101 protein-coding genes and 12 tRNA genes (2 of these 113 only partly in view) are annotated in these 115343 nt (G+C 42.1%); 72 read left to right on the forward strand and 41 right to left on the reverse strand.

The genetic code is table 11. The features are described from left to right. The 3 genes from POV27_RS02175 to POV27_RS02185 form a co-directional block, all read left to right on the forward strand. On the forward strand, window positions 1-153 hold the final stretch of the coding sequence (locus tag POV27_RS02175) for an alkaline phosphatase PhoX (protein ID WP_272861093.1). Its footprint begins 1701 nt before the window's first position; the window shows 153 of its 1854 coding nt (coding positions 1702-1854); its start codon lies beyond the left edge, outside the window; the stop codon is at window positions 151-153. A 76-nt stretch (window positions 154-229) separates the two neighbouring features. Beyond that, a complete protein-coding gene (locus POV27_RS02180; protein ID WP_272861094.1) occupies window positions 230-2176 on the forward strand; it encodes a cytochrome-c peroxidase in 1947 nt (648 codons plus the stop codon). 29 nt (window positions 2177-2205) lie between these two features. After that, window positions 2206-2763 (forward strand): nitroreductase family protein, encoded by a 558-nt coding sequence (locus POV27_RS02185; RefSeq protein ID WP_272861095.1) that lies wholly within the window; start codon window positions 2206-2208, stop codon window positions 2761-2763. 3 nt (window positions 2764-2766) lie between these two features. Here POV27_RS02185 and POV27_RS02190 read toward each other — a convergent pair whose 3' ends face one another. Continuing rightward, window positions 2767-4518 (reverse strand): T9SS type A sorting domain-containing protein, encoded by a 1752-nt coding sequence (locus POV27_RS02190; RefSeq protein WP_272861096.1) that lies wholly within the window; start codon window positions 4516-4518, stop codon window positions 2767-2769. A 207-nt stretch (window positions 4519-4725) separates the two neighbouring features. Here POV27_RS02190 and POV27_RS02195 point away from each other — a divergent pair, with 207 nt between their 5' ends. After that, a complete protein-coding gene (locus POV27_RS02195) occupies window positions 4726-5532 on the forward strand; it encodes a LytR/AlgR family response regulator transcription factor (protein ID WP_272861097.1) in 807 nt (268 codons plus the stop codon). Then, window positions 5532-6611 (forward strand): sensor histidine kinase, encoded by a 1080-nt coding sequence (locus tag POV27_RS02200; protein ID WP_272861098.1) that lies wholly within the window; start codon window positions 5532-5534, stop codon window positions 6609-6611. The genes POV27_RS02195 and POV27_RS02200 overlap by 1 nt, the downstream gene beginning before the upstream one ends. Before the next feature lie 13 nt (window positions 6612-6624). Here POV27_RS02200 and POV27_RS02205 read toward each other — a convergent pair whose 3' ends face one another. After that, entirely contained in the window at window positions 6625-7134 is a 510-nt protein-coding gene (locus tag POV27_RS02205) for a DUF456 domain-containing protein (RefSeq protein ID WP_272861099.1), read from the reverse strand. Window positions 7135-7244: 110 nt separating this feature from the next. On the opposite strand from POV27_RS02205, the gene POV27_RS02210 reads away from it, so the two are divergent. After that, window positions 7245-7607 (forward strand): BlaI/MecI/CopY family transcriptional regulator, encoded by a 363-nt coding sequence (locus POV27_RS02210; protein WP_272861100.1) that lies wholly within the window; start codon window positions 7245-7247, stop codon window positions 7605-7607. Then, window positions 7604-8971, forward strand: coding sequence for a M56 family metallopeptidase (locus tag POV27_RS02215; protein ID WP_272861101.1), 1368 nt, complete (start codon window positions 7604-7606; stop codon window positions 8969-8971). Before POV27_RS02210 ends, POV27_RS02215 begins: the two co-directional genes overlap by 4 nt. A gap of 94 nt (window positions 8972-9065) precedes the next feature. Here the strand turns inward: POV27_RS02215 and POV27_RS02220 are convergent, their stop codons facing one another. The 3 genes from POV27_RS02220 to POV27_RS02230 form a co-directional block, all read right to left on the reverse strand. After that, the gene (locus tag POV27_RS02220) at window positions 9066-10313 is read right to left on the reverse strand and encodes an alpha/beta hydrolase-fold protein (RefSeq protein WP_272861102.1); all 1248 of its coding nucleotides are present in this window, start codon (window positions 10311-10313) and stop codon (window positions 9066-9068) included. 105 nt (window positions 10314-10418) lie between these two features. Beyond that, the gene (locus POV27_RS02225) at window positions 10419-11837 is read right to left on the reverse strand and encodes a M56 family metallopeptidase (protein WP_272861103.1); all 1419 of its coding nucleotides are present in this window, start codon (window positions 11835-11837) and stop codon (window positions 10419-10421) included. Next, complete coding sequence (locus tag POV27_RS02230; RefSeq protein ID WP_272861104.1) at window positions 11834-12196, reverse strand: BlaI/MecI/CopY family transcriptional regulator; 363 nt, start codon at window positions 12194-12196, stop codon at window positions 11834-11836. Before POV27_RS02230 ends, POV27_RS02225 begins: the two co-directional genes overlap by 4 nt. A gap of 251 nt (window positions 12197-12447) precedes the next feature. On the opposite strand from POV27_RS02230, the gene POV27_RS02235 reads away from it, so the two are divergent. The 3 genes from POV27_RS02235 to POV27_RS02245 are packed head-to-tail and all read left to right on the forward strand — an operon-like array spanning window position 12448 to window position 16041. Further along, a complete protein-coding gene (locus tag POV27_RS02235; protein ID WP_272861105.1) occupies window positions 12448-14022 on the forward strand; it encodes a 7TM domain-containing protein in 1575 nt (524 codons plus the stop codon). 1 nt (window position 14023) lies between these two features. Beyond that, window positions 14024-14917 carry a sugar-transfer associated ATP-grasp domain-containing protein gene (locus POV27_RS02240; RefSeq protein WP_272861106.1) on the forward strand — a complete coding sequence of 298 codons (894 nt, stop codon included), beginning with the start codon at window positions 14024-14026 and terminating at the stop codon, window positions 14915-14917. Next, window positions 14914-16041 (forward strand): hypothetical protein, encoded by a 1128-nt coding sequence (locus POV27_RS02245; RefSeq protein ID WP_272861107.1) that lies wholly within the window; start codon window positions 14914-14916, stop codon window positions 16039-16041. The genes POV27_RS02240 and POV27_RS02245 overlap by 4 nt, the downstream gene beginning before the upstream one ends. 179 nt (window positions 16042-16220) lie before the next feature. Here the strand turns inward: POV27_RS02245 and POV27_RS02250 are convergent, their stop codons facing one another. Beyond that, the gene (locus POV27_RS02250; protein WP_272861108.1) at window positions 16221-18242 is read right to left on the reverse strand and encodes a 3-coathanger stack domain-containing protein; all 2022 of its coding nucleotides are present in this window, start codon (window positions 18240-18242) and stop codon (window positions 16221-16223) included. Window positions 18243-18247: 5 nt separating this feature from the next. Further along, on the reverse strand, window positions 18248-19258 hold the full coding sequence (locus tag POV27_RS02255; RefSeq protein ID WP_272861109.1) for a hypothetical protein: 1011 nt from the start codon (window positions 19256-19258) through the stop codon (window positions 18248-18250). Window positions 19259-19652: 394 nt separating this feature from the next. Here POV27_RS02255 and POV27_RS02260 point away from each other — a divergent pair, with 394 nt between their 5' ends. Next, window positions 19653-20474: a T9SS type A sorting domain-containing protein gene (locus POV27_RS02260; RefSeq protein WP_272861110.1), complete on the forward strand. Its 822-nt coding sequence runs from the start codon at window positions 19653-19655 to the stop codon at window positions 20472-20474. Here the strand turns inward: POV27_RS02260 and POV27_RS02265 are convergent, their stop codons facing one another. Both POV27_RS02265 and POV27_RS02270 read right to left on the reverse strand, forming a co-directional pair. After that, the gene (locus POV27_RS02265; protein ID WP_272861111.1) at window positions 20475-22229 is read right to left on the reverse strand and encodes an AraC family transcriptional regulator; all 1755 of its coding nucleotides are present in this window, start codon (window positions 22227-22229) and stop codon (window positions 20475-20477) included. A 98-nt stretch (window positions 22230-22327) separates the two neighbouring features. Beyond that, window positions 22328-23941 carry a class I SAM-dependent methyltransferase gene (locus tag POV27_RS02270; RefSeq protein WP_272861112.1) on the reverse strand — a complete coding sequence of 538 codons (1614 nt, stop codon included), beginning with the start codon at window positions 23939-23941 and terminating at the stop codon, window positions 22328-22330. A 157-nt stretch (window positions 23942-24098) separates the two neighbouring features. Between POV27_RS02270 and POV27_RS02275 the strand changes: the two genes are divergently transcribed. After that, window positions 24099-24587, forward strand: a complete 489-nt coding sequence (locus tag POV27_RS02275) for a hypothetical protein (RefSeq protein WP_272861113.1) — start codon at window positions 24099-24101, stop codon at window positions 24585-24587. Here POV27_RS02275 and POV27_RS02280 read toward each other — a convergent pair. Genes POV27_RS02280 through POV27_RS02290 form a run of 3 tightly spaced genes read right to left on the reverse strand, consistent with a single transcriptional unit; the run spans window position 24577 to window position 27475 of the window. After that, window positions 24577-25452 (reverse strand): hypothetical protein, encoded by an 876-nt coding sequence (locus POV27_RS02280; protein ID WP_272861114.1) that lies wholly within the window; start codon window positions 25450-25452, stop codon window positions 24577-24579. The two genes, POV27_RS02275 and POV27_RS02280, sit on opposite strands and share 11 nt — an antisense overlap. Window positions 25453-25499: 47 nt before the next feature. Next, a complete protein-coding gene (locus tag POV27_RS02285; protein ID WP_272861115.1) occupies window positions 25500-26624 on the reverse strand; it encodes a glycosyltransferase family 2 protein in 1125 nt (374 codons plus the stop codon). Beyond that, window positions 26621-27475 (reverse strand): lysylphosphatidylglycerol synthase domain-containing protein, encoded by an 855-nt coding sequence (locus tag POV27_RS02290; RefSeq protein ID WP_272861116.1) that lies wholly within the window; start codon window positions 27473-27475, stop codon window positions 26621-26623. Before POV27_RS02290 ends, POV27_RS02285 begins: the two co-directional genes overlap by 4 nt. 127 nt (window positions 27476-27602) lie before the next feature. Between POV27_RS02290 and ruvC the strand changes: the two genes are divergently transcribed. The 9 genes from ruvC to POV27_RS02335 all read left to right on the forward strand — a co-directional run bounded on the left by ruvC (window position 27603) and on the right by POV27_RS02335 (window position 35022). After that, window positions 27603-28157, forward strand: coding sequence for a crossover junction endodeoxyribonuclease RuvC (ruvC, locus tag POV27_RS02295; RefSeq protein ID WP_272861117.1), 555 nt, complete (start codon window positions 27603-27605; stop codon window positions 28155-28157). 97 nt (window positions 28158-28254) lie between these two features. Next, window positions 28255-28902: a DUF3667 domain-containing protein gene (locus POV27_RS02300; protein ID WP_272861118.1), complete on the forward strand. Its 648-nt coding sequence runs from the start codon at window positions 28255-28257 to the stop codon at window positions 28900-28902. Between the two features lies 1 nt (window position 28903). Beyond that, window positions 28904-30034 (forward strand): radical SAM family heme chaperone HemW, encoded by a 1131-nt coding sequence (hemW, locus tag POV27_RS02305; protein ID WP_272861119.1) that lies wholly within the window; start codon window positions 28904-28906, stop codon window positions 30032-30034. Next, window positions 30035-30820 (forward strand): class I SAM-dependent methyltransferase, encoded by a 786-nt coding sequence (locus POV27_RS02310; RefSeq protein ID WP_272861120.1) that lies wholly within the window; start codon window positions 30035-30037, stop codon window positions 30818-30820. It begins immediately after the preceding gene. Between the two features lie 15 nt (window positions 30821-30835). After that, a complete protein-coding gene (locus POV27_RS02315) occupies window positions 30836-31582 on the forward strand; it encodes a cyclase family protein (protein WP_272861121.1) in 747 nt (248 codons plus the stop codon). Window positions 31583-31584: 2 nt separating this feature from the next. After that, window positions 31585-31941, forward strand: coding sequence for a DUF4260 domain-containing protein (locus POV27_RS02320; RefSeq protein ID WP_272861122.1), 357 nt, complete (start codon window positions 31585-31587; stop codon window positions 31939-31941). After that, entirely contained in the window at window positions 31938-32876 is a 939-nt protein-coding gene (locus POV27_RS02325) for a transglutaminase domain-containing protein (RefSeq protein ID WP_272861123.1), read from the forward strand. Before POV27_RS02320 ends, POV27_RS02325 begins: the two co-directional genes overlap by 4 nt. A gap of 1 nt (window position 32877) precedes the next feature. Continuing rightward, the gene (locus tag POV27_RS02330) at window positions 32878-33237 is read left to right on the forward strand and encodes an MmcQ/YjbR family DNA-binding protein (RefSeq protein ID WP_272861124.1); all 360 of its coding nucleotides are present in this window, start codon (window positions 32878-32880) and stop codon (window positions 33235-33237) included. After that, the gene (locus tag POV27_RS02335; protein WP_272861125.1) at window positions 33238-35022 is read left to right on the forward strand and encodes a MutS-related protein; all 1785 of its coding nucleotides are present in this window, start codon (window positions 33238-33240) and stop codon (window positions 35020-35022) included. Here POV27_RS02335 and POV27_RS02340 read toward each other — a convergent pair. Beyond that, entirely contained in the window at window positions 35019-35876 is an 858-nt protein-coding gene (locus POV27_RS02340; protein WP_272861126.1) for an AraC family transcriptional regulator, read from the reverse strand. The genes POV27_RS02335 and POV27_RS02340 overlap by 4 nt on opposite strands. Window positions 35877-36005: 129 nt before the next feature. Between POV27_RS02340 and POV27_RS02345 the strand changes: the two genes are divergently transcribed. The 7 genes from POV27_RS02345 (at window position 36006) to POV27_RS02375 (ending at window position 44078) form a co-directional block, all read left to right on the forward strand. Beyond that, on the forward strand, window positions 36006-36920 hold the full coding sequence (locus tag POV27_RS02345) for a dihydrodipicolinate synthase family protein (RefSeq protein WP_272861127.1): 915 nt from the start codon (window positions 36006-36008) through the stop codon (window positions 36918-36920). Beyond that, the gene (locus POV27_RS02350) at window positions 36920-37189 is read left to right on the forward strand and encodes a DUF1272 domain-containing protein (protein WP_272861128.1); all 270 of its coding nucleotides are present in this window, start codon (window positions 36920-36922) and stop codon (window positions 37187-37189) included. Before POV27_RS02345 ends, POV27_RS02350 begins: the two co-directional genes overlap by 1 nt. Continuing rightward, window positions 37186-38706 carry an aldehyde dehydrogenase (NADP(+)) gene (locus POV27_RS02355; protein ID WP_272861129.1) on the forward strand — a complete coding sequence of 507 codons (1521 nt, stop codon included), beginning with the start codon at window positions 37186-37188 and terminating at the stop codon, window positions 38704-38706. Before POV27_RS02350 ends, POV27_RS02355 begins: the two co-directional genes overlap by 4 nt. A gap of 5 nt (window positions 38707-38711) precedes the next feature. Further along, entirely contained in the window at window positions 38712-40433 is a 1722-nt protein-coding gene (locus POV27_RS02360; protein WP_272861130.1) for a DUF885 domain-containing protein, read from the forward strand. Next, on the forward strand, window positions 40423-41433 hold the full coding sequence (locus POV27_RS02365) for a 4-hydroxyproline epimerase (protein ID WP_272861131.1): 1011 nt from the start codon (window positions 40423-40425) through the stop codon (window positions 41431-41433). Before POV27_RS02360 ends, POV27_RS02365 begins: the two co-directional genes overlap by 11 nt. Before the next feature lie 100 nt (window positions 41434-41533). After that, window positions 41534-42778 carry an NAD(P)/FAD-dependent oxidoreductase gene (locus POV27_RS02370; protein ID WP_272861132.1) on the forward strand — a complete coding sequence of 415 codons (1245 nt, stop codon included), beginning with the start codon at window positions 41534-41536 and terminating at the stop codon, window positions 42776-42778. A 1-nt stretch (window position 42779) separates the two neighbouring features. Further along, window positions 42780-44078, forward strand: coding sequence for an aminopeptidase P family protein (locus tag POV27_RS02375; RefSeq protein WP_272861133.1), 1299 nt, complete (start codon window positions 42780-42782; stop codon window positions 44076-44078). Window position 44079: 1 nt separating this feature from the next. Here POV27_RS02375 and POV27_RS02380 read toward each other — a convergent pair whose 3' ends face one another. The 11 genes from POV27_RS02380 to POV27_RS02430 all read right to left on the reverse strand — a co-directional run bounded on the left by POV27_RS02380 (window position 44080) and on the right by POV27_RS02430 (window position 60812). Then, window positions 44080-45390 (reverse strand): S28 family serine protease, encoded by a 1311-nt coding sequence (locus POV27_RS02380; protein WP_272861134.1) that lies wholly within the window; start codon window positions 45388-45390, stop codon window positions 44080-44082. Window positions 45391-45423: 33 nt separating this feature from the next. Continuing rightward, on the reverse strand, window positions 45424-45855 hold the full coding sequence (locus POV27_RS02385; RefSeq protein WP_272861135.1) for a YybH family protein: 432 nt from the start codon (window positions 45853-45855) through the stop codon (window positions 45424-45426). Further along, window positions 45852-48995, reverse strand: a complete 3144-nt coding sequence (gene lacZ / locus POV27_RS02390) for a beta-galactosidase, LacZ type (RefSeq protein ID WP_272861136.1) — start codon at window positions 48993-48995, stop codon at window positions 45852-45854. Before lacZ ends, POV27_RS02385 begins: the two co-directional genes overlap by 4 nt. Then, window positions 48992-52018, reverse strand: a complete 3027-nt coding sequence (locus tag POV27_RS02395) for an aminotransferase class III-fold pyridoxal phosphate-dependent enzyme (RefSeq protein ID WP_272861137.1) — start codon at window positions 52016-52018, stop codon at window positions 48992-48994. Before POV27_RS02395 ends, lacZ begins: the two co-directional genes overlap by 4 nt. Next, window positions 52015-54036: an MGH1-like glycoside hydrolase domain-containing protein gene (locus POV27_RS02400; RefSeq protein ID WP_272861138.1), complete on the reverse strand. Its 2022-nt coding sequence runs from the start codon at window positions 54034-54036 to the stop codon at window positions 52015-52017. Before POV27_RS02400 ends, POV27_RS02395 begins: the two co-directional genes overlap by 4 nt. A gap of 3 nt (window positions 54037-54039) precedes the next feature. Next, window positions 54040-55110, reverse strand: coding sequence for a proline racemase family protein (locus POV27_RS02405; RefSeq protein WP_272861139.1), 1071 nt, complete (start codon window positions 55108-55110; stop codon window positions 54040-54042). Then, window positions 55103-56062, reverse strand: a complete 960-nt coding sequence (gene lhpI / locus POV27_RS02410; RefSeq protein WP_272861140.1) for a bifunctional Delta(1)-pyrroline-2-carboxylate/Delta(1)-piperideine-2-carboxylate reductase — start codon at window positions 56060-56062, stop codon at window positions 55103-55105. The genes POV27_RS02405 and lhpI overlap by 8 nt, the downstream gene beginning before the upstream one ends. A gap of 111 nt (window positions 56063-56173) precedes the next feature. Beyond that, complete coding sequence (locus POV27_RS02415) at window positions 56174-57064, reverse strand: aldose 1-epimerase (RefSeq protein WP_272861141.1); 891 nt, start codon at window positions 57062-57064, stop codon at window positions 56174-56176. A gap of 48 nt (window positions 57065-57112) precedes the next feature. Continuing rightward, window positions 57113-58213 (reverse strand): DUF4407 domain-containing protein, encoded by a 1101-nt coding sequence (locus POV27_RS02420; protein ID WP_272861142.1) that lies wholly within the window; start codon window positions 58211-58213, stop codon window positions 57113-57115. Between the two features lie 158 nt (window positions 58214-58371). Next, a complete protein-coding gene (locus POV27_RS02425; RefSeq protein ID WP_272861143.1) occupies window positions 58372-60444 on the reverse strand; it encodes a M56 family metallopeptidase in 2073 nt (690 codons plus the stop codon). 2 nt (window positions 60445-60446) lie between these two features. Then, window positions 60447-60812: a BlaI/MecI/CopY family transcriptional regulator gene (locus POV27_RS02430; RefSeq protein WP_272861144.1), complete on the reverse strand. Its 366-nt coding sequence runs from the start codon at window positions 60810-60812 to the stop codon at window positions 60447-60449. A gap of 118 nt (window positions 60813-60930) precedes the next feature. Here POV27_RS02430 and POV27_RS02435 point away from each other — a divergent pair, with 118 nt between their 5' ends. Next, window positions 60931-61506, forward strand: coding sequence for a PhnA domain-containing protein (locus POV27_RS02435; protein ID WP_272861145.1), 576 nt, complete (start codon window positions 60931-60933; stop codon window positions 61504-61506). Here POV27_RS02435 and POV27_RS02440 read toward each other — a convergent pair whose 3' ends face one another. Beyond that, window positions 61507-62013: a GldL-related protein gene (locus POV27_RS02440; protein ID WP_272861146.1), complete on the reverse strand. Its 507-nt coding sequence runs from the start codon at window positions 62011-62013 to the stop codon at window positions 61507-61509. 3 nt (window positions 62014-62016) lie between these two features. Continuing rightward, window positions 62017-63405: a dipeptidase gene (locus POV27_RS02445; protein ID WP_272861147.1), complete on the reverse strand. Its 1389-nt coding sequence runs from the start codon at window positions 63403-63405 to the stop codon at window positions 62017-62019. A 116-nt stretch (window positions 63406-63521) separates the two neighbouring features. Here POV27_RS02445 and POV27_RS02450 point away from each other — a divergent pair. Then, window positions 63522-63603, forward strand: a tRNA-Leu gene (locus tag POV27_RS02450). A 451-nt stretch (window positions 63604-64054) separates the two neighbouring features. Next, complete coding sequence (locus tag POV27_RS02455) at window positions 64055-64921, forward strand: hypothetical protein (RefSeq protein ID WP_272861148.1); 867 nt, start codon at window positions 64055-64057, stop codon at window positions 64919-64921. A gap of 64 nt (window positions 64922-64985) precedes the next feature. Here POV27_RS02455 and POV27_RS02460 read toward each other — a convergent pair whose 3' ends face one another. Then, window positions 64986-66143 carry a phosphatidylserine decarboxylase gene (locus POV27_RS02460; protein ID WP_272861149.1) on the reverse strand — a complete coding sequence of 386 codons (1158 nt, stop codon included), beginning with the start codon at window positions 66141-66143 and terminating at the stop codon, window positions 64986-64988. 38 nt (window positions 66144-66181) lie between these two features. After that, window positions 66182-66592: a GNAT family N-acetyltransferase gene (locus POV27_RS02465; protein ID WP_272861150.1), complete on the reverse strand. Its 411-nt coding sequence runs from the start codon at window positions 66590-66592 to the stop codon at window positions 66182-66184. A 76-nt stretch (window positions 66593-66668) separates the two neighbouring features. On the opposite strand from POV27_RS02465, the gene POV27_RS02470 reads away from it, so the two are divergent. Both POV27_RS02470 and POV27_RS02475 read left to right on the forward strand, forming a co-directional pair. Next, the gene (locus POV27_RS02470; protein ID WP_272861151.1) at window positions 66669-66998 is read left to right on the forward strand and encodes a winged helix-turn-helix transcriptional regulator; all 330 of its coding nucleotides are present in this window, start codon (window positions 66669-66671) and stop codon (window positions 66996-66998) included. A gap of 19 nt (window positions 66999-67017) precedes the next feature. After that, window positions 67018-67566 carry a DinB family protein gene (locus tag POV27_RS02475; RefSeq protein WP_272861152.1) on the forward strand — a complete coding sequence of 183 codons (549 nt, stop codon included), beginning with the start codon at window positions 67018-67020 and terminating at the stop codon, window positions 67564-67566. A gap of 3 nt (window positions 67567-67569) precedes the next feature. Here POV27_RS02475 and POV27_RS02480 read toward each other — a convergent pair whose 3' ends face one another. Next, a complete protein-coding gene (locus POV27_RS02480; RefSeq protein WP_272861153.1) occupies window positions 67570-68580 on the reverse strand; it encodes a helix-turn-helix transcriptional regulator in 1011 nt (336 codons plus the stop codon). A gap of 139 nt (window positions 68581-68719) precedes the next feature. Here POV27_RS02480 and POV27_RS02485 point away from each other — a divergent pair, with 139 nt between their 5' ends. Continuing rightward, window positions 68720-69271 carry a 3'-5' exonuclease gene (locus POV27_RS02485; RefSeq protein ID WP_272861591.1) on the forward strand — a complete coding sequence of 184 codons (552 nt, stop codon included), beginning with the start codon at window positions 68720-68722 and terminating at the stop codon, window positions 69269-69271. Window positions 69272-69334: 63 nt separating this feature from the next. On the opposite strand, the gene POV27_RS02490 is transcribed toward POV27_RS02485, so the two are convergent. Beyond that, entirely contained in the window at window positions 69335-70423 is a 1089-nt protein-coding gene (locus POV27_RS02490; RefSeq protein WP_272861154.1) for a tetratricopeptide repeat protein, read from the reverse strand. Window positions 70424-70560: 137 nt separating this feature from the next. Between POV27_RS02490 and POV27_RS02495 the strand changes: the two genes are divergently transcribed. The 6 genes from POV27_RS02495 to POV27_RS02520 all read left to right on the forward strand — a co-directional run bounded on the left by POV27_RS02495 (window position 70561) and on the right by POV27_RS02520 (window position 78174). After that, window positions 70561-71292, forward strand: coding sequence for a nucleotidyltransferase domain-containing protein (locus POV27_RS02495; RefSeq protein ID WP_272861155.1), 732 nt, complete (start codon window positions 70561-70563; stop codon window positions 71290-71292). Then, entirely contained in the window at window positions 71289-72344 is a 1056-nt protein-coding gene (locus tag POV27_RS02500) for a nucleotidyltransferase domain-containing protein (RefSeq protein ID WP_272861156.1), read from the forward strand. The genes POV27_RS02495 and POV27_RS02500 overlap by 4 nt, the downstream gene beginning before the upstream one ends. A gap of 135 nt (window positions 72345-72479) precedes the next feature. Next, entirely contained in the window at window positions 72480-73871 is a 1392-nt protein-coding gene (locus POV27_RS02505; RefSeq protein WP_272861157.1) for an RtcB family protein, read from the forward strand. A gap of 429 nt (window positions 73872-74300) precedes the next feature. Next, window positions 74301-74795: a hypothetical protein gene (locus tag POV27_RS02510; RefSeq protein ID WP_272861158.1), complete on the forward strand. Its 495-nt coding sequence runs from the start codon at window positions 74301-74303 to the stop codon at window positions 74793-74795. Between the two features lie 286 nt (window positions 74796-75081). Next, window positions 75082-75870, forward strand: a complete 789-nt coding sequence (locus tag POV27_RS02515; protein WP_272861159.1) for a LytR/AlgR family response regulator transcription factor — start codon at window positions 75082-75084, stop codon at window positions 75868-75870. Window positions 75871-75957: 87 nt separating this feature from the next. Beyond that, window positions 75958-78174, forward strand: coding sequence for a DUF5916 domain-containing protein (locus tag POV27_RS02520; RefSeq protein ID WP_272861160.1), 2217 nt, complete (start codon window positions 75958-75960; stop codon window positions 78172-78174). A 284-nt stretch (window positions 78175-78458) separates the two neighbouring features. On the opposite strand, the gene POV27_RS02525 is transcribed toward POV27_RS02520, so the two are convergent. Beyond that, window positions 78459-79160, reverse strand: a complete 702-nt coding sequence (locus POV27_RS02525; protein WP_272861161.1) for a LytR/AlgR family response regulator transcription factor — start codon at window positions 79158-79160, stop codon at window positions 78459-78461. Next, complete coding sequence (locus POV27_RS02530) at window positions 79157-79975, reverse strand: sensor histidine kinase (RefSeq protein ID WP_272861162.1); 819 nt, start codon at window positions 79973-79975, stop codon at window positions 79157-79159. Before POV27_RS02530 ends, POV27_RS02525 begins: the two co-directional genes overlap by 4 nt. A 218-nt stretch (window positions 79976-80193) precedes the next feature. Here POV27_RS02530 and POV27_RS02535 point away from each other — a divergent pair, with 218 nt between their 5' ends. The 24 genes from POV27_RS02535 to POV27_RS02650 all read left to right on the forward strand — a co-directional run bounded on the left by POV27_RS02535 (window position 80194) and on the right by POV27_RS02650 (window position 96424). Further along, complete coding sequence (locus POV27_RS02535; RefSeq protein ID WP_272861163.1) at window positions 80194-81366, forward strand: metallophosphoesterase; 1173 nt, start codon at window positions 80194-80196, stop codon at window positions 81364-81366. Window positions 81367-82147: 781 nt separating this feature from the next. Beyond that, a complete protein-coding gene (locus tag POV27_RS02540; RefSeq protein WP_272861164.1) occupies window positions 82148-83044 on the forward strand; it encodes a Hachiman antiphage defense system protein HamA in 897 nt (298 codons plus the stop codon). After that, window positions 83014-85317, forward strand: a complete 2304-nt coding sequence (locus tag POV27_RS02545) for a helicase-related protein (RefSeq protein ID WP_272861165.1) — start codon at window positions 83014-83016, stop codon at window positions 85315-85317. The genes POV27_RS02540 and POV27_RS02545 overlap by 31 nt, the downstream gene beginning before the upstream one ends. Before the next feature lie 37 nt (window positions 85318-85354). Next, the gene (locus tag POV27_RS02550) at window positions 85355-86083 is read left to right on the forward strand and encodes a DUF434 domain-containing protein (protein WP_272861166.1); all 729 of its coding nucleotides are present in this window, start codon (window positions 85355-85357) and stop codon (window positions 86081-86083) included. Window positions 86084-86296: 213 nt separating this feature from the next. Beyond that, complete coding sequence (locus tag POV27_RS02555; protein WP_272861167.1) at window positions 86297-86593, forward strand: S26 family signal peptidase; 297 nt, start codon at window positions 86297-86299, stop codon at window positions 86591-86593. A 706-nt stretch (window positions 86594-87299) separates the two neighbouring features. Continuing rightward, the gene (locus tag POV27_RS02560) at window positions 87300-87998 is read left to right on the forward strand and encodes a hypothetical protein (protein WP_272861168.1); all 699 of its coding nucleotides are present in this window, start codon (window positions 87300-87302) and stop codon (window positions 87996-87998) included. Then, the gene (locus POV27_RS02565) at window positions 87983-89374 is read left to right on the forward strand and encodes an RtcB family protein (RefSeq protein ID WP_272861169.1); all 1392 of its coding nucleotides are present in this window, start codon (window positions 87983-87985) and stop codon (window positions 89372-89374) included. The genes POV27_RS02560 and POV27_RS02565 overlap by 16 nt, the downstream gene beginning before the upstream one ends. A gap of 3 nt (window positions 89375-89377) precedes the next feature. Next, window positions 89378-89938 carry a hypothetical protein gene (locus POV27_RS02570; protein WP_272861170.1) on the forward strand — a complete coding sequence of 187 codons (561 nt, stop codon included), beginning with the start codon at window positions 89378-89380 and terminating at the stop codon, window positions 89936-89938. A 6-nt stretch (window positions 89939-89944) separates the two neighbouring features. Then, on the forward strand, window positions 89945-90895 hold the full coding sequence (locus POV27_RS02575) for a C45 family autoproteolytic acyltransferase/hydrolase (protein WP_272861171.1): 951 nt from the start codon (window positions 89945-89947) through the stop codon (window positions 90893-90895). Next, window positions 90892-91599, forward strand: a complete 708-nt coding sequence (prfH, locus tag POV27_RS02580) for a peptide chain release factor H (protein WP_272861172.1) — start codon at window positions 90892-90894, stop codon at window positions 91597-91599. Before POV27_RS02575 ends, prfH begins: the two co-directional genes overlap by 4 nt. 666 nt (window positions 91600-92265) lie before the next feature. Next, a tRNA-Ser gene (locus tag POV27_RS02585) sits at window positions 92266-92352 on the forward strand. Between the two features lie 15 nt (window positions 92353-92367). Then, window positions 92368-92440 (forward strand) — tRNA-Leu (locus POV27_RS02590). A gap of 4 nt (window positions 92441-92444) precedes the next feature. Next, window positions 92445-92518, forward strand: a tRNA-Leu gene (locus POV27_RS02595). A 15-nt stretch (window positions 92519-92533) separates the two neighbouring features. After that, window positions 92534-92621 (forward strand) — tRNA-Ser (locus POV27_RS02600). A gap of 5 nt (window positions 92622-92626) precedes the next feature. Then, window positions 92627-92699: transfer RNA gene (locus tag POV27_RS02605), tRNA-Cys, on the forward strand. Between the two features lie 5 nt (window positions 92700-92704). Then, a tRNA-Tyr gene (locus tag POV27_RS02610) sits at window positions 92705-92791 on the forward strand. 81 nt (window positions 92792-92872) lie between these two features. Then, window positions 92873-92945: transfer RNA gene (locus tag POV27_RS02615), tRNA-Pro, on the forward strand. 5 nt (window positions 92946-92950) lie between these two features. Next, window positions 92951-93022 (forward strand) — tRNA-Glu (locus POV27_RS02620). A gap of 11 nt (window positions 93023-93033) precedes the next feature. After that, window positions 93034-93106, forward strand: a tRNA-Leu gene (locus POV27_RS02625). A gap of 125 nt (window positions 93107-93231) precedes the next feature. Further along, window positions 93232-93302 (forward strand) — tRNA-Gln (locus POV27_RS02630). A 9-nt stretch (window positions 93303-93311) separates the two neighbouring features. Continuing rightward, window positions 93312-93385, forward strand: a tRNA-His gene (locus POV27_RS02635). 21 nt (window positions 93386-93406) lie between these two features. Further along, a complete protein-coding gene (locus POV27_RS02640; RefSeq protein ID WP_272861173.1) occupies window positions 93407-94441 on the forward strand; it encodes a hypothetical protein in 1035 nt (344 codons plus the stop codon). 9 nt (window positions 94442-94450) lie between these two features. Further along, a complete protein-coding gene (locus POV27_RS02645) occupies window positions 94451-95896 on the forward strand; it encodes a hypothetical protein (RefSeq protein WP_272861174.1) in 1446 nt (481 codons plus the stop codon). A 120-nt stretch (window positions 95897-96016) separates the two neighbouring features. Next, complete coding sequence (locus tag POV27_RS02650; protein WP_272861175.1) at window positions 96017-96424, forward strand: hypothetical protein; 408 nt, start codon at window positions 96017-96019, stop codon at window positions 96422-96424. Between the two features lie 8 nt (window positions 96425-96432). Here POV27_RS02650 and POV27_RS02655 read toward each other — a convergent pair whose 3' ends face one another. From POV27_RS02655 to POV27_RS02665, 3 genes are all read right to left on the reverse strand, one after another. Continuing rightward, window positions 96433-96828, reverse strand: coding sequence for a pYEATS domain-containing protein (locus POV27_RS02655; RefSeq protein ID WP_272861176.1), 396 nt, complete (start codon window positions 96826-96828; stop codon window positions 96433-96435). 9 nt (window positions 96829-96837) lie between these two features. Further along, window positions 96838-97443 carry a hypothetical protein gene (locus POV27_RS02660; RefSeq protein WP_272861177.1) on the reverse strand — a complete coding sequence of 202 codons (606 nt, stop codon included), beginning with the start codon at window positions 97441-97443 and terminating at the stop codon, window positions 96838-96840. A gap of 160 nt (window positions 97444-97603) precedes the next feature. Continuing rightward, window positions 97604-98017 carry a hypothetical protein gene (locus tag POV27_RS02665; RefSeq protein WP_272861178.1) on the reverse strand — a complete coding sequence of 138 codons (414 nt, stop codon included), beginning with the start codon at window positions 98015-98017 and terminating at the stop codon, window positions 97604-97606. Between the two features lie 88 nt (window positions 98018-98105). Between POV27_RS02665 and POV27_RS02670 the strand changes: the two genes are divergently transcribed. Both POV27_RS02670 and POV27_RS02675 read left to right on the forward strand, forming a co-directional pair. Next, complete coding sequence (locus POV27_RS02670; protein WP_272861179.1) at window positions 98106-99338, forward strand: BaiN/RdsA family NAD(P)/FAD-dependent oxidoreductase; 1233 nt, start codon at window positions 98106-98108, stop codon at window positions 99336-99338. Further along, a complete protein-coding gene (locus POV27_RS02675; protein WP_272861180.1) occupies window positions 99335-99859 on the forward strand; it encodes a DUF1697 domain-containing protein in 525 nt (174 codons plus the stop codon). The genes POV27_RS02670 and POV27_RS02675 overlap by 4 nt, the downstream gene beginning before the upstream one ends. An 11-nt stretch (window positions 99860-99870) precedes the next feature. Here the strand turns inward: POV27_RS02675 and POV27_RS02680 are convergent, their stop codons facing one another. From POV27_RS02680 to POV27_RS02695, 4 genes are read right to left on the reverse strand one after another with little or no spacing between them, the layout of a single operon-like run. Further along, window positions 99871-101742, reverse strand: a complete 1872-nt coding sequence (locus POV27_RS02680) for a S8 family peptidase (protein ID WP_272861181.1) — start codon at window positions 101740-101742, stop codon at window positions 99871-99873. A 60-nt stretch (window positions 101743-101802) separates the two neighbouring features. After that, a complete protein-coding gene (locus POV27_RS02685) occupies window positions 101803-104664 on the reverse strand; it encodes a CHAT domain-containing protein (protein WP_272861182.1) in 2862 nt (953 codons plus the stop codon). Window positions 104665-104667: 3 nt separating this feature from the next. Continuing rightward, complete coding sequence (locus POV27_RS02690; protein WP_272861183.1) at window positions 104668-105411, reverse strand: tetratricopeptide repeat protein; 744 nt, start codon at window positions 105409-105411, stop codon at window positions 104668-104670. Between the two features lie 4 nt (window positions 105412-105415). Next, window positions 105416-105994: an RNA polymerase sigma factor gene (locus POV27_RS02695; RefSeq protein WP_272861184.1), complete on the reverse strand. Its 579-nt coding sequence runs from the start codon at window positions 105992-105994 to the stop codon at window positions 105416-105418. Between the two features lie 166 nt (window positions 105995-106160). Between POV27_RS02695 and POV27_RS02700 the strand changes: the two genes are divergently transcribed. The 6 genes from POV27_RS02700 (at window position 106161) to POV27_RS02725 (ending at window position 113136) form a co-directional block, all read left to right on the forward strand. Next, entirely contained in the window at window positions 106161-108041 is a 1881-nt protein-coding gene (locus tag POV27_RS02700) for a serine hydrolase (RefSeq protein WP_272861185.1), read from the forward strand. Between the two features lie 104 nt (window positions 108042-108145). Continuing rightward, the gene (locus POV27_RS02705) at window positions 108146-109243 is read left to right on the forward strand and encodes a diphosphomevalonate decarboxylase (protein WP_272861186.1); all 1098 of its coding nucleotides are present in this window, start codon (window positions 108146-108148) and stop codon (window positions 109241-109243) included. A 112-nt stretch (window positions 109244-109355) separates the two neighbouring features. Further along, window positions 109356-110294, forward strand: coding sequence for a mevalonate kinase family protein (locus POV27_RS02710; RefSeq protein WP_272861187.1), 939 nt, complete (start codon window positions 109356-109358; stop codon window positions 110292-110294). A gap of 23 nt (window positions 110295-110317) precedes the next feature. After that, window positions 110318-111232: a geranylgeranylglycerol-phosphate geranylgeranyltransferase gene (locus POV27_RS02715; RefSeq protein ID WP_272861188.1), complete on the forward strand. Its 915-nt coding sequence runs from the start codon at window positions 110318-110320 to the stop codon at window positions 111230-111232. 60 nt (window positions 111233-111292) lie between these two features. Next, entirely contained in the window at window positions 111293-112249 is a 957-nt protein-coding gene (locus tag POV27_RS02720; RefSeq protein ID WP_272861189.1) for a carbon-nitrogen hydrolase family protein, read from the forward strand. A gap of 59 nt (window positions 112250-112308) precedes the next feature. Beyond that, window positions 112309-113136 (forward strand): pseudouridine synthase, encoded by an 828-nt coding sequence (locus POV27_RS02725; RefSeq protein WP_272861190.1) that lies wholly within the window; start codon window positions 112309-112311, stop codon window positions 113134-113136. On the opposite strand, the gene POV27_RS02730 is transcribed toward POV27_RS02725, so the two are convergent. Together POV27_RS02730 and POV27_RS02735 are read right to left on the reverse strand one after the other, a co-directional pair. Next, complete coding sequence (locus POV27_RS02730; protein ID WP_272861191.1) at window positions 113113-114531, reverse strand: MptA/MptB family glycosyltransferase; 1419 nt, start codon at window positions 114529-114531, stop codon at window positions 113113-113115. The two genes, POV27_RS02725 and POV27_RS02730, sit on opposite strands and share 24 nt — an antisense overlap. Further along, window positions 114519-115343 carry the 3' portion of a TolB family protein gene (locus POV27_RS02735; protein WP_272861192.1) on the reverse strand. Its footprint extends 288 nt past the window's final position, so the window shows 825 of its 1113 coding nt (coding positions 289-1113); the start codon falls outside the window, past its right edge — the gene reads right to left on this strand; its stop codon occupies window positions 114519-114521. Before POV27_RS02735 ends, POV27_RS02730 begins: the two co-directional genes overlap by 13 nt.

Here is a 115343-nt window from a genome sequence, read left to right on the forward strand (position 1 = left end):
AACAAGATAACCGATGTTGCCCTCTACGACATCACCGGTAAGCGTGTAGCTGTTTACCGTGATGTGAAGTCTATTGATATTGTTGGATTGGCCCAAGGAACCTACTTGTTGAAAACCAAGGAAGGTGACGCTAAAAAACTTTTGGTTAAGTAATAAACTTCATTTCAATTGAAAAAAATCGGACATCTTCGGGTGTCCGGTTTTTACCATGTATACATCCCACATAATTATGAAAACCGATACTTTTTTCTTCTTGGGCAGCATGTTCCTTGCAGCCCTACTCATTCTCGCCAGTAAACCAAAAAGATCTACTTCCGCCTATATCGATAAGGCCATTGGCACCATCAACGAAAAATTTCATGAGGATTTATCCTCTTGTTATGATGCCACGGTACAATTTCACGAAGCGGCAATTTCCTTTCAACGGGGTGATGTATCGGAGCCCGAACTGGAACGTGAATATTCCCAGTTAAGGGAAACCTTCAAAAAGATTGAATTCTTTGTGGAATATCTGGATAAAGAGGCATTCGATAAGACTCTAAATGGAGCACCCTTGCCAAAGTTGGAAAAGAAGGTGGCCGATTTACGCGTGCTTCAACCCAGAGGAATGCAGGTAATAGACGAATTCATGGCATCCGGTTTTTCTACTTCCGATAGGGAAGATTTGGTGGCACAGGCCTATAAGTTGGAAAATGACGTTAAAAAAATAGAACAATTCTTGGGCGTTCGCCGGGTAACCGATCGTCAGTTTTTTGAAGCTTCAAGGCAAGCTTTGATTCGATTGGCAACCTTGGGCATTACCGGTTTCGATACACCGGGAACCCAACATGGTATTAGTGATGCTACTGTGGTTTTGCAAATACAACAAGAATACATGCAACTGTACAAAAGCGAACTTCGTACGATAAATTCACTACAATTGTTAAAGGAGTATACCCTTATTTCCAACCAAGGGATTGCTCAAACCCAAGAAGGAAATTTCGAAAATTTCGATCGGCTCTCTTTTATTAAAAACGTGGTTACCCCCTTATACAAGGGAATAAAGGATATACATTTAGCCTTGGATTATGAAACCATTGAAGAGGTGTCCCGTTACCCTTTGGCAGTGAACTACGATGCCGATCACCTTTTTGAAAAGGACTTTCTGAACAAATTCTACTACGTAAGCATCGCCAATGATACCAGTTTCAATAAGATTGCGTCTTTAGGAAAATTGCTTTTCTACGATCCCGTGCTTTCCAGGAACAACACTATTTCCTGTTCCAGTTGTCATGCCCCTGAAAAAGCCTTTACCGATGGGCTTACCACAAGTAAATCGAATACAGGAAGTCCGTTGAAACGTAACTCCATGACTCTTAATTATTCGGTGTACGCTTCGGCTTATTTTCATGATCTGCGTACCAAGCGACTTGAGGATCAATTTGAACATGTAGTGTTAAACAAGGATGAATTCGATTCTTCCTACCCAGAAATTGTGGAAAAATTGAATACAAGCCCTACCTATTCAAAAAAGTTTGTAGAAGCCTTTCCTGCTTACGACAAGCCTATAAAACCCAACAATATAGATTACGCATTGGCGGCGTACGTAATGCAGTTCACGACCTTCGATAGTCCTGTAGATGCCTATTTTCAGGGAACCGATGCTTCCCTTTCTGAGGAGGTAAAAAACGGCTTCAATCTATTTACTGGAAAAGCCAATTGCGCCACCTGCCATTTCTTACCCACCTTTTCGGGATTGGTGCCACCCCTTTACAAAGAAACCGAGGCAGAAGTATTGGGAGTGCCAGAAAATAATTATGAGCCTTGGATTTTGGATGATGATATCGGCCGCTTGGGCAATGGGGTGACCCAAGAGGTGGCAACCTTTTACAACAACGCCTTTAAAACGCCCACGGTTCGGAATATAGAGAAAACAGGACCTTATATGCACAATGGTGTCTACAACACTTTAGAAGAAGTCATGGAATTCTATAATTTGGGAGGAGGAGCTGGCCTTGGTTTTGGGATGGACCATCAGACGCTAGCTCCGGATCCTCTCAATCTTACCGATACCGAAATTGAAGAGATCATTGCCTTTATGAATTCCCTGAACGATAAGAAGGAATTTATGCCACCAACTGACTTGCCAAGGGACTTTCCCGAGAAAAAGTTAAATGAACGTGAATTGATAAAATAAGCTCCTTCGGAATTCGTATTTTTCGGCCTATGATTCTAGACATTATTGAGAAGCGCAGAGCCGTATTTCCGGTACAGTACAACAACAATCCCATTTCTGAAGAAGAATTGAACACCATACTCCAAGCAGCCAATTGGGCGCCTACCCATAGGCGTACCGAGCCTTGGCGTTTCAAGGTGTTTCATTCGGATACCGCTAGAAAAGGACTGAGTGAATTTTTGGGTAAAATGTACCAAGAAATTACCGATCCTATTTCAGAAACAAAACTTCAAAAGACCATGGACAAACCCTTACAATCGGGTTGTGTCATGGCCATTTGTATGCAACGGGATCCTAAGGAAAGTGTCCCCGAATGGGAAGAGGTCGCAGCTACCGCGATGGCCGTGCAAAACATGTGGTTAACGGCCCGTTCGCTAGGTATTGGATGCTACTGGAGTTCTCCAGCCTTAAAGGATCATATCGGAAAGCACATCGAACTTCCCGAGGGTGAAAAATGCCTCGGGTTTTTCTATATGGGTAAATTCGATGGAGAACTTCCCGAAGGAGTCCGTAAGAGCACTATAGCGGAGAAAACGGTTTGGGTATAACCGTTATTCCTTTACAAACTTCGCCGTACCGAGTATTCGGTTTTCACTGAAAAGTTGAATGAAATAAACTCCTTGCGATAAACCTGCAACATCGATAGTTTTTGTATTTCCCTGTTCCGTGTTGGAAGTAATTATCTTTTGTCCATTCGTAGCATATACAATGGCCTCCACGTCCGAACTCCAACCATGCTTTAGCTGAACGGTAAGTTCTTGGGCGGCTGGATTCGGGTACACAGAGAAGGGAATGGAGGTAGTATCTATGTTTCCTAACGTTCCTTCACCTTCAATAATGTCATAGGTTTGATTCGTTGTGCTGGCATCGAAAATTTCGGTAGTTCCTACGGGCCATTCTACAATCACCTCGTCAATGGAAGTGGAATTTCCCAGTCCAAAATGAACCGTATAACTGTTCTGACTGCAGTATCCGGAAGAAGCTGCAATCTTGCGTGTTTGCCAAACAGGATTTCCATTGATTGTTGCCAAAATCTTTACGACAGCACCAACAGCAGAATAGTTGGAATCCGTCCCTTGGCAATGCAGCTTTACCCAATTATTACCCGTTCCTGTATTTTCATACAAAGAATTTGTCTGATTTTCACTCAAGGTATTGGCTAGCAATGCATCCAACCAGCCATCATTATTATAATCCCCAAAGGCACAGCCGAACGTCCATCCTGAATGATTGGCCAAATCGCTCGAAGTATCTTGAGTAAAGTTTCCATTTCCATCATTTATGTACAGGAAATTGTTGTTCTGTCCAGCCAAGAATGCATTACAAACGAACAAATCCAAATCCCCGTCGTTGTCTACATCGGCAAAAGAAGATCCGAAAGAACTGGTAGAGGGAACGGCAACGGCAGAAGCGGTATCTTCAGTAAAAGTACCATTGTCGTTTATGTATAATTGATTGGCTTGTCCAGAACTTCCGTAGTTGGCTACAAAAAGGTCGAAATCCCCATCATTATCTATATCGCCCCAAGAACTCCCAGCAGAATTTCGGAAACTTAAGGTAATGGTCGAATCGAAGATTTGGGTGAAATTATCAGGGCCGTCATTTCTGAAAAGCGAATTGGTCTGTCCTTCTTCATTGGTCACAAAAAGGTCGCAATCGCCGTCTCCATCATAGTCAATCCAATCGATGGAACGAGAAGCCAATACATCGTCTGTGATGGAAAGGGAAGTCTCTTGTTGAAAGCTACCATCTCCCAGATTTTCAAAGTACATATTTTGTAAACTTCCCACACTGTTAGTGAAGTATAAATCGAGATTCTGATCATCGTTGGCATCGATCCATGTGGCCATTTCGGAGTAGGTAAGGGGAATTCCCATGGCAATAGTAGGTTCATAAGTGAATGAGCCATCTCCGTTATTACGATAGAAATAGTTTTTCTTACCCACTCCACTGGCGCCAAAAGTGACGACAAAGACATCTAAATCGCCATCGTTATCTGCATCGGCGAAACTGGCGCCATCGGAGCGGTCACCATCACTTACAATATCGTCCACCGTTACTGTGGTGAATGTATTGTTTTGGTTGTTAATGTAAAGCATGTTGTCCTGTCCTGCGAAAGGTCCATTGGTAATGAAAATATCGTCCCAACCATCGCCATTTACATCAACAAAGTTGGCGCTTCGGGAGGCTGAAGGCGTTGTGGTGAGATCGGGAATGGAGGTTTCCTGAAAGGATTGGGCAAAGTTCATTGCCACAGGGGCAACACAAAGAATAAGTGCTATAAGTGTATTTTTAAGATTCATGTGATACTGATTTATAGGACGAAAATCAATAAAAAAGGAACCATGATATCGTATTTGATGTGAAGCCTTCAAAAAATGATATGAACGGAAATGGAGGAAAGAAACGATGTTTCAGATACAAGTCGCTTTACATCTAAAATTATAGGACTCCTATCAATTTTTGGTACCTTGAAGAACATTTCAGTAACATAGCGCTTTCGTATTAGTTTGAAAGAACCTACTCCCATAAAAATACTCATCGCAGACGATGAAACACTGGCCCGAAAAAGGATAGAAACCTTTTTGGAAGAAACCTCGTTTCCCATCATCTTGCTGCAAGCTTCCAACGGAAAGCAAACCATCGATAAGATACTTAATGACACTCCGGACCTAGTCTTTTTGGATATTAAGATGACCGATATGACGGGGTTCGACGTGCTACAACAACTTCCCAAGGAATCCATACCCGAGATCATTTTTGTGACCGCTTTCGACACCTTTGCCGTTCAGGCTTTTGAAGTACAGGCATTGGACTTTCTACTGAAACCATATAAGAAAGCAAGATTCTTGGAGGCTTTGGAAAGAGGGATGCTTCGGGTTCAGCAATCGCAAGAGCATAGCTTTAGTGAGAAGGTGGAAGAACTTATGAAATATATTTCAGGGAACAAACCGGAACTAGGGGATACCCCTGCCGGATATTTGGATAAAATCGTCCTGAAGTCGAACAAAAAGTACATTTTTGTAGCTACCGAAAACGTACAGTATATAAAAGCTTCGGGTTACTACGCCGAGATTTTTACCCATAAAGGGGAAAAGCATCTGTATCGGATTTCCATGACCGAATTGTCCCAAAAACTGGATCCCACTTCCTTTTCAAGGGTGAATCGATCGGCGATTGTGAATCGGAATTTTGTAAAAGAAGTAATTAGCGAAGGCTTGGGCGATTTCAGTATCGTTATGACCGACCAAACGGCCTTTCCGCTTTCGAAAACACATAAAAGCACCTTCCTAAAACAGATGGGAATACGATCGTAATGAAAGTGAAGATTCTAGATAAAATCCTGATTAAGTACCTGTTGCTTTTCTACGGTGTAGCATTCGGCCTTTCGGCCTTGAGCGGAATTATCGGTAAGTTACAGGGGATTGCTTTTAAGACCTATGGTTGGGGAGGGCTTATTTTTAATACCACATTCCGTTATACTTCCAAACTACTTTTCGTAGTCTTGGCGTTGCTATTGGTTCGTTATTTACAGGAACGCAAGAACATTTCAGAATGGGTGGCCATGGCACTCCATGGCCTATTTGGGGTGACCCTAACGTTCTATTCTGTTACCACCCAAGTCATAGTGGGCAATTTGGTGTATGGGTTCGATGACCCAGTTACTTGGGAATACATTTATCCACGGGCCATCATGGGGACCGATTACAATTTCTTCCTGTATTTCTGTTCTGTGGCCATTGTGTATGCGTATTACTATTTCAAAAAGCAACGAAAATACGAGTTACAAGAGTCGCAATTGAAGACACAGTTGTTGGATTCTAAGATTCGCTCTTTGCAAAGTCAGTTGCAGCCTCATTTTCTTTTCAATGCGTTGAACGATATTGCTGCTTTGGTCGATCAGAGTCCTGAAAAGGCCCAGGACAGCATCGCCGATTTAAGTGAGATGCTTCGGAAGACGCTTCAATTGAAGGATACAAAGTTCATTTCGCTGGCAGAAGAGCTAGAGCTCTTGCGAAAGTATGTAGAGATAGAACGCATTCGTTATGATAGTAAGCTGAGGGTAAATGAGCATATAGCCAAAGATTCACTTGCCGAGAAGGTGCCACCCTTATTGTTGCAACCCATTGTGGAGAACTCGTTGAAGCATGGCTTTTCGTATGATCACGATAGCTTGACTGTCGATTTGAACATTAGGTCCCAGAATGGGAAATTGATGATTACCGTAGAAAATGACGGTAAGCCCTTATCCCAAGACAGAGATCATTTTGGGATTGGATTGAGCAATATCCTTTCGCGCTTGGATACCCTCTATGAAGGTGATTTTGTATTTGAAATGCAGAATAGAGAAGGGGAAAAAGGAGTGCAGACCAGTATCGAAATTCCTATAAATTAGAAGACTTCAATTTTTAGAAAGGGAAATCCAACAAACTCCAGTTTTTGTATACATGATATACAAAGATACCTAGGTACACACAGGTTGCAAAAAACTTCATAAATGTAGACGCTAAGAATCCCATAAAGGATCCTAGGGCTGCTTTAAAGGCTTTGGGACCTTCGGTTTCGTTAAATGCTAATTCGCCCACCAAGGCTCCCACGAAGGGGCCGATTAGTATTCCAAAGGGAATGGGGGCAATGATTCCTACAAGTAGTCCTATGGTTGTTCCCCAAGCGCCTGCCCTAGAACCACCAAACTTCTTGGTTCCCATGGCTGGGATGAGGTAATCGAGAATATAAATGGCAATAGCGACCACTCCGGTAATCGAAATAAACACCCAATCGAATTCCAAGGAAGGGGCTAGGTACAATACAATAAGGCCCAACCAGGAAATGGGCGTACCAGGTATTACGGGGAGGATGCTCCCAACAATACCTACGAGCATTAAAATAAGCCCTATAATGACAAAAAGTAAATCCATAACCGCACTGTAAGACGCATTAGAATGAGCATTGTTACAATATTTTCAACTAAAAAATTAGTTTAAACTAATTTTTTAGTTATATTAGCATTGTAAAACGGGATCAAGTTATGAAACAACTTACAAAAGCAGAAGAAGACATAATGCAAATCCTTTGGGATTTGGAAGAAGGCAATGTTGCCGCTGTGATCGATCATTTGCCCGATCCTAAGCCTGCCTACAATACAGTTTCCACTATTGTAAGGATATTGGAAAACAAAGGTTTTGTAGGGTATAGAAAAGAGGGAAGGGGGCATATTTACTTTCCCTTGGTGAAGAAATCGGACTATAGTCATGAGTCTATGAATAAATTGGTAGATGGATACTTTCAAGGTTCCTTTAAGAGTATGGTTTCCTTCTTTATGAAGAAGAACGACATTAGTATGCAGGAGTTGGAGTCCATCTTAAAGGAAATTAATAAGGAAGAAAAATGACACATTATATTTTACAGGTAATTGTTTGCCAATTGCTCTTTTTGGCTGTTTATGATCTGTTCCTGAAGAAGGAAACCTTCTTTAATTTGAATAGAGCTTATCTGCTCTTTACCCCATTGTTGAGTATTGTGATTCCTTTAGCCGAAATTTCCATCATTCGGGAAAGTGTGCCCGAGGTATATCACTTTCAACTTCCGGAAATTATCATTGGAGCCACCAAAACTCCAGAAACGACTACGACCGGATTTCCCTATATGACACTGGTTTGGGTGCTGGGAGTACTCGGCAGTTTATTGCTCTTCGGAAGAAAATGGCTGCGGTATCTTCAGTTGAAGCGAAAAGGAACCGTAGTGAAAAGCAACGAATTTACACTCATCGAGCTTCCCAATACCACCATTGCCTTTAGTTTTTTTAGGAATATATTTTTGGGAAGGGACCTTACCGAAAAGCAACGAAAGAGCATTCTTCGCCATGAGCAGGTACACGTAAAAGAGAGACATACCTGGGATTTAATGTGGTTCGAGTTATTGCGTGTCATCTTTTGGTTCAATCCACTCATGTACGTGTATCAGAAGCGCATTACCACCCTGCAAGAATATATTGCCGATCAAAAGGCCATGACCTTCGGAGGCAAGAAGGACTATTATGAAAGTTTGTTGTCGTCGGTCTTTCAAACAGAATCAATTTCATTCATCAATACATTTTTTAATCATTCATTAATCAAAAAACGAATCGTTATGTTACAAAAATCAAGATCAAGTAAAATCCTTCAACTAAAATACCTTTTGCTGCTTCCCGTGGTAGGGCTCATGATGTTCTATTCCTCTTGTGCGCAGGAGGATCCTAAGGCCTCAGAAACATCGAGTACCGAAAGAATTGCGGAACTAAAGAAGGCGTTGGACCAGGGTGAAATCACCCAAGCAGAAACCAAGGAGTTAAAGGAGTTGATGGCCCAAGAATATGCTGGTAAACCTAAGGGAAAAGGATTGGGTTCCGACGTAGAGTCCGATGCCATTCCGTTCGCGGTACTTACCGAACCGCCTATTTATCCGGGCTGTGAAGGGTTAACAGGAAAAGAAGCACAACAATGCTTTAATCAGAAAGTTGCACAATTCGTGATGGAAAATTTCGACCGTGATATTCCAAAGGATTCCGACATTGAAGGAGCACAACGAATTGTGGTTCAATTTAAAATTAACAAAGAAGGTGTGATAACCGATGTAAGAAGTCGTGCACCACATCCAATCTTAGAGAAAATGGCTTATTCTTCGGTGAGCAAACTGCCCGTTATGCAACCTGGTAAAAAGGATGGTAAGCCTGTAACCGTAGTATATTCCCTTCCTATTATTTTTAAATTGCAATAAGTTAATGGTGTTATGATTGAAAAAGCCGAAGGAATTCCTTCGGCTTTTTTGTTTATGCCTTCCATGCTGAAAGAACCATAACGACAAGTATTTCTTAGTCCATATTAAGGATATCTTCCATCTTTTTTTTATGAGCCTCGCTATTGCTTATTTCGAAAGCTTTTCGCAGGTAGGTCAGTGCATTTTTCTTGTCTTTTTGGGCAATGTAATAATCTGCCATCGAATCATACACATTGGCACTGGTTGGATAATACTCCATGTTTAATTCAAAGATTTTCTTAGCCTTACCCATATTGCCGCTATCCATTGACATGTATCCAAGCATATTCAACAAATTTTCTTCAAAGGGCGGTGTTTTTTTACCAAAATGCTTAGATAATTTCTCTTCCCTGTAAGAAATGACATCAACCAAATCTTCGGTGGGTATATCAAGATTGTTGTAAATGTGCGCATTCTCTAGCCTATACCATGTAAAAATCTCCCTTAGTCCATCATGAATGGAAATTAAAGGGACGGTTCCATGGATTTGGTTTTCATATAATTTCCATGAAAATTTTATTCCGTCCTTTTTAGCGGATTGTATGGTCTTTATAAAGTCAAAATTAGAGCGCATGCCCAAAGAAACGTCTGTAGTGTCTGTCATGACGTTGTATACGTTCAAATCTTCCCGGAACCTAAATAAACCATTGGCAAGAGTTATGAAAAGGGATGTATTATCGAATGTTTTCTTTTTCAAAATACCTTTCGATTCCTTTAAGAGTTTTTGGTTATCCCAATCCAAACTCGGGTCTATTGCCAAGTAGTTGTTGAACAAATCCGTGTGTTTAAGGAAGGCATTAATGGTAAAAAGTCCGCCGTAGGAGTGCCCCACCAATGTCCTATAATCTAACGTGGGGAACGTAGCGTCTATATAGGGGATGAGTTCATCTTTTAAAAACTGAATGAATTTATCCGCCTCGCCGGACTCTCCTCTAAAAGGAAACCCTCTTCTATGTGTAACCTTTGAAGTCGTTAAATCCCGGTTTCTATTTTCTCTGTTCGAAATACCGACGACAATCATGGACGGTATCCAGGCGGGGGAGTTGTGATTTAATGTAGCGGCGATAGCATCAAAATGCATACGCCCATCTAGAAGGTATAACACTGGGTATTCCACGCCTTCTTCAAGATTACCACCATTGGGGAGTTGAATCCAGAACGTTCGATTCTCATTCAGCACCTGAGAATGAATACTGTCCTTTACTCCAAATTGAAACAGAAATTCAGTTTCCGTTGAGCTTTGAGAACTTGCACCAATGGAAATAAAAAGTGCGAGAATGCAAAAAATGTGTTTGTTATTCATGTCGATAAACTGCTTTTATATGTGCAAAAATCCCATAGTTATCCTAGTGTTTGTTCCTTACAGGGAACACCACTTATAAATAACTATAGGGATTGTTCAATTAGATTATTCTACATCAAAGACGATGGGAAGATGGTACGAAACCGTTACAGCTTTTCCTTGGTGCTGTCCGGGTTCGAAGAGGGGAAGATTAGATACAACCCTAATGGATTCCTTCTCCAATGTAGGGTGGGGAGCTCTAGCTCTTACATCAGTAACTTTTCCTTGGGTGTTGATCATGAACTGTACAGAAATCCGTTGGCGACCCACCAATCCAAGGTCCTTGCCTATATCTGCATTAAAGTTGGACGCTACATATTGCATCATTTTCTCTGAAAAGCATTTTTTTGCTGCTGCGGCATCCTCTATACCCTCGCATCCTGGGAATGTGGGCACTTTGTGTATAACACCAAACGGAATGGCCGCCTTGTCTTTTACGTCATCGAATTCCTCCACATGTACTCCTTTAGGATTGGTAAGGACATAGAGTATTTTAAGGGCTTCTTCTTCCTCTGGGGTCATGCTTCCTTTGGCTGCAATAGATTCCTTTAGTTCTGCTATTTTCTGCATTATTTCACTTTGGGATTTGCTTTCTAGGTCTGCCGTTTCATTCGCTTGGCCAGATGTATCCTGGGTGCAGGAGGTATAAAGCAGGATACCGCCAACAAGAGGTATAAGGAGCAAGTACTTCAATTTTAGGCGCTTTTTAGAATTTGATTTCTGTAACATTGTGAATCGTTTTTTGATTAATGAATGATTGAAAAATGTATTGATGAATGTTATATTTTCTGTTCCGAATACTTGAGACAAAAGTCCCCCATAGTATTCTTTCTTCCCTTTTTTCTTGGCAACAGAGGCATCGGCAGTGTATTCTTGTAAGGTTGCCATTCTTTTTTGATACAGGTAAACCATCGGGTTGAACCAAAACACCATACGCAGTACTTCAAAAAAGAGTAGGTCCCAAGTATGATATTGATTCACATGCACTCGTTCATGCAGTAATATGTGTTCCCGTTGTTGGGCGGAAATGCTTTCCCCAATGAATATGTTGTTAAGGAATGTAAAGGCGCAATCTCTTTCAGGCAAAACGATGAGATTGAAACCGTCATGTTTGGTTACATCTCCAGTTCTTTTCAGGGTGTGGATTCTCCAAAGTTTTTTAATAAAAAACACGAGGGTCAGAAATATTCCAAAAACCCACACCAACATGGGGATATTGAGAGCTTCTGACGTTTCCGTATTCGGAATATCTGTTACCGCTAATCCGTCCCCGATAACAATCTCGGGCAATTGGAAAAGGTATTGCTCGGGCATGGCTTCCCTGAAAAGGTCGATCTCGACAAAGGGGAGTGCCATAGCCAAAAGAGGAGTGATTAGGAGGTAAGCCCTGTTCGCATCAAAGAAGGTCTCCCTCCCAAGGAACAGGTCATAGGCCAAGAGGAAAATCCCTTGGAACACCAATACTTCTAAAAAATACACTGTCATTTTTCTTTCTTGTTTATTTCCTTGAGAATGGATTCTAGTTCATTAACACCGATATCATTATTCTTCATAAAAAAAGAGACCATGCTCTTAAAGGAACCGTCAAAGTAGTTCTTTACCAATTTGTTCACCGATTGGTGGCTGTATTCCTGCTTTTCGACCACAGGGAAATAGATATGTCCACGTCCTTCCTTTCGGTAGCTTACGAAGCCTTTGCTTTCTAATATTCGTATGATGGTGGATACGGTATTGTTTGCGGGTCTTGGCTCAGGGAAATGACTAACAATAGTAGCCACATTGGCTTCTTCGAGATCCCATAAGATCTGCATGATTTCCTCTTCTGCTTTGGTGAGCTGTTTCATTTTAATGATTTATTTCACACACAAATATAACTAAACATTTAGTTTAAACTAATTTTTTAGTCAAAAAGATGAAAACATGCCATAAAGTGTTGAAAGGCCGAGGGGATTCTCTTCCTTTGTTTTTGTTAAAGCTATTTTTTAAAAATTTAAAATCATCTGTATGTCAGAATATTAGAAAAGCACACTTGTTAAATTTTTAAAAACTTTCAGGAGGTTTTCGCAGTCTGTTGTTTTAATTTCAAATACCGCCTATGAAAAAAAACCGCCTACAAATCGCCCTGACCATCGCTGCACTTATCATTGGTGCATTTTCTATCTCCAAAGCTATTTCCCTTTCGGAAACCCGAATGGATTTTAATGGAGAATCCCTTTTTACCGTAACCAACAAATACTATTACAAAACCCAGGAAAACGGAGCCAAAATAAAATGGTTCATTCCTCAAAGCAACAACAGACAACAAATATCTAAAGCAGCCCTCCCCAAAACGATGAATACCACGGCATCCCGGGAACCATTTAATGATAACGTTTTGGGAGAGTGGCTCACAAGCGAGTCCAACACCTATGGTGAGTTGGAACATAGTTTCACTTTCACGGGAAAATCGAAGCATTATGCATTACCCAAGCAGTTCGATACGGCCCCTGCTACTTATCACCAATTCTTAGTCGCTACCGATTTTGTGCAAGTACATCACCCTAGGATAGCCCAATTGGCAAAGGACCTTACCCAGGAAGCTTCCAATGACAAGACTAAGCTTGAAAAGATGTATGCTTATGTAGCTAACATTCCAACCGCCCCGATACGAACACGTACCGATGCTGTATCCGTTTTAGACAGAAAGAGCGCATCATGCAATGGAAAGAGCCGATTGTTTTTGGCTTTGACCCGAAACTTGGGTATGCCCTCACGACTGAAAGGAGGCATTGTATTAGAAAATACCAGTAAGCGTACATCTCATGTTTGGGTCGAAGTTTTTATCAATGGACAATGGGTTCCTTTCGATACAACAAATAACCATTTTGCCTATTTACCAGCGCATTATTTGGAAATCTATCAAGGAGATGAAGCATTGCTTTCCCGATCTACCGATATGGAGTTCGACTATACCTACGATATTCAGGAAGAATCTACCGTTCAGTTTATGGGAATGGCATTTCAGAATGTAGAAGACGCTACCCCTTTTTCACTAGTGCCTTTGGTAAAGCACAAATTGATTTCAGAAAAGAATCTTTTTCTGTTGCTCATGCTACCTTTGGGAGGGTTTTTCGTAGCCTTTTTACGAAATGTAGTTGGGCTGCGAACGTTCGGGGTGTTCCTTCCTGTACTCATTGCCTTTTCCCTTTTCGAAACAGGTTATGGATTGGGATTGCTACTGTTCCTATTTCTTATTTTCTTGGTGGGAGCCGTATCCAGACCTTTTCAGAGTATCGGACTGTTGCATACGCCTAAACTTGTCATTTCCCTAAGTGTTATGGTGGTCATCATGCTGTTGGGAAGTTATTTGGGATGGGCTACACAAACCCCGTGGCTATCGGCCTTAACCTTTTTCCCCATCATCATCCTAACGATTTCGGCAGAGAAGTTTTCCAATCTTATCGTTGAAGATGGTTTCGGAAAGGCCAGTGGCATTCTCTTTCAGACCCTTATAGCCGTAAGTTTTTGCTATCTCATTCTTTCCGTAAAGTCCTTGGGCGCTGTGCTCATGCTATTCCCCGAAGTCATCCTGTTTATTATCCTAGGATCCATTTTACTGGGACGCTATGTAGGGTTCCGTTGGACAGAACTGATACGCTTTAAGCCCTTGTTGGATTTCAAAACGATTTAAGATGTTTTATAAGCTTTTTCAAATACAAAACCCCAAAGGGGTCATGGGAATTAACCGCCGCAATTTAGAGCTGGTGTACCGTCATAATCATAGAAAACATTACCGTTTGGCAGATGATAAAGTGCTTACGAAACAGCTTTTGGAAGCACACAAAATTGCTACGGCAACTACCTATGCAGTGATTCGGAAAACGGGAAACATAAAGAGAAAATGGGAGCAATGTAAGCAGTATGATGCCGTGGCTATTAAACCCGCCAATGGCTGTGGAGGCGACGGGATTAAAATCCTAAAGAAGGACAGTGAAGGGAACTTTAGATCTGGGGGAAGGGTTTGGACCGACACTGAAGTGTATAAACACATTACCAGCATCGTTTCAGGATTCTTTTCCATGAACTCTTTAGACAGTTGCCTTATCGAAAAATGCATTGTGCCCCATCCATTCTTTGCCGAAATATACAATGCCGGGGTTCCGGATTTTAGAGTGATAACATTGAAAGGAACCCCAATTATGGCGATGCTTCGTATGCCCACTTCAGAGAGCGATGGAAAGGCGAATTTACACCAGAAAGGAGTGGGCATCGGCATCCATATGGGAAAAGGGGTTCTTACCCAGGTATACGATGGAAAAAGATATACGCACCATCATCCCGATAATCCCAATCCGGTATACGGAAAGGAGATTCCGTACTGGGAAGAGATATTGACACTATCCGAAAAAACAGCGGAAATATTTCCGCTGGACTATTTAGGAATCGACATTGTGATTGATGAGGCTGAAGGCCCGCAGATCATGGAAGTAAACGTTCGCCCCGGATTGGGGATTCAACTAGTGAATCGCTGCGGGCTTCAGCAATCTATCAATGAAAACCTAATAACCTCAAACCTACTATCATGAAAAAAATCATCACCCTTGCCCTAATTGTGGGCCTGCCTTTCGTTCTAGCAGCCCAAACCGAACAAAAGTGGGAACTGGAAACCCAAGGAGGATATGAATACAACTATTTTAAAAGTCCGGATCAACTCATACGCGATGAGGTTCTTTTGGAAGCCGATAGTTTAATTTCGAGCAGTGCCTTTCAGGATGTGAGAGCTTCGTACCGATTAAAAAAGGAGTGGGGATACCATGGCTTTTCGCTATACGCATCGCCGGAAGCGCGGATTTTTTACGATCAAACAGACGATTCGTATTGGCAAGCACGTATCCGGGCCAATTACAGCTATAAGTGGACCCGAAAGCTGAAGTTTTTGGCCGAAGTTTCCTTTAAACGCATGAATCGTGAAGGATTGGACGGCGCCCAAGATGTCCTCATCAATCCTTTGGGGTACACCAATTATGGAGTGGCAGCAGGAGTGGAGGGGCGTTGGCTAAAGCGGAACAAGACAACATTGGAGGTATTCTATAATTTCAGAAATTTCGATGCATTTGGTATTCGTGACCTTCAGTTCGATGAAAAAGGAGTGACGCTTAGTAGTGTCCAGTCTTTCAAGCCGAATGAATTGAAACATCGCTTCGGAATTTCGGGAACCTACAAGCAACGATTGTACGACACTTTCAATGCTTCTAACGAGGTGCCTAATGGCGAAAGGGATTGGCGTTATTTAAGGGGAAATGTATTTTATGAATTTCCGATAAGTAAAGCTGTGGAGGTAGTACCAAGTTATCAAATAAGTATACGAACGGATGTGCTCGAAGAACGATCCGGATTTACCCAATACGGTCCCAAGTTGGCTTTGAGAGTGACTACCCCCAGAACCAAGATAAGAGGGTCCTTTTCTTATTTAACAAGGGATTATAGGACATTGGAAGCACGGGACAATGAAGGATTAATTGGTGAAAAAATTAAATACGAATATGCCAATTTCAACCTCTCCTTGGAGCATTCTTTAGGAAATAATCTATACGCTACTCTCTCTGCTTACAGTAGGGTACGCACAACCAATTACACCGATTTGGAAGCGCGTTCCTTTAGGGGTTATACAAATCAGTATGTGGGTATTGGATTTAGCTGGCAGTTGTAATGATTTGCCAGATAACAGAGCGAAACCCCGTCACAATTATGGAATCGCTTCAGGGCTCGCATTTTAATCGTTCACCGATGAAGTAATTATTACCTGTTTCGATGCGATTTTCTATTTCAGTAGCATTTTTTGAAATGAATTTTCTAATTAAGAAATTAATAGCTGACGCCGTATCATTTTCAATTTTTGATAACTTTTCCCGTAAATACCTTTTGGCTTTTGGAATCTACCAACTTGAGGATATAAATGCCATCTGGAAATCGGGAAATATCTACTTGGAAGTTGTCTAATTCATCCTTATTGAGAGTATTGGCATACATTAATCCACGACTCATACTATAAATCTCAACTCTAAAATCGGATATGATTTCTTCCTTAAGTGAAATGGTAAACAGCCCTTTCGAAGGGTTTGGGAAAACACTCAATTCAATAGCATTGGTATCCTCTTCATAACGGGAGCTTAATCTTGGTTCATGCTTCTTAACCAAAGCTTGGTTAGATCCCTTTAGGGATGGAATACATCCTACGGATGTAGCACTCAATACAGAACCTATTTGAGCATGAAACCCCGGCAAAAATGTTAGTTCACTAGCATTGTACGAGGCCTCTGCACCTGAAAAAAGAGTATTGGTGGCAGTGATTGATCCCGATGCTTCTTGGAAGTCCGTTTCGCCTGAAAGAACATCATCTGTTATGGTTACATCTACTGGGCAATTGCCACTCCCAAGGGTATACGGAGAGGTATAGGACAATGCGTTACCGCTCCTATTGTCGGTCCAAACAGGATAAACACGGCCTCCTCTGGCCGATATACCCAAGTAATCCCCCATATATCCTCCAGCTAATCCTTGGATAGGTGCCGGTGTAAAAGAAACATCGCTTACCCTGAACTCGTCCCAGGTTTGGCCTCCATCCGTAGAATTGGCGACCCAAGTCTCCAAGTCGGTGCCGCCAACGTTCCGATCGTCATAAAAAATTACACTCAGATTACCTGTAACAGGGTCGCAGGTGATCCACGGGAAATACTGAACATTGCCCAGAGGATCTTGGTTTACCCTACTGGGGATGGACCACGTGTTGCCATTGTCTTGAGAGGAAATCATATAGATACTAATATCGTTTCCTGCTTTGGCGGCTGGCTTTTTCCCATTGATTGCCGGTGAGCCATTATTGGCCCAAACAAGGTATATAGTACCGTTATTTGGTCCTCCACTAAGATCCACCGTCATTACGGGAAAAGAATTGGTCCGCATAAATTTACTGTGAACAGGAGGGAACGCTCCTGGAACCCATCGTATTCCTTGAATGTTATTTAGAATACGAGTAGCAGGTTCGAAGCTTACACCCCCATCTGTAGACCGGGAAAAACCAATGGCGGTTTCCTTTGTTGTTTCCGGACTGGTATCATCATAGATAGCCCAAACAACATAGACTTCCCCATTGGGTCCTGTTTGGATATTTACGCCATGATTTGAAAATAATGCTTGTACATTATTACTTATACTTATTGGAGGGGTCCATGAGATACCATTATCTGTAGATTTGGAAAACTCAATCTGTCCATCGTTAATGCCATTGAAGTTTGTCCAAGCACTGTATGTATTACCTAGAAATGGACTTGTTGCAGTATTGTCAACCCATAAATGGTTTTTATCCAGTTTCCCAATGTCGGTAGCAACGCTGCTTGGAGTCCAAGTAGCACCATTATCGTATGAAATAGATACACCTTGGTTAAAACCTTCTTCGGTAATATACCCAACATAACTGGTTCCATTATTACTAATGGCTGCAGCTGGATCACTAATACTTTCGGGAACTCCATTTTCATCACCTATCCACGTTACTCCACCATCGAAGGAAAACAGTGCGTTTGTGCCGAGTCTCGTACTTCCTATTGTAGAATTATTTGCGTTTAAAACGGATTGATTGTCATCGGGATTAACGAATACGGAATTTTCACTTTGAGTAATGCCTTTGCCCGTAAGTAAAACGATGTCTGGGGAATCCATCATTCTATTCTTTTCTCCTACGTAAATGGGAGGTTTGGGAGGAGTGTCTGGATTGAAAGGGATGACTCCTTGTTCCGCTTTTTCCTTCCAATATCTCCAATTGTCAATTCTATAATCAACTTTTTCCTGACTATATAAACTGTGAACTGAAAGGAGTTGTGCTATAATAATTAAGAAAATATACCTTTTCATAACCTCTAGTTTTTATGGTTATTGGTATTTTCAGCTTTTAAGGCTTCCAAGTCTTCATTTAGTTGGATAACATAAAGGGTTAACTCCTCCACCTTTTCCAAAAGTTTGGCATTCATCTCACTTACATTGTATCCTTCTTTGGCCACGGTTTCGGCAGAAGGCATGTTTGGTAAATGCCCAAGGGTTTTAATTTCTTTTTCCAATTGGGAAAGTGGGAGCAGAGAATAGGTTTCTTCAAAAACATAGTCAGGCCAATTGGCATAGGTTTCTATCTTTAACTCCTCACCAATGATCTTTCCTTTTACAGAAAGCGCATATCCGGGTTCAATGATTTCGTATCCTCCAACACCTAAGGCTCCCGTAACTTCCATTTTTGGGCCTTCTACCACAACACCGGCATCAAAATCCCCACCGAAGTTTATCTTGAGTAACGATTGATTGGTGGTCGTCACTTCCGGAACCAAAGCTTTTTTCCAAACTAGGTCGCCAGCACCGAACCTACGCATTTGTAAGTCACCCGAATTCTGTCTTAGCTTAAAACCGCCATTACCTAGGTTTCCATTTACATCTAACCTCTTTTCAGGGGTAGTCGTTCCAATCCCAATTTTACCGTCATTGGTAATACGCATCCGTTCATTTATCTGGGCGCTGGTAGTAAGATCGGACATGGTTCCAAATAATATATTTCCATCTCCTCCTCGAATGGAAAAGTCACCAGCAGCGGCAGTCGTAAAAAACTGACCGGAAGCCGTAGCCAATCCAAAACTCGGACGATAAAGCAATTCTAGATCAGATACTTCAGAAGAAAGATGATCTTGAGAAAAAATAATACTAGGAGCAACACCAGAAAATAAAGCCTGATCTCCACTAGGGCTATGTACATGCAATTGCTTTCTGGGCGTGTTGGTTCCCAAACCAACATCCCCGCTCGCAGGAACTGTGTTTTGGGCTTGAATCATTGAAGGGATACATAAAGATCCCATAAAAAGGGCTATAATTAATATTTTATTTTTCATAGAATTAAAATTTAGAATTGATAAAATGTGTATTGAACAATTTGAATAAATGCTATGGCTTATTACGTATAAAGGAGCTCCATTCCATAGAATTTAAATTTGGAAAATGAAGGTGCACGACTTCTTAATCCATTTCGAAAGTAGGCCTAAAAAGTAAGCGTAAAAAGGAAGTATTTATCAGTTTTATAAAATTGATGCCCCATAAAATTTGGGATTTAGTAAGTTCAATTGGAAATGGACTAAGTATCGCCAAAATGAAATTTAATAAACTGATAATCAGTATTCTGATTTAGAATATTCTCACTCAATTTTATGAAATTGACAGTCACTCTTTTTGTCAAATGCTATGTGAACAATTACTTTTATTTCTGTTTAACTTAAATCGCATTTTACTATGAAAAAGATCTTTTTTCTACTATCGTTTTTTTCCCTTTTTAATTTGAGTGGTTTTGCCAATCCTTCAGATTTTTATGCCTTTTCACCCCATCCTCATTATGGTCATATTGAGATTGTGGTTTCAGATGTTCCGGGAGGAGAACAGGATGTCTCCATGACGGTGAATAACCTTCCTCCTCAAATTTCACAAACGGATTATGTCATCTTTCATGTTATCGTACAAAACAATAGTATCGCTTGTACGCCAGAATTCAACTTAGACATGATCCAATCATCGGGTTGGCATGTTAATGTGTCTACTTGTAACGAATATCGCGGGGGATTGGGCGGCGTAGTTATTCCACCTGTGTGTACAAGTGGTACACAGACATTCACTTTTCAGCAACTTACGCTTCCCGTAGATGGGCCAGCCAATCTTTTAACAGGAGGGGCCAATGCGTTCGATTTTGACCTTTTCGAGCAATCTAGCGGGAAATGGCTAGCCTCTTCAGTTCTAAATTTGAACATTTCCGTGCCTAGCCAAGATCCCCTACGTCATTGTAATACGGGAAGATTGGTAGCGGAAACTTCAAAGAAAATAAGTATATACCCCAACCCTTTCACCGATACCGTACGATTTGATGTGAGCAACCAAAAATTCTCATCTTCGGTACTTTTGGAAATCTACAATAACAAAGGAATTCTATCGGATTCCAAAATCTACAGGGGAAAGCAATTACAAGAGTTGGAGTATCAAAATAATGGGTTGCGTTCTGGTGTGTATTATTATAAAATTATTTCCCAGGATCAAGTGATTAATGGAACCCTGATACGCAAGTAATTAAGGTTCTTTGCTGCATTGTTTTATGTAATAGGACAGGCTTAGTTGGGTGTGCTTTTTAAACGCCGAGTTTAAGGTATTCACACTTTTATACCCCGTTTCCTCTGCAATAGCCTTAATGGTGTACATACGGAAACGGGGATTTTCTTTTACTTGGTCCATGACAAAGGCAATTCGAAGTTCATTAATGTATTCCTTAAAGGTTTTTTGCTTGTAGGAGTTAATGATTTTGGATAGGTAAGAGGTGTTCGTTTTTAGCTTCGTTGCGGTTTTGTGCAAACTGCAGTCGGTTTTCAGGAAGAACTGCCTCTCTTCCAGTTTTTGCAATTGCATAAGTATTTTATGGGCCTTTTCGTCGGATATGATGCTGTTGGGTGCAGTAGGTTCCTTCTTTTCATCTTGCATTTTCTCCATGAGCAGACGGAATTTCTTCCGGTTACGGGAAAGATTGTAGCGATAGAAAGAAAAGGAGCCCAGGAGAGAAGCCAATAAGATGAAAATGAATATTCTGGTTCGTTTCAGCCGTGCCGATTTTGTCTCATTATCGGTTATGAGCTGTTCATTGGTTTCGGTAAGATCTTCGTTAATTAGGTCACGAGTTAATACATTTTCCTTGTGAATGGAATCGGTAATTTTGATGCGAAGCGAACTGTACTTCAAAACTTCTTGGTTGTCATTCAATCGCCTTGCCAAATCCACCGCCAAATCGCAGATTTCAATAAAAACATCGGAATACACATTTTCTTCCGCATGGGAAACTGCATTTCCCAAAGTCGATAAGGCTTGATCATAGTTTTTCTGCCCCTTAAGAGCTTCTGCCATAAAGAGATGAATGTGAAAATAAATATGACTCTTGGTAATGTTCTCATTTTGGAAGATTTCCTTGGCCACTTCATGGTGGTCTAAGGCAATATCGTAATCCCCTTGATCTGAATACGCCTTACCCATACCCGATAATAGCATAGCGCGATCCCTAAAGGCATTCTCCATTCCAAATTCGGCAATCTTATGCAACCCTTCTTTGTAATACTGTATGGCTTTTTCGGTATCGCCCAATTCCCGGTGGCAAATTCCCAGTACGTTCAATGCATTGATGTAAGATCCTTTGTAGGCATCAATTTGTTGGTATCCTTCAGATTTTAATAGTGTCAATACTTGATGGTAAATGTCGATCCCTTCTTTAAACTGCTTCAGCTCCTTCCTTACATGACCAATGGCTTGTAGCGAATAAATTTCTTCTTCCTTCAAGTTGGATTCCCTAGCGGTTTTAAGGGCTTGCAAATAGGAGGAAAGTGCACTTTCATAGTTGCCTTGTTCAAACTCCGAATTTCCCCTTAGAATACGCGTTCTCGATATCTTTTTGGGATCACCTATGTTATGGGCGGCTACTAGTGCCGAGTCTGCGTATTGGGTGGCAATATGAAATTCGGATTTTGTATGATGATAGTAGAGGCCCGATAGATAATGAGCGTTATAGATGATGGTATCGTTCTTCGATGTTTTCCCACGCTGTAGATAAAGCTGATTATAATTTGAAAACGAAGTGGAGGTATCGCTCAAACGTTTAAAAAGGAACATTTTGGCTCCATCCGCGGATCCCTTGAGCATTAAATTTCGCTTTTCTTCCTCCGAAGTAGGCACTTGAGTATCCGATTGTCCATATAATTGTTTACTCGACCAAAAGAAAAGAAAGCCAACAACCGCCAAACATCTATATCGATATAGCTTGGAAGGTTTGGGGATGAATGTCTTCAAAATGGTATACTTAGGGTTAGTGGGAGAAAGTAGGCGAGCACTTTCTACTGTTGTTAAAGATACTTAACACTGTTGAATTTTAATCCCACTTTTTGCTTCTACTCGTTATTCGCTTTCAATAAACTAACAGAAATGGTCGCATAATCGGTATTCGGGAATTTTCTGAATTGATCCATATCGGGCGTTAGACCCGCTTCGCGAATCAATTCAAGAAACTCGTCGATTTCGATAATGTACTGATCGGAATAGCCGTGGGTAAGATCATAGGCCGTGGCCGAAGTTTTTCCAACGTTAGCAGCAGCCAGTTCCGGTTTTACGGTGTGTAGTTCTATCAACAGCAGTCCAAATTTGCCTACATAAGGAGTCCATTTTTCGATATGCTCTTTAAAGGATTCGGCCACCAGATTGTTGTCAATTCTTTTGCCTTTGTAAGCATAGGCTCCGGTGGACGCCGTAACCCTAGATGGGCTACTGTGTGGATCCTCCCAAATACGGTTATGATCCAGAAAGGACCGTACATTCAGTAAGTCCTCTAATTGAATGTCGTAATTTTCCTTTAAGTCTTGGGCCAACAACTTCGGATTTCCGATATCGCCCCAAATGATCTTAGCCCATATATCGGCCTGAATGAGTCGGGTTCGGGCCACTTTTAGAGCTGCTTTGTTGTAGTCTACTCCAATGATCTGTAATGGATATTCATCTAAAAGGGTGCCTCTTAGGGTTCTATTTTCAATTACCGAAAAAAGATGCTGAAGAAAGGCTCCATTACCGCAGCCCATATCCAAAAGACCCTTGGGTTGCTCGTTGATGGGCTTATTGAAAAGATCAATGATAATTTCATCCACCACCTTAAAGTAGGAACTATGCGCACCACCACTTCCCCAGATATTCATTTCACGATCTACATGGATTTCGTCCGATCCACTACTGCTTTGCAGGATCAATGGATTTCCAAAAATTAAATCATCTAATTTCCGGAGGGTAGGGATATAGGAAACCGTGACACCGTAGGCACTGGCGCGTTTGGCAAAGAACAATCCGAAATCGGTGAAGGCGTAGGAACCATTTTTCATGGTAAACCAACCCATCTCAGCAAGTATTTGCAGCAATCTATCGAAGTCTTCATAGTTTTCATGGAATTCTTCTGGTCTAAATCTAGATTCCATGAAATATTTGTGAAACATACCTCCCATACCCAAGTGAACAGCTGTAGGGCCAACGATAATTCCTGCGATATGAGTTAAAATCTGCTCTTGAATGCTTTTATGAAGTCCATTTTCGGATAAAGTAATCCCGAAATTCGATTTGTATCTTTTGTAAATGCTTTCCAGCTTCACAAAGGGTTCTATTTCAAATTTTCGCGGATGGTAGTGCTCCGACATTTTCATCAGGTCCGTCACATCTTCATAGAGATGAAAATGACTGAAGGCTATCCCTGATCGTTCATTTATTTTGTAGTGAACCGAGCCCGTTGTATTGTCCACATGATGGTCCAGCCATCCTTGCGAACACAGACCTCTTAGTGCAATGTTCAGATATCCTTCATTGGCTTTGAATCTAGTCGAGAGGTCTTGTAAGGTTGTTTCTTTGTTTTCCAGTAAATAATCGGTTACTCCATGTTTTAGTAGGGTATAAGCGGTTGGCGCGATTACGATGCCGTCTAGGTGACGGAACAGTTTACCTCGTAAGGTTGCTTTTTGATCTGAATTCATAGGAATTGAAATAGCTACAACGGTCTTGAATATTAAACGTACGTTTTTAATGAACGATTTTTGCTTGAGGAGATGCTTGTATAAATGTACTATAAATTTAACTCCATTAGCCTCCGTTTCTTCAAAATTTGTACATTCGGTATTAGGAAACAGTGGTATGCGACAGGCTTTTTTATGGATTACGTTGGTTACTTTAAGTTCCTGTCAGTGGTTTGACACCGAAAAAATCTCATCGGAAACTTTTTACGAAGAAGAATTGAAGGCCATTGATTGGGAAGACGTAGATCAGTACCCCACCTTCAAGGACTGTGACCATATTACCGAAAAGGAAGCACAAAAGCAATGTTTCGAAACCACCTTGGCGACTCCTATTTATCGTACCATTTCTTCAAAAAAACTGGTAACCCATCACGACCTTAACGATACGGTTTGGGTGCGTTTCAGTATTACTAAAGAAGGGGCTTTTTCCAACGTAGAAACGGAGATGGACAGTGCATTGCAAGTACAGATTCCCTTATTGGAGTCTTGGATTCGCCAAAGTATGGATTCCCTGCCGAAAATGGCTCCGGCTTACAAAAGAGGCATACCCGTAGAGACCCGTTTTGGATTGCCTATTGTCGTAAAGACCGAGAAGGCTAAAGGTTGAATTTGTATCCTACTACGAAATCCATAGGGAACTCCCCATTGTCATTTAAATTTAAAGCTAGGATATCGTAATATCCTAGGGTGATGTATCCTTTTCCAATAGGAATATCGGCTCCTATTCCGAAGGAAAAAGGTGCTTGGAATTCCCCACCCGACTTCGTAAAAGTCTCCACAGTATCGGGATTGCTGTCGGGATCTGGAATGTTGGGCGATATGTATACGTAGTCCGCAATCTTGGTGTTCACGAATATATCTACCACATCGGTATACACGAACTTAAAGCGGTAGTTGAATGAAAATTGTGAAGAGTTTACATCGTAGTCGCTAGAAGCCACTATCTGACGGAATTGAAACAACAGACTGTGCCTTTTTAATCCGGCTTCATCTATAAGCTCAAAATCAACACCAAATTGAGGAAGCAGTGTATTATCAGGATTCGGGATATAAGGATAATTGGTCATCCCTGCAAAACCACCCAACCGTGCTTTAAGCACTACTTTTTGTTCTTCCATATAAAAGGTTGGGTCCACTGCTCGGTTATAAGCAATATAGAACCGGCGTAAGCTGGGAAGGGTTAGGTTTACTTTATTATCCGTTAAGGTAGGATGATTGGAAGTTTGTTCGGCAAGTACCGTCTTGTACTCTTCCTGATACTCTTTATTTACCCTCGTATTTTTGAGCTCTTGGATGTCGTCCCCTTTTTTGGAGAAGTATCGGTATTCCCCATCTATGATATTCCATAGTAGGGTGAGCTCTCCTTCTACTTCAACATTTAGGGAATAGCCATTACCATCTATTTCATATACTTGCTGGCCAAAAAGCCCTAAAGAAATGAAAAGGGCAAGGAGTAAGGGAAAGCGCTTCATAACTAAAGATTTGGATTAGTTAAAGGTAAAAAAATAATTGAAACCCCTTATTTGCTGTGGGTTCGGTCTTTCCAAGTATAGGGGCCTCCCAAGCTTCCAAAAACCACACTCATAATGATAAACGGATAGGTGAGTACGGATACAAAGGAGGGGAAGAACGACAATCGTTTTTTAAAGAAACGCGCCATGGTCGTAAGCGCCAATACATCCAACACCAGCTTCAGGAGCATAAATGAAACGTATGCGGAACCTGTCTTGGGAAAGAAGGAAAACCCTAATAAGGAAACCAAAAAAAGAAAATTGGCAAAGAAGACGATTACACCGATTACCTTTACCCATGTATTTTTTTGTTCCGAAATTTTAGAAGCCCAACGGATACGTTGTTGAATGGCCTTGCCCCAGGTCCCTTCGGGATCGGTCATGACGCTGGCATCATGATACTTGAGAAACCGAATACCTTTTGGATTCACCTTTTGCACTTTTTCCAACAAAAAGACATCGTCTCCGCTGGCAATATGGTCGTTACCCTCGTATCCCTGTACTTCTTCAAATATTTCTTTTGTATAGGCCAGGTTGGCACCGTTATTCAACAAGGGGGTTTTCCAACCAAAACTCCCCATGGCGACCAATTGAAGGCTAAGTCCGTCCAGTACCTGAAATTGTCCCAATACCGAAGCCCCATTTCTGTATTGTACCGGACCACAAACCATTTGGGGCTGGGATGCTTCGATGCATTGGTTAAAATGCTGAAGCCACATTTGGGGAACGAGACAATCGGCATCGGTAGTTAGGATCCAGTCGAATTTGGCTTTTTCAATTCCCAATCGGAGCGCATCTTTTTTTGGGGAGCCAGAGGTTCTTTTGTTTTGAAGAATCCTGAAGTTGAACTTTACCTCTCTTCGGGATGCATAAAGCAGTTCCTCTCCATTGTCATCAGAATCATCGTTTATGAATAACACTTCATAAAAATCCTTTGGGTAGTCAAGTCGGGAAAGGGATCCCAATAATTCGGGGATGTTTTTGGCTTCGTTTCTAAAGGGGATAATGATGGAAAACCGAGTTTGGGGCGGTGTTTTCTTGGGCTCGGTATTCGGTAGCTTATAAAAGCCTCTAATAAGCCACAACAGGGTGATTAGATACAGGAGGATTCCAATAAATAAAACAAGCGTCATGAGGATTTGTAGGTTAGGACGTAGGGGCTACCCCAAAGGGCAGGTACGACAAAATTGAACAGCCAAGAAGTCATAACAGCACATACTACGGTAATTTCGTCTACGCCTACCAGCGAAAAAAGCCAGATGGCTACACCACCCCGAATGATGACGTCTAAAATAAGGAACGAGGGGATGATAGAAACAAACAAGTACATAACAAAAATAAGAGGCATAGCAGTTCTTATATCTAGGGCTGCATTAAAATAGTTAAGCATTACAAAGAATAGCGATCCGAAAATAGAGTAACGCAAAACGGAAAACAAGAGTGTTTTAAGTTTCACGGAAATAGGGAAACTTTTATAGTACCTCATGATATTTCCAAAGGTAAGGCCTTTTAATAGTAACTCCCTCTCTTTCAGTAAATAACCTGCTGTTACTAGGCCCATTAGCCCTATTAGGGATAGTAGTATTTTAGTAAGGGAAAAGGAGATGAATTCCCATCGAAATAGCGCTGCAAGGCCGATTATTCCTACAAATAGCGTCACGAACATCTGATTTAGATTCGAATAGAGCGTAAGTAGTAATACTCTTTTGCGCTTTTTCCTTTCAAAAAAGTAGGCCTTTGCACCGTATTCCCCTATACGATTTGGGGTTGCCAAGGATACGGTAAAGGCGGCCAAACTTTGCTTTGTAGCTTCACCAAACGAGAGCCGCTCTAAGGTGTTGGCCAAGGAGTGCCATTTCCATATTTCAAAAAACCAATTTCCGGCGGCAAGCCCTAAAAAAAGAAGGAAAGGTGTCCATGGTTTCTGGGAAAGAATGGAGGTAAATTGAGACAGCGAAAGACTCTCATTTCTTGAAAATTTCAAATATATATACGTGAAAGTGATGCATAAAATCAAAACTTTTAGGGCAATCAAGCCATAATGCTTAGCTTTGTTGGAGAGGGCTGCCATGGGTAGCTAAAGTAGTGAAACGCACGAAAATTAAGACGGAGTGGCTTCAGAAAAAATCATACTTGGCATAGATCCCGGAACGACCATCATGGGGTTTGGACTCATAAAGGTTATTGGGAAGAAGATGGAGTTTCTCCAGCTGCACGAATTGCAATTGTCCAAATACGATGATCATTACGTGCGCCTAAAACACATTTTTGAACGTACCGTCCATCTTATCGATACCTATCATCCCGATGAGATTGCCATCGAAGCGCCCTTTTTCGGTAAGAATGTACAATCCATGCTCAAGTTGGGTCGTGCACAAGGAGTGGCTATGGCGGCCGGATTGTCCCGGGAAGTTCCCATTACCGAATATTCCCCCAAAAAAATAAAAATGGCTATTACTGGTAATGGAAATGCCAGCAAAGAACAAGTAGCCAAAATGCTGCAGAGTGTCTTGGGGATAAAGGAGCTTCCCAAGAATCTGGATAGTACCGATGGACTCGCCGCGGCAGTATGCCACTTTTACAATGCAGGTAGGATAGATGTTGGCAAAAGTTACAGTGGTTGGGCCGCCTTCGTAAAACAAAATGAAGACCGGATTAAGAAGTAATCAATTGTAGGATTTGGAGACTTCCCAAACATATTGTCGGAATTGCGAAACTCCTTTAGAACAAGCGTATTGTTCCCAATGCGGTCAGCGAGCTGCTGTGCATAAAGTTACGTTCAAAGAAACCTTTAGTGATGTGGCTTCTGGATTGTTTTCGTTCGAAGCCCCATTTTGGAGAACCTTAAAACTATTGTTCGTAAATCCTGGGCGGCTTTTTAGGGAATACCTTGCGGGAAAGAGGAAATCTTACTTTAAGCCAGTTTCCTTTTTCATCCTCCTTACCGTAGCCCACCTATTGATACGATCTTTATTGGATTACGATCCCATGGGTGATATTCCCGATGACCCCAATGCAAGAGTCAATTTATTTCGGGAAGCGGGACAGTTCATGGTGCAGCACATTAACAATATCCTTTTTGTGTTTGTCTTTACGCTCTCCTTGTTCATGAAACTGTTTTTCTATAAGAAGTATAGCTGGGCCGAGTACATGGCCATAGCGTTCTACTTGGTAGGGATTTATATCTTTTTGGGTACTATACATCAATTTTTCCTAAAATTTTTAGATTCTAAGATGCAGTTCCTTACCATGGTTATTATGTTGCTTTATTTTGTCTATGCGATGATTTCCTTATTTCAAAAAAAGAAGTTTTTGGTTGGATTTCAGGCGCTTTGTGCATACGTCTTTGGAACTATTTTTTATGTAATTCTGGGCTTTGGGTTGGCATTGCTGATCGTTTATTTCTCCTAATATGGCAGGTATCTACTTACATATCCCCTTCTGCAAACAAGCCTGTCATTACTGTGACTTTCACTTCTCCACTTCGCTGAAAAAAAAGGAGGCACTGGTAAATGCCCTTTGCAAAGAGTTGATCTTACGAAAAGAGGAGCTATCGGATACGGTACAAACCATATATTTTGGCGGTGGAACACCCTCTCTGCTTTCGACCAAGGAGTTGAATAAGATTTTTAAAACCATTTACGACCACTATACCGTTTCGGAAACTGCAGAAATCACCTTGGAAGCCAATCCCGACGACCTTACCGAAGAATATGTGGTGCAATTGTCCCGAGGGCTCATTAATCGTTTGAGTATTGGCGTACAATCGTTTTTTGAAGAAGATTTAAAATTGATGAACCGTGCCCATAATGTGCAAGAAGCCGTTCAATGCATTGCGTATGCCAAGGATTTCTTTGAAAATATAAGCATCGATCTCATTTATGGAATTCCCGGGATGACCGATGAGCGTTGGTTGAAGAACCTTCGAAAAGCAATGGATTTGGATATTCCACACCTTTCTTGCTATGCCCTAACGGTAGAGCCTAAAACGGCATTGAAGTCCTTTATTGAAAAAGGGCTTGTCGACCCTGTCGATGATGAGATGGCACAGGCCCATCATGCACAATTGATAGCACATACCGAACAGGGAGGATATGCGAATTACGAATTTTCCAATTTCGGAAAGCCAGGATTCGAGTCACAGAACAATATGGCGTATTGGATGGGAAAACCCTATTTGGGTATTGGCCCTTCCGCGCATAGCTACGATGGGAACGTCCGAGCCTGGAATGTGGCTAACAATATAAAGTACATTAAAGAAATTGAGGAAGGCAACCTTCCGCAAGAAAGGGAATCCCTTACGACAAAGGATAAGTACAATGAATATGTAATGACCCGACTACGAACGCAAAATGGTATTCGTTTGAGTGAGGTACAAGACGAATTCGGAAGCATTTACAAGGACTATCTTATGCAGCAGGCAACGGCCCATCTTAGGGATGACTTGCTTATTTTAGAAGGAGACCGCATGCACGTAACCAAGAAGGGAAAGTTCTTAAGCGATGGGATAGCGAGCGATTTATTCATGTTACAACTAGGATAAATGAAAGCAAAGTACGATCGTATAGGAGAGGGATATAATGCTACACGCAAAGCAGATCCTTATCTTTTTTCAAGACTACTAACGCATTTGAACCCAGATCCGGATGGAAGGTATTTGGATGTAGGATGTGGTACTGGGAATTACACTAAAGAATTCGACAAGCGAGGTTTTGCTTTTACAGGAATGGATCCCTCCCGTCAAATGTTAGATGAGGCCAAAAATGGAGAAAACGAGGTGCAATGGGTACAGGGAAGTGCCGATTCCTTACCTTTTGCCGATGCCTTTTTCGATGGAGTCGTAGCCACACTTACCCTGCATCATTGGGGCGATCTTAGACCTGGATTTCAGGAAGTGTACAGGGTGTTGAAACCGGGAACCAAATGGGTGATCTTTACCTCAGATCCCGTGCAAATGTCCCATTATTGGCTATGCCATTACTTTCCAGAATTAATGCGCAAGGGTATCGAGCAAATGCCAAAAATTAAAACCATTACCCAAACCCTAACCGAAGTTGGGTTTACAGGAATTACTTCTGAATTATACTCTGTGCAGGAAGACCTTCAGGATTTGTTTCTCTATTCTGGGAAACATCAACCAGAACGATACTTCGATAAAGACCTTAGAAGGGGGATTTCTACTTTTTCAGATCTGGCCAACGCTTCCGAAGTGAGCGCGGGACTCGCACAACTTCGTAAGGACATAGATTCCGGGAAAATAGAGGAGGTAATTCGAGAATGGGAATATGACGGAGGTGACTATATTTATCTCATTGCTAACAAGGAATAATACTATATTGCAGGAGTGAAAACGATAGTTCATATACACGATACCCCTTACGAAGTGGATCTTTCCAATCCGCTGGATATTTCCATTCCCTTACAAGCGGCTCCCGAAAATCCAAACGCATGGTATGTGGACGCGCCGGTCATAAAACCAGTGGAAATGGAAGGTTGGGTAGGAAAAGTAAGTGAAGGGGCTTCGGTCAATTTTAACGACATCTATTTCAACCCACATGCCCATGGCACTCATACGGAATGTGTGGGGCATATCACGGAGGAGTTTTATTCCGTGAACCGCGCATTAACCCATTTTTTCTTTTTGGCAGAGGTGATTTCAGTAACTCCAGAAGAAAGGGGAGCCGATGAGGTGATCACTTTAGAAAATGTTCAAAAACTTCTTGATGGAAAGACGCCAGAAGCCTTGGTCATTCGCACGCTACCCAATCCTACTTCAAAAAAAGAGAAACAGTATTCCCACAGCAATTGGCCGTATCTCGAAGAGGCATTGGCAAGGTATCTCTGTGAAATAGGGATGCAACATTTATTGATCGACCTACCTTCGGTGGACAAGGAAAAAGATGAAGGACAATTATTGGCTCACAAAGCCTTTTGGAATTATCCCACTGCCATACGTCATGAGGCCACTATTACTGAATTCATTTACGTGCCCGAAGCGATAGAAGATGGATCTTATTTACTGAATCTTCAGATTGCCTCTTTCGAAAATGATGCCACTCCCAGCAAACCTGTGCTGTACCAAATAAAATAGTTATGAAAACAACCCTCAAATTGGAAGAACTCGCCCAATTCGGATTGGGCATTGCCCTTTTCTCCACCCTGGACTATGCCTGGTGGTGGTTCTTGGTGCTGTTTTTGGCACCGGATATAGGAATGCTAGGATATTTGGTGAATACCAAAGTAGGAGCTACACTTTACAACCTGTTTCACCATAAAGGAATTGCCATTGCTTTTATTTTGTTGGGAATGTTTTACTTGGGAGATTTGTATACCCTAATAGGAACCATTTTATTTGCACATGCCGCCTTTGATCGGGCTTTGGGCTACGGCTTGAAATACCCCGATAGCTTTCACAGCACCCACTTAGGCCGTATTGGAAGAGAAGAATGAGAAAAGCTGCCCTCATAGTATGCCTCGTATTTTTTTGTGCCCCCTTATCCATAGCCCAAGACTATGAAGGGGTGGATGCAACGATCGAGTTGTATCCCAAACGATTCAAGTCGGCAGAAGAACTTTCATCCTTTATTAGTCGGGACTTTCAGATGGAGGAGGAAAAAGTCAGGGCCATTTATACATGGATCATTCAAAATGTGGCCTACGAACCCGACGAATACAAAAAGTTCAATTTTAATTTCAAAAACTATCGGGAACGAAACCAAAAAGAGGAAAAGACCCGAAAAAAAGTGATTGCGAGAACCCTTCAGGAAGGAATCGCTGTATGCGAAGGATATGCTATGCTGTTCGAACGCCTTTGCGAATTGCAGGGAATCTCTAATTATTTGGTGCGCGGTGATATAAAAACCCATTTTAACGATATAGGCCGTCCTTTCAGAAAAACCCATATGTGGAATGTGGCATACATAGATGGCAAGCCGTATCTTTTCGATCCCACTTGGGGCGCTGGGAAGTACCGGGAAAAATTTATAAAAGAACCTTCGTACTTTTACTACAAAACGCCCCCCGAGCTTTTTATAAACACCCATTATCCGCACCAAGGAGAAGATACGTTCATAGATCCGGGATTTTCTAAGCAAGATTTTGCGAACATGCCATTTATCATCTCCCACGATGTAACATTGCAGCAATTGAACAGACAAAAAGAAGGAGTAATTTCCTCTCAAGTGGACGACGGAACCATACCGTTTAGCATACAAGTAAATGATGTAGAACGTGTTTCGTATTCCTATACCTTGGGCAAGGAAGTAAAGGAAGCAGAAATCTCTAAAGGGGATACGTTAGATTTTTCCATTCCCATAGAGTTGGGTAGTGAAAACCTTTTGATTTATTTTAACGACAAACCCGCTTTGGGCTACAAAATCAAGTAAAATGCATATTGAAGAATTCCGGGACTATTGCCTAGCCAAGAAAGGCGTTACAGAATCCTTTCCTTTCGATGAACATACATTGGTTTTTAAGGTAATGGGCAAGATGTTTGCCGTTTCCGGATTGGAACGCACTCCGGCTCAAGCCAACCTAAAATGCGATCCCGAACGGTCCGAAGAACTTAGAGCCGAATATGATGGGCTCATTATTCCGGGATGGCATATGAACAAGCATCATTGGAATACGGTCATGATAGAAAGCAATCTTCCACATACGCTCATATTCGAACTTATCGATCATTCCTACGATCTTATTGTGAGCAAGCTTCCCAAAAAAGTAAAAGCAGAATTAGAAAATTTATAGATGAAGTCCAAACGGGAGCTACGCGAGTTTTACCAAGCAGAACACCAAAAGAATCAGGAGGCCGCAGATGCCTTAAAGAAGAAAGTATTGTATTCGAGTGCCTTGAGGTTTTCGGTATTCTTGCTGGTTGTCTTTCTCTGTTATGTGAATTGGGGGCAACCCGAAACAATTCTCATTTCACTCCTAGTGGGTGCCATCGCATTTATTTGGCTTATACGACGCCATGACGGTCTTAAGAAAAAGCGAGCCTATCGCAAGGCCATTGTTGAGATCAATAAAAGGGAATTGTCGATTCTGGAGGGAAATTTCCATACGCAACCCGAAGGGAATGAATACAAAAATCCCGAGCACTTTTACAGTCAGGATATTGATTTGTTTGGACGGGGTTCCTTTTACCAATACCTGAATAGAACTGCTTTGGAAAGTGGATCCAAACGGTTAGCAGGGATACTCACGGCCAATGAATGTTCCGAAATTCCAACGAAACAGGAAGCCATTAAGGAACTCAAGGATATTCCACAATGGCGACAACAATTTTCTGCATTGGCTTCCTTGGTTAAGGTGGAAGTGAAGGCCGAGAGGGTAGTACGTTGGTTAGATGAATACGAAGGCTTCGTCCCGAAACGATTTAAGGTCTTATCCGTATTCTTTTCTGTAATCTCATTAGTGTTGATAGCACTTTTCTTTACGAGTAATATATCGGGGACCATCGTAACCGTCTGGTTTTTCTTAGGACTGGGTATTATTGGGATGTTCCTGAAGAAAATAAATAAACTGGTTTCGGATACTTCTCAAATTCAAACCACTTTCGAGCAGTTTTACCAACTTTTAGAGAAGATCGAAGGACAGGAGTTTTCTTCGGAATTGCTGAAAACAAAAAAGGAAAGCATCATCAACAACACCGAAAGAGCCTCTTCCATTTTAAAGCGTTTTTCGAAGTTACTGGATGCATTGGACCAGCGAAGCAATATGATTGTAGGGATTTTTGCCAATGGATTCCTACTGCGGGATCTTTGGGTAGCTCGTAATATCGAACAGTGGATACGCGAGCACCACGAAGAAGTGGGGAAATGGTTCGAGGTCATTTCCTTTTTCGATGCCCATAACAGTTTGGGGAACTATGCCTTTAACCATCCCAAACATACCTTTCCCACGATTGAGGAAGACAAGGAAGTATTGCACAGCGAAAAAGCCTGTCACCCGCTTATTCGTGAAGAGGTGGCTGTGGCGAATGACTTCAAAATTGACAAGGAACAATTCTACATCATCACGGGAGCGAATATGGCTGGAAAGAGTACCTTTTTACGCACCGTTGCGCTGCAAATTGTCATGGCCAATGTAGGTTTACCCATTTGTGCCGAGTCGTCGCGTTATACACCCATAAAGCTAATTACGAGCATGCGCACTACCGATAGTCTTACCAAAGATGAGTCGTATTTCTTTAGCGAATTAAAACGACTTAAATACATCGTAGATCATATACAAACCAATCGTTATTTTATTATTCTGGATGAAATCCTGAAGGGCACCAACAGTACCGACAAGGCCATAGGATCCCGTAAGTTCGTGGACAAATTAGTGCGATCGCATTCTACAGGAATCATTGCTACCCATGACCTCAGTCTTTGTGAAGCTGCCGATTCCTTGGAGCAGGTGGAGAATTACTATTTCGATGCTGTGATCAAGGATGACGAGCTCTTTTTCGATTATATGCTGAGAAAGGGCATCTGTCAGAACATGAATGCTTCCTTTTTACTTAGGAATATGGGTATTGTGGACGACTAACGCACAATCTTACTTCGATATTGAAAAGGGGTTTCCCTTATGAGTCCCTTAAAGATTCTGTTGAAATTTGAAATATTACGGAAGCCACTTTGTTCGGCTACTTCGGCCACGCTCATTTCCGGTTGTTCCTTCAACAATTTGCAGGCCTCTTCCACCCGAATCTCATTCAGGAAGGACATATAGGTTTTACGGGTTCGGTTTTTGAAGTACTTACAGAACGCATTTGGGGTCATGGCCGCTTCCTTTGCAATGGCATCCAAAGTGATCTTATCCCTAAAATGTTCCATAGTGTATTGAAAAACGGCGTTCATTCGTTGTCCTTCGTTGTCTGTGTATTTAGTGGGGCCGTCACTGGTGTAGAAAGAGGACAGGACTTCATATTTACCCGCGTTCACACGTTTCAGTAGTTGAAGGAACAATAGGAATCGGTCCAGTTTTGAAGCCTTTTGAAGGGATTCAAAAATATCGATGATCCCTTTCGATGGTTGGGTGATCTTAAAACCATTTTCCGCCTTCCGAAAAAAGGAAATGAGCGATTTCAATTCTTCAATCTTGAAAAACTCGGAACCAAAGGAATCTGGGGTAAAAAACACGGAAAGCATATGGCATTGCCCATGTCCTTCGGAATTGTTCTTAAAAACGTGCGGCAAATTTCCACCCAAAACAACCACGTCACCAGTTTCGAATCGATTGAGTGTATCCCCAACAATCAAAGAGCCCTTTCCCTGTTTTATGTAGCTTATCTGAAATTCTTCATGCTGGTGTAACAGCCCGTAGAACGTGTCTGTCAAGTCCTCCTGTAGAAGGATGGTATCCTTGCCAGACTTCACAATAGTAAATGGTAAAACTTTCATTTTTGTTGAAATATTATTCAAATATCATGAATATTATGCGAATTATAGCAAAATAGTATCATAATTGAATAATACATCATTATCAGCACATGCCATTATCCTATACTTTTGAAGTAAAATTTTATCCTTATGAAATTCGAATGGAAAGGCGTTATGCCAGCAGTGACTACGAAGTTCACCAATGAAGATACCTTAGATATCCCGTTGTTCCTTCATAATATAGATGCCCAAGTGGACGCAGGTGCCCATGGGATCGTTTTGGGAGGTACTTTGGGAGAAGCCAGTACCCTCGAAGATGACGAAAAACGCATCCTAACTCGGGAGACGGTGCAAAGGGTGAACGGTAAGGTTCCTGTTATGATGAACATTGCCGAACAAACCACGAAAGGAGCCATTGCAGCGGCCCAAAAAGCCGAAGAGGATGGAGCATCTGGACTTATGATGTTGCCGCCTATGCGTTATAAGGCTGGAGATCGTGAAACCGTGGAGTATTTTAAGGCAGTAGCCAATAATACCTCATTACCTATTATGGTATATAACAATCCTGTTGATTACAAGATTGAAGTTACCTTAGATATGTTCGAAGAATTATTGAAGTGCGACAATATCGAAGCCGTAAAGGAATCTACTCGGGACATCTCTAACGTAACCCGAATTAAAAACACCTTTGGGGATCGCCTTAAAATCATGTGCGGGGTAGATACTTTGGCATTAGAAAGTCTATTGATGGGTGCCGATGGTTGGATTGCAGGCCTGGTATGTGCATTTCCCAGAGAAACTGTAGCCATTTACGAATTGCAAAAGGCCGGTAGGATACAGGAAGCCGTTGCTATTTACCGTTGGTTCCTTCCCTTGTTGGAGTTGGATATTAACCCTAAATTAGTACAGAACATTAAACTGGCCGAAGTCGCTACGGAACTAGGATCCGAAACCGTTCGTGCGCCTAGATTACCTCTAGTTGGAAAAGAACGCGAGCATGTTTTGGCCGTGATAGAAGAAGGATTAAAAACAAGACCACAATTACCCAATTATAAGAATCTATAATGTTAGAAATACGACCCACATGCGAGCATTGCAATAAAGCGCTTCCCTATGATAGTGAAGAGGCTAGGATTTGCACCTTCGAATGCACCTACTGTGCCGATTGCGCAGAAAACATTTTAAAAGGTGTTTGCCCTAATTGCGGGGGGAATTTTGAGAAACGCCCCATTAGACCAGCACGTCTTTTGGAGAAATACCCCGTGTCCGAAAAAGTCGTATACAAACCCGTGGATGTGGAAGCCCATCTTGAACGAATAAAAAATACAGAATGACAGGAAAGAACTATATAGGATTTCAATTGAGTGCCAAAGGGGAAACCACCTATCGCACCTTTAATCCCAAAACCAATACGGAAAACTCGGCGCTGTTTACTGAGGCCAACGATCATGAAATCGAAAGTGCAGTAGCGTTGGCAGCCGAGGCCTTTCCGGTGTTTAAGAACTTACCGGGAGCCAAAAGAGCGGCATTTTTACGTGCCATAGCCGACGAAATTTTGGCGCTGGATGATACACTGGTGCAAACCTATTGTAACGAAACAGGATTACCCGAGGGCCGAGCAAAAGGTGAGCGCGGTCGAACGGTAGGACAACTCCGTATGTTTGCCGATCTCATAGAAACAGAAGATTGGAGACAACCTACAATCGATACTGCAATTCCAGACCGACAACCCATGCCGAAACCAGATTTACGTCAGTTTCTTATCCCTCTAGGCCCAGTCGTGGTGTTTGGAGCGAGTAATTTTCCGTTGGCCTATTCTACGGCAGGCGGGGATACGGCCAGTGCTTTGGCAGCAGGATGCCCAGTCATAGTAAAATCGCACCCAATGCATGCCGGAACAGGTGAGTTGGTGGCTTCGGCCATCGCAAAGGCCGCCGAAAAAACAGGAATGCCCAATGGAGTATTCTCAAACCTAAATAGTGCTGGAATTGAGGTGGGACAAAAATTGGTACAACATCCAAAAGTGAAGGCGGTTGGATTTACAGGAAGTATCCGAGGTGGGCGTGCTCTGTTCGATTTGGCTGGTCAACGCGAAGAACCCATACCTGTATTCGCGGAAATGGGAAGTATTAATCCTGTGGTGATCACTTCCAACGCTCTAAAAAATAGAAGTGCTGAGATCGCGTCGACCTATGCAAGTTCCATTACCTTGGGAACCGGACAATTCTGCACCAATCCCGGATTAATCCTTGGGATTGAAAGTCCCGAACTTTCACAATTTGTAGAAGATTTAGGAAGCAAAACCAGTGAAATCGATGCCCAGTGCATGTTGCATCCCAACATTCACCAAGCCTACGAGGCAAATGGAGCAGCCGTGTCCAGTCAGGCGAACACCGAAGTAGTAGCGGTACACGACGGACCCGTTTCAGAAAATTATGCCCAATCCAAGATTACAACAACTTCGGGAGCGGCTTTTCTTCAAAATAAGAAGCTTCACACCGAAGTGTTTGGTCCTTTTTCATTGGTAGTTCAGTGCAAGGATGAATCTGAATTGTTGCGGGTGATTTCTGGATTGGAAGGTCAGTTGACGGGAACCATCATTGCAGAGCCGGATGAATACAGGCAATTAGAACCCGTTATCGATACGCTTCAGGATCGTGTAGGGCGCATTATCTTTAATGGCGTGCCGACAGGTGTTGAGGTGTGCGATGCCATGACGCATGGGGGGCCTTATCCAGCGAGTACGGACAGTCGCTTTACAGCAGTGGGGAATCACTCAATCAAGCGCTGGGCACGACCTTTTAGCTATCAGGACTTCCCTGAAGAATTACTGCCCTCGTTCCTAAAATAAACGGTATGATACGTTCCTTATTCATATTGGCTTTCTGTTTCTTGGGTACTCAGTTAGTGGCTCAGAGTACTTCAGAACAGTTGGCCACCATCATCAAAACGGTTGAAGAACACGAAGGATACGACACCAAGAAACATCCCATGGGTTTGTTTACCCGTGCCTATTTTAAAGCGGAAGCAGATTTTGCCAAATCCCAATTGGAGGAATTAAAATCCATAGCAGCGAACGAACTTTCGGAAACTGAATCTATCTCTTTGGAAATGCTGAAGTTCCTCCTACAAGATCGAATTCATTATTACGAATTCGATAGATATTTGAACCCTTTGTTGTCCGATTCTGGTTTCCATGCAGGTTTTCCTTATATGGTGCGACCCTTGGCCAACTATAAGCAGGTTATTTCGTATTTGAATAAGCTGAATGCCATTCCGGAAGTGGTGGATAATTACCTGCCCTTACTTCGTGAAGGTTTGGAAAAGGGAATGTCACAGCCCCGTGTGATTTTTAAGGGATACGAATCCAGCTACGATTCGCACATTGTAGATAATTACGAAGACAGTTTCTTCTACGGACCTTTCAGGAGTCTACCAGAATCCCTTTCCGAGACACAAAAGGATTCCGTCTTAACGGCCGCAAAAGAGGTTATTTCGGAAAAAGTGGTGCCTCAATTTAGGAGAATCAAGAAATTCTTCGAAGAAGAGTACCTTCCTAAGACTAGGACGACTATCGGGGTTTCCGAAACACCAAACGGGCGCGACTATTATCAGAATAGAATCAATTACTACACGACCAGTACCCAGTATTCGGCAGATGATATTCACCAAATAGGTTTGGGCGAAGTGGCCCGCATTAAAAAGGAAATGCATAAGATTATTGAGGAATTGGAGTTTGAAGGCAGCTTTGCCGATTTCCTGAAATTTCTCCGAACCGATCCTCAGTTCTATGTAGATACTCCAGAAGCATTACTGATGCACGCCCGGGATATGGCCAAGCGAGCCGATGCCCAATTGCCTAAATTTTTCAAAACCTTACCGAGGAAACCCTATGGGGTCGCTCCTGTGCCTGATGCCATAGCGCCCAAGTATACCGGAGGACGCTATATTGGAACTAGTAAAAACAGCACCGATCCGGGATATTATTGGGTGAATACCTATGACCTTCCTAGCCGACCTTTATACACACTGCCTGCATTAACCGTGCATGAAGCGGTCCCTGGACATCATTTACAAGGAAGCCTTAATAACGAACTGGGCGATAGTATCCCTCAATTCAGAAAAAACACCTATTTGTCGGCTTACGGAGAAGGATGGGGATTGTACACCGAATACCTAGCCGCCGAGATGGGAATGTACACTACGCCCTATGAACGATTCGGGCAACTCACCTATGAAATGTGGCGTGCCTGCCGATTGGTTGTAGACACAGGCATTCATGCCAAAGGCTGGACTCGGGAGCAAGTGGTAGATTTTATGGCTTCCAATACGGCACTTTCCTTACATGAGGTAAATACTGAAACTGACCGTTATATTTCTTGGCCGGGACAAGCCTTATCCTATAAGATTGGGGAACTTAAAATACGGGAACTCCGAAAAAAGGCAGAAAAGGAATTAGGAGCTAAGTTCGATATTCGAGAGTTTCACGAGGTGATTTTGGAACAAGGAACCGTGACACTCTCCATTTTGGAACGACGTATTAATGCATATATCGAAAAAACAAAGAATGGGTCGTAGTATATTTCATTGCATAGACGGCCACACATGTGGAAACCCTGTTCGAGTGGTGACCACGGGACATCCTCCCTTGAAAGGGAAGTCCATGAGCGAAAAGCGACAACATTTTTTAAAGGAATACGATTGGATTAGAAAGGGGCTTATGTACGAACCCCGAGGCCACGATATGATGAGTGGCAGTTTCTTTTTCGAGCCCCAATTTCCCGAAAATGACTTCGGAATACTCTTTATTGAAACCTCAGGATGCCTGCCTATGTGTGGGCACGGAACGATTGGAGCGATCACCATTGCCATAGAAGAAGATTTGATACAGCCCAAAACCCCGGGAAAGATCCGAATGGAAACCCCAGCTGGTTTGGTCCAAATTGAATATGAGGAGAACAACGGAAAGGTGGCTTGGGTAAAATTAAAAAATGTAGCGTCCTATTTGGCGGCCGAAGGCCTCACGGTAGAATGCCCGGAATTGGGCGAAATCACTTTCGATGTTGCCTATGGCGGAAACTTCTATGCCATTGTAGATCCCCAAGAAAATTTCAGTGGGATTCAGGATTATACAGCCAGTAAACTCATTCAATTCTCTCAAGTGGTACGAAAACGGATCAATGAAAAGTATCCCGATTACTTCATCCATCCAGAAGACGAAACCATTCGGGATGTGAGTCATATGGAATGGACGGGAACCCCTATTCACGAGACTTCTACAGCTAGAAATGCCGTTTTTTATGGCGATAAGGCCATCGACCGCTCTCCATGTGGCACGGGAACTTCGGCACGTATGGCACAATTACATGCCAAGGGAAAACTGAAAATGGGAGAGCCTTTTATCCATGAAAGTTTTATAGGTTCTACCTTTGAAGGATGTATAGAAGCAGAAACTGAAATCGGAGGTAAGAAAGCCATCATCCCATCCATAAAGGGCTGGGCCAAGGTGTATGGTTATAATAGTATTACCATCGATCCGGATGATGATCCGTATGCCTATGGATTTCAAGTAATTTAAGGAAGTCGATTAAACGGTTAAACAACTCAACATCTAAACATAACATCTCATTAAAAAAACACAAAGCATTAAGTCATTCACTCATTAATTCATTAAATCATTGAAAAGAGTAATAGTCATCGGCGGCGGCATAATAGGACTTTGTTCGGCCTACTATCTTCGAAAGGAAGGCCATGAGGTGATTGTGATCGATAAGTCCAAAATGAATGGCGGTGCCTCGTACGTAAATGCCGGATATATTACACCGAGCCATATCATTCCACTTTCTGCTCCTGGGATGATTACCAAAGGACTAAAATGGATGCTGAATCCGTCAAGCCCCTTTTACGTGAAACCCCGAATGGATATGGAGTTCTTGAAATGGGGTTGGGCGTTTAAGAAGTCGGCTAAGAAGGAGAAGGTAAACAGGGCCATTCCCATTATAAAGGATATCAATTTGTTTAGTCGTGAGCTCTATGAAGAAATGAAGACTTCCGATGAATTCAACTTTCACTACGAGCGGAACGGATTGCTAATGCTATGCAAAACCGAAAAGGCACTCGAAGAAGAATGGGAGGTAGGGAAAAAGGCTATTTCTACAGGATTGAATGTAGTTGAGTTGAACAAAGAACAAACCCAAAAGTACGAACCCGATATTGACTTGGATATCATAGGATCCGTCTACTTCGATTGCGATGCTCACATGACACCTTCAGAATTCATGGGGAATATGAAGGCGTATTTGGAAAAAATTGGGGTCCAATTTTGCCTGGAAGAAGAAGTGAAGGATATTGAAGTCTCCGAGGGAAAAATATCTGAAGTAATCACTTCAAAACAAAAAATTTCTTGTGAAGAGGTCGTTCTAGCCGCAGGTGCCTGGAGTCCTATGCTCGTGAAGAAATTGGGATTGAAAATTCCAATTCAGGCAGGTAAAGGATACAGAATCAATGTAGAGCGAACCACAGGAATTAAAACACCTGCTATTTTGGTCGAGGCCAAAGTCGCCGTAACGCCTATGAGCGGCTTTACCCGATTTGCAGGAACCATGGAGATCGGTAGTATAAATCACAAGATTAGTCCAGTACGGGTAAATGCCATTGCCCAAGCCGCTTCTCAATACTACTCGGGAGTAGAGATTACCCAAGAAGAAAAGGAAAATGCAGCTTGCGGACTTCGTCCATGCACACCCGATGGTCTTCCTTTCATTGGACGTTCCTCAAAATGTGATAACTTAACGGTGGCTACAGGCCATGCAATGATGGGATGGAGTTTAGGTCCTGCAACGGGCAAATTGGTTTCTGAAATTATTTCAGAAAAGAAGCTCTCCATGCCCATAGACGCGTTTCACCCCGACAGAAGTTATTGATATGAGATACCCGAAAATCCCTAATTCGTTGTTCCAAAATAATCGTGAAGCCTTCACAGCAAGAATGAAGGATAATACCATTGCCATTCTTGCCTCTAACGATGTAAAACATACCAATACGGATGACGTAATGGGTTTTGCCCAAAACAACGACCTCTTTTACCTTTCGGGGATCGATCAAGAAAATACGACTTTGGTTTTGTATCCCGATGCGCACAAACCCGAAAATCGTGTCATTCTTTTTATTCAAGAAGGTAATGCACATTCCAAACAATGGGACGGAGAGAAATTGACGAAAGAGGGAGCGACAGATATTTCCGGAATTAAAAGGGTGGAATGGCAAAGTGATTTCGAAAAAGTGCTGCAATACATGGCTTTCGAAGCTGATGGGCTCTATCTAGGACACAATGAACACAAAAAACGTGTGACCAAAGATCAGCAAACGAAGCAGGATCGGATGATTGCTTGGTGCAAGCAGAAGTATCCCTTGCATGAGTATCATAGGGCCGCCAAAATAACGCGGGAATTGCGCCCGGTGAAATCACAAGTGGAAATTGACCTCATTCAAAAGGCGGTCGATATCAGTGTTGCTTCTTTCGATCGTGTGTTGAAGAACTGCAAACCTGGCATAAAGGAATATGAATTGGAAGCGGAGCTTACCTATAACTTGGTAAAATCCGGTGCTACCAGACATGCTTTTAAGCCCATAGTTGCTTCCGGAAAGAATGCCTGCGTATTGCACTACAATGAGAATAGCGCCATTTGCCAAGATGGAGACATGATCCTGATGGATTTCGGCGTGTGCTATGCCAATTACAATAGCGATACCACGAGATGTTTTCCCGTAAGCGGAACCTTTTCACCGCGCCAAAAGGAAGTATATGCTGCAGTACTTCACTGTTTACAAGAAGGAAGCAAGTTGTTGCAAGTGGGAACCCTTCCTGAGGATTATGAGAAGGAGATGGCCCAATTGGTAGAAGCACAATTGATTCAATTGGGATTGCTTTCTGAATCTGAGGTGAAGACCCAAGATCCCGATACTCCTCTATACAAGAAATACTTCATGCACGGCACGGCTCATTACATTGGGTTGGATGTACACGACGTGGGATTGTACAATCGCCCCTTCGAAGCTGGGATGGTCCTTACCTGCGAACCTGGCATTTACATTCCCGAAGAAGGGATTGGTTGTCGGTTAGAAAATGACTACCTCATTACTGCCGACGCTAACATCAACTTATCGGCAGCCATGCCCATAGAGATCGATGAGATCGAAGCTATAATGCGCCAAAATACGTAGGCTATTTCAACCAACTATCTATAATGCTATAGATTCTCACTCGGTCTTCTTCGGAAAAGGTTTTTATCCGAGTAGTATGGTCTCCTTTTTCCTTTACGAATTTGTAGAGTTCCCGTTTTTCCGCACCATTCACTAAGTCTACCGCAGTGGCGCTCCATGCATCGTATTCACCATAGATAAATAGCATTTTCTCTGCCGAAGTGTCCAAAAACGATTTGATTTCCTGCATGGGCTTTAGGTTGTATTCCTTGGTGATTCCATCGGGAAAAGCCCAGTCGAATTTCAGCACTTCCTCGGTACCCATGTATTCTTTGAAAGGTGCCGTTTCATAGCCGTAGATGCCTTGTTCGGTAAGGGCTGCCCAGAAATAAGGCTGTAGACTCTCTACCGATTTCGATTCGAAGAAGCCGTAGCCTACTACATCGATGAGGTGTTTGTAGATCTCAGCCGGAGTCGCATTACTGCTTGGTATGCTAGAAGTCTTGGCACCCCATTGCCAAAAGGCGAAGGAATATTCAAGAATACTATAATCGAGTGCATTTTCTTCCCCAAATTCCCACGACATTCCTCTTTCCTTAGCTGTGTCCTTTAGTATTTGCAATAGTGCTCCTCGGTTCTGAAAACACAGTTCCTGAAATGCCTTGATTTGGGTTCTTTCTTCGGCGGTTCCCACATTAGCCAAGAAGGAATATACACGTGGATCTTCTCTTTGATAATTCAGTGGACCTACATAACAAACGGAAGCATCTACATTGTTGGGAAAGTACCTACGATGTGCCATGGTGGTTTGGCAACCTTTGGAGATTCCCGTGGTAATAAACTTGGCATTTGGGTAAATTGCCTTTCTAATGGCATTTATGATGATGGCTTGGTCCTTCGCGGCATTTTCTACCGTAAGGGTATTCCAATCTATTTCCTTAGGTCTCGAATAATTGAAATATCTGTGCTCTACCGTGAGCTGGTTTCCCCGATAATGATTGGCCAGTTCCCCTGCCTTTTCACTAAAAATGCCATATCCCTGCAATTCCACAAAAACTGGTAGACTCTCATTTTCAAACCCCAAATATACTTTTTGAAGAAAGGTGCCTTTACTGGCATCATTATGATCTACGGGTTGCTTAAACCAGATTTCATAGTTCTCGTCGAAATGGCTAATAGCTTCGCGTTTTTCGATGCGGACCACATTATCTATGGAAGCAATCTTTTCGAAAGTGGATTTAGGGGTAATGAGAGTATCTACTTTCTGCGTAGTTCCACAACCTACTACCAACAGAAAGAGTAAGGCTGGTAGAATGTATTTAAGTCTTGACATGTTGATCTAGTTTAATGAGGTTTTAATTGTAGTTTATGAAGACATATCGGCCACAATTTTCCATTCGCCATCAATCTTTTTGAAAATGATCAGGAAATTACCATTGGCATCGCCCACACTTCGTTTTAGGTGATATTGCCCCATCACCCAATAACTATTTTCTTCAATTTTGGAGATATCGTCTATGATAAAGCTTAAGGTACCGCTGTGTTCTTTGGTAGGATATCCTTTTTTGTAATTCGCAAGCGTCTGATCCCATCCTTTGGTGAGTCCGCGACTGCCGTAGAACTTAAGGGAATCGCTTTTCCAGTATCCTTGCATAAAACCTTCCAAGTCATTTTGCGACCATGCCTTTTCTTGGGTTTTCATCACGGCTAGAATGGCTTTTTTGTCTTCAGCTTCAGTGGTTTGTGCCGAACATGAAGTAAAAAGCACTATGCAGCATAGAAAAAATAGCTTTTTCATTTTGAGTGTATTTTGGGTTGAATAGTAAATGAATAGGTATATGTTTTGTCAGCGGGAATGGTATACTCTTCATGGACCAACCGTCCCCAAGAAGTATCACCTCCAACGCCCATCTGAAGATAATCAATATTCCATTGCACCACATCACTTATCTTAATATCGGCCCCGTGCTTCTTGGTTACGGGAACTAAGCCAGAGGCAGATTGCGCCCCTTCATCACTGGTAAAGTCTAATTCGGTCATGGAAAAAGGCCAAGCACTGGTGTTGAACAAGGTGTTGGCAGTAGCTTTAAGGGTATAGGAATTTGAACTCACTTCCGCCCAACGTACATCCGTTTTATTCCCTGTTTCCTGAGGACGCGAATAGCGATGGAAACCATCCACTATGCTATGCGAATGGACTCCTATTTTCTGCCCCGTCTTGCGGTCCCAATAACTTTCATCGGGTCCTTTGCCGTACCATTTTAAACTTTCCATAGTATCGGAAAGTGTAAGGTACATCCCCAATCTAGGAATATTGGGAAGGTCGTCTTTCAAGGGTTTAAAATTATATTGAACGGACAAGCTACCGTCAGAAATAAGGGTATATGCTACAGAGGTTTCAGCAATCATTTCGGGAAGGGTATAGGTCACCTCAAAATGAATTCCTTCAGGCCTTTCCCTAGGTAATTGTTTGAGGGTAGCGGTGTAATTATAGGTAGCGTTTTGCCAAACCTGCGCCCATGTGTCCATGCCATTACCCAGATCATTGTCCGTGGGAGGCCGCCAAAAGTTAGGTCGAAGAGGTTCATTAGTGATTTCTTTTCCTTCTAGCATCCAAGATGAAATCTCACCGGTTTTGGAATCTATTTTCAATTCCGCAAGACCGATAGAAAGGACAAAGTCATTTTCATTTTGCTGAATTGTTAGATCATTGGTAATCGCATTTTCTGAAGGAAACGCTTTAGATTGAATAATAAACTGATCCCATCCCAATTCATGACCTTTCGGAATCATACTTGAATCCTCTTTTTGAAGAAGTCTTACCTCCAAAATATATTCCGAATCATCCGTGAGATAGGTTTCCAATGTAGGAATTCTGAAGGTGTTCTTTTCTTGTGGGCCAACGTCAATGGAAATGTCGTATTTGGATGTTACGAGACTTCCATCTTTTAATAACGCATAGGCAATCACACAATCCGAAAAATCCTTAAAGAAGTTTTTGTTCTCTACTTCGACCACGCCATAGCCCAAATAATCGAATTGAACGGGTTCATATACTTTCTTTACTTCCGATAAATGGGGATGCGGATTTCGGTACGGATCTACCAGACCGTTGTTTAGAAAATTACCGTCGGTCGGTAAATTGGGATGGTAATCGTGACCATAGGCCAAATAAGGTTTGCCATTTTCGTCTTTGTATTCCAAACTTTGATCTACCCAATCCCAAATATATCCTCCCTGAAGGTTAGGATATTTTTCAATGATATCCCAATAATCCTGAAGATTCCCAACCGAATTCCCCATGGCATGACAGTATTCGATCATGATCGAGGGTTTATCTGAATTGCTTTGCGCATGATCTATTAAATATTGAGGTTTCGGATACATGGGACAGTATAGATCTGTATAATCTTCTTTCCCGGCAGGTTCGTATTGCACAATCCGGGAAGGATCCTGCTCCTTGAGCCATTGATAGGTCCTTCTGAAGATTTCACCTTCGCCCGCTTCATTCCCCAAGGACCAAGAATAGATAGAAGGATGATTTCGGTCCCTGAAGAACATACGTTGTGTGCGGGCTAAGTGTGCTGGATACCAAGATAATTCGTTCCCAATTTGCGTCTCTTCCGAAATGGCCAACGGATGACTTTCTATATTGGCTTCATCTACTACGTAGAGGCCATACTTATCGCATAAATTCAACCAATAAGGATCATTGGGATAATGTGCAGATCGAACGGCATTGATGTTGTTCTGTTTCATGAGGCGAATGTCCCGTTCCATGGATTCTTTGGACACCACATGGCCTGTAAAAGGATCGGTTTCATGCCTGTCCACTCCTTTAAAATAGACCGCTTTACCATTAATCAGTACTTGCCCCTCTTTTATTTCTACCCTTTTAAAACCGATATGTTGGGTAACGTACTGATTGTTTTGTGTGTTTTCGGAGTCTTCCATAGCTATCCGCACGGTATAAAGATTGGGAATTTCGGCAGACCAGTGCTTTACGGTATCCAAAAGGGCATTAGAACGTAGTTCATAGATGGAATTTGGCGGTATTTGTGCGACTTGGGTGGTTTGAAAAAGTGACTTGTTTCTATCCCAGATTTCGATGGAAATCGTACGGGACACTTCCTTAGAATCATCATTTTTTAGATACACGCTTCCTTGAAAAACGCCAGTGGTGTAGGAGTCATCTAAAGAGGCTTTTAAATAGAAGTCTAAAATATGGACTTTGGGTCGGGTATAGAGATACACGTCCCGTTCTATACCACTCATTCGCAGCATGTCCTGACTTTCTAAATAGCTGGAGTCGCTCCAACGGAACATTTGCAGGGCAATAAGGTTTTCTCCAGGAGTCAAATATTCGGTAATGTTGAATTCGGCCGGGGTTTTACTGCCTTGGGAATAACCAATATATCTCCCGTTAATGTAAAGGTACATGGCCGATTTTGCACCGGCAAAGTGAAGAATGATATCTTCTTGCAAAAAAGATTCGGAGAGGGTGATGGTTTTTCGGTATGTACCCGCCGGATTGTAATCGGTTGGGGCGTCCGGCCATTGGGTGTTAAATGGATATCGCTCGTCCAGATAGATGGGTCTCCCAAAACCTGCTACTTCCCAATTGGCAGGAACTGGAATTTCATCCCATTCGGAATCATCGTAATCACTATGTTGAAAGGTTGTTGGCCGCTCTTTCGGATCTTTCACCCAATGGAATTTCCAAGGACCGTTGAGGTTCATAAAACGCTTCGAAGCTTCCTTTTCACTAAGATCTTCAGTTTCGAAAGCAAAAAAGCTGGCATGAGGCGAAAGCTTATGTTCTTCAAAAATTTCGTGATTGTAATGATAGGTCTGCTTGGCAACAGGCTCCAAACCGATATTATTGCAAGCCATAACCGCTAGCAATGCCCATCCGAATATGAATTGTTTTGCCTTCATACTTGCATGAAATCTTCGGAGAGTATCTTTTTCAGAAAAAATAGGAGACTTTCAGCATTTTCTAAATTGAAAACTAAAGGGGGCTTTATTTTCAATACATTATGATCAGGTCCGTCAGTGCTCATCAAGATACCGTGTTCCTTCATACGATTGGCCAAATAATCGGTTTGGTCTGCCAAGGGATGCAAGTGGGCATTGACCAATTCAATTCCCAAGAACAATCCTTGACCCCTAACATCTCCAATAATGGGATGTTCTTCGGCCAGTTTTTTCAGCCCTTCTTTTAAGTAATTCCCCACGTTCAGCGCATTTTCCTGTAGCTTTTCCTGTTTTACGGTTCTTAATACGGTAGCGGCAATGGCACAGGAAACGGGGTTTCCACCAAAGGTGTTGAAGTATTCCATTCCGTTGGCAAATTTCTCTGCCACTTCTTGGGTACAAGCTACTGCTGCTACGGGATGCCCATTTCCCAAGGGTTTTCCAATGGTGACAATATCTGGAACAACATCATGCAGTTGGAATCCCCAAAAAGTGCTTCCCATCCGGCCACATCCGGTCTGTACTTCGTCCGAAATACACAATCCACCAGCCGCACGTACACGATCATAAGCACTCGCTAAAAACCCTTCGGGCAATTCTACCTGACCCCCACAGGAAATAATGGGTTCTATAATGAAAGCGCCTACTTTTCGGCCTTTATTTTCTATGGTTTCAATTTGTTTTTGAACTTCTTCGGCGTACATACCTGCAGCATCCTCATCCCTGTATTTTCCCCGAAACGTATCCGGTAAGGGGATGATATGCGTGTGTTCTGGAGCTCCCTTCCCGCCTTTACCATCGAATTTATAAGAACTAATATCAATGCACATATTGGCGTTTCCGTGATACCCCACTTCTGAAGCGATGATATCCCTTTGTCCGGTTGCTGCTTTGACCATTCGTATGGCCAATTCGTTGGCTTCACTTCCCGAATTCACAAAATGCATCACACTCAACTCGGGAGGTAAGGTTTCCAATAGCTCCTGTGCTAGGGCATTGATGTTTTCATGTAGATAGCGGGAATTGGTGTTGAGCAATGCCATTTGTCGCTGTCCGGCTTTTACCACCTCAAAATGTTCATGGCCTACATGGGCCACATTGTTTACTGTATCCAGGTATTTTCGACCGTGCTGATCCATAAGGTACTGTCCTGCCCCGCGCACCATTTTAATGGGTTTTTTGTACTGAAGACTTAGGCTTTTTCCTAGGTGTTGTTTCCTATAATCAATAAGGTCTTCATTGGTTGTTTTGGAAGCACTTTCCAATGCTTTGCTTTTGAAAAGCAGATTGGGGTTTGGGCAAATGGATTTCCAAATATCCAATTCACTGTAATAGGCTACTCCCGGAAAATCTGTCGTATATCCGAACAGTGAAAGCATGACCTGAAAATGCAGATGGGGTGCCCAATTCCCGTTTTCTGGATAGTTCCCTAAATAGGCAATGCGATCTCCTTTTTTAATAGTGTCACCCACATTATGCCAAGTGGCACTGGCAACGGTTAAGTGTCCGTAAAGAGTATAGAATTCATGATCCTCAAAACGATGCTTTAGGACCACCAAACCACCGTATTCTTTATCACCTTCGTCATTTACGGCAATAACCACTTCACCATCGAAAAGGGCATGTATTGCAGTTTCTTCCGGCAGCCAAAAATCGATCCCAAGGTGAATAGTTCTGTTTTCTGGGCCACGATTTCCCATACGACCGTAGGTGGACGAAGTATAAAGTGCGCGCGGTTCTAAATAACCTCCGGCGATGATCTGGTCGGGGACTTCCTTCTGCAGTTGATCTATTTTGAACTGAAAATAATCCAGATTGTTGAACTCCTCTTGATGCCCTGTCCAAGTACTCGAGACACTAAGGTCTAAATGGTGTGCCTCAATTCGGTTCATTGTTGGAAAAAGATCGGCCAAGGAGAACTGTTGTTGAGTAGCCCAATCTTTGAAAGCCTGTTCATTGGGATGTGGATGCAGACCACAAGCCGACCTAAACGTCTGATGGGCAAAATCCGGATGAGTTTCATGCCACTTTTTCAGAACATCCCAAGCCGGTTTTTCACTCACTAAAAGATATTCATTATCGGGTTCCGTCACCTTATTCATGGCCGATTTGGTCACCGAAATAATAAGTCGCATGGCAATACAATCGTATAGGAACTTCAGTTCTTTTTCTTGCAACGGAAATTCGGAATGATATCCGCTTACAATAGACAAGGCAGCTTCCAACGGATTATTAGTACCCATAATTCCATAGGCACAGGCGATGGCCAAATCGTTAATCGTTTGGGTGTGTATGGCGTCTCCATAATCGATAGCCGCGATGACCTGAGGATTCAGCAGGTCTTCTGAAACTACTACATTATTATCATTGGCATCGTTATGTACAATACCTTTTCTCAGGTTTTCGTAGTCCGGATAGGTACTTTCGAACCGTTCCTGAAAAAAGGAAACAATTTCCCTTTCAGTAGGACCGAAAAGCGCAAGATGGTCCTTTGTCCAAAGCGATTGTGCTACGTCCCATTCAAAATCACGTTGACCCATGGAGTGATCGAAACCAGAAAGGGTAGTGGTTAATTTTCCACAAAGCGCACCCAATTCTTGGCGGAGGGAATCCAAATGTGGATTAACACCACTCCATAATCTCCCTTCAATCCAGCTTAGTAAGCGAACATACCGCAGGTTACCTTGGTCGTCATGGTAGGAAGCAATGATTCGATTTTCTTTGTCTTTGATTACTCTTGGAGCTACTAAATTGGAGGATTGATTTTCCAAATGAAGCAGTAATTGCTGCTGAAAATCTAAAAGCTCCAAATCCTCTTCGGGTCGGGATACCTTAAGAATGTATCCGGGACCTTCTTCGGTTCGTATTCTGAAATTGAAGTCCCTTTCGCCAGGCAGTGGTTTTGCACTTCCAGAAAGGCCATATAAGGAAAGCAAAATGCCTTCTGCTTGTGTTGGGGATATTTTTAGGGCTTGGTAGTTCATTCTTCTTGGGTTAGTAACATGATTAGATGTGCGGCACTCCAACTGAAATTTTTGGCATAAAGGCCTTCACCCGTTAGGGGATGATAATTTTCCCGAATGGGAACTCCCTTTTCCATAAGACCGGAAGCACCTGCTATAATGGTCTTTGTAGCATTATCCGCTTCTTCCTGAAAGCCGTAATTTCTGAGTCCTTTTACTCCAAAATAGGCCTGATCCAACCAATTGGGGCCTCTCCAATAGCCTTTTAACGGATTGAACTTTTCATGATCTGCACTCATGGTCTGAAAAGGAACCTTGGTAAAGAACTTACTTGTGTCCATCATTTTCTCTTTAACAGCTTCCGCTTGTTCTTGTGTGGCAGCTTTGGCCCAAAGGGCCGTCCAACCTTCACTTCCTTCTCCTTTTATGAATTCGGTTCCTTCTAAGTTGGTGTCGTAAAACCACCCATCTACGGCATCGTAAAATTGACGTTGAATCCGTTCTTTTAACGCTTCAGCTTCCTTTCTCAGTCCCTCGGCATCATCCAATTTATCTAAGGCCTCCGCTAAGTTCGCAAGAAATAGTTTCTCCGCATACAAATAGGCATTAAGATCTACACTTTCTTGATTCATGGAATAGGCCTGTGGCCCATTTTTCAGCATCTCTGTGTTGTCGAAACGAATGGCATTGTCCATACCGCTTTCCCATTTGGCAGCTATCAGGCTTCCATCGGTAGAGCCGTATTCGCAGATGCCATCTTGGTCGTGATCCCTTTCGCGATACCACCATTCGTGATAATTTTTCAGTTTGGGATACATTCGGCCTACGAACTCTAAGTCTTGATCATTTTCAAAAACCTTGGCTACAGCCCATGCAGCGAGTGGAGGCTTGGTATCCCTATAATTGTGATTCTCGATCAAAGTATCTCGAAACACACAATCGGCCACGAAACCATTTTCATTTTGAAAATCGAACATGAGTTCAATCTGTTCCTTGGCAAGGCGATTGTCATACTGAGAGAGTCCAACAGCGTGTTTCCACGAGTCCCAGGACCAAAACCCATTGAACCATTTGTAGTGGTAACTGGGAAAGAGTCCTTCGTGTTTGATTTCCCCAGCGGGGATTCGCCAATTATTCTGAAGGGTGAGTTGGGCTTTGGCAAGCACTTGTTTGTAGATAGAATCTTTAAAATTGGGTCGTAACTGCTTAGTCAATTTCGAAAGCTGGTCGTCTTTTTCTTTTTCCCTAGCGTTCAATACCGAATCGAAGGAAATATTACTAAGCAATTGCTTTTCCTCTTCCCAAGAATATTCAGGAAAGATAAAGGAGACCGAAATTGTAATTTTTTTGTGCTCCCATGGTTTTATTTCCGCCTCAGGAACATCAATAGCAAAGGAAGTCTCTCCAAGCATACGCGTATTGGTATGCTGTTCATGCACGGTAATGTAAGCAATAGCGGGACCGTTTGTAGAGATGATTTGAATGCCATCTTCAAAGGGTATTGGAATGAGTCCTATGGAAAATAGATCGCTCTGTATAGAAAAATAGAGAGGGAGTTTTTGTTCGGTTCTATTTACGATTTTGGTTTCTATCAAAGCCGTATGCCCAGAAAGAAAAACCAATTTTTGATCTACGGAAAGGGAGTCGTTTTTATATTTGGTTGCTAAATGACTACTGAAGCTCTTTTGATTAAGTCGGTCTTTCTCCCAATCTATAAGGTTTTTGCCACCACTTCCAGATAGGATGGTTTTTAATAGGGATTTACTGGACCAGATACCATTTTGCTGGGTCATCAAGAATGGGCCTGAAAATCCACCTGAAGGTGAGAGGCTATCTTGAAGTCCAAAGGCGAACCAAGCACCTTGGTCGGAAAACATAAGCCCGTTTTTGTCCATAGAGTCCTTGGGCGTGATTCTATAGTCCAAAACATTCTTGCTCAAACGTAAATGATCGAAAGAAGGGGTTTTGGAATCTTCTCTTTTCTCTTGACAACTTACTAAGATGCCAAAGACTATAATTATGCAAATAATATGCTTCATGGGCTACCTTAAAATAAATCCGTGTTTCATAGGGTCCTTTGGGTCAATAATAAAGGTGTGGTGTCCTGTGATATGGGCCGTGCCTTCTACTTGTGGAATTACTGCCTCAAAAGGCCCAAAAGTCGTTTCGGATACAACCGATCCATTAAAAACAGAGCCCGTAATACTTTCAATGCTCATGGTTTCGCCCAACGCAATTTCTTTTCTTGCCGAGTGAATCGCCATTCGGCCAGAAACCCCGGAACCCGTGGGGCAACGATCTACTTCACCTTCGGCAAAAATGCACACATTCTTACTGTCGTTTCCGTTGGGTTGTTTCGTATTGTCTACGAAGATGGTTCCGTACAAAAAGCTCAAATCCCTTTCCAAAGGATGGATGATATCCGTATCCCTTGCTGAAACGGCTCTCTTAATGTCCATTCCTGCCTTAATAAGATCATTATAGGATGAAGTGTCTAGATCGAAATCGAAAGAATTCTTGGCCATATCCACGTAGGCATAGTAAGCTCCGCCATAAGCTAGATCGTAGGTGATGGTTTCCAACCCTGGGATTTCAATGGTTCGATCCAAAGCCAAAACAAAACTCGGAACACAATGAAATCGAACGCCAGAAACCTGTCCTTCTTTCACGAAGATATAAGAGAGGATTCTTCCACAGGGAGCATCTATTTTTAAGAGATTATCTCCCTCTTTCACATCGATCCATTGCATTTCAACAGCTAAGGTAGAAATGGCAATGATGGCATGGCCACACATGGTAGAATAGCCTTCGTTATGTAGGAAAAGAATACCAAAATCGCCTTCTTCATCGTTTGGAGGCACCAATAAACAGCCGTACATATCGGCATGGCCTCTCGGTTCGAGCATAAGGGCCGTTCGTAAGTGATCGTAGTTTTCTTTGCAATAGTTGCGATACTCTAATACCGAGTTGCCTTTCAGTTCTGGAAAGCCTTCCAAAATAACCCGCAAAGACTCACCTCCCGTATGCATGTCTATGGTCTTGATATGTAATCCGTCGGTTTTTATTTCCGAAAGATTAGATTGCATAATGTTCTCGTAGGTATTCTTAGGCATGGGTCATTTTTTTGTAATAATAGTTGGCAGCGGCTAGATCTTCGATAGCGTGTCCTACTGATTTAAACAATGTGATTTCATCATCATGAGTTCTTCCTTCTTTTGCATTGGAACACAATTCGAAAAGGTCGCTTTGTATGGCTTCACGTTTCAGAATCCCGTTCTGCATGGGAATGACAATATCCCCACTTTCGTTCAATCCCTGATAGGTATCTACATGCACCGACGCCTTCTCTATAGTGACATCATCCGCTTCCCGCATATTCGGTTTGTAGGCTCCTACCAAATCTATGTGTTGTCCAGGTCTGAGATATTTTCCCAAAACCAATGGTGTGGCCGATAGGGTCGCGCAAGATATGATGGACACTTCCGAAATCTTTTCTTCAATGGTTTGAATGGGTTCGGCTTGAATGCCTAGCGGTTTAAGTTTCTCACTCAGCGCTTCTGCCTTCTTGTAATTTCTTCCCCAGAGGTACACCTGTTTTATATTGCGCACACTGGCATGTGCTTGAATTAAGTTAGAAGCAAGAGCTCCTGTTCCTATCATTAATAGGGAATCGGCATTTTTGTTCGATAGAAAAGTAGATGCCAATGCTGAAGCGGCGGCCGTACGTTTGGCCGTAAGGCTTTTGGCGTCTATGATGGCCTTCACCACACCCGTACTCGCCTCCATATGAATATAAACCCCCTGAACGGAAGGAAGCCCTACTTTATCATTGTCAGGATTTACGGTAACCACTTTTACCCCTGCACTTCCCGAAGGATCCCAAGCTGGCATGAGGAGAAGGGTCGTATCCTTATCGGAAGATGCGTTTTGAAAATCGTGATGGTGCCTTTTGGGAATGCTAATCCCCGATTGGGTAAAGTGCGACTTCAAGGCCTGAATTAAGGAAGGGAAATGGGTGTTCTCTTCAATAAAATGAGCGTCTATTTGAAGAAGGGATTGCATCATTTCAAAAATAAGTAAATCCCCAGATGTAATATCAGATTAATACGAATTCGTTAATAAAGTACTATGAATGGATAATATGATATCAATTCTATGAAAATCCCTGAGTGAGTATCATGTATTTCCATGCTCCAATTGAAGATGGAGGGAGCATTTAAAGGAAGACTGCGGATGTAGTATTTGCTTGCCCACACCGTTGTTAAAGCTATTCGCAATACAGGTCATAGGCTCGATGGCGATGGATTTTCTGTCGTCTGGAATGAACAGTTGGAGATACTCAAGTCCTTGGGTTGTTATGGAAAGATCGTACTCCTTGGTTTTCAACCTTACTTCGGGTTGTAAAAGGTTGAATGCCGTATCCAGCTCCTTATTGTTTAAAGTAATAGAATTACGAACGATATCTTTGGCATCTGTTGGGATCATTCGGCCATTGGTATGATATGTTTTGTTAGACGCGAATAGGATTTCGCTATGCTTATCTTCCATGGTGAAATAAGGGTGCCACCCCAGCCCAAAAGGAAACGACTTGTTGCCCAAATTGATTACGTGGAAGGATAGTGTCATTCCTTTTTCAGAAAACGCATAGCTCACCTCCATTTTAAAAGCGAAGGGGAAAGATCCGTTAGGGTTATGATCGTAGTCTAAATGTATTTGGGTATCCGTTACCGAAGAGACCGAAAAAGAGCAATTACTCACACATCCATGGATGGCGTTATTTCCGTCTGGGTCATTGATGGGTAAGGTGTAAGAAATGTCTTCATGTCTAAATGTACCATCCTCCAACCGATTGGGAAAAGGGAACAACAAACTGCTTGGATAGAACTTCTCATAATAGGCAATTCCCTCTTCCGATAAGGGGAAAGGAGTCATGATTTGAGTCCCGTCATGCACCCAATCCAATACACTTCCACCCAAATGAGGGAATACCTTGTAGGACGCCTTGGCACTTTCAAAAACGTAATGAGAAAGTTTTGGGTTAGGATGTGAAATAAAATGGTGGGTCATGTTTTAATTTAAACCCACCAAGTAACAAAAAAAATATGAGTTAAATCCCTAAAGGATACTTTGTTGCTTTTTGTAAAAGGCATTTGCCTGTTCCTGCATGAGCTGACGTGCAATACGTCGCTTGTAATCGTACAATTCCTGCTCTTCGGCAATATCGGCGTACACTCGATTGTTTACGTCCCTATCGGTAGCCACCAATATTTCGCGTTGCACTTTTTGTTGTACGGTCCATGTTTGGATAGCACCTTCCTGCTCTGCCAATCTCAGATCGTAAGGTCCTTTGGGAGACAATAACTTGGCGAAAATGGGCGAGGTTTCTATGGCTAGGAACAATAGGAAAATAAAGAAGGAAGGCAACCAAGGTAGTTTCCCCAAGGCATTTACACGAGCCATCAGTCCATCGAATCCGTCAATGACAGGCTGGGTATCGGCTACTTTGGTTTCGTAGTCCGATGCCAATTGGGCTATTTGCGCTTCGGCAGCTTCAACTTTGGCTTTATTCTCCGTTCGCAATGCCTGCAGGGCAGCTAATTCGGAATCGTGCTTTTCCCGTTTCTCTTTGTAAACGGGCCCCTTGCCTACAATTTCGGTGCCTTTGCGTCCTTCGGCTTCGGCTATATAGGTTTCGTACAGGGTATTTACCTCTGTTTCTTTGGTAGCGACCTCGTTTTTCAGGTTATCTATTTCAGTATTTAGAGCTTCGATGGCCGGCGTATACTGCATGGCCAATTGCTCCTGATTATCTAAGGTCATTTGGTTCTTTTCTTCCAAAAGGACCTGGTCTATTTCCTTTTCAAAAATCTTCAATTCCAAAGGTTTTGAAATTACAATGGCGATGATAATGGCTAGGAGAATTCGAGGGGATGCCTGTATGAGTTCATCGAAAAAATTATCTCTTTTCTTGATGGTAGAAACAATGAATCTATCAAGATTAAAAATGAGCATTCCCCATATAATTCCGAAGAAAATAGAAGGTAAAAGGCTGTCGAATACAGTGTATAGGGCATAAGAAGCTGCAATGGTAGCCATCACAGCGGTAAAGAATACAGTTGCCCCTATACCCGCATACTTGGTCTGTTCCCCGGAAGAGCACTCGTCGAGTATATCGGTGTCGGCCCCGGAGCAAAAGATGAAAAATCGTTGTAACATAACTAGTTGGATAAGGGATTGATGAGTTAGTTAGAACGTATTTAATTATGATTTGTTACATAAAAAAGCCCCCAATTGTTGGGGGCCTCAGTATTTTGGGAAAAGATTGGCAATTTCAAAAAGAGAACAAACCCTTATCCTTCCCTAGCAACCTGTTTTTACTGCTTCTTGCTCCAGAAATGAACTTCGGGCTTTCCATCTTCGCCCTTAATAACGTTTACTGTTGCGATAGCGTCTACTTTTTTGGTCAATTCGATCGCTTGATCTTTACTGATTTGCTTGTCATTGAGAAAGAAAGTGGCACCTTCAGAAATCGCCTGGGTTAAATCGATGAGCGGATCTTGTTGTATTTTATAGTCCGTCTTTATTTCATGGTTTGTTTTTACATCTACGTTTGTCGATACCTTGTGATTAAACTTGTACTTGGCATGAACAATGGGTTCTGTAGAAATTTTCACCGTAGGTCGATCCGAATTGTATCCTATGGTTTGGATGTTAAGGTCCTCATTCTTTTCCAGGAGTGATATCGCCTTTGCAGAAGATATCTTCTTTCCTTCATAATAGAAGTTAGCATCTTTCTTTGCCATCGACTTAATGTGATCTAATGGGGACTCAGGAGTCGGTGGTGGCGGTGGTGGAGGGGGCATTTCTCCATCGGGAACGCCTTTTCTGAATTTAAATGTATTCTTGTCGCCTGATGGCGGAGGTGGCGGTGGCGGTGGAATATTTTCGTCCGGATCTGCTACCCACGAATTTGTTTTTGGTGGATCTGGAACCACTTTAGGCTCTTTGGCTCCCGGAGCTGGTGGCGCCGGTGGTGGCGGTGGAAGTTTCGGGAATGCTTGCGCATTGGCGCGCTGCTTTTTGCTCATTTTGGAGTAGAGGTACTCCATGCGCTCGATTTCTTCTTTAATAATGAACATATTGTCCTTGGGCATGTCATTGTACTTCTTTGCCAGGCGATTGTATTCTGCAACCTCCTTCGCAGTAGCCTTCTTTTGAACAGGATTTTTAGCATCATCGGAAACATTCAAAACCAGATTTTCTGCATAGGTACCCGATGTACCTTCTTTATGTACTTTGCCTGGAATATGCATTTTCTTTATTCCATAGTCCTCAAGCGCCGCTTTTATATCGAAAATAAGTCCCATAGGAAGGGATCCATCTGCCGTAATTTGAGCGATGACGGTTTGTTGTCGTTGCGTTTTGGTAAGGTGTGGATTTATTTCCTTTAAGGTTACAGGAAGTTCTTTCAGTGATGATAATCGTTCGTTTACCAATAACTCTTTTTCCTCGTTTACAAAGATCCTTATGTTTTCGGCTTCAAAAGCATCGGCATTCGATATCTCATTTGCTGCAACAAAGGTGTTTTCCTTTTCCACTTGTTTGGTGGTACTAAATCCATAAACTAGTACAGCCAATAAAGGGATTACAACTAGACTTCGCACCCAAGTGCTAGTCTGTGATGTGTGTTTTCTCATGATTTTAATTCGTTTTTTGATGAATGAATAATTAATAGAGTTGGCCAGTGATGGCGAACAGGCATTTGATGAGAATGCCAACAGGGTATTTTGGTAGGTCGAGGCATCGATACCGGTTTTCAACACCGCACGATCTGCCAAAAATTCGTGATTCAGTTTAATGCTATGACGTATGAAATGGAGTAGGGGATTGAACCAAAATACGACAAGTAGTAATTCTATAAATAGGACATCCAAGCTATGCCATTCCCGAGCATGTACTTCTTCGTGGTCCAGAACTTCCTTTGGGATTTCATTGGCTTCAAAGTTATTTCGGTTTAAGAATATATAACTTAAAAAGGTATGTGGGGTGGTTGGGGCCAACAACAACACATGGAATACATTTTTGTTTTTAAATCTGGGGTTTTTCCTGATTTTTCGAATCATGGAGAAAAGATTCCTTCCAAATTTTAAACCGAAGAAAAGCAGTCCAATACCATAGATGATGCCCAAGGCTATACCCAAATAGTTGGGAGCTTTTTCGTGCGTTATCGAAATGGAAGCGTCTTCCGAGAAGGTGATTGTGTTCGCGAGAGGTGTAGCTTCAACATATTCCGTAAAGGTGATAAAGGGTATGGTAAAGGACAGTAAAATAATTCCTAAAAGATAGAATCGTTTCAGGGTGTGCATGCTTTCACGTTCTAGAAAAAGCTTGTAGAAAGCATATAAAATCCCGAGGCATGCGGCCGATTTCAATAAATACATTTCCATACCTATTTCTTTTTAATTTGTTCGTCAATTAAGCTTCTAAGGTCTTCCAATTCTTCCTTGCTGAGGTCTGTGGCTTCCGTAAAGAAAGAAGCAAATTGCGAAGCACTGTCGTTGAAGAAATTCTTAATGAGACCATTTACGTGTCTAGAGAAATAATCCTTCTTTTTTACCAAAGGAAAGTACTCGCGCGAACGCCCCAATTGTTTGTAGTCTACAAACTTTTTGTCCTGCATACGCTTTAATAGGGTGGCAACCGTAGTGGTGGCAGGTCTGGGCTCTGGGTAACCCTCGATAAGATCCTTCATGAAGGCGCGCTTCTTTTTCCAGAGGATCTGCATGAGCTGTTCTTCGGCGTTCGATAATTGCATTTTCTTCTACGTTTTTAGAATTTACTCTACAAATGTAGAACAAATATTTTAATTCTACAAATGTAGAGGTAAAATTTATTGTTTTTAATCTGTTACCTTTGCCGCAAATCCCAAATCCATGAGTCTAGAGAGAGACCTGCTAAAGCGTGCCGAAAATAGATGCGAACTCTGTGGAGCAGATGAATCCTTAGCACCTTATGAAGTTCCAAACTCCCCAAAAAGTGGGCTGGAGAATCATCTTTTGTCCTGCGGTACATGCACCTCTCAATTCGATAGTGAAGTTCGTGACGCCAATCACTGGCGTTGTCTTAATGATAGTATGTGGAGTCAAGAGCCTGTTGTACAGGTCATGGCTTGGCGCATGCTCCATCGATTGAAGTCGGAAGGATGGCCGCAAGATCTTTTGGACATGATGTATTTGGATGAAGATACCCAGGCTTGGGCTGCCGCTGCTGGCGATGCAGAAGATAAGAGCAATGCTATCGTGCACAAAGATGCCAACGGAGCCATCCTGAAAGCCGGCGATAGCGTGGTCCTCATAAAAGACCTAAAAGTGAAAGGGTCTAGCATGGTGGCCAAACAAGGAACTGCGGTACGAAGAATATCCCTGGACCACGAAAACCCAGAATACATTGAAGGAAAAGTAGACGGTCAACACATTGTGATCGTTACTAAATATGTTAAGAAATTATAGCTATTCCTTGGGAGTAAAGCTTCCGATGACTACTGAAATTGCCGCAGCCACTAGGCCACCAATTAGAAGGAAATTACCATACGGCCAATGCAATATTTTGAGGGTGGCTCCAATAACGATACCCACACCAGCAATAACATAGAGTAATGTTTCCCAGATTTCAGTTTTCGACGATGTCCCTCCTACGTATTTCTCACTTACATAAGCGATAATTAAGAGAAGTAGGGATAATTGCATCAATCGTGTAAATACATATCCATAGTCCAAATGGAAGATGCGGAAACCATAATGCAGGGTTCCGAAAATGGCAAAGAATAGCTTAGCGTAATCTAAGAAGCCCTTCTTTCTTTTCTTTAGAAAATGGATAGGATATAAAATGAGAATACCCGCCAACCCGATGATCAGCAACTCAGGGGCATAGGTCAAATGCAACAGCTTGAATAAAATGCCGATAAGGGCAATGGCTGCAGCAATGCGCCAGGGTTGTTGAATTCGTAACCGAGACATGGCTTATTTGCTCATTTCGGTAAAATAATGATAGAACATAGGGATGGTTTCTATTCCTTTTAGGTAGTTCCAAATTCCGAAATGTTCATTGGGCGAATGGATGGCATCACTATCCAATCCGAAGCCCATTAAGATGGTTTTACTTTTCAATTCCTTTTCGAACAAAGCAACAATAGGAATACTTCCTCCACTGCGCTGCGGAATCGGCACTTTTCCGAAAGTAGCTTCATAGGCTTTGGAAGCCGCTTGGTATCCAATGCTATCGATCGGTGTTACGTAAGCCTGTCCGCCGTGGTGCGGTGTCACTTTCACTGTAACTCCCTTGGGAGCGATGCTTTCAAAATGATTTTTGAACAATTCGGTGATCTTCTCCCAGTTTTGGTCAGGAACCAAGCGCATGGAAATCTTTGCGTAGGCTTTACTTGCGATAACCGTTTTGGCACCTTCACCAGTATAACCACCCCAAATTCCGTTTACGTCCAAGGTAGGTCGGATTGAGTTTCTTTCATTGGTGGTATATCCTTCTTCACCATACACATCTTCAATATCCAAGGCTTTTGTATACGCTTCTTTGCTGAAAGGGGCTTCGGCCATTTTAGCGCGCTCTTCGGTGGTGAGTTCTTCCACATCATCATAGAACCCGGGAATGGTAATGTGCTTATTGTCATCGTGAAGCGAGGCGATCATCTTAGTAAGCACATTGATAGGGTTTGCTACCGCACCACCATACAATCCGCTGTGTAAATCACGATTGGGTCCTGTTACTTCTACCTCTACATAGCTCAGTCCGCGAAGTCCCGTTGTAATGGATGGAATTTCCTTGGCAATCATTCCTGTATCACTGATAAGGATAACATCATTGGCCAATTTTTCTTGGTTGCGCTCCACGAACCATCCCAAACTTTCACTTCCCACTTCTTCTTCCCCTTCGATCATGAATTTCACATTGCAGGGTAGCTGACCCGTAGAAGTCATATATTCCAATGCTTTTACGTGCATATACATTTGCCCCTTGTCGTCACAGCTTCCTCGGGCGAAAATAGCGCCATCGGGATGTAGCTCGGTCGACTTAATTACGGGTTCAAATGGTGGGCTATCCCAAAGGTCTAATGGATCGGGGGGTTGCACATCGTAGTGTCCATATACTAGAACAGTGGGTAAATCTGGATCAATTATTTTTTCTCCATAGACAATAGGATAGCCGGGGGTTTCACAGATTTCCACCTGATCGCAACCTGCTTTTTCTAGGCTTTCTTTGATCGCCTCCGAGGTTTTTATAACGTCATCTTTGTAGGCCGAATCGGCACTGATGGAAGGAATTTTGAGTAATTCGATAAGTTCATCGATAAATCGATCTTTATTCTGATCTACATAAGCTTTTGCGCTGTCCATGAATCCTAGTGTTTGTAATGCTTGGTTATTGAAAGACGAAGGTACAATAAAGATGTAATTTTTGAAGAAAAGTTTGTTTGTTAATTATAAATCTTCCTTATATTTGCCCTCCCTAAGCGGATGTGGTGGAACTGGTAGACACGCTAGACTTAGGATCTAGTGCCGCAAGGCGTGGGGGTTCGACTCCCTTCATCCGCACAAAGCCTCTGAGAAATCAGGGGCTTTTTCTTTGAATATATTTCAATTGAGAATGAAGGAATTTCATTGAAGGGCGCATAAACCTGCCCTTAGCTGTCATGTTGAGCTTGTCGAAGCGGTTTGAGGTAACGAACCGGGCACCTCGATACATTTCTCGTTTCTCTCGAAACACTCGGCGTCCGGTTTTATGGAAAGGTCATCGAGTGATTTTCCGGACCCATGCGCCTGCCTGCCGCCCACCTATGCTAAAGCTTCGGCGACAGCATACAGGAAGGTGATCCGAAGGATTGTATCGAAGGGAAGGAAAATTGTATCGAGATGACATCTACCTTCAACTAAACAATTGACTTTCAATCCCCAAAAAAATACACGAAATAAACAGGAAAAAACCCTTTCGGTTTTTCATTGAAATAATGCATTTTTGCGCTCCAAATTTCAAATACTTATTTTAATGAAACGACTCCTTTTTCTATCCATCATCTTAACCGGATTCCTTTTTTCTTGCTCCAGCGATGACAATGGAGGTGAAACTGCTACAGACCCCGATCCCGATCCAGATCCGGTACCACAAATTGCTTATGTAGATAAAATAGTGAGCACTTCCTCTAGCGGTAGTACTGAGCTACGATTTGTGTACGATGATGACAATAAATTGGTGAGAAACGAGACGGACGAATATTTCAGACAGTTCACCTATGAGGGTAATAACATCACTAAAATTGAAAGTGTCACATTGCCCAACACACCGTATTACACGATCGAATTCGACTACGATAGTTCAAGCAGAGTAATGGAAGTACGACGCACCAACCATCATAACGGAACGATATTTTTCATCACCTATGAATACAATACCGGTGGAAACATTGGTAAGGTTTGTGTCTATTCCAATATGGATGATTATAATGCCGCAATTTGTGATCGATACTACGATTTCGCCTATGTAGGTGGAACCACCAATTATGCGGAGAAGACATTGTACCAGATTAATGGTGGTTTCCCAGATGTTCTGGAAGCTTCCACTTGGACCTACGATACAAACGAAAGCCCATACTTTGGAGAGGCCATTAGTCGTATTCAGTTACCCTATGCTACCGATGGTACAGGGATGGATTGGGAATACCTTTACAATGATAACAATCCATTGAGCAAGTACATTTTCGACTTTATTTCCAATGAAAGTAAATTGAGAAGAGATTTTCAGTACCAATACAACGAAGAAGGTAAGCCGACTGAAAGAATCATTACCTCCTACGATATTTTTACCGGAGAAGTTACTTCCGTGTTTACTCAAAACTTTAGCTACGTGTTGAGGTAAATAATCATCCCGTATAATCATATGAAAAAGCCTCTGAGAGATCAGGGGCTTTTTTATTTGTTTACTAATCATTGTCTGGAACTTCGCTCAGCTTCCCAATCTGTTGCCCTTGCTTTACCCCTATGGCGCTAAAGGCCCCTTTCTGAAAGATGAGTAAGACCGTAGATCCGCCATAGGCAAAATGTCCTACTTTGTCACCTTTATGAATCAGTTTCGGTTGGGTGTCGCTTACCTTTTTTAGATGGTCTTCGAAAACCACGGATCCAATGGTCTGAAGTCCGATCGGAATCATCCCGATATAACCAAACTTCTCTGTTTTTATAACCAAATACCCATGCCGGAAGTTTTCGAAAACACTGTAGTCTTTATTGTAAGCCACATTCCCGTTGTTGATCATATCCGGAATGTCGGGCATCCCAAATAACCGGTCCCCAACATCTTCATTGGCTTCGACCACGATACCTGAAGCAGGCGAATGGTAATGATGGTAGTTGTCGGGTTTCAGAAAAACTGCCAATGCCGTTCCACCGACGAATTTTTCGGCGTACTTAGAATTACCCAATAGAGAGTTAAGGTTTAACGTCATCCTTCCTTTGGTAGGGATTTGGGTGTCCAGTTTTAGGTCGTTATTGATCATGTTCATGACCCCATCGGCCGGAGATACCAATACCGAAGGATCATCGATGTCATCAATTTTCCGTGCGCCCGGTTTTAACTCACGGGTAAAGAATTCGTTGAAAGAAGCATAGCCATGTAACGGAGCCACAAAATCCTCATGACCTAGCGATTCGTCTTCCAGCCAAGTGGCAATCCCCTTGGCAGAAGCGGGACTGTCCATGTATTTTCCGCGTTCCTCAATAAAACGCAAAGACCAACTGTAGCCCGGTTCTTCTAGAATGAATTTCATCCCAGCCGGATTGTGATAATAGAGCATGGAGAATTCTAGGATCTTGTCCAATCCATTTTTAGTGTTCGGTAGGAAATAAAACCACTCATTCATAAAATCATACAAGTCGTTAATGTCTTTGTTACGCCAGGGATTCGCAGTGCCATCGGGCATATCCTGAAGGTTGGCGAACATATCTTTTACGACCTTCTGAAAGGAGGAGTTGGCATTGTAAATCTCCTTAAGCTCTTTTACAGGAGGTGAATCCGTTTGGGAAAAGGAGGCGAAACCCATGAACAAAAGAACGAAAAGAGAAGTGAGGATTTTGCGTTTCATAAGGGTTGGTTTTAGGTTTGTTAATGGTGGTTTAAAGGTTATTTCGAAAGAATCCGGTACATGCCAGGTGCATTGCCCGGCCTAGGCCGGTATCCCAACTTTCTGTAAAAATCGCTAGTGCCCTTTGCGGCCATAAGGCCTATGAAGGCGTATCCTTTCGCATTGTCATTTAAGAATTCTTCAATGGCTTCCATCATGAATTTTCCGATGTACTTTCCCTGATGATCTGGATGTACAATCATATCCTGAATGTAAAAGTACAGGGTTCCGTCGCCAATGACTCGGCCCATTCCTATAAAATCCGTTCCTAAATAGACAGATACCGAAAACAAATCATTTTTCAAGGCTTCGGCCACCTGATCATCGGGTAGTTGCTCCCAAGACGTAGTACCACGAAGTGACTGATACTCGGCTACGGTGAGTGTGTTGGTAGTGATTCGATAGTCCATTTTGGATAAAAGATTGATATTCAGTTTGCAAGATACTACGTTTTTTGTAGTTTTGCTACTAAATATGTAGCAAAAAATGAATCTACCCGTTCCAGGAAAACCGGTCCGCGGTTCAAAAACAGGACAACCCGTAATGGCTTTATTGGATCTTCTGGGCCGTAATTGGTCCATGGGGATTATTTGGCATCTGTACAGTGGTCCCAGCACGTTTAGAAAACTTCAGGATTATTGCGAATCCATTTCGCCCACTACCCTGAACAAACGTCTTAAAGAATTGAGGGAGTCCCATCTTATCGAAAGAACCCTTGAAGGATATGCCCTGACCCAAGACGGAAAGGAACTTTATGAATTGATCGAGCCCCTTGGAGGATGGGCACGGAACACCTGGGCCAAGAATTTCGATTGAAATGATAATAGAGGAGAAGATGAGAACGATACAAAAACCGAAAGTAGGGGAATACCCAGCGTACTCAAGCATTTACATGGACCTGCTGGAGGACGACGGCAATGTTCTGAATCATTTGTGGAACAATTTCTTGAGGATCAAAGAGTACATCTACGCTCTTCCCGAAGCCATGCTTACGTATCGATATGCCCCCAAGAAGTGGACCATCAAAGAAATACTTGTGCATATCATCGACGATGAGCGCATCTTCAGTTATAGGGCCTTACGCTACGCGCGAAATGACCAGACTCCGTTACATGGGTTCGAACAAGATGACTATGCCGAACATTCCGAAGCCAATGAGCGGAGTTTGGATAGTATTTTCGATGAATACGAAACCGTTCGGAAGGCTACCATTTCCTTATTTAAATATTTACCCGAAGATAGTTTTATGCGATCGGGTAATGGGATCGACTCCGACGGAAGTGTTGTAAACGAACGCACTGTGAGAGGACTGGCCTATCACATTGCAGGACACGAATTGCGACACTTCAATATTATTAAGGAGCGATATGTAAATGAGGCGTGATCGTTAGTCATACTTTGCAACCGCCGCCTCTAATTTCTTCTTAATCCTATTTCGCAATAATCGCGGCTTTAGTACTTCGATGGATTCCCCAAACCCCAGAATAAGGCGTTCCAATTCATAATTAATATGCACCCGAAGCTTTACAGTAACACTTCGATCTTCAAATTCTTCCACAATTTCCTGGGAGGCATGAAAGGGTTTGGTAATTACGTAGGGCGCGTTGCTGCGATCCACCTTCAGTAAAATTTCCTGAATGTGTTCATCGCCCAATACGGTTACGCCCACCGTGTTTTTGTAATACTCGTCCCCATTGAATTCAATATCCAAATAGGGAATGGAAAGGTCATAATCGATCGAGACAATACGGTCCAAGGCTAAGTTCCGAATAGGTTTTTTCTCCGAACTTTTACCAATAAGGAACCAGCGGTTATTGAATTCCTTCAGAATCAAGGGGTGAAAAACAAACTCCGAAGCTTCCCGCGCTTTAAAGGATTGGTAGGTAAGCCGCAATACCATTTTCTTTACAATGGCTTGGTACAAAACATCCAAATGCTCGAGCCCTTTAAGCCCGTCATTTTTGTCTAGATGAATGATAGGTGCCTGATGTGTTTTTTCGGTATAGACCTTGTCTTCCAATCGTTGAATGATACCGCCCAATTCCGAAAAGAGCGAAAAATCCTTGAATTGTTTCAGCATTTCCACCGTTTCCGAAAGTACGTTCATATCGTTTTCGGTCAAGGGAATGTCGGTAATAGAATAATCGGGGTCGGCATAGCGATAGTACTTGCGCTCGTACACTTCGATAGGGGCATTATATCCCAATTTATCGCTGCGCATCATTTGTAGATCCAATTGAACCGTACGTTTGCTCACATTTATTTCCCGCCCTTCGTATTCGTAAAGTGCATCGGAACAGGCTTCAATGAGATCATCCAAAGTCCACTGTCGGTAAGGGTTTTGCAAGCATTTATCGATGGTTTTATATCGGATAAGTGCGTTTTTGTTTAAGGCCATTAGTTGAAAAATTTATACGAATATACAAAGTGCGTAAAAACATTGCGTACTTAATTTCGATTCTTGCGGTAGTTCTTTTACATAGGTTGTGCGTGGCTTCATCTAAAACCAATTATTAATTATTTAAAAATCAGAAATGATGAAAACAACCGAGAAAATCCTAGTGGTAGACTTAGAAGCTACCTGCTGGGAAAATGATGGCGAATACCAACGTCTCCATAGTGAGATCATAGAAATTGGTATTTGCGAATTGGATGTTCGCTCTGGCGAGTTGTCCAAAAACAAGGGGATTCTTGTAATTCCCGAACGTTCCACGATCAGCCCTTTCTGCACAGAACTCACTTCGATCACTCCAAAAATGATCGAGGAAGATGGAATCCCATTTGCGGATGCCGTTGAGATCTTGGAGAAAGAATATCAATCCTCCCACTACACTTGGGCAAGTTACGGTGCTTATGACCGCAACAAGTTCCAAGAACAATGCAGGGAACACGGTGTGGATTATCCTTTTGGAAATCAGCACATCAATGTGAAGGAGGCCTTTCGGGCTGCTTCCGGATTGAGGCGAAGTGTGGGCATGAAGCGCGCCCTAAAACATCTTAAGATGCCCCTTAACGGGACCCATCACAGAGGTGTGGACGACGCGTACAACATTGCCAACATTCTTTATTGGTGTATCCAAAACACCTAAGGATGTAAAAATGCAATGTGGATTAGCCGAAGGGCTAATTTTTTTTGCCCAATTTTTAGCCATCTACTTTTTATTTATTGAATTCAAAACCTTAATCCCATGCTTGTTGTTGGGGTTCAGTGCTACAGATTTCGCGTAGTTGATCCTTGCATTTACGGTATCTCCAATGGCTAAATAGGTTTCACCCAAACTATCGAATAAATTGGAGTCGGAAGGAAACTGAACGGTTCCCATTTTAAATACTTCGATGGCATCTTCAAAACGTTCATAGCTTATCAATTCATAGCCAAAGGTGTTCACTTCGGCCGCTAGTTTCTTCTGAAATTGACCTTCAGAAAAATCCTTGTAATCGCCATACAGACTATTCAATTTTTCAATATCAGTATCCAAGATGGTTTCGCGCAGGTTCTTGAACATTTCCTGCTCTTGCGATAGTGGAGGGGAAAACCAATCCTGAGGCACATCGAGGTTGGCTTCGATTCTATGGATCTCGTTTTCGGATAAAATTTTGTCACCCGATCTATCTTGCGATTTAAAGGACATCATGATTCCAGCGACAGGGCGGTAATCATATCGGCGTTCGAAAATTTCTATCGTTTTACCTTCTCCATGATAAGGAGCATTTCCAATACTGATGGATTCCATCAAAGTTTCCACATCGAAAAAATAGTTGCCCACCCAACCATCGGGTTTGCGCAATTCTAAATGATAGACCTCATAACCTTTAATGGTTGTGATTCCCTTGAATGTGGCTGAATAGCCTTTTACCTTATAATCGATATAGGCTTTTTCAAAGGTAGATGCGTTTTTCAAGGCTCTTGCGGGTTCTCCTACCACCCGAACCGGAATTTTCGAACTGTATTCCCAAGCGGCTCCATCGAACCCTTCGCAATACCCAAAGGTTCCTTTTTCTTCATCGTAATTGGTGGTAATCCGGATGAAATTGGGTCGTTTTCGGTCGAAACGGTGCAGGGATTTATAATTCCCTTCCTCATAGGTCATAAAAAAGGTAAGGGTGTGAATGGCCTTGTAGGCTTCGTATCCGCCTAAAGCTTCCAAGTGGGCTTCAATAAGTTCATCGGCTGTGTCGATAGAGTTATTGCAACTAAGGAAAATGAGGCTTGCGAAGAGGAGTATCACTAGGTTTTTCATGGTTGTATTGTTTTGGTCTATGGTTCATAAGGTCATTAGCCTTAATGACCTTGAAATAGTGGAAAGGTTACATTTTTATTGAGTGCGCAAAACAATTGCGTAGTGGTGTTTCACCTTTGAACCATAAATCAGAAATCATGGAAAAGCGACTATTGGAAATAGAAAAAAACAGCGGGGTAGACATATTTTTTGCCTGCGAATCGGGCAGTCGGGCTTGGGGTTTTGCCTCACCCGATAGTGATTTCGACGTACGCTTTATCTATACCCACTCCATAGAATGGTATATGGGAGTTTCGGAAAAGAGAGACACCATAGACCTTATGGATGGCGACTTCGATGCCGTAGGATGGGAGCTTAGAAAGCAATTGCGTCTTATGAAGAAGTCGAATGTGCCTGCTTTGGAGCATCTATTTTCTCCAATCATATACAAGGAGGACGAGAGTCTTGGGGAGTTGAGGGAGATAGGATTGGAATGCTTCTCATCCATAGCGTGCATGTACCACTATTTGAGTATGAGTTTGAAGTATCTCGAAAAATTGGAAGGGGATACAATGCGACTCAAGGATGTATTCTATGCCCTTCGCACAGGTTTGGCCGGTGCTTGGATATTGGAATACAAGAGTATGCCACCTGTGGTTTTTTCTGAAATGTTGTCTTTGACTCCAGATCCCGTTTCCGATGAGATACGTAACCTTATGAACCTAAAGGCAACCAAAAATGAAAGTTATAGGCATTCCCGAAACGAATTGGTATTGGATTTTTTGACCGAAACCATAGCAAGGAACAAGGAGTATGCAAAGTCCTTGCCTTCGGGAAAACCTGATAGTGAAAGAATAGATCATTACCTATATAAAACAGTGATGTCATGAAAACCTTGTCAGCATTGAAGGCCTCCAAGGCCATTATATTTGAATGTGTAAGCGGTAGTCGCGCCTATGGCTTGGCTACCGCCACAAGCGATACAGATGTTCGTGGGGTTTTTATCCTTCCGAAGGAACAGTACTATTCCATGGACTATGTGGGGCAGATAAACAATGAGACGAATGATATCGTCTATTACGAACTGAAGAAATTCATGGAATTATTGGCTAAGAACAATCCCAATATCATGGAAATGCTCAATGTGCCCGAGGACTGTGTTCGTTATAAGCATCCGTTGTTCGATAAGCTGAAAAGTGAATTCTTTTTGTCTCAACTGTGCAAGGACACCTTTGCCAATTATGCCTTTACGCAAATAAAGAAGGCGAGAGGATTGAACAAAAAGATCATGAATCCGGTGGAGAAGGAGCGAAAGTCCGTATTGGATTTCTGCTATGTGCGGGTGGAGAAGGATTCTTTTCCGTTAACCACCTTTTTGAAAGATCGAGCATGGAATGCAAAGGATCTCGGTTTGGCCCGTATCACTCATATGAAGGATTGTTTCAATCTTTTTCATTATTCCGATCATGGGTATCAGGGTGTGGCACGGGACGGAGCCAACGATGTGTGTTTAAGTTCTATTCCCAAAGGAGAGAAACCCGTGGCCTTGCTGTATTTCAACAAAGATGGATATTCTTCCTATTGCAAGAAGTACAAGGAATATTGGACCTGGGTGGCCAAGCGGAACGAAGAACGCTACAAGAACAATGTAGCCAATGAAAAGAATTACGATGCCAAGAATATGATGCACACCTTTCGGTTGTTGCATATGGCGAAGGAAATAGGATTGGAGGGAAAGATACATGTCCGTAGACCCGATCGTAATTTCTTACTGAAGATAAAGAATGCTGAATTTGAATACGATGATTTGGTAGCACGAGCCGAAGGGCTGAAAGATGCTTTAGAAAGCATCTATGAAAACTCGGGTTTAAAAACCGCACCGAATCGCGAAGAAGTGAATGCCTTACTGGCATCCCTTCGATCCGAATTCTATAAAAACTGAAAATAATTTAACTACGCAAGATAATTGCGCAATAGGTAAGAACCTTTGTGTAGGTATCATTTAGAAACCCTTCGGGGTTTCGTGTAGTGCCCCGCCGAACAGGAGGGATGTCGGCGGGGCTCAAATAAGAAAAACATGGAAAACAAAAAGAACATTACAGGAAAAGAATTGATCGCCTTGGGATTAAAACCCGGAAAGTGGTTCCCAGAGGCCATAGAACATATCAATACCCATGCTTTGGAAGGCGAAGCGATGTTGGCGTATTTGGAGCAGTTCAGATTACCACCGGCGTTGGATTTGCATGCCGATCCTGTGGATTTTTCCATTAATATAAAAGCTGAAAACGAATTGGAAGAAGGCAACGTAGCCTCGGTCATCCAAACCATGGAGACCTTGATGAAGACGCCTACATTGGTAAACGGTGCCATCATGCCCGATGCTTGCCCAACGGGACCTAATGGAACCATTCCCGTAGGAGGTGTGGCTGTGGCCGATAATGCCATCCATCCGGGAATGCATAGTGCCGATATCTGCTGTTCGGTATACCTAACCGATTTCGGAAAGGTAGATCCTAAGACCATTCTGGATGCCGCGCATGCAAGTACCCATTTTGGACCTGGCGGAAGGGATAGAAGCACCCAATACCGATTCCCTAAGGAATTGTTGGATGCTTTCGAAGACAATTATATGTTGAACAATCAGCAGATGATTCAGGCCGCCCGTTCCCATTTGGGAACCCAAGGGGATGGAAACCACTTTTTGTATGTGGGGCAGTCCGCTAAAACCGGGAATACGATGATGATTACCCATCACGGATCGCGTGGTCCGGGTGCCCGATTGTACAGCAAAGGAATGAAGATAGCCGAGCGATTCCGTAAGGATTTGTCTCCAGATACCTTGAAGCAAAATGCTTGGATTCCTTACGATACTGAAGAAGGGCAAATGTATTGGAATGCCTTGCAGACCATCCGATCTTGGACCAAGATGAACCATCAAGTACTGCACGATGCAGTAGCCTTGAAAACGGGGATCGATATTTACGATCGATACTGGAATGAGCACAATTTTGTGTTCAAAGATGAGAATCATTTTTACCATGCCAAAGGAGCCACGCCTTTGGATGCCAAGTTCATGCCGGATATCACCGGTCCACGGTTGATTCCGCTGAACATGGCAGAACCGGTATTGATTGTAGAAGGGAAAACCACTGCCAACAATTTAGGATTTGCGCCACATGGTGCAGGCCGAAATGTAAGCCGTACCCAGCATAGAAAGAGCAAGACGGGAACGTTCGGGGAGATCTTTGCACAAGAAACCCAAGGGTTGGATGTGCGGTTCTTCTCCAACGAGATCGATATCACCGAATTACCAAGCGCCTACAAGAATGCCGCAACGGTACGTTCGCAAATGGAAGAATTCGGTTTGGGATCGGTCATCGATGAGGTCATGCCTTACGGTTGTATCATGGCTGGGGATTGGTTAAAGAATGCACCTTGGAAGAGGCGTAGGCGTGGGAGAAAGAAGTAATTTTTTTCTTCATGTTCTTTTTCCATTGATGAAAAAGAACCAAAAAATCTAGCCTGTCGATTCTTCTTCACCCATAACGTCCTTAATGCTAAACAAAATGAACTCGCCAAAAGGCTCAAACAGCATTTTGTTCTTAACGCATTTTCGAACTATGGGTCCCGAAGTCGAATCGAAGGGCGAAGATGTTACGAGATGGCCTTGTATACCCTTTTATGCAGAATAGACGCGGTCAAGCTCCGAGATTCAGGTCAACCGTAGGGAGACCGCGGAGTTGACAAGTCAGTTTTCAGCTGTGCTGAAAAATTCCTTATAAAAGTGCCTTTTTCTTTGGTTCGTTTCTTTTGGGCATGCAAAAGAAATGAACATAATAATAAGAATAGCTGCGGGACTATTCGAAGTGAAAAAAACAGTTGAAAAAAAGAAGAAAAAATGAAAAATCTTTTGAAGGATATAGGGGATGGCTTTTCTCATTTGATTGCTCTATTCATGGTAATAATTATAATCGTTTTATTACCAATAATCATAGTAGTAATTCTATTGGTTTGGGCCTGTCGTGAGCTATGGATAAGGGTTTTGCTTATAAAACATAACGGTAAAATCTATTTTGTATATGCAGATTATAACCATATAGAATTTTCAGGGTTTACAATAGAAAATCACAAGGATGTCATTCCGGTTAAGGTGGTTAATAATTACGCTGGGGGATTAATTAAAGATTATTTAATACGGCGATGTCATACGAAGGCCTATCCTCGGTTGATTAAAATAAAAAACGCAAGGCTCATTCATAGGGTGCATTTCGGGACCTATAAAAATATGGTCAAGCGCAAAGGAGATTTGGAGGGATTCCACGAACTCTTGGACCGATCCATAGCAAAGCTTCGTAAAACGAAGTTGGAGGATGAGGTTTGGAAAAGTATTTAGACAGGTGCTGCATGTCACGCTGAGCTTGTCGAAGCGTTTTTGAGACTGACCAACCGGGCACCTCGATACATCACGCCTTTGGCGTGACACTCGGCGTCCGTTTAACTCTTCCCACAGTGATCTTGGCGGGTCTCCAAGTGTTTTGCCGTTCCCCGAGTGTTTTGCGAAGCAAAATGTATCGAGGGGAGGCAAAATGTATCGAACCGTCCTTATCCTTTAAGAATATTTAAACACCTTCTTTCCATAAAATTCTATACATTTCGAAACGAATCACCACCCAACCCGTATGACCCGTTTTCATAACATCAGCAAACAGAAAATCATCATCCTGATGCTGGTTCTGATCAACATGGCGGTGGGTAGGATTTTCCATGAAAGCCTAAATCTGGTCTGCTTTTCAGAATTGTTCATCGTGGCAGGAGTAGGGTATCTATTTTGGAATGCCGCTTTGCCCTACATTAAAAAGGTGGTTCAAAAGTCGGGCAATAATCCTAAAGATCTCCTTATTCATTCCGGACTGGCAATATCAAGTAGTCTATTGAGTGTTTTGGCCTCGCAAGGAATCATCCTGTTTGCTATGGCCTATATCTATAATTGTACCTCACCTAGTTTTTCCTTCATCAATGCAAGTTTGACCAACAACATCGCATTGAATTTCCTATGCTATGCTTTTCTGGCCTATACTTTGGCAGAGGATTACAAAAGAGCAAAGGAAAAACAGCGTTTTGAGGAAGTACCGGAGACAATCCCGACCGAATTCAACCAAAAAATAAGCCTGTCTTCCAGGAATCAGAAGAAGCTGGTTGCTGTTACCGATATCTGCTTTATAGAAGCGTCCAATAATTGCATTATTATCCATACCACCGTAGGGAAGTACGTGAAATACCAAAGTTTGAAATCATTTTTGGAGGAGCACAACCATCCTAATTTAAAGCGGGTGCATCGCTCCTATGTCGTGAATACCGATTTCATTAGTTCTATTGAAAAGAATCGAAGTGGAGACGGCGTTCTTAATTTAACGACCGATCAAACGGTTAAATTCAGTAGAAACTACAAAGAAGAGCTGGCGTGCTAATCCGCATCTTACCACTTTTATCCCACAGCCTGTAACGTATTATTTTTTTAGCTAGTCGGAGTTCGTTTGTTTCGAATCAAAAACGAAATGAACAGACCTTACTATTTGTTATTGGCAAGCCTAGTATTCACCCTTAATATGTTTTCTCAGGAACCCCTTGTCATAAAAAAGACACAGGAGGAAATTGTTATAGATGGTATTTTATCTGAAAAGACCTGGAAGGAATTACCCCCTTACCGTTTTACGGAACTGAGTCCGGCTTGGGGAGTGTCGGATTCGCTTACCGTCATGTACGTTACCTTCGATGAAAAGAATCTATACATCGGATTTCAAGCGCTCGAACCAGAACCCGAAAAGGTCATCAATCGAAGTCTTTTGCGGGATAAGTGGTATGGAGATGACTATGTTTCCTTTCATATAGATCCGAATATTACTGGAGAGAAAGGATTTATCTTCTCCGTTTTTCCGGCTAGTAGCCGAATCGATCTCGCCGTATCCAATAATGCTATTCCGTTGGGCAATGCAACCTTTAATGGTTCCTATGATATGATTTGGAAGGGCCAGACCCACTTCGATGAAACTGGTTGGACCGCCGAATTCGAAATCCCCATTTCCAATCTGCGATTTAAAAAGAATGAAGACGGACAGGTCATGGGCGGTATCTCCGGACTTCGGAGTCAGAACCATCTCAATAAACTGGCAACCTTTCCTAGCTTACCACAGAATATCCCTAATGTAGTAGAAATGCCTTCCATGAAAGTTCCTGCCATCTTCGAAGGATTGGAACCCAGAAAACAATTGCAGATCACTCCCTATGCCATTTCTAGCGTAAACAGAACCAACCGACTGGAAAATGAAGCCTACCAAGAATCCACGGATACCGATTTCGATGCCGGATTGGATGTACGTTATGGCATTTCCTCCGATCTTACGTTGGATCTTACTTTGAATACCGATTTCGCCCAAGTAGAAATAGACGATCAGGTGGTGAACATTAATGACCGAGTTAATATTTTCCTGCCTGAAAAGCGAAAGTTCTTTCAGGAACAAGCCGGCTTGTTCGATTTCAATGCCGGAATACTTTCTCAGCTATTCTACAGCCGAAGAATAGGAATCAATAACGGTCGATTAACGCCTATCATTGGTGGCGCAAGGCTTACAGGAAGCATTGGGAAAACGGATATCGGGGTGCTGTCGTTACAGACCGAAGGCATTGGTTTGGACGATGGAGAGTCGCTAGCTTCGGAGAATTTTGGTGTCCTTCGACTAAAGCGGAAGGTCATCAATCAACGTTCCTTTTTGGGCTTTATGGCCACCAATAGAATCCGAAAAGGATATTACAATACCGCCTTGGGTATGGATGGGGTGATTAGCTTTCCCAATGACCTATTCCTCATTTCTTCCGCGTCGACCACCTTCGAAAAAGACGGACCCAACTACGATTTGGCGGATAATTCCAGGGTGTCGCTATTTCTCGACAAACGCAAACGGGATGGTTGGATTTACCGGGCGGCTTACGAATTCTCGGGCGATCAATACAATCCTGAAATGGGATTCTTGCTTAGGGAGAAACACCATAACTTTTTTGGCACCTTAGGTACGGGAAAGATCAATAACGACCGAACGCAAGGCTTGTTTCAGTACAGCAGATGGACGTTTTTTAATCCCGATATTTATTTCACAACCAATTTCTCCCATGTTATTACTGGCTACAGCCGAACATCTTGGACGGGACGTCTTTTTAACGGAGATAGTTTTGGCTTCTTTGCCCAGGGGCAGTACGAAAACGTAGGTAGCGAATTGCAGTTCAGCAATGAACTTTCCGTTCCTGAAGGCGAATATACCTTTGCTTATTTCGGGGTCTCATACAATCCCGGAGTGCAAAGGGATATACAGTTTCCCATTTCGGTAGAGTATGGGAAATTCTTCGATGGGACTAATTTCCGATTCAATTTTAATCCCGTTTTTAATTTCGGAAAGCATATGAATATAGAGACTTCGTATCGGGCCAATCGAATCGCTTTTAACGATAGAGACCAAAAAGATTGGATCCATATTGGGGAGGCCAAACTGAATTGGGCACTGAATTTACATCTCTCGGGGAGTTTTATTGGGCAGTACAATTCCATTTCGGAAAAGTTCTTATCCAGTGCACGGGTTCGTTATAATTTCAGTGATGGTCACGATCTGTATTTTGTATACAATCAGGATTACAATTTGGATCGGGACTTACAAACTCCCCAATTGCCTGCCTTTAACGATCAGGTATTTACGATTAAGTATTTGTATACGTTTTTTAGGTGATTTGGACTGCTGTGAACGGGCACCTCGATACATCCCGCCTTTGGCGTGACACTCGGCGTCCGTTTTTGTCCTTCTGATTTCCGGTCGCCGAGTGATTTTCTGGGCCCCTGAGTGTTTTGCCGTTCCCCGAGTGTTTTGCGAAGCAAAATGTATCGAGGGGAGGCAAAATGTATCGAAGGGAAAGAAAATTGTATCGAGGTGACATTACCACGGACCAAACCCCAATGACAATAATTTTTACACACGAAAATTATTTCGTCATTACAACAAAAGACAAGAGAATCCTATCCCTTCAACAAGGCAAGAACATTGGCTTTGTAAAGATTCCCAATGGGAATGATAGCGTCGGAAATTGTGATTCTATTCCCTTCAACACTGTGAATATGCTCTTTGGCGACGATATACGATTTATGAACGCGCAAAAAGGATTGTGGAGGGAGCTTTTCCAACATATCCGAGATCTTTTCCCGAACCATGACGTTGCGATCCTTCAGAAGTACTTTGGAATAGTTTCCAGCAGCTTCCACATAGAGGATGTCTTCCACTTTCAACTGAATGTACTTCTTATCACTATACAGAAATAAATGTCCCGCATCGGTCTTTTCAGTAGTCTGAGCCGGTGCAGGGGATTGCTCTTGAACGCGAAGGGCTTTGTTAACGGCTTTCAAAAACCGTTCGAAACTAAAGGGTTTTAGGAGGTAATCAACGATTTCCAATTCATACCCTTCCAATGCATGTTCTTGGTAGGCGGTGGTGACAATCACCTTGGGCGGATGCGGTAAAGTTCGTAGAAAATCGAACCCTTTGAGTTTGGGCATATTCAGGTCGAGGAAAATCAGATCGACCGTGTTGGTTCTTAAGTAATCCAAGGCCTCAAGCGCATCATAGCAATGTTTAATTAACTGCATATTGCCAAGGGTGTCGCAATAGCCTTTAATGATTTCATGAGCCATGTGCTCGTCGTCTATGATAAGGTATTTCGTCATTTTCGCAGTTGTAGATGAGCTTTAAAAATCCCGCCTTCCTGAATATAGGTAAAGGTATGCTTTTTAGGATAGGCCAAGGCCAGTCTTCGTTGCAGGTTTTCTAACCCAATTCCCTTTTCTGAAGGAAGCTCACTGGCATCAAAATTATTGGCGATGTCAAAATTAATAGCCTGATGAGAAGCATGCAGACTGATATGCACAAAGGCGTTTTCCCGAAGATTTTCAACCCCATGTTTAAAGGCGTTTTCCAGTAGAATGATAAAGAGCAAAGGCATCAATTGGATCTTCTCGTCCTTAATATCGATATGGAATTGTACGTCAATCTCTTTGTGGTACCGCATTTTGTGCAGTTCGATATAGTTTTGAAGGTAAGCGACCTCCTCTTCAAGGGTGACGAGCTCCTTTTCTCCTTCGTAAATGCTATACCGCATGAGGTCCGATAATTTCAAAATAAGCGCTTTCGATTTTTCGGTATCCTTATCCACCATACCGTAGAGGTTGTTCAGCATATTGAAGAAGAAATGTGGATTTACCTGGCTCTTTAGGTGTGACAACTCGTTTTTGGTGTTTTCGTTTTTCAGTTTCAGTAAGGACTTCAGCTGAAGGATGATCCAATAGATTCCGAGGAGCAGTAAAATGGTATAGTAGATCACCACCACCATGGCTACATCGGGATGATAATCCCCAAGAAACACCACCGAATTTTCTCCCGTTTCTATTAAGTCGTAGACCGTGATTCCCATGGGAACGGCGATGGTAATGAGGACGATAATTTTAACTGGCAGCCAGTTGTTTCGTTTCAGGAATGTAATCATGCCGTAAAAATAGTGGAATAGCGAGAAGACTTCCCAAAAAAGTGATGAACTGGCTTTTTTGAAGCATGTACACATCCGTAGGCGTTACGAAAACAGTAGGTCTACGCTCAAGGCCTTTCCATCCCAAGACCACATCCATTCATCACAAAAATTTAATCTGGCAGGGTCGTCATTATACTTTCGTGGCGATCAAAAAAACGAACATAAAACGATCTGATATGAAAACTAGAATCCTTCGCTATTTAAAAAATGTATTTGGAACTATAGGTGTGTTATTGCTTGCGGGAATTACTCTCTTGGTTTCCGTAAATGGAAGCATAAATTACGGGGATAACCCTTTAAAAATTAAAATGGAAAAAGAAGGTCCGTATGTATTTTATAAGAACGACAGTGTTCTGAATGTAAACTATGTCACAGGAAGTAGGGACGAGGGTTATCACACCCAACAAACCGAACACAGTACCCAAGATCACGTTCTTACCAGTGTTCATTTCCCGTTGGATGACACCACCTTTAGTTTCCCTTTAAAATCTGACTTTAAAACCCCGGCAACCACCTATGACGATGGGCAGCCAATTTTGGCCATATCGGATATTGAAAGCGGATACAAAACCTTTCGGGATTTTCTCATTAACAGCAAGGTGATAGACCAAAACCTGAATTGGACCTTCGGAAAGGGCCATTTGGTATTGGTGGGTGACTTTGTAGATAGGGGATTCTCGACCACGCAGGTCTTGTGGTTCATTTACAAGCTGGAGCAGGAAGCCGAAAAACACGGCGGAAACGTACACTTTATCCTAGGAAATCATGAACTGTACAACTTGCAGGGTAATTATAAGTCCGCTTCCTATAAATATTATGGCGTTGCCGCGATTCTCGGAAAGCAGCACCACGATTTGTATGGCGAGGATTCCTTTATCGGTCGATGGATGACGAGCAAGAACACGGTAGAGCGTATTAACGGCTATCTCTTTGCCCATGGCGGCATCCATCCCGATTTTGCGAATTACGATATCACTTTGAATGATTTGAACCACATGAATCGAGACAATTACCGCAAGCCTTATTATAAGTGGACCAAGGAAACGGCGGAGGAATTGGTCATATCAGCCAGAAAGGGTGTGAGCTGGTACCGTGGGTATTTTCGGGAGGATTTATCACAGGCTGAGGTGGAAAAAGGCCTCGATAAGTTTGATGCAAAAGCGGTCATAGTGGGGCATACCATCCAAAGAAAGGTAAAGAAACTCTACGACGGAAAGGTATTTGCCATAGACGTAAAACATCCCAAGGACTACGAAAAGAACTGGCCCAACAAAAGCTCCGAAGGCCTACTTATTGAAGGCGATACCCACTACCGCGTTTTCGATAATGGGGAGAAAGAGGTGTTGTAGGGGAGTAAACGGGCACCTCGATACATTTCTCGTTTTACTCGAAACACTCGGCGTCCGTTTTTGGCCTTCCGATTTCCGGTCGCCGAGTGATTTTCCGGAGGAAAATTGTATCGAGGTGCCCGGTTTGTTAGTCAAAAAACGCTTCGACAAGCTCAGCGTGACAATCGGCTATACATTTTCGAACTATGGGGCCCGAAGTCGAATCGAAGGGCGAAGATGTTACGGAATGGTCCTATTACCCTTTTATACAGAATAGACGCGGTCAAGCTCCGAGATTCAGGTCGACCATAGGGAGACCGCGGAGTTGACAAGTCGGTTTTCAGCAGGGCTGAAAAATTCCTTATAAAAGTGCCTTTTTCTTTGGTTCGCTTCTTTTGGGCACGCAAAAGAAATGAACATAAAAAGAAAGATCTCTTACGTTTCTTTATGACAAAAATTTTTACACATGAAAATTATTTTGTCAAAGCCCAAAACCCTATGATCCCACAGCTTCACTTTTCACCCCACAGCTTCACTTTTCACTCATCACATTATTCACTCTTCACCCATCACTCTTCACTCACTGATTCATTCAATCAGTTGATTCTGCGGAAATCCGTACCATCATTACCATAATTTTCCTACCTTTAAAACTCTCCCCAGCTTTTATTCCAGTATTTAGGAAGGTGTTTCTTTTTTGGAAAGGAATGGCTTCTCATGTTGTTCTGAAGACATTTTAACGGTGTTTTGAAGGTTTTGCCCTCTCACATTAGCGCGCTGTTAATACAATCTGGAAAACCAAATGAGAAAATCATTATATAATCTCGTCAAAAACACAATAATTTATAGATATGATTTACCCAATCTAGCACAAGCAATTCCCAAAACATTATTTTCAACTGAAAATGACAAATGCTACTCAATTGTAGATGAGCAAGCTTTGATTGAAATCATTTATAATTCAATAATTGATTATTCATTTAATGAGTTTGATTTCACTCAAAGAGATTTGGAAGACCTACATGCAATTGCTTTTCAAGAGCGTATAAGATACAATGAAAGTGATAGCCAAACTTCTAAATTAAGATATGGTTTTTTTGGTGAGGTGTTATTACACTGTATTCTAAAGTTGTTTTTCAAAACCGATACACTTATTTCCAAAGGCTATTTCTATGACCCTTTAACAAAAGCTGAGGCTCGTGGTTATGACGCCTATCATTTAATTGAGGAAAACGACGAAGTAGGGCTTTGGTTTGGAGAAACGAAGTTTCATATTAGCTACAGAAATGCTTTAAATGACGTACTAGGAAAAATTAAATCTTCTCTTTCTGATAATTATCTAAGGACAAATCTGCTAGCTATTAGAAAGAATCGCGAAAATCTAAATATAAAAGGTTCAAGAATTGAAGCTATACTTAATGATTGGGATGCTAATCCAAATATTAGGATAATTGAAGAATTGCAGCAGCATTCAATTAATCTAATATATCCCATTATAATACTGTTTCAACAAAGCAAAGCTGGTTATGATAATAGCATAAAAAAAATACCAGAATATATAGAAGAGAATTATTCTTTAGAACAATATGATCTCTCAATTCCTTACAGCGTTTTCTTCATATTTATTCCTATTGAAGATGTTAGAAAAATTAAAAAAGAAGTATTAGAATGGATAAAATTGAAGAAGCCTCTAATCTAATTAAGGCTTTAAATGACTATAGAAACCAAAAATTAGAAGATTTTGAATTAATCAAAATCACATGCAGTTTTTTCGATAAAATAAAGGATGAGGATTTAGTCGAGGCTGATTTAAATTTTCTGAAATATATTTCCAATATAATAGGAATACCGCATTTCTTTGATCTTCTCGGGAAATTCCAGGAGAATACTTCTCTAAATTCCTTTGATTTAAATACCCTATCCGCTGTTATTTATGAAAGCACACTTAACTTAAGTACTACTATTAAAGTTCATAAGTATCAGAAGCAGATCTTGAAATTGTTCAAGCCAGGTCAATTAAACAGATATTTTTTGTCAGCTAGCACTTCGTTTGGTAAGACTCATATTGTATTTGAAATCATTAGGAAAATGGATTACGACAACGTGGTTCTTATATTTCCGACAATTGCACTCTTATCTGAAAATTTGGAAAGGCTTACATCCGACAGCAATTACAATTATTTTGTTCAAAAATATTCAATTCATACATTAAGTGAAGTAGAAAGTATCGATGACAAAAACTTATTTATTTATACGCCAGAACGCTACCTTTCGTTTATCGAAAAGCGAGAAGAGGAAATTGATTTCGATTTTGCATTTGTGGACGAAGTTTATAAGATAGATAATGAATATATTATTGATGAAGAGGTGCGAGAAAATGAACGTGATGTGGCCTACCGTCTTGCAATTTTTTATTCATTGAAAAAAGATGTAGACACCTTATTGGCAGGGCCTTACATTGATTTTTCAAGACCAGACGATAAAGACTATAATAAATCCTTTGATGACTTTTTGGAGAAAAACACTATTAGACTTATAAATTATAATAATTATGAGATCGTTAATAAAACATATAGTGATGTTAAGGGAAAGAAAGAGTATAAAGTCGATTATGATTTCGATTTGAAGTTTCAAAAAAGTTCGAAAAATGATCGGCTTGTAGAAATTTTAAGTCAAATTTTTAAAATTGACGAGAACACAATAATCTACTGTTATTCCAGAAGTTCGGTGGAATCTTATGCAAGATCAATTATTGCATCGGGGGTATTAGAGGATTATAGTTTCGATGATTATATTGAATTTGTGGATCATATATCTGACAATTTTAATAGCGAGTGGATACTTATATCTGCATTAAAGCATGGTATTGGGATACATCATGGACTTGTTCCGAAGTACATTCAAAAGGAAATAGTCTCATTATTCAATATAGGTCATTTAAAAATATTATTATCCACTACAACAATTACGGAAGGGGTTAATACATCAGCAAAAAATTTGATAGTTCTTCATAATAAGAAAGGTAATAAACCCTTAAAAAAGTTTGATGCTAAAAACATTGCAGGTCGAGCCGGAAGGTTTTTGCATCATTATAATGGACGAGTTATTGTTTTAAAAAATAAATTTATGGATGCAATAAACTCTGAGCCCGAGGGGATAAAGCACAAAAATTATGATTTACAATCTCCAAAAGAAGAAGTTGATTTATTCTACACAAGACAAGAATATTTAACGGATAGTGATAAAACCAAGATTATTGACATAAATCAGCTACAGGCTGAACGAAATATCCCCGACGAGGTTTTCAATTTATATAAGGTAGTTAGTAGGAGAGATAAGATAAGTATTTATGATAAAATTATTCAACTTAATGATTCTGATATTGAATCTATTAAAAGATTAATTCGTTCAATTAATTTTAGAATGGATATTGATTATGATGGTTTTCAAATAACACTAAATATACTAGAACCAATAGTCAAAAATCAAAAACTAAAATTTTTGATTGAATATAAGGGTGAAAATAATGAGTATTCGACTTTGACGCATTTGGTTCATTTTTACTTAACGGGTGGTTTCGGGAGCTCCGTTGATTACAAACTTAATAAGGGACTCACCGTAGATAAAGCCATTTCCGAAACCTCAGAATTTGTATATAATATATTAAAGTATCAGGTTGTAAAATACCTTGGAGTTTTCAATATTATGTATAAGTTTTATATGTCGCAGAAAACCGCACAACCTATGGATGAAGTTATTGGATTGGATAAATTGTTAACAAAACTAGAGTATAACGCTTTTACTGAAAAAGGTAGAATAGCTAGTGATTTTGGAGTTCCCAACTCAATTATTGATTTCTATGAGAACGAAGAAAAGAGCGAAATTAAAAATGAGTTTGATAATTATGAATTAAGGATTTTCAATAAGGTAGAAACCATTATTAACAATGAGGATAGGAATTCTTCCAATTAATAGAATATCTTAATCAATCTTCGTATTCGTATACTTAATGTCTAACCCACGAAACAGAGGCAAAGAAGGCCGGGACGATCTATTGTTCGGGACGGAGAAAGTACACGCTACCATAAAGGAGGCCGTGGCCGATATGCACTATCTGCTATCACGCGGCTATGCAGAGAAATCCGCCTTGCAATTGGTGGGGAATCGGCATCGACTTAACGTACGCCAGCAAAAAGCCGTACAGGGAATGAGTGCTTCGGAGGAGCAAGTGAACCAGCGCAAACAGACCGAGTTGTCTTTGGAGCAACTAAAAGGACAGGAAATTGCTATCGATGGTTTCAATCTCCTTATCATTTTAGAAAGTGCTTTGTCTGGTGCTTATGTCTTTAAAGGATTAGACGACTGCTATCGGGATCTCTCTAGCGTACACGGCACCTACAAACGCGTACAACAAACCGAGGGCGCCCTGCAATGGGTGGGCGATACCCTTCAGGAGTTACAAACCGGAAATGTGCTCTGGTATTTCGATCAGCCGGTTTCCAATAGCGGCCGACTAAAAACCCTGTTGGGCGAAATGGCCCAAGAACAAGGATACGATTGGACCATAGAATTAGACTACAATCCCGACAAACTCCTGGCCGAAACCGATCGGATAGTGGTAAGCTCCGATGCCTGGGTGTTGGATCGCGCCGCCCGATGGTGCAACCTGGCTAAGGCCCTTATTGAGAGCAAAATTTCAATAATGCAGATTGTTCAGTCGATAGTTGATGGTCGTTAGACCTTAAACACTTAAACGACTCAACAACTCAACGCTTCAACGCATCACTTCTCACCCATCACCTTTCACTGATTCGATCATTAATTCTTCAAAATATTTGGAACTATCCCATTAATTATTACATCTTTGCGGGAGTTCATTGAAAATGTTCTTTTGAAATTTTATGGGATATGTGAGTCAATAGTGGCTTACATAACGTATAAAATGAAAATTATGAATTGGAAAATTCAAAAATTGAGTAATGGCGAGACCATTATTTCAAAGGAACCCGGTAATTCTATGCTACCTATTTTAAAATCGAAGCAACCAGTTAGGCTTGCACCCATCTCATGGGAAGATTGCGAAGTAGGAGATATCGTTTACTGTAAAGTAAGAGGAAATTGCTTTACGCATCTGGTAAAAGGAAAAAACGGTAAACGTGGCTTACTTATTGGTAACAATCACGGTAGAATTAACGGATGGACGAAAAATGTGTATGGCAAAGTAGTAGAAATACTGCCAATGTCATAGACATTACAAACAAGAATTAAAACTAAAAGTATATATAAATGAAGCTGTTTTGTACACATATTGGGAACGCCTTTAGGGCATTTTTCTGTCGTGTGCATGGATAGTGGAACAAGAAAAATGATAATTCGAAAGGCGTTCAAGAAATTGAGCGCCTTTTTTTTGGATTTTTTTTCGGATTCCCTCCATGGCACAAAAAGATGCCGACTAAAATGCAAATCGCTGCCCTCCAAGCAATTGTGTTTTACACTTATATCTGCTAACAAGCGGACAAGGATTCTCATGGCTTGATTTAAACATAACTAACTGATAATCAAATAATTAAATCATTATTTTTATTGTGTAATTCAAAAATTGGTTTCATATTTGCACTGAAAGAATTACGAACAATTTTAAAACTGAAGCAACATGAAAAATGACAATTCATTACAGATCGTACTCACGAAACCAGGTTTTACGGTACGATTGCTTCGGTCCTTCTTACCCATGTAATTTTCACGTTACATAGAGAAGTCCGAAGCCCACAGAGAGTTTCGGACTTTTTTTATGCCTTTTAGGTACTACATCAAGTTTCGGGACGGAATTACAATCTAGTATTCACCCTAAAAATTCAAATGATGAATTATAGAAATCGTACGCAGTAGGATTTCGGCGATTCGATAATGGCTGGAATCAAAACAACAGGTAGTAGTAACTAAATACATGTTCATTGAAACCAGGACACATTAAAGAACAAAGAGCAAAAGAGCTTCGTCGTATTCGCAAGAGACAGCGCGAGATTTGGAAAGAAAGGAGAGAATTGGGCTATATAAAATTGGAAAAGCCCATTAGGCACGGATGGTTCAAAGAGCTTGTCCTTACCCCTCGGTTAGATCGGTATAAACATAAAAATGAGATTCTTGAGATATACGGGAAACTCACCAAAAAATTCTGGGGCAGGACCAAAGGAGAGACGGATAAAAAGTGGAGCCAAACCACCTCCAAGTATTTTTTTTACAAGGAGATCCCAACGATCAGCATGTGGCAATATGTACGCCTAAGCGAAGACGCACAACTGCTTTGCGTTCCATTTCGGTACTATACGGAAAAGAAAAGATTGAGAATTCGATTTTATATCAACATCCCCAAGGGGGTATATAAAATAAAGTACACAAGAGCTTATATCACACATACGAAGCGTATCGATCCAGCTTTAGAAAGCGAAATGGCATTATTGTACCAACAGGAGCTTAAGAGTGGATACTACGAATTGGACAAAAAAGGATATAAGTATTACAACGATTGGAAGTATTGGGAAGCCCTTGATGAGAAAAGCCGAACGCTAAAAGCAAAAACGGCTCTAAGGGGATTGAAAGATTACTCCATTCAAGAATTAGTAAACGAAGAAATATCATGGGAAAGAAATTAAGCGGAAGGGACCTTATAAAATTGGGCTTTCCAAAAAACAATAGCATTAATATCACCTTAGGTCAGATAAATCGCTATCAGAAACGAAGAAAGAAGGAACAGATATTACAGGATGCCAAGCAGGTACTGCAGAATCCAGAAGCCTATAAAAACGACGGTGTCTGGGGAAAGATTGCCGAAAGTCTGTTAGATCCCGTAGTGGTGACCAGACAGAAGTTGAACTCGGTTCGCGCTCCCTTTCAAATCTATGGGGAAAACGAAATCGACGAGCAGGCAAAGTACCAATTGTACGACGCTCTTAAGCTACCCGTAGCAGTTGCAGGAGCCTTGATGCCCGATGCGCATACCGGTTACGGATTGCCTATTGGCGGGGTGTTGGCGACGCGAAATGCAGTGATTCCCTACGGAGTGGGCGTGGACATAGGATGTAGAATGTGTTTAACCATTTACCCTATTAAGACGTCTTACCTAAAAGGGAAGAGCCACCAGTTGCAAAACATGCTTTCCGAGCATACCAAATTTGGGATGTACGAAACGCATAAAGTGAAGCACGATCACGAGGTCTTTAGCCGAGAGGAATTTAAAACCATTCCCTTGGTGAAAAAACTGAAGGATAAGGCGTACAAACAACTGGGTACTTCGGGAGGTGGAAACCACTTTGTGGAATTCGGAGAAGTTGCCATTACAGACCCCAATAATGAGTGGGGATTAAAGGAAGGCAATTACCTCGGAATCCTTTCCCACAGTGGGTCTCGCGGACTTGGCGCAAATATTGCAAAGCATTACACCTATATGGCCACAAAACAGTGTCCATTGCCGAAACATGTGCAGCAATTAGCGTGGTTAGATCTAAATACCCACGACGGGCAGGAATACTGGCTCGCCATGAACCTGGCTGGGGATTATGCCCAAGCCTGTCATGACGATATCCACGCCCGTTTGGGAAAACTATTGGGATCCAAACCCGTGGCCAAGATCGAGAACCACCACAATTTCGCTTGGAAACAGCAAGTGAATGGTGAAGAATGCATCGTGCACCGTAAAGGAGCAACGCCAGCGGCCAAAGGAGAATTGGGAATCATTCCCGGATCCATGACCGCACCGGGATACATTGTTCGAGGGAAGGGAAATACCGAAAGCCTACTATCAGCTTCGCACGGAGCCGGGCGGGTGCATTCCCGAAGAAAGTGTAAAGAGAAGTTTACACGCAGTGATATCAAAAAATCCTTGGCCGACAACGGGGTAACCCTTATCGGTGGAGGAATAGACGAGGCCCCGATGGCCTACAAGAATATAGAAACCGTGATGAACAACCAGCGTGAATTGGTAGAGATCGTTGGCAAGTTCACACCTAAAATCGTCCGAATGGACAAATAGATTATGGGAGCGAATCATAACACAAAACGATACGGGGAGCTATGGCCCGACTTCAGAATTGCGTTGGGCCTAGCTATTTTAGAAAAACTAAAGCCTTGGGTAACCCTTTCCGGCGGATGGGCGTGGCATTTTATGTCGCCCGATGCCCACGTGGAGTACAAGCATGCGCATGACCATAAGGACATCGACATTTTTGTGCATCCCAAAAACGTAGCCGAGGTAATGGTGATTCTATTGGAAGAAGGGTTTCAGAAAGTCTGGACCCGATACGATCATTTACCGAGTACTGAAAATTTCAGACGGTACGAGAAAGCAGAATGGCTTCCGCAAGGAAGACCGGTAAGAACTACGATCGACTTTTTTGAAGCTCGTGAATTGGAGACCATTCAGGTGGATGGATGGAACTTGGTAGCACCAAAAACCTTGTTGAGCTACTATTCCAACATTCATTCCAGCGACAAATGCTGGGCTGTAAAAGCCGCGCACGACTTGTTGGTAAAAGGACTGGATCCGGTGAAGAACGAACTGCTGATGAAGAGTCCGGTAGTGACAAAATATGTATAAACCAGAATGAAAACGATGGAAAGAATAGTCATAAACCTAGATGCACCGGCCTACGAACGCTGGTTGTGCCTTGAACCTTATCGGAACGAGATTACGGTATTGATACATACCTATCTCGCCGATTTGGAAGATGCTTCTTTCTTTGAAACGATCATTGACTATTACAAGGCAGAATGCATTGATGCGACCTATGTAGAAGAACTACGCGGAATAGCATCCTTTACAGGGTTCACGATCGATAATTTATTGATCGCCAACCTGTATTACGACGCCCTTAAGTTGGTGTTTGGTTGTACGGCATTCTCGGTACCTACCGAAAAAGGAAACTTACACGCAAGGAACCTGGATTGGTGGAGCGACAATAACAGCTTGCGGGATTATTCCAAGATTTTCGATTTCGAACGAAACGGAAAGGTGGTGTTCTCCAGTGTGGGTTGGCCTGGCTTTATTGGGGTCTTTTCGGGGATGAAACCCGGAAAGTTTGCGATTACCCTCAATGCAGTGATGAGTCAGGAGTCACCAGAATTGGCACCGCCCATAACCTTCAAGATTCGAGATGTATTGGAGAAGATGGATTCTTTCGAAGATGCAACGCGGGTATTGTCCCAGGATAGTGTGGCTTCAGATTCCTTGCTTTTGGTCACAGGAACCCAGGAAGGAGAGCGTTTGGTGATCGAAAGAACACCTAATCGAGCTTCTTTCCGAAGACCCGATGGCAAGAACAATTTGGTGGTGACCAATGGGTATCAGGAAATGACCAACAAGGGCATTCTGGGAGACCTGCTTCAGGAAACATCCTGTGGTCGGCAAAACAGGGCTTTGCAATTGTTGAGCCTTCAGAAACCAGAAAATACCGAAGCTTGTTTCGATATTCTGAATGATGATGAAATTCGAATGGATATCACCATGCAGCAAATGGTGTTTGCGGTAGACGAAGGAAAAATTTATGTACGATGAAGAAGAAGTCACAAATAATTCAATTAACCGCCGGTCGCGGACCGGCGGAATGTTGTTGGGTGGTGTCGCAGGTATTGAAATTCTTTGTGGAAGACCTTAAAGCGCATCGATTGTCTTATGAAGTATTGGATCGGCAGAAAGGACCGGAAAACAGTACGTTGCAGTCGGCCACGGTGCAAGTAGAAGGAGAGATTCCTGAAGGATTTATAGAGTCCTGGTTGGGTACGATACAATGGATAGGAAAGTCGGAATACCGGAAATTTCACAAGCGGAAGAATTGGTTCATAGGAATGTTTGCTTTGGAAACCACTACCGAAACTGCCCTTTTGGAAAAGGATCTGAAATTTCAGGCCATGCGCAGTTCGGGACCGGGTGGGCAACATGTTAGCAAGACCAATTCGGCCGTTCGGGTAATGCACATTCCTACAGGAGTGAGTGTGCAGGTCATGGACAGTCGTTCTCAACATCAGAATAAGAAGATTGCCCGAGAGCGTTTAAAGGCCAAACTGAATGCATCGCACAGGGAAACCCTGAAGAAGCAGATAGAACAGCAATGGGAGAACCATTTGCAATTAACCCGGGGAAATCCGATTCGCGTATTTACGGGATCCGATTTTAAACCGAAGAAGGTGAAGAAGACGAATAAGGCGAAACGTCAACAGGATAAAATGGAACTAAAGAAAGGATTTGATCAAGAATATTGAATTAATTTGGAATTGAAGGGTCAATTCCATCATATTTGCAACACAAATGAAGACAAGAATGTCATATTACGTCCCGCAACAAGAGTTATGTCTCTATAGTCTTTGCTCCGAACATAGTGAGCGAACAGGGCGTTGTATGTCTTTTTTTGAAGTGTTTTAGCATGAAATAACTAAAATAATCGCAATAAAGTAGAAGCGCCCAGACATATTGGGCGCTTTTTTTATGAATTTTTTTGAGTTACAAAATGAAGTAAGTAAAAACATAAAATAAGCACATTGGAAGATGAAACAATTGGGAGACAGACAGTTGTGAAAAACCAACGATATCTGCTGTAAAGCGGACAGGGATACTATATGCTTTTATGATTGTAACTAATTGATAATCAATAAAATAAATCCAAAAAAGCCTTGTGTAATTCAAAAAAGAGTTTCATCTTTGTCCCAACAAAAACAATAACAAATAGTACTGAAATGAAGTATCAAGTTCAACATCCATTACATCTTAATCCCGTACTCTGTTCGCCGGAGTATTTGGGCTTATATAGTAGTGAACAGTCCGTTTCAGTAACAAAGGAGATGATATATGTCGTGACCTAAGGGTATAGGCATAAAAGATATAAAGAAGCATCTCCGAAACGAGGTGCTTTTTTTATGAATTAAACTTTTGGAAGGACAAGCCAATTGGCGGTGGCCACGGTCTTGAAAACCGTTCGGAGCTAACGACTCGTGTGGGTTCGACTCCCACTCCTTCCGCTAATTAGAATATATGCGGGAATGGCGAAACGGTAAACGCGCCTGATTTAGGATCAGGAGACTGGGAGTTCGAATCTCTCTTCCCGTACGACGCTCCACTAGCCCAAATGGTAGAGGCATCGGGTTTAAGCCCCGTGTAGTCTTGGTTCGAATCCAAGGTGGAGTACAAAAGTCTCAAATTGGAGAGTAGGTAAATACTGGTTTGTTACGCTCGTCTGCTAAACGAGTTCACGGTAAACGTGGTGAAGGTTCGATTCCTTCACTCTCCGCAAAAGACAAGGTGGCTGAATGGTAAGGCAGCGGATTGCAAGTCCGTCATTTTGCGGGTTCGATTCCTGTCCTTGTCTCTAAAGGAAGTGTTGAGCAATTGGTTGGCTCGCTAGACTGTAAATCTAGTCTGCTCCGCAGCGTGTAGGTTCGAATCCTACCACTTCCACCAAGTACTGGGGGTCGATCGACCAGGGCAAGCGACTGTCTCTCGCGAGCTTAACCCACCCGGGGGTGGGACCGGTACTTTACACTGGGAAGATAACGATTGGAAGTTTACCCGCTTTGGATGCGGGAGGTTGCAGGTTCGAGCCCTGCTTCCCAGACAAATGCTCTGTTCGTATAATGGTTAGTACGCCACACTTTCTATGTGGAAATAGGGGTTCGATTCCCCTACAGAGTACGACATAAAATGCGGGAATGGCGAAACGGTAAACGCGCCTGATTTAGGATCAGGAGACTGGGAGTTCGAATCTCTCTTCCCGTACAATGCTCCACTAGCCCAAATGGTAGAGATTGGCGAACAAAAACAATTGTTTTTGTGAAGGTAGCGAACGAAGTTCGGGTTTAAGCCCCGTGTAGTCTTGGTTCGAATCCAAGGTGGAGTACCATAGACCCATAGTGTAACGGTAGCACACAAGATTTTGATTCTTGGGGTATAGGTTCGAATCCTATTGGGTTTTCAAAAAATGGTGTCTTTAGTTTATTCGGTAAAACACCTCACTGTGACTGAGGAGAACAGGGTTCGAATCCCGAAGACACCCCAACTATGTTATCATTTACTTAAATGATTTCTGTAATTCTAAAGCTCGTAAATAAGGTATTATCCTCCTTAGTAAATAGTGTTTACCCTGTTGATTTTCAATTGGTTTGTGAATATTTTTGGGGTTATCATGTTAAAACGGGATACCGTTTTAACACAAATACAAAAGATATGCCTGATAAAAATTTATTTAATACGTCGGATTTAATCAAAAAAGTAGCAAAAAAATCAGCAACTGTTAAGACTATAGAGGTTCTAAATAATGCCACCTTTAGTACTATATATTTGAATAAACCTAAGAAGAAAAGACCTACCCATTCTTCTGGATCCATTCTTTCTTGGGATGGAAATAAACGGGAAGTTTTGAGATTTGAAAATGAACATGCTTTATTGCTGGTGGGGACCAAGGGTAATGAGGGAGATATCGTGGTTAAGAACAGCTTCGGAAACTATTCCATACACCTTAATGGTAATGAGGGTCAGTGCTTAATTTATGATAGTAAAAAACGTAAGGTGTTTAATATTGATGGCGAAAATGCAAATATGCATGTAGGTGCCAAAGGAAAACAGGGCGATATTTATTTATATAATAATAAAGGACTTAATACGGTCCATTTAAGCGGACAGGCTGGTGATATAGTTCTTAAGAACGGGGATGCTGCCGAACATTTTGATGTAGCAGAAAATGTCTTGGCAAATCCCGGAACTATTATGGTTCTCAACTCTGATGGTAAATTAATACCGAGCGATGAAGCCTATAATACTAAAGTAGTTGGGGTGGTGGCCGGAGCTGGGGATTATAAACCCGCCATCTTATTGGATGCCGATGAAAATAGTACTAATCGTGTTCCAATTTCCATACTGGGAAAAGTTACCTGTAAAGCGGATGCTACCAATGAACCTATACAAGTGGGAGATATGCTTACCACTTCGATATTACCTGGTCATGCCATGAAGGCAACCGATTTTAAAAAATCTTTTGGAGCTATTGTTGGTAAGGCATTGACTTCATTAACCAAGGGTACAGGATATGTAAATATGTTGGTAAGCCTCCAATAATAGAATAGTATGGATACTCCTGTAAAAGATCAATTTGAAAAATGGCACTTGAGTCCTCAACTCGTAAAAATAACAGAAACTTCAGAAAAAATATTTAGTTATGCTAGTTCCTTTTATTCCGCGATAGATACTTTTAAGACATTGGGGGTTATGTTAGGATTTTTTGAGGAAGAAGATCCTATAGGTAAGATGAATGCATTAATCGCAAAAATATCTCAACAAATTGAAGATATAAGAATTAAGCTAATCGAGATAGAACAGCACGTAATAGCAACATCACTTTTGGAAATTAGAAGAGATCTTGATAGTTTCAATGGGCAGGCTAACTCGAATACCATTTCTGCACTAGCATATCTTTCCGAGAAAAAGAGGGTTGGGCTAGAAAATATGGATGCCCAAATTAGCAGTAGCTTTTTTGACGCTCAAAAATCCTCCCTGGATATTGTGTCGAAAATTGTGGAACCAAGTCATTGGCAACTGGCTTTTGGAACTTACAAGGTATACAAAGACATGTGGAATGGAGAAGTAAAACCAAAAGCGAATGATGGTGTAGTTTGGGATTATAGACTGGCTTTACCCGTATATCTCAATGTATTAGTGAGTCGATATATTGTATTTATTGCTTCTAGTGAGAGCTATCAGATGGAGCATAAAGGGTTTATGAAAAATCATGTTCGGTTTTTGTTTAATAATGTTTACAAAAAAATTGTAAGATCAATTGTTACAGCTAAGGTTCCCGAGTTTGACCAAATGAAGTACTTAATTCCATTAATGGAGGACAAAAACTTCTTCTATATGTACTTTCCCAACCCCAAGCATACTAAGGTTGATAGTCATTTTAGAGCTATACATGGATGGGGAATTGAGTTCATCCTTGAAAAGTTTGTCCCCGCTGGTAAATGGCGAAGGGAGAATTACTTATACGGTGCAATCGAGGCGTATACTGGATCTCGTCTTATAGAAGAATATCCTATTGAAGATTTCGATAAGATAAAACCCCTTTTTAAGATTCCTGAAGTCACTTCTAAGCATATCTGGAATGGACATTCTTGGTGGTGGCATAAATGGAAAGGTATTTTCGATTCTCAACCCATTCCGAAAGCGGTCCATGAATGGTACGATAGGTTTAGGGTCAAGTTTTTTTTGCTCAATGAAAAACAGAAAAAGGAACTATATGTAAAATTAGGACTCGTTAAACTACATAAACAATTAAGGCAAATGTATTCAACTTTTGATATGAAATTGCCAATTGAATTAGAAACGGAATATACAGGATTGGCAATCAAGAAAACATTTTCTGATTACTGCCGTACCACTGGACAAACAACAAACAAAAATTCAACCGTTAGCCTAAAGGAAATAGCATATAATCTTGGGCATCCTAAAAGTATTTTGTCTGTCGAAATACCTGTCTCCATAAAAAATGCACTCAGTATAGGTTGGAAGCCTGTTTAAACTTGCGGTGTTTGTTTCGAATCCCGAAGACACCCCAACTATGTTATCATTTACTTAAATGACTTTGAAGGAGGGATATAGGTTGCTATTTTTGAGAATAGTCATTAATCCATTCATCAAATGAAAAACATATTTTTACTCCTAGCTTTTCTGTCTGTTCCACTTTGTATGGGCTTGGCACAAACAGATGAATCCATTACTTCAATGGATTTTGTTGAGGTTGTCGACAACCAAGTAGAAGAGACCGTATATTATTATGAAAACAACTGGTTGGTGCTTAGAAAAAAGGCAATCGAAGATAAGGCTATCAAAGACTATGGGCTATTTATAAGCCCAGCTACCGAAAAAGACCCTGCCTATATTGTTCTTGTTACGACCTATGCCAATAAAGAACAATTCGACAATCGTGAGAACTACTTTGGTAAATTGATAGAAGCTCGGGGAGAACGAAAACTTTTGAATGAAAAACAACCTTCCGAATTCCGGAAATTCACGGCGGGTTCCGAGAAGCTAAAAAAACTCTTTTGAAATAGAAATTAGGAGAGATTCGCTTTCTGAATCTTAACCCTACTGTCTTGCAACTGATTTCCAAAGGTGAGGTAATGGTCCAATTCTGTGACCCTTCCCTTTACATCTTCAATCTCTACTTGCACGGTAAAAATTCCCCAGGTCCAAATAAGCAAGCCACAATCTAAATTCGATGGGCGCCTTCGTACAATTTTAACCCGATTTTTACCGAACGTACTGTGCAAGGTGTACTTTACTTGCTTCACATAGGGTAGATCACGTCCTTCGAGGTAGATACGTACTTTGTATAACTTCTTCTTGCTTTTCGAGGTTTCACGGTAGAAAACGGTCTGATCCGATTCATTGGAATCATCAAAATCTTCCAGGGTATCCTTAACTCTAAGATTATATGTTTTTAATTTCATGCTCATAATTTACTCCCCTACGGGTTCAATAATGTCATCATCATCTTCCGATGGGTCTTCAACGACTTCAATAACTTCCTCTTCCGAAGGAACCGTTGGTGCTACTATGTCACCTTCCCCAGCACTGGGGGCATTAGAAATTTCCCCTGCATCTGTAGTAATGCCTTCTTTGTTACTACGAGCGGCAGATTCACCATAGTAATAACCAATAATAGATCCTAGAAGACCTCCCAAGGAGGCAATCACCAATTGCATGGCATCCATCATATTTTCAAAATTGACATCGGTAGCACCACTGCTAAGCCACATGGCAACAATAATTAATATGATGAACAATAGCACTATAAGGAGTGCTAAGAAATGGCGAAACTCACCCACAATATCCACCAAGGATTGTGTTAATACGTAGGTAATACTTGGGTTTTCATCTTTCTGCTGCACTTTTACCAACTTTTCTTTTCCTGTTTCGTCTTTAACAATGTAATGTGTTTTGTATTTGCCCAATCCAAATATTTTGAACAACCATCGTATCGTGAGCACGATTGTAAAAATGAGTACTACGAGCAATAAAACCCCAGTTTGGTGCTTTTCAAGAAAAGTAAAAAAGTTTTCCATGACTATAGAAATTGGTTAGGCCTGTTTCACTTTAAAGCAAACAGAAAAACGGTTCGGGGAAAAACCGAATTTAAAGATACTAAAAGTGCTGTAAGTATGGAATTTGTAGCATAAAAAAAGCTCCAAAATCTTGGAGCTTTTATGTGTTGTATGATTCTTTTTAAGAAACTTTCTGATAAATGAGTCCCGCTATCAATCCGGTCACTCCGAAGAAAATAACGTAGATCACAAAATTCATAAGGGTTCCTTGCATATCCATCATATTGGCAGTGGCATAATCGATCATCTTTTCTCCCAGACCAATCATGATACCCACAAGGATACCCATATTAAGTCCTGTAGAGGCACCGTAGTTTTCCATTCCAAATTTTCGGTAAATAGAGCAGAATCCAAATGCTTGAATCAAGCAACCTAAAGCTAAAAAGGCCATATCGGGCTCCGCTTTAATAAGGTCTGGAATAAGTACACTGTCTGCCATAAGAGGTTCGGCAATGATTCCCCATAACAGGAATCCGCCGCCCATTCCCCATACGGCCGCGACAAGGGTGGCAATGAGATTTGCTTTTGAAAACATAATTATTTGGTTTTGTTGTTAGTACGTGAAAAATACAAAATATATTCTTGTAGGTACTTTCACCTGAAAATATGGCTACTTTTGAAAGGTGAATTCAACCTTCGACATCTTAGTAATTGGGGGAGGCGCTGCGGGCTTTTTTACGGCCATTAATGCGGCCGAACATTCGCCTCGTCTAAAAATTGCGATCCTAGAGCGCGGCAAGGAAGTACTTACCAAAGTAAAAGTCTCGGGAGGCGGCCGCTGTAATGTGACACATGCGGAATTTATCCCCAAGGACTTATCGAAGAATTATCCACGTGGGGAAAAAGAATTGCTAGGCCCTTTCCATACATTCATGACGGGTGACACAATTGAATGGTTCGAAAAAAAGGGCGTGGAACTTAAGATTGAAGAAGACGGTAGGATGTTCCCCATAACGGACAGCTCACAAACCATTATCGATTGTTTTCTTTCAGAAACGAAACAAAAGGGAATATCGGTACTAAAGGGTCATTCGGTAAAGGATATTGTGCCGATGGATGGAGAGTGGCAGGTGGTTACTACTTCAGAAACTTTTGTGAGTAAAAAATTGGTGATCGCTACGGGAAGCAATCCCAAGATGTGGAAGTTATTCGAAAAACTAGGGCATAGTATCGTTGCTCCTGTTCCTTCCTTGTTTACATTCAATATTGAAGATGAAAGAATCGACGGACTTCAAGGCCTAAGTACAGAAGCGAGTGTGAAAGTGGTTTCTGAAACGGGAAAAGTCCTCTTGCAAAGCGAAGGTCCTTTGCTTATTACCCATTGGGGTATGAGCGGTCCGGCCATATTGAAACTATCCGCATGGGGTGCACGGATTTTGGAACCCTTGAAATACAATTTCTCCATTTGGGTGAATTGGCTTCTGCATGTCTCCGAATCCGAAATATTGGAAGAACTCATGGCACTGAAAATGGAGTACCCCAAACAGTCCATAGCCAAATACCCGCGATTCGAACTTCCCAAACGCCTTTGGCAACGATTGGTAGCTGTCTCGGATATTGCGCCTACCGAAATCTGGGCTGATGTGTCCAAGAAAAAACTGCAGGAATTGTCCCAGCAACTCACCAAAGGAGTGTACGATGTACATGGAAAGAGTACCTTTAAGGAGGAGTTTGTGACCGCCGGTGGAATCGACCTAAAAGAAGTGAATTTCAAAACTTTTGAAAGCAAACTACTCCCCAATCTGTATTTTGCGGGAGAGGTCCTCAATATAGATGCGATTACGGGAGGATTCAACTTTCAGAATGCTTGGACAGGTGGATACATTGTAGCACAGGCCATAACCGAAGAAGAATGAAAACATATATAGGGTTGCTTAGGGGAATCAATGTAGGAGGCCAAAAGAAAATAAAGATGGCTGACCTTCGAGAGTTGTTTGAGTCCTTGGGATTTCAGAGCGTACAGTCTTACATTCAAAGCGGGAATGTGATCTTCTCTTCTGAAGAAAAAGAATTGGCCGCGAAGATTGAAAGAGCCATTTTCGATACTTGGGGATGGAAGGTGCCTGTTTTTGTGCGAACCGCAAAGGAAATTGAAGCGGTTTTAGCCAATTGTCCCTATCCACAGGAAAAGAAGGAAAAAAGCTATTTCAGTTTGTTGTACGATATGCCTTCCGCTGAAAAGATCGAAGCAGCTTCACAGATTTCCTATCCCAACGAAGAGTTTTTTATTACCGAACAGTGCATTTATTTTTATTGTAGTACGGGATACGGAAAGGCCAAACTAAGCAACAATTGGTTCGAGAGAAAATTGGGAGTGTCGGCAACTGCAAGGAATTACCGAACACTCACCAAATTGCTGGAGCTTGCAAGAGTCTAATGTACCTAAAACTAGTCTTTAAGAACTTTCAACGTTTTCTTTCCCTCGGAGGTACTCACGGTAACGAAGTACATTCCCCTCGGAACATTGAAATCCAACTCCAGCTGTTGCGTTTGCTGTCCTTTATGGGTCATGAGCAATTGACCAGCTACATTGGAAACGGTCACTGATATCTCTTCGGAAAGGTGCTGCGTAGCAATCGTCAATTTTCCTTGAGTAGGATTGGGAAAGGCGATTATCGAGGCATCTTTGGTAACATCCTCCGTTCCTAGAGTAGCATAGGTATCTTCAATCAGCTGCAGCGCATCCAATTTACCATAGCCCCAATCGTGATTGGGTACCGTGCCTGTAAAAGCATCTTCCCGACTCGAATTATGGATTAGCGTTCTAATTTCTTCTGGGGTAAGATTAGGATTTACTTCCAACATAAGCGCAATAACTCCAGTAAGCAAAGGTGCCGCTGCACTCACCGCATTCTGGATGCCGTACAGGCCATTGCTATTTTGCAATACGTTTCCGGGGAAACTTTCATAATACGTATTATCGGCATAAGCGGCATGGCACACTTCTCCGGGAACCGCAACGTCTATCCCCAAGCGATCGTCCTGTGTTGGACTGCTGCTGGACCCTATCCATAGTTCTCCAGGATCGCCTTGTCCTGTGATGCTTCGAGGAACTCCATTAATGTCTGTCCAAGAAGGTTGTACCACATAGTCGGTTGGAGTAATGCCCAAATTAGAACTCGCATAATCGTTAATGCTGTATCCCGGAACTACAAAATTGAGGAATCGGTTGTTGTTGGAATAGAAGGAAGGGTTAAGGGTCGCGTGAAAATCACCGTTTGAAATTTGAGCCCCTTCCAGAATAACCTTGTAGGTGCCGGTATTTCCGGTAAAATCGATTAGAAGTTCCCTGCGGTTAGAGGTGGCTCCAAAGAATTCCACATTGGCGCCTCTATGGAACATAAAAATATCCCCGAAACTCAAATCCACAGCACCATTAGGGCCAGCGGGGGCGGCAAAAGGCCCTTCAACGGTTCCATTGGGACGTTCTATGCTTATGGTAAATCGATCATCTTCACTGTACCAGAGATCTAAGCGTAGGAAGCCTGTTTCGGCTTTTTGAATTTCCAATTCTATGGTTTCCCCTTGACTAATATTGGTCGCAGCATGATTATCGCCTCCGCCGTCGTCGCCCACGCCACAAATAAAGGTGTTTCCTGCCATCACGAAAGCATCAATGGCTTGGCAAACGGTACTGGTACCGTCGGTAGGGCCTCCAATGGAACCTAGGTTCATGAGTGTGATCGAAGGAAGACCGAGCTCGGCAATTTTGTCCTCTGCAAATTGTAGTGCAACGGGAATGAAGGTAGGATCGAAGAAGCCAGCCTGTCCCGGTTCACTTCCGAAAGGAGGAAAGGCATCGTGGGTAATTTTAATACTGATGATGGTAGCTCCATGGGCGACTCCTTGAAAATCACCTGATACCGTTCCGCTTCCATTTCCAGCTGCTATTCCTGTAGTAGCGGTACCATGTCCGCCTCGATCTGTAGATAGGGGAGGGTCGTTATTGTCTAATGCTAGGTCAATTTCCGCTTGGTCAAAAATGGTTCCGATGCCATATGGATTGTCGGGATCACCAGCACCGGTTTGATCGATCATATCGTAGACATAGGCCAAACGGGTATTTCCATTTTCGTCCAAAAAATCAGGATGGCGATAATCGATCCCTCGATCTATGATTACCACGACTACATTTTCGCCGCTAAGCCCATATTGGGTATATACATCGTCTAGGTTTACTTCTTGTCTTGGAGGGATTCCCTGTGCCCAAAGGGAGATTGTAAAGCATGTGATTGCAATTGAAAGTGAAATTTTTTTCATGACTATAGGTACTTAGTTAGTATTCTCTACAGAATACATCGTACCTATACTAAGATGTCATCATGAACTTCGTTTTTTCCTTCTGGAAATGGCCCAAATCAGCAGTAGCCCCACTAAAATAACAGCGAACCACGCCCAAATAGAATATCCGGACTGTAAAGGAACCGCTTGGGTATCGCCCATAATTACCAGTCCGGACCAATAAAAAGGGGCTTGGGTACGACCCTGGGCATTGGCTAGGTAGTCCAGTTTGGCTTGCTTTAAGGCACTGTCCTTGGTGAGTCCATTGCTTAAATGCACATAAAACAAATCGATAATTTCTGAACTGGATTGCTCGTCGATTTTCCAAAGACTGGTCAAGATACTTTCGCTTCCTGCATAATTGAAGGCGTGGGCCAAGGAGATCATTCCTTCCCCTGGCTGGAAACTGGGTTTCCCCGTTTCACAAGCCGTTAAGGTGGTGAGTTGAGAAGAGAGGTCGTGATTGTATATCTCGTAGGTGTGCAGATAGTTGTTGGATTCGGAGTCCGATATATCCTTGGCAAAAATGAGTCGGGACAATTCTGGATTCAAATTATTGGATTCTGCATGGGTCGCAATGTGAATGATCTTGTGGTTTTTGGCATTGTTGGTAAAAGCCAATTTAGTGGAGGCATCATTCAAATAGGTAATTCCATCGAATTGGGAAGCAAACTTTTTTACAGTCGAAATACTAAAGGGCTGCGGAAGTAAGGATAAATAAGCGTGATCCATATCGACCGAATCCGAAATGGTATTGCGATAGCGATCTTTCATTGCGCTGGTGAATTCTGGCGCGAAGGAAACGAAATTCGAATCATGGGATGTCTCATTACTGTCGTTGCTCAACAAGAACAAACTATAATTGTACGAGATGTTGTGCCGTGCAAGCAGGCTATTTTCTGCCAATTCGGGATACGAAGTTATTGTCGAAGGAGTGAGGACATCGAAACTTAGGTTGAAAAGCACACCATCGGGCACAATGACGATATTTTCGGTGGTAAGATGTTCTGAAATTGGTTTCCAAAGTGTCTCATAGAGTCTTGAAAGGGATTGCGAAACGGCTTGGAAATCGCTGGAAGCGTCGTTTACGGCTTGGATATGTTGTTCTAATCCCCCAGCTTCAGTAATGGGAATCATTGTTTTGGTGGAAGGACTTAGTACAAAAACGTAAAGCTGATCTTCTATGAACAGGTATCGCACCACCGAAGTGTCATCGTTCAACCGTTCACGAATGCCGTCTATGGGCTCCTGAATGCTCGCATAGCGCATTTTATGGTACTTAGGATGTACACCCTTTAATGAGTCTAAAAAGGCATTCCAATCGGTTTGGGTTTGGAAGAAATCGTCAATATTGTTGGATGCATCTAAAGAGGTGGTAAGGGCTTCCCTCAATTCCGATTCGCGATCCAGTACTTGCTGTGGAATGTTGGTAAATTCTATATTCTTTAGATTCAGTCGTGATCTAATTCGGGTATAAATGGCCGATTCGTGCAAGGAAATAAGGTCATTCAGATAGTTTTCATCTTGGGAAAGGTTGTAAAGGTCCCAATTCAATTGTTTGGTGAAATCGATCAGGTCGCCGTTATCATTCAGTAGCGTAGCAAGGTCATCTTCCGTACTGATGCTGGTTTTTTGCCGCTCCAATATGGAAAGGGCTTGCTGGGTTTCCTTCAAAAGAGCTTGTAAACTTTCTTCGGTAGGGGAGGCGTCCAGATAATAAGCCGATTTCGTTTTAAGATACAGGGCAGCGGGCTTTCTAATTTCATTCCGAATGGAATCCAACTGTGTTTGTGCCGCAATCCGGTCGCTGGAAAAATAGTTTAGGGCTTCTTCACTGTACTGTTTGGCTTGTTCATATTGTTCTAACATGAAATGGACCTGAGCCATATTCTGAATATGGTAAAAAGCAATGAGGTCGTTAGAAAAAGCTTCGCTTTGGGTGAATTCGTATCCTTCGTTAGCCAAGGCAATGGCTTTTTCGGTATTGCCTGTTTTAGCATAAAACCGAGACATTTCTACCAAGGCATCTAAGAAAACCAAAGAGTAAGTCCCATTGGCCCCTTCACGGTAGAGATCTTCACAAAGCTGATAGGTGGCTTTAGCATTCTCAAAGTCATTCACATTTTCATAGGTGGAAGCCCTTACCATGAGTCCGTAGGTATGGGCATAAGGAACTTTGCCTATGTGTTGTAGTGCTTTGTCTAGATAATCACCGGCCTCGTCATAGTTTCTTGCGATAAGGTTGATGTGGCCTAAAATGAGCCGTGAAATGGTGATATTGGCATCGTCTTCATCTAAAAAAGACAGCTTTTGTTGATAGGAATACTCGGCCAAGTCCATTCCCCGTTCATTTTCTCCAATTCCCCGATAAAACCCTCCCAAATTGTCTACACTGGCGTATTGTTTTTTGAGTCCGTTCAGTTTTTCTTCTTCATCTTCAACAGCATTCACATAGTTTTCAAACGAAGCCACGGCTTCTTTCATGCTGGTTATGGAGGCTTCCATTTTACCCGTGTTGAATTCATTAAGGCCGATACGGTTTCTAACGATGCCAGCCAAATAGAATTCATTTTTGGGTGTTCTTTCGGTTCGATTTAAATGGACCAACGCTTTTCGGAAATAGAAAGAAGAACTGTCCAGTTCTAAGGTTCGCTGCTTGGACGATCCGATTTCGTTGTAGATTTCATAGCTTTTTTGGGCAGCTTGGGCTGAGGTAGTATCGATTAATCCCAGTGCTTCTTTAAAAAGGACAATCGCTTGGGCATGGTTGCCTTGACTTTGTGCTTCCTTTGCCTGTTGAAATTTCTCTTCCGAAGGTTCTTGTGCTATCGAAAAGCAAGAAAATCCTAGTAACAATAGTAATGTAAAATACCATCGTTCTGGTTGGGTCAAGATTTTCATTTTTTAGTCGTTTAGTTCCGCAAGTATTTTTAAAGCTCCCTCCGTTCCACTGGCAGCCAATTCTTTCTTGGCGTTGGCTACATCGTCTTGTTTTAAATAGGCCAATCCCAAATAGTAACGGGTCTCATTGGCAAAAGCAGGGTTGGTTTTCTGGGATAGGGGCTCCAAATATGATATGGCTTTGGTTTCGTTTCTATTGGCAAGGTGCGCCATTCCTAAGAAATAGGTAAGGGTATCTCCTTTCGTACCTTCTGGCAGTGCTTCCCATTTGGTAATGGCCATGGTATAGTCGCCTTTTTTGTAATCGACCATGGCTTCATAAAAGTCAAAGTCATTTGTACTTCCCATGGTCGTGGGTAGACCTGGGTCGGGTTCAAAATAATTTTCGAAAAGGCTTTGGTTAGGATCATCGCCCAAAGGTGTAAAATAGAGGGCAGCGGCCAGTGCAATGGAAGCGGCTATTCCAAAACCATAGTACCAGTTTCTTCTCGAACGCTGCACTTGTGGTTCTGGAGCTTGAGGGCGATCTTTTGGAAGTTCTTCATGAAACGATTCCATTCTATCTTGAAGTACTGCAGACTCTACACCTATAAGCAGTGTTTTAATGTCCTCTACATTTTGCTGAAGGGTAGGGTCGTTTTCCAATTGCCTCTCGAATTCCATTCTTTCCGAATCGGGGAGCGATCCATTGAGATAACCTTCAATGGTTTCGAACAGTTCTTGCGATATGTCGTTTTCGGTACTCAATACACTACGAATTTGTGGAAAGGACCAAGGCCCTCAATTTTTGGATACAACGGTATTTTTTATTTCGGGCAGAGGCCTCGCCTATGTCGAACAAAGCAGCGATTTCACGCAATGATTTCTTCTGAAAGTAAAAGATTTCGAGCAGCTTTTTGCATTCATTTCCCATTTGCTTAAAAGCATGAATAGCACTTTCGGTTTTTTTGGAATCCTGTTCGGCATTTTCCTGGCCATTCAATGAAAACTCTTCTTTGATCTGAAACCCTTCGGGAATTTGGGTGGTTTTTTTAAAACGGGAAGACCTTAGGTAATCGGTCCATTTGTTTTTTGAAATCTGAAATAGATACCCCTGTAGGGCCGTTTCGTTTTTGGGAGTGAATTTATCTTCCTTAATATTCTGATACATGGCCAAAAAAGCCTCTTGGTAAATGTCTTTCGCTTGGGGCATGGTTCCTTTGTTCTTTAAAACGTGTACTTCGACCTTTCGATAATTATCCTGATATAATTTTTTGAGCACGATTTCGTCGTTGGACTTAATGGCGTTTACCAGGGCAATTTGCTGATCTATGTGTTTGACTTCCCCCATCTTAAATTGAAGATAGGTGAAAGTTACTAATTTTTTATTGCCTTTAATCGGCGCTTTCTGTTTTTACATCGAGGGAACTTTCAATTGTCATCAAAAAAAATGACTCACTGATGACATTCTCATCTTTTCTCGATGGATATGCATAACCAAAACCATTTTTCAGATTATGAAACGAATTATACTCCTTTGCGCTATCCTTTCTATGAACTTTTCCATAGCTCAACAAGGAATTCCTGTTCCTGGAATGACAGCCTGTGATACCGACATACAAAACTTTATGTCCACCTTTGGTATTCCCAGTGTTACCATGGCATTGGCCAAGGACGGGGAACTCAAGTACATGCGTTCGTTCGGGATTGCCAATATCGCCGCTACCGAACCCACACAGCCCTATCACATCTTTAGAATTGCCAGTGTCTCTAAACCCATTACCTCGATTGGAATCATGAAAATGATAGAAGACGGTCTTATAAGTCTCGATGATACGGTCTTTGGTTCTGGAGGGATTTTGGAAAATCACTGGTATTTTTCCAACAGTACCATCATAGATACAGATGTATACAACATTACCGTACAGATGCTATTGGAGCACAGTGCGGGTTGGGATCGAAATGTAAACTGCTTTCCAGATCCTACCTCGCCTTATCCTTGGTTCTTTGGCGGCTGTGATCCCATCATTGCTCCCTTGCATATAACCGAAAGTCAGGGAGAAATCAATCCTGTGAAAGAGGAGTTTTTGATCAATTACCTGTTGGAAAAGAGCCTAAACTTTACCCCCGGAACGCAATACGCTTATTCCAATATGGGGTATCTGGTATTAAGTGAAATTATAGAAGAAGTCTCTGGTCAGAGTTATGAAGCTTGGATGCAGCAGGAAATTTTTGAACCTCTTGGCATTTATGACATGCATATTGGGGAAAATCTGTTGGCCGATAAGCGGGAACGGGAAGGAGAGTACTTGGGCAATGGATTTACAACATTGGACCTATACGGAAGCGGAAATGTCGTTCCATGGGAATATGGTGGATTTGCCCTAGATGCCATGGATGGCCACGGAGGTTGGACGGCAACAGCTCGGGACTTGGTTCGTTTGTTGGTTGCGGTAGATGGTTTTGCAACAAAGCCAGATATCCTATCGCCAAGTACCATAAGTAGTATGACCATGCCTTCGGCAAACAATGCAGGTTATGCCAAGGGTTGGCAGGTAAATGGAGCCAATAATTGGTGGCATAGTGGAGCCGTGGATGGAACCGCGAGTTTTTGGGTGCGTAGCAATAGTGGATATACCTGGGCTATTGTCTTAAATGAGCGTGTGGTAGATGGCAATGCGAATGCCTTTTGGACCGCTTTGGATGCCATGGGTTGGAATTGTATTGCTGGCACCACCAATTTTCCAGATCATGATTTAATGGATTCTCCAACGGTAAATGCTTCTGCCTTAACGGCGGTGGGCGATCAGGTTTCTGAAATGAATCTTTCGTGGGCCAACGGAAACGGAACAGCCCGAATTGCCGTGATGAAAGATATCACCAATAATACCGATCCCTTCAATTTCTTGGCCTATCCTTTGGATGGAACGGATTACAATGCGAACGCTCAATTTGGATCTGGAGATAACCTAGGCGATGGAACCTATGTGGTGTATAATGGCACTGGGAATACCGTGAATGTTACAGGATTGGATCCAACGAAACAGTATGCCATTCGCGTATATGAATTGACCAAAAACGCCAATAACGGAAACAATGCGTTGTACCTTTTGGGAAATCCCGCCGATGTGGAAGCAACATTATCCTTGAATGAAGCTGCCTTATCCAATAAAGTGACCGTGTTTCCAACCATAACTTCAGGCGAAGTGAATGTACAGGTAGAGGTTTCGGTCGATTTGGACTATCGCCTTTTCGATCTTCAGGGAAGATCCTTAAAAGAGGGAATGCTTCAAACAGGCGCCAATACACTCACTGTATCGGAACTGAATGCCGGGGTATATGTATTAGCCATTTCTCGGGGAGATGCCAAAACCGTAAAGCGAATCATTCGGAAATAATTCCAAACCGATTTGAGGAGAGGTCATTCCTTTGGGAGTGGCCTTTTCTTTTTTGTGTTCGCACCACTTCCGAAATGGTTATATTTGCTTCTGAAATTCGCATCATGACCGAACAGGATTTTATTCCATCTTCATACCCCCATCCTTTGATGAAAGGCAGTGTTTCTTTTCAATCCCCAAGCAACATAGCCTTGGTAAAATACTGGGGAAAATACGGGGAACAATTACCTAAAAATGCCTCCATTAGTTTTACCTTGAATGAGTGTCATACGTTGACGACGTTGCACTATATGAAGAAAGATAGCCCTGGGTTCAATTTCGAAGTGTATTTGGACGGAAACCGCGAAGAAGGTTTCGAACCAAAAATCCAGAAGTTCTTGGAGCGGATTCAGACTTATGTCCCATTTGTTGAAGATTATACCTTTCGCATTGAAACCTCTAATAGTTTTCCCCATAGCAGTGGAATAGCCTCTTCGGCCAGTGGAATGAGTGCTTTGGCCATGTGCCTTATGGATATGGAACGGCAAATGTTGGGTGGCATGGAAGAAGATCATTTTCTGAAGAAGGCTTCTTTCCTTTCCCGTTTAGGGTCGGGGAGTGCTAGTAGAAGTATAGAAGGGCCTTTAGTGGTTTGGGGCACCCATGAAAATATTGAAGGGAGTTCCCATCTTTTTGGAGTCACCTATCCTTATGAAGTACATCCAAATTTTACCGATTTTCAGGATGCTATTTTATTGGTAGACAAAGGCGAGAAGCAGGTGAGCAGTACAGTAGGTCATAACCTAATGCACGATCACCCCTTTGCCGAACAGCGTTTTCAGCAGGCGAACAATCAGTTGGCCGCTTTGATTCCTGTGCTCAAGGAAGGGGATTTGGATGCCTTTATAGACATCGTGGAATCGGAAGCGCTTTCGCTGCATGCCATGATGATGACTTCAACCCCGAATTACATTCTCATGAAACCCAATACGCTTCAAATCATTGAGCGCATTCGCAATTTCCGAAAGGATACGCAAACAAAGGTGTGTTTTACCTTAGATGCAGGGGCCAATGTACATGTGTTATTCCCCAATTCAGAAAAGGATCGGGTCACTGAGTTTATTAAAAATGAATTGGCACCTTTCTGTAAGAATGGTGAGTATATATTGGATCATACCGGTCAAGGAGCGGTTCAAAAAAATGTAAATCAGCAGGTTAGATAGTTATTGGGTCGATTTTAAGACTTTCGCAGGAATAATGCCGTATCTTTGTAACGAAAACGTGGTTTTTAAGCCAAATACATTATCTTTAGCGAATTAAACCTAAATAATTTAGATGCGCGGTCCCCTTTTCTATTCAAAAATATTGCTCTTTGGAGAGTATGGTATTATCAAGGACTCCAAAGGCCTTTCTATCCCGTACAACTTTTACAAGGGTGCTCTTAAGATCGATGAGCATAAAACCACAGCCACTCATAATTCTAACGATGCCTTGCGTCGATTTACAGAATATTTGGAAGCACTTCAGGAAAGAAGACCGGATTTGGTCACTTTCGATTTTGATAAGCTGAAGAAGGACGTGGCGAATGGTCTGTATTTCGATTCTAGTATTCCGCAAGGATATGGAGTAGGGAGTAGTGGTGCTTTGGTAGCGGCTATCTATGATCAGTATGCTTTCGATAAGATTACCGTATTAGAAAACCTTACGCGCGAAAAGCTGTTACGCCTGAAGGAAGTTTTCGGAGAGATGGAATCGTTTTTCCATGGAAAATCTTCTGGGTTGGATCCGCTAAACAGTTATTTGAGTCTTCCTATTTTGATCAATTCTCAAGATCATATAGAACCTGCAGGAATCCCTTCGCAAACGGAAAGCGGCAAAGGAGCTGTTTTCTTATTGGATAGTGGACAGACGGGCGAAACGGCACCTATGGTTCAGATATTCATGGAAAACATGAAGCAAGAAGGGTTTCGAAGTATGTTGAAGGAACAATTTGTGAAACATACCGATGCCTGTGTGGAAGACTTCTTGAAAGGTGATGTAAAGTCGCTTTTCGGAAATATAAAGCAACTCTCTAAGGTGGTACTCGATAACTTCAAGCCTATGATTCCGAAGGAATTTCACACTCTTTGGAAAAAGGGAATCGATACCAATGCGTATTACCTAAAATTATGTGGTTCTGGCGGTGGCGGTTATATGTTGGGCTTTACCGAAGATTTTGAAAAAGCACAGCATGCCCTAAAAGGCCATAAGCTAGAGGTAGTTTATAGCTTTTAACAACAATCCCCTAACATATGGGAATGCTTAACCGCAAACAGAAACTTCTATTATTGAAATTTTTCAGTTTGTTTTCTGTGGTGCGCGGCTATAATATTCTGGTCATTGTAATCGCCCAATACCTTACCTCCATTTACATATTGGCACCGCACTTACCCGTTCGGCAAGTGGTTTTCGATCTCAATCTATTAATGCTGGTATTGGCGTCGGCAGCGGCGATTGCAGGGGGGTATATCATCAATAACTTTTACGATAGCGAGAAGGATTTAATCAATCGTCCCAACAAAACACGATTGGATCGTTTGGTGAGTCAGAATACCAAACTGTCCGGGTATTTCGTACTTAATTTCCTATCGGTCATCTTTGCAAGCTATGTATCCTTTAGGGCAGTGATTTTCTTTTCACTCTACATTTTTGCCATTTGGTTCTACTCCCATAAATTGAAGAAATACCTGTTTATTGGGAATCTAACGTCGGCAGTACTTTCGGTGGCGCCCTTCTTCGCAGTGTTTATTTATTACAAAAACTTTGATCTGGTTATTTTTGTGCATGCCACCTTCCTGTTCCTGCTTATCTCCATGCGTGAAATTGTAAAGGATTTAGAAAACCTAAAGGGTGATCTGGCCCAAAACTACAGGACGTTGCCAGTGGTGCACGGTATTAAGATGGCAAAGATTATGTTGACTGCACTCGCAGCATTCACATTAGTGCCTACGTTATTGCTCATTTTTAAGTTCTATTTGGGGTATATGCACTATTATTTCTATGGAAGTATATTGGCGCTCATCGTCTTCGTGGCCTTGCTTTGGAGAGCTACGCGAAAACTGCACTACGTAATCCTGCACAGCATTTTAAAGTTCGTTATTGTTATTGGTGTCTTTAGCATTGTTCTTCTGGATGTAGATCTTTTGCTGAAACGTTTCATGATGTACCTATAACTTTACATGGGTGTTGAAAGGTTTTATCTATTCCACGACAGATTGTTATATCTTTAGATAATGGAAAAGACGAACCAATTAAAAGTGGCCTTGGCCCAAATATCCCCTGTTTGGTTGGATAAGCAGGGAACCCTTCAGAAAATTGAAGATCAGATTCACGATGCCGGGAAAAATGAAGCCGATCTCATCGTTTTTGGTGAAGGAGTGCTTCCCGGATACCCTTTTTGGCTGGCCCTGACAGGGGGTGCCGAATGGAATACCGAAGTGAATAAAACATTGCACGCCCATTATGTTTCTAATTCCGTAACCATCGAGAATGGGGATTTGGATAGTGTGTGTGCCCTGGCCGAAAAATACAGTTTGGCCATCTATCTTGGAATCATTGAACGTCCTTTGGACCGTGGTGGAAAAAGTATTTATGCCTCCTTGGTGTATATAGATGCGGAAGGAAAGATTCAATCTGTGCATAGGAAATTACAACCTACCTACGACGAACGGCTGACATGGTCCCCGGGCGACGGAAATGGATTGAGGGTACATCCTCTTGGGAAGTTTACCGTAGGCGGCCTGAATTGTTGGGAGAATTGGATGCCACTGCCAAGAGCTTCGCTCTACGCGCAGGGCGAAGACCTGCACGTGGCCGTATGGCCCGGCAGCGACCACAACACGAAGGACATTACCCGTTTTATCGCTCGGGAAAGTAGAAGCTATGTACTTTCAGTCTCTTCTTTGATGCGATTGGAAGATTTCCCACCCAATACGCCTTACTTGGAAAAAATATTTGAAAAGGCACCCAAGATATTGGCCAATGGCGGAAGTTGTATCGCTGGGCCCGATGGGGAATGGCTGGTAGCACCCGTTCTACATGAAGAGGGGAATATTTATCATACCTTGGACTTTCAACGGGTATTGGAAGAACGACAGAATTTCGATCCTGTAGGACATTATTCCCGCCCGGATGTTACTCAATTGACTGTAAACCGCGATCGACAGTCTACCGTGAAGTTCGATGAATAAACTTTGCTTCGGATACCTAAAAGCCTAATGCTTCTTGTATCTTTGCAAAAATTTTAAAGATGGGTAGACAAGACAGTGGTAGAAAGGGAAATGCCTCAGGTAGAGGGAATAATCAACGAAGAAGACCCAATAAACCATCACCGCAAAAACAAAAAACTTCCGGCTCTCAGAAGAAGGGAGGCGCTCAGCCAGGAATCAGGCTCAATAAATATATTGCCAATAGTGGGATTTGTTCCCGCCGTGAGGCCGACATGTATATTGAAACTGGTCAGGTAACCGTAAACGGAAAAGTGGTGAACGAAATGGGCTTTCGTGTGATGCCTTCGGATGAGGTAAAGTTCGATGGTCGCCGTATTTCTCCGGAACCGCCCACATTTGTATTGCTCAACAAACCCAAAGGAGTCGCCACCACTACTAGTGAATCCAAAGGACTTACCGTCATGGATATTATCGCTGGTGCAGGCACCGCACGTATAAAGCCTTTTGGTCGTTTGGGAAGGAATGCTACAGGATTGCTTTTGTTTACCAATGATGATATCTTCCGTCAAAAATTCAGTAAAAAGGGAATCGATCGATTGTTCCATATCGAACTTGATAAAAACCTAAAAGCCGAGCATCTTAAGCAGATTGCAGAAGGATTGAAGATCGATGGAAAGGAAATCCAAGTAGAAGAGGTTAGTTACGTGCAGAACTCCCCTAAAAAGGAAGTCGGACTAAAGATTAAGCACACCGGGAATAGCATTATTCGAACGATTTTCGAACATCTGGGCTACGATGTGGTAAAAGTGGATTGTGTAACCTTAGGGCCATTGACCAAAAAAGACCTTCCCCGTGGACGTTATCGCTTCCTAACCGAGGAGGAGCTATCCATTTTCAATAGGCTGTAGGGAATTTTGCCTACTCTTTTTTAGAAATAGTTCCCACAAGAGGAATCCTGCTACGACAACATATTCTAAAGCAACCAGCCAAAGATTTTCGGAAAAGCCTTCAGCACCGTAAGCCGAATAACTGAGCATGACGAAGGCACTCCAAACGATCGCAAATCTGTATTTGGTAAAAACGGATAGTATTAATGGTGTGGCCACATACCACGGATGTACTGTGGTAGAAAGCAAAAAGTAAAAGGAAACACCAAACAACAAGGCAGTTATTAAAGGTTTTGTTTCTGTGTTCTTTCGGAAAAAGGAAAGGAGCAGCAAAAAGCCAATGACGACTAATGGGAGTATCTTCCCTACAGAAGCAATGATATTCCATCCTATGGTCTGAAAGCCAATCCACCGAATGATATAGTAGATACTGGCATTGAATTCGAATTTCTGAAACCAAAGTCCAATAGTTGCTGCGAAGTTATCTGCAAATTCCCCCGAAAGAAAAGGAAGGAAGGTAATGACTACGGTTAGCAGCGTAAGTACATAAAACAGTACAACACGTGACAATCGTTGCAGGTTGAATATGCCCTCTTTTTGAAAGGCATATCGGAAAAATAGCGGTAAAAACAATAAAGGAAGCAGTTTTACGGAAACGGAAAGCCCAAGCAATACTGCGGCCCAAACCCATTTCCCCTTGTGCAATAGATACAAACTCCAAACCACGAAAAACAACATGACTCCTTCAAAATGGAGATTACCCGTCATTTCAATAATGATGAAAGGGTTTAGGAAGTACCAAAAGATCTGCTTTTCGGGAAGTTGTAATGCCTTCAATAGTTTTCTTCCGAAATACAGAATTCCTATATCCGCAAGAATGATCAATAGGCGCAAAACGATGGCCGAACCCAAAATGCTTTTTCCAGAAATTAAAGCTGCAATGGCAAAGCACAATTGGTTTAAGGGAGGATAGTTGCTATAGTGGCTTCCGTTTAATTCTCCCATTCCTGCATACAATTCTCGAGCTTGCGCAATGGGGATAAAACTGAATAAACCGGTCTCGCTTAAATACTGTTCTGGCGTAAAGAGATAGGGATTCATTCCGAGAGCCAATGCACGTCCATCCCAAAGAAACCGATAGAAATCCTGGGATAAATTGGGAATGGCTGGCAAGAAAATAAGCCGGAAAACGACTCCCATACCCGCCAATAACCAGAAATTCCATCCAAACATTTTAATGAGTTGGTAGGTAAGGATGAAGAGTCCAGCAAATAGGGTAATAAGCCGAATGAAATCACTCCGCTCTAATTCGTAGGCAAAAAACCAGTAAAGAACAGCCGTTACGAGCGCTAAGAGAATCGCAAATTTCTGCGTGCGGATACTATTAACGATCGAGGTGGGCATTAGTCTTGCCATTCGGCGATGAACAGATTGGTATCACGTGTTCCGCCGTTATTTCGGTTGGATGAAAATGCCAAGTATTTTCCGTCATTGGAGAATACTGGGAAGGCATCAAAGGTTTCACTGTGGGTGACCCGTTCCAGATTCTTTCCATCGATATCGATGAGGTATAGATTGAAAGGGAATCCTTTTTCCGCTTCAAAATTGCTGCTGAAGAGGATTTTTTCTCCACTCGGGTGGAAGAAGGGACTCCAATTGGCATTCCCAAGACTGGTTAACTGTCGCAAGTCGCTACCATCGGCATTGCAGATGTACAATTCCATTTCGGTGGGCTGTACCAATCCTTGTGCCAGTAGGTCTTTGTATTCTTTTATTTCGGCTTCCGTTTTGGGTCTCGAAGAACGGAAAATCAGTTTTGTTCCGTCGGGAGAGAAAAAAGCACCTCCATCATAACCCAATTCGTTGGTGATCTGTTTCACATCGCTTCCATCGAGATTCATGGTATACAATTCTAAATCGCCACTTCGCATAGAGGTGAATACAATTTTGTCTCCTTTAGGCGAAACGGTGGCTTCGGCATCATAACCTGGTTCATTGGTTAATTGAGCCGTAATATTTCCTTCTAGGTCGGCCACGAAAATGTCGAACGAATCGTACACGGGCCATACATATTTTCCATTTTTACGAAGGGGAACCTCAGGGCAATTTTCATCAACTAGGTGTGTACTTCCGTAGACATAGTGTTTATTGTCCGGCAAGAAATAGGCACAGGTGGTACGTCCTTTACCCGTAGAAATCATGGGAGGTTGTGTTCCATTGAAGGTTTC

Origin of the sequence: Aureisphaera galaxeae (genome assembly GCF_028561275.1) — a bacterium.
In the GTDB taxonomy this organism is placed as follows: domain Bacteria; phylum Bacteroidota; class Bacteroidia; order Flavobacteriales; family Flavobacteriaceae; genus Aureisphaera; species Aureisphaera galaxeae.

What these genes read in the sequence shown, in the direction of transcription:
- POV27_RS02715 (WP_272861188.1), top strand. Translation starts at nt 110,318, where the DNA reads ATGCTTAACCGCAAACAGAAACTTCTATTATTGAAATTTTTCAGTTTG.
- POV27_RS02425 (WP_272861143.1), bottom strand. Translation starts at nt 60,444, where the DNA reads ATGGAAATGTATTTATTGAAATCGGCCGCATGCCTCGGGATTTTATAT.
- POV27_RS02640 (WP_272861173.1), top strand. Translation starts at nt 93,407, where the DNA reads ATGATTTCTGTAATTCTAAAGCTCGTAAATAAGGTATTATCCTCCTTA.
- POV27_RS02345 (WP_272861127.1), top strand. Translation starts at nt 36,006, where the DNA reads ATGAAATTCGAATGGAAAGGCGTTATGCCAGCAGTGACTACGAAGTTC.
- POV27_RS02535 (WP_272861163.1), top strand. Translation starts at nt 80,194, where the DNA reads ATGAAAACTAGAATCCTTCGCTATTTAAAAAATGTATTTGGAACTATA.
- POV27_RS02705 (WP_272861186.1), top strand. Translation starts at nt 108,146, where the DNA reads ATGACCGAACAGGATTTTATTCCATCTTCATACCCCCATCCTTTGATG.
- POV27_RS02465 (WP_272861150.1), bottom strand. Translation starts at nt 66,592, where the DNA reads ATGGACTATCGAATCACTACCAACACACTCACCGTAGCCGAGTATCAG.
- POV27_RS02375 (WP_272861133.1), top strand. Translation starts at nt 42,780, where the DNA reads ATGAGATACCCGAAAATCCCTAATTCGTTGTTCCAAAATAATCGTGAA.
- POV27_RS02240 (WP_272861106.1), top strand. Translation starts at nt 14,024, where the DNA reads ATGTTTTATAAGCTTTTTCAAATACAAAACCCCAAAGGGGTCATGGGA.
- POV27_RS02360 (WP_272861130.1), top strand. Translation starts at nt 38,712, where the DNA reads ATGATACGTTCCTTATTCATATTGGCTTTCTGTTTCTTGGGTACTCAG.
- POV27_RS02460 (WP_272861149.1), bottom strand. Translation starts at nt 66,143, where the DNA reads ATGAAACGCAAAATCCTCACTTCTCTTTTCGTTCTTTTGTTCATGGGT.
- POV27_RS02405 (WP_272861139.1), bottom strand. Translation starts at nt 55,110, where the DNA reads ATGCCTAAGAATACCTACGAGAACATTATGCAATCTAATCTTTCGGAA.
- POV27_RS02475 (WP_272861152.1), top strand. Translation starts at nt 67,018, where the DNA reads ATGAGAACGATACAAAAACCGAAAGTAGGGGAATACCCAGCGTACTCA.
- POV27_RS02180 (WP_272861094.1), top strand. Translation starts at nt 230, where the DNA reads ATGAAAACCGATACTTTTTTCTTCTTGGGCAGCATGTTCCTTGCAGCC.
- POV27_RS02455 (WP_272861148.1), top strand. Translation starts at nt 64,055, where the DNA reads ATGAAACGACTCCTTTTTCTATCCATCATCTTAACCGGATTCCTTTTT.
- POV27_RS02570 (WP_272861170.1), top strand. Translation starts at nt 89,378, where the DNA reads ATGGGAGCGAATCATAACACAAAACGATACGGGGAGCTATGGCCCGAC.
- POV27_RS02185 (WP_272861095.1), top strand. Translation starts at nt 2,206, where the DNA reads ATGATTCTAGACATTATTGAGAAGCGCAGAGCCGTATTTCCGGTACAG.
- POV27_RS02500 (WP_272861156.1), top strand. Translation starts at nt 71,289, where the DNA reads ATGAAAACCTTGTCAGCATTGAAGGCCTCCAAGGCCATTATATTTGAA.
- POV27_RS02695 (WP_272861184.1), bottom strand. Translation starts at nt 105,994, where the DNA reads ATGGGGGAAGTCAAACACATAGATCAGCAAATTGCCCTGGTAAACGCC.
- POV27_RS02225 (WP_272861103.1), bottom strand. Translation starts at nt 11,837, where the DNA reads ATGACAGTGTATTTTTTAGAAGTATTGGTGTTCCAAGGGATTTTCCTC.
- POV27_RS02725 (WP_272861190.1), top strand. Translation starts at nt 112,309, where the DNA reads ATGGGTAGACAAGACAGTGGTAGAAAGGGAAATGCCTCAGGTAGAGGG.
- POV27_RS02330 (WP_272861124.1), top strand. Translation starts at nt 32,878, where the DNA reads ATGCATATTGAAGAATTCCGGGACTATTGCCTAGCCAAGAAAGGCGTT.
- POV27_RS02385 (WP_272861135.1), bottom strand. Translation starts at nt 45,855, where the DNA reads ATGAAAAAGCTATTTTTTCTATGCTGCATAGTGCTTTTTACTTCATGT.
- POV27_RS02275 (WP_272861113.1), top strand. Translation starts at nt 24,099, where the DNA reads ATGCGACAGGCTTTTTTATGGATTACGTTGGTTACTTTAAGTTCCTGT.
- POV27_RS02515 (WP_272861159.1), top strand. Translation starts at nt 75,082, where the DNA reads ATGACCCGTTTTCATAACATCAGCAAACAGAAAATCATCATCCTGATG.
- POV27_RS02210 (WP_272861100.1), top strand. Translation starts at nt 7,245, where the DNA reads ATGAAACAACTTACAAAAGCAGAAGAAGACATAATGCAAATCCTTTGG.
- POV27_RS02285 (WP_272861115.1), bottom strand. Translation starts at nt 26,624, where the DNA reads ATGACGCTTGTTTTATTTATTGGAATCCTCCTGTATCTAATCACCCTG.
- POV27_RS02445 (WP_272861147.1), bottom strand. Translation starts at nt 63,405, where the DNA reads ATGGACAGCGCAAAAGCTTATGTAGATCAGAATAAAGATCGATTTATC.
- POV27_RS02545 (WP_272861165.1), top strand. Translation starts at nt 83,014, where the DNA reads ATGGATAAAATTGAAGAAGCCTCTAATCTAATTAAGGCTTTAAATGAC.
- POV27_RS02260 (WP_272861110.1), top strand. Translation starts at nt 19,653, where the DNA reads ATGAAAAAGATCTTTTTTCTACTATCGTTTTTTTCCCTTTTTAATTTG.
- POV27_RS02220 (WP_272861102.1), bottom strand. Translation starts at nt 10,313, where the DNA reads ATGAATAACAAACACATTTTTTGCATTCTCGCACTTTTTATTTCCATT.
- POV27_RS02190 (WP_272861096.1), bottom strand. Translation starts at nt 4,518, where the DNA reads ATGAATCTTAAAAATACACTTATAGCACTTATTCTTTGTGTTGCCCCT.
- POV27_RS02575 (WP_272861171.1), top strand. Translation starts at nt 89,945, where the DNA reads ATGAAAACGATGGAAAGAATAGTCATAAACCTAGATGCACCGGCCTAC.
- POV27_RS02270 (WP_272861112.1), bottom strand. Translation starts at nt 23,941, where the DNA reads ATGAATTCAGATCAAAAAGCAACCTTACGAGGTAAACTGTTCCGTCAC.
- POV27_RS02490 (WP_272861154.1), bottom strand. Translation starts at nt 70,423, where the DNA reads ATGAAAAACCTAGTGATACTCCTCTTCGCAAGCCTCATTTTCCTTAGT.
- POV27_RS02555 (WP_272861167.1), top strand. Translation starts at nt 86,297, where the DNA reads ATGAATTGGAAAATTCAAAAATTGAGTAATGGCGAGACCATTATTTCA.
- lhpI (WP_272861140.1), bottom strand. Translation starts at nt 56,062, where the DNA reads ATGATGCAATCCCTTCTTCAAATAGACGCTCATTTTATTGAAGAGAAC.
- POV27_RS02510 (WP_272861158.1), top strand. Translation starts at nt 74,301, where the DNA reads ATGAAAAATCTTTTGAAGGATATAGGGGATGGCTTTTCTCATTTGATT.
- POV27_RS02665 (WP_272861178.1), bottom strand. Translation starts at nt 98,017, where the DNA reads ATGTTTTCAAAAGCAAATCTCATTGCCACCCTTGTCGCGGCCGTATGG.
- POV27_RS02700 (WP_272861185.1), top strand. Translation starts at nt 106,161, where the DNA reads ATGAAACGAATTATACTCCTTTGCGCTATCCTTTCTATGAACTTTTCC.
- POV27_RS02565 (WP_272861169.1), top strand. Translation starts at nt 87,983, where the DNA reads ATGGGAAAGAAATTAAGCGGAAGGGACCTTATAAAATTGGGCTTTCCA.
- POV27_RS02280 (WP_272861114.1), bottom strand. Translation starts at nt 25,452, where the DNA reads ATGAAGCGCTTTCCCTTACTCCTTGCCCTTTTCATTTCTTTAGGGCTT.
- POV27_RS02675 (WP_272861180.1), top strand. Translation starts at nt 99,335, where the DNA reads ATGAAAACATATATAGGGTTGCTTAGGGGAATCAATGTAGGAGGCCAA.
- POV27_RS02310 (WP_272861120.1), top strand. Translation starts at nt 30,035, where the DNA reads ATGAAAGCAAAGTACGATCGTATAGGAGAGGGATATAATGCTACACGC.
- POV27_RS02485 (WP_272861591.1), top strand. Translation starts at nt 68,720, where the DNA reads ATGAAAACAACCGAGAAAATCCTAGTGGTAGACTTAGAAGCTACCTGC.
- POV27_RS02325 (WP_272861123.1), top strand. Translation starts at nt 31,938, where the DNA reads ATGAGAAAAGCTGCCCTCATAGTATGCCTCGTATTTTTTTGTGCCCCC.
- POV27_RS02530 (WP_272861162.1), bottom strand. Translation starts at nt 79,975, where the DNA reads ATGATTACATTCCTGAAACGAAACAACTGGCTGCCAGTTAAAATTATC.
- lacZ (WP_272861136.1), bottom strand. Translation starts at nt 48,995, where the DNA reads ATGAAGGCAAAACAATTCATATTCGGATGGGCATTGCTAGCGGTTATG.
- POV27_RS02415 (WP_272861141.1), bottom strand. Translation starts at nt 57,064, where the DNA reads ATGACCCACCATTTTATTTCACATCCTAACCCAAAACTTTCTCATTAC.
- prfH (WP_272861172.1), top strand. Translation starts at nt 90,892, where the DNA reads ATGAAGAAGAAGTCACAAATAATTCAATTAACCGCCGGTCGCGGACCG.
- POV27_RS02520 (WP_272861160.1), top strand. Translation starts at nt 75,958, where the DNA reads ATGAACAGACCTTACTATTTGTTATTGGCAAGCCTAGTATTCACCCTT.
- POV27_RS02350 (WP_272861128.1), top strand. Translation starts at nt 36,920, where the DNA reads ATGTTAGAAATACGACCCACATGCGAGCATTGCAATAAAGCGCTTCCC.
- POV27_RS02645 (WP_272861174.1), top strand. Translation starts at nt 94,451, where the DNA reads ATGGATACTCCTGTAAAAGATCAATTTGAAAAATGGCACTTGAGTCCT.
- POV27_RS02365 (WP_272861131.1), top strand. Translation starts at nt 40,423, where the DNA reads ATGGGTCGTAGTATATTTCATTGCATAGACGGCCACACATGTGGAAAC.
- POV27_RS02525 (WP_272861161.1), bottom strand. Translation starts at nt 79,160, where the DNA reads ATGACGAAATACCTTATCATAGACGACGAGCACATGGCTCATGAAATC.
- POV27_RS02250 (WP_272861108.1), bottom strand. Translation starts at nt 18,242, where the DNA reads ATGAAAAGGTATATTTTCTTAATTATTATAGCACAACTCCTTTCAGTT.
- POV27_RS02355 (WP_272861129.1), top strand. Translation starts at nt 37,186, where the DNA reads ATGACAGGAAAGAACTATATAGGATTTCAATTGAGTGCCAAAGGGGAA.
- POV27_RS02655 (WP_272861176.1), bottom strand. Translation starts at nt 96,828, where the DNA reads ATGAAATTAAAAACATATAATCTTAGAGTTAAGGATACCCTGGAAGAT.
- POV27_RS02430 (WP_272861144.1), bottom strand. Translation starts at nt 60,812, where the DNA reads ATGCAATTATCGAACGCCGAAGAACAGCTCATGCAGATCCTCTGGAAA.
- POV27_RS02230 (WP_272861104.1), bottom strand. Translation starts at nt 12,196, where the DNA reads ATGAAACAGCTCACCAAAGCAGAAGAGGAAATCATGCAGATCTTATGG.
- POV27_RS02380 (WP_272861134.1), bottom strand. Translation starts at nt 45,390, where the DNA reads ATGTCAAGACTTAAATACATTCTACCAGCCTTACTCTTTCTGTTGGTA.
- POV27_RS02255 (WP_272861109.1), bottom strand. Translation starts at nt 19,258, where the DNA reads ATGAAAAATAAAATATTAATTATAGCCCTTTTTATGGGATCTTTATGT.
- POV27_RS02730 (WP_272861191.1), bottom strand. Translation starts at nt 114,531, where the DNA reads ATGGCAAGACTAATGCCCACCTCGATCGTTAATAGTATCCGCACGCAG.
- POV27_RS02495 (WP_272861155.1), top strand. Translation starts at nt 70,561, where the DNA reads ATGGAAAAGCGACTATTGGAAATAGAAAAAAACAGCGGGGTAGACATA.
- hemW (WP_272861119.1), top strand. Translation starts at nt 28,904, where the DNA reads ATGGCAGGTATCTACTTACATATCCCCTTCTGCAAACAAGCCTGTCAT.
- POV27_RS02660 (WP_272861177.1), bottom strand. Translation starts at nt 97,443, where the DNA reads ATGGAAAACTTTTTTACTTTTCTTGAAAAGCACCAAACTGGGGTTTTA.
- POV27_RS02710 (WP_272861187.1), top strand. Translation starts at nt 109,356, where the DNA reads ATGCGCGGTCCCCTTTTCTATTCAAAAATATTGCTCTTTGGAGAGTAT.
- POV27_RS02400 (WP_272861138.1), bottom strand. Translation starts at nt 54,036, where the DNA reads ATGAAGCATATTATTTGCATAATTATAGTCTTTGGCATCTTAGTAAGT.
- POV27_RS02470 (WP_272861151.1), top strand. Translation starts at nt 66,669, where the DNA reads ATGAATCTACCCGTTCCAGGAAAACCGGTCCGCGGTTCAAAAACAGGA.
- POV27_RS02685 (WP_272861182.1), bottom strand. Translation starts at nt 104,664, where the DNA reads ATGAAAATCTTGACCCAACCAGAACGATGGTATTTTACATTACTATTG.
- POV27_RS02340 (WP_272861126.1), bottom strand. Translation starts at nt 35,876, where the DNA reads ATGAAAGTTTTACCATTTACTATTGTGAAGTCTGGCAAGGATACCATC.
- POV27_RS02480 (WP_272861153.1), bottom strand. Translation starts at nt 68,580, where the DNA reads ATGGCCTTAAACAAAAACGCACTTATCCGATATAAAACCATCGATAAA.
- POV27_RS02235 (WP_272861105.1), top strand. Translation starts at nt 12,448, where the DNA reads ATGAAAAAAAACCGCCTACAAATCGCCCTGACCATCGCTGCACTTATC.
- POV27_RS02200 (WP_272861098.1), top strand. Translation starts at nt 5,532, where the DNA reads ATGAAAGTGAAGATTCTAGATAAAATCCTGATTAAGTACCTGTTGCTT.
- POV27_RS02335 (WP_272861125.1), top strand. Translation starts at nt 33,238, where the DNA reads ATGAAGTCCAAACGGGAGCTACGCGAGTTTTACCAAGCAGAACACCAA.
- POV27_RS02435 (WP_272861145.1), top strand. Translation starts at nt 60,931, where the DNA reads ATGAGTCTAGAGAGAGACCTGCTAAAGCGTGCCGAAAATAGATGCGAA.
- POV27_RS02420 (WP_272861142.1), bottom strand. Translation starts at nt 58,213, where the DNA reads ATGTTACAACGATTTTTCATCTTTTGCTCCGGGGCCGACACCGATATA.
- POV27_RS02320 (WP_272861122.1), top strand. Translation starts at nt 31,585, where the DNA reads ATGAAAACAACCCTCAAATTGGAAGAACTCGCCCAATTCGGATTGGGC.
- POV27_RS02205 (WP_272861099.1), bottom strand. Translation starts at nt 7,134, where the DNA reads ATGGATTTACTTTTTGTCATTATAGGGCTTATTTTAATGCTCGTAGGT.
- POV27_RS02540 (WP_272861164.1), top strand. Translation starts at nt 82,148, where the DNA reads ATGAGAAAATCATTATATAATCTCGTCAAAAACACAATAATTTATAGA.
- POV27_RS02395 (WP_272861137.1), bottom strand. Translation starts at nt 52,018, where the DNA reads ATGAACTACCAAGCCCTAAAAATATCCCCAACACAAGCAGAAGGCATT.
- POV27_RS02440 (WP_272861146.1), bottom strand. Translation starts at nt 62,013, where the DNA reads ATGTCTCGGTTACGAATTCAACAACCCTGGCGCATTGCTGCAGCCATT.
- POV27_RS02680 (WP_272861181.1), bottom strand. Translation starts at nt 101,742, where the DNA reads ATGAAAAAAATTTCACTTTCAATTGCAATCACATGCTTTACAATCTCC.
- POV27_RS02245 (WP_272861107.1), top strand. Translation starts at nt 14,914, where the DNA reads ATGAAAAAAATCATCACCCTTGCCCTAATTGTGGGCCTGCCTTTCGTT.
- POV27_RS02215 (WP_272861101.1), top strand. Translation starts at nt 7,604, where the DNA reads ATGACACATTATATTTTACAGGTAATTGTTTGCCAATTGCTCTTTTTG.
- POV27_RS02550 (WP_272861166.1), top strand. Translation starts at nt 85,355, where the DNA reads ATGTCTAACCCACGAAACAGAGGCAAAGAAGGCCGGGACGATCTATTG.
- POV27_RS02650 (WP_272861175.1), top strand. Translation starts at nt 96,017, where the DNA reads ATGAAAAACATATTTTTACTCCTAGCTTTTCTGTCTGTTCCACTTTGT.
- POV27_RS02505 (WP_272861157.1), top strand. Translation starts at nt 72,480, where the DNA reads ATGGAAAACAAAAAGAACATTACAGGAAAAGAATTGATCGCCTTGGGA.
- POV27_RS02720 (WP_272861189.1), top strand. Translation starts at nt 111,293, where the DNA reads ATGGAAAAGACGAACCAATTAAAAGTGGCCTTGGCCCAAATATCCCCT.